The organism is Oceanitalea stevensii (genome assembly GCF_014837105.1).
GTDB classification, from domain to species: Bacteria; Actinomycetota; Actinomycetes; order Actinomycetales; family Actinomycetaceae; genus Oceanitalea; species Oceanitalea stevensii.
In genome coordinates, this window is record NZ_JACSPO010000001.1 from 346276 (window position 1) to 460048 (window position 113773).

Sequence of the window (113773 nt, forward strand, 5' to 3'; positions counted from 1 at the left end):
CTGCTGCGACCGGGCCGACGACGCGTCAGTCCGTCGCCCGGCGCATCCGCACCGCTCCCGCGCCGGCTCCGAGCAGGAGCAGGACGACGACGGCGAGGAGTCCGAGCTCCACGCCCGTGCTCGGAAGGTGGCCGCCTCCGGGTCGGCCCGGAGGGCCGGACGGTGCCGGGGTGGGCTCCGCGGTGGGCCCGGCCGTGGGCTCCTCGGTGGGCTGCTCGACTCCTTCGATCGTCACGTCCACACCCACGGTCACCGGCTGGGCACCGGGGTTGTCGCTGACATGGGTGGCCTCGTTGGTGAGGACGTCGCCGTCACTCAGGCTCCCGTCGTCGTCGACCGTCACCTCGTACCGGACCGTGACCGGGGCGAACGATGCGCCGGCGTAGTCGAAGCAGACGACGTTGCCGTCCGCGACGACGCCCTCGCCGGAGTCGTGGTTGACGAGCGTCTGGCCCGAGGTGCCGTCCGCGTTCTCCGTGCCGACCGTCAGCGGACCGTCCACCGGACCGGTGACGTTGTCGTAGGCCACGTAGAACTCGTAGCTGCCCTCCGTGTCGTCCTGACCGCGGAACGCGACGAGCTGGACGTCGTAGGTGCTCTCCGGGTCCTCGACGAGCTGGACGTCGTCGTACTCGACGACGATCAGGCCACCGACCTCGGTCTCGCCCTCGACGACCGTGACGCCCCTGTTCGTCGCCTCGTCGTAGACGATCTCCATGTCCTGCCACAGCATGGCCAGCAGGTTGTTCGGTGCCTGCGGGTCGGGCAGCGTCTGTGGCACCCATGGCTCGCCGTCGTAGTGCGTCGCGGCGTCGAAGACGACGAACCCGTCATCGGTCAGCCACATCCCGTCGTAGTCGACGCCGTAGAAGCTGAACGGAGCACCCGCGCCGACGTTGAACGCCACGGTGTCCCCGGCGATCTCGGGGTCGGCGAGGAAGCCGAGCTCCTCGAGGTCGACGTACCCGCCGTCCTCCGACAGCGGGTTCACACACAGCGGGTCGGCGTCGCTGCGCGTGATGACGTACTCGCCCTCGACGCCGGCCGGCGTCGGGGAGATGCCCTCCCACGTAAGGACGCCGTCGGTGACGGTCGCGCCCTCCGTGGCCGAGCCCTCGACGTACGTCATGCCCTCCGGGATGGCGTCGGTGATGGTGTAGGCGAGGTCCTCGGCGCTGACGTTGGGCTGCACGGTGAGCTCGTAGGTGACGGTGTCGCCCGGCGCGGCCGTCTCGACGTCGGCGGCCTTGGTGACGTCGTCGGCGAACCGGTTGAGGTCCACCGGGATGATCCCGATGTCCCCCGGGGACTGCGGCGAGGAGCCGAGGCTGAGCGCGCCGTACCAGCGCTGACCCGCCTCCATGGCCGGCTCGTTGTAGAACACGCGCAGGTCGAATTTCTCACCGACGGGTTGCGCCTGCGGGCCCTCGACCCACATGTTCCCGGCGTCGCTCCCGACGACGGCGGTCCCCAGGGTGAGGGTGTCGGTTGTGTCCTCGTCCGAGGACTGCCAGTTCTGGACCACCACCCACCAGGTGCCCGGCTCGGGTGCGGCGAGGTCGCACCGCTCGTCGGACCCGGACGACGCGCTCACGCACTGGAGGGTCTCCTCGCCCGGGGTGTCGCCGAGCCCGACGAACAGGTCGATGTCCTGGGCGGTCGCGTCGGTGACCTCCACGACGAGGCGGCTCGTACCCTCCGGGACCTCGACCAGGACCACCTCCGTGCCCTCCGGCCCGTCGAAGGGGTCGAAGTCCGTCGGGTCCTGGGGGAGGGCGAGCTCCTGTGTCTCGGCCGGGGTGAGGCCGGCGACGTCGACGCTCAGGTCGGTGATCTCGATCGCCCGCACACCCTCCACGAGCTGCGAGCCCGCGTCGCGGCGGGTGTCGATGACGACCTCGGCCGGCAGCACACCGGTCGAGGGCATGACCGCGACCGGCAGACCCGCCGTCGAGACGTCCCCGTCCGACGGGGTGAGCGTCACCCGCCCGAACTGCCAGGTGCCGGTGCTCGCGCCGCGCACATCGGCGGACACGACGATCTCCTGGGTCTCGCCCTCGGCGAGGGTGAAGGTCGCGGGCTCGACCGACAGCGTGACGTCCTGCGCGGACTCGACGCTCGCCGTCCAGTCGACGGTGCCGTCGGCGACGCCGGTGACGGTGCGGGTCCACGTGCAGTCGTGCAGGCACTGGCTGGTGGCCATGCTCGCAAGGTTCAGGGCGGCGGGGTCGCCGCCGAGGCTCGGGTCCGCGGCCTGGTAGCTGGCCAGCGTCTCGTCGAGGACGAGGCCCGCGTTCGCCGCGGCGTCCAGGTCGATCCGGCCCGATCCCATGTCGAACGGGTCGGCCGGGGTGGAGCCGTCCTCCTTGGTGACGTCCGTCGTCGCCGTCGTCATGAGGGCGGACTGGATCTCGGCCGGCGTCCACTCCGGCTCGAGCACCTTGAGGAGTGCACCGGCGCCGGCCACGTGCGGGCTGGCCATCGAGGTCCCGGAGGCGAAGCCCCACTGCGGGGCGGCCTCGGCCTCGGGGGTCGAGGCGCCCAAGGCTGCGAGGATGTCGACGCCGGGCGCGGTGACGCTGGGGGAGATGAGGTCCATCGCGCGGTTCGGACCGCGGCTGGAGAAGTCGGCCGTGACGTCGCCCTTCGCGGGGTCCTCGGACAGGGTGGCGCCGGCGATGGTGCCGGTGTGGCCGGTGCCCTCCGCCAGCCACTCCCTCAGCGCGACGGCGTCGTCGTAGGTGATGTGGACGGCGGGGAGCTCGTGCGCGTCACCGGTGAGCGAGTCCCCGCTCTCCTCGTCGTTCGCCAGGATCATTCCCCCGGCGCCCGCGTTCGAGACGACCTCGCCCATCTCGAGCCGGTCGACGAAGCCGCGCTCGCAGATGACGATCTCGCCGTTGAAGGTGCGGTTCCTGAAGCTTCCCGGCTCACACCACGGGTTGCCGTAGTCTGCCGCGTCGACGATCGGCGCCGGTCCGTACCCGGTGGTGAACCCGAGCCCCTCGAGGTCGGGGAGCCCGGTGCCGTCCGCCCGGGTGAGGTCGGTGACGGCGTTGACGTAGGAGCGGTCGTGCGTCGATGCGGCGGCCGTGGTGATCCACGGGATGTCCGCGGGCGTGCCGATCGTCTCGGACCACGGTCCGTCGTTGCCGGCGGCCGTCGCGACGAAGATGCCGGCGGCGCGGGCGGCGAGGAAGCCGAGGGCTTCCGGGTCCGACCAGGCGGCCGAGGGCTCCCACCCGCCGATCGAGTAGTTGACGACGTCGACACCGTCGGCGATGGCCTGGTCGAGGGCAGCCGTCGTGGCGGCCATCGAGCAGCCGTCGACATCGCAGACGTCGTAGGCGATGAGGTTGGCGTGGGGTGCGACGCCCGAGATGGTGCGGGTCTCGCTGATACCTGACGGACCGTTCACGACGGCGTCGACCTGGTTGCCCGCGACCGTGCTGGCGGTGTGGCTGCCGTGCCCGTCGGTGTCGAACGGGCCGTCGCCGGAGAAGTCCCACGCACCGATGAGCTTGTCGTTGCAGGCGAACCGCTCGTCGTACTGGTCGGCGTTGGCTGGGTCGCACATGCCGACGTAGGTCCCGGCGCCTAGCGGGTTCGTGTGGTCATAGCCGTCACCGCCGTCGGCCACGGGCACGGTGTCCGCGAAGGAGGGGTTCGACGGGTTGATGCCCGTGTCGAGGATGCCCGCGACGATCCCTTCGCCTCGTGTGCCGTCGACCCCGGTGGCGGTCCCGTCCCAGAGGGCGGGCGCATCGATCCACGCCGGGCCGTTGTCCGTCTGCAGCTTGCGTCGGACGTCGACGACGACGGAGGTCACCTCGGGCAGCCCGGCGACGGCCGCGGCCTCGTCGGCCGTGAGGCGGACCGCGAGGCCGTTGAGCGCATAGGTGTAGGTGAAGTCGACTCTCGGCGCGCGGCCGATCTCCCCGGCGATCAGGCCGCGGAGGGCCTCCTGCTCGTCCTCGAGGTGGGCGGCGTACCTGCGCACCGGCGCGGCGGCCGGGTCGAGCCGTCCACCCGCTGCGGGCTTCGTGGCCCGCAGCCGCTCGACCCCGCCGGAGTAGGTGGCGACCGCGGGGTCGGCGAGCTGGACGATGTACCGCTCGGCGTCCGGGGACTTGCCGAGGCGCAGCACCGTCGCCTTGTCGCCTCCTCGCGGGAGGGACGTGGAGGCGGTGACCTCCGCAGCCTCGAGCCCGGGCTTCCCGGCGCCGAGGGCGTCGGAAGGACCGGCGTGGGCCGCTGGGATCACCCCCAGCGCGAGCGCGAACGTCACGACCGACACAAGAAGCCGGGGTCGCAGTCTGGACACAGGCTCACCCACCTTTGGGAGAAGAAGGACCCCGGATCGCCCGAGTGAGCCATGTCTAGTGGTTGGGTGAGGGCCGGTCAACGCCTGTCGGAGGATTTCGTGACGTCGTCACCCGATCGTTCCCTGACGCGTCCCCCGGCAATCTGTACGGCGGTTGAAACAGCGTCAGCGTTCTTGCCCGCGGCCTGTCCAGCCGTGCCAGGATGACCCGCAAATGACGCTGGCCGACGCTGTGCCCACGGCATGATCACCGCAGACGCGCTCCGCGGGGTCCCGCTGTTCTCAGCGCTGCCGCCGGACACCCTCGACTACGTCGCCGGGGCCGTGGAGGACATCCGGCTGGTCGCGGGGGAGTACTTCGCGCAGGAGGGGGACGAGCGGGCGCTCTTCGTCGTCATCGAGGGCCGCGCCGAGATCACCAAGGTCGTCAACGGGGACGAGCTGGTCATCGGCGTGCGCACCCCGGGCATGCTCTTCGGTGAGGTGCCGATGACGTTGAGCACCAAGTTCCCGGCCAGCGGGCGCGCGACCGAGCCGACGCGGATCCTGCGGCTGGGCGTCAGCGAGTACCACAGCCTCGCCGCCCTGGCCCCGTCCGTCGCGGCTCACGTCGGTGGGGTCGCCCGCGGCTACCTCACCGACCTGCAGAGCTGGGCGGCCGCGGTCCCAGAGGCCGAGGCGCACCTCATCGGCCCCCGCGCGGATCGTCGCGTGCGGGAGATCGCCACCTTCCTCGGCCGCAACGAGATCCCGTTCGAGCGGGTAGCGCCGGACGCCGCTGCGGCCGACGGGCCCGTGCTCGAGCTGCGCGACGGGAGCCGCCTCGTCGACCCCACCATGCGGGAGGTCGCGGTCGGCGTGGGCCTCGGCGTCCAGCCGACGGCCACGGAGTACGACGTCGTCATCCTCGGGGCGGGACCCGCCGGGCTCACCGCGGCGGTCAACGGCGCCGCCGAGGGGCTGCGCACCCTCGTCGTCGAGAGCCTGGCGCCGGGCGGCCAGGCCGGCACGTCGACGCGCATCGAGAACTACACCGGGTTCCCCTACGGGGTGTCCGGTGACGACCTCGCGAGCCGCGCGCTCAAGCAGGCCCGGCGCCTGGGCGCGGAGATCGTCGTTACGCGGTCGGTGACGGAGATCCGCCCGGGAGGTCACGACGTCGTCCTCTACGGCGGTGACGTCCTGCGGGCACCGCTCGTCGTCCTCGCCACCGGGGTGGAGTGGCGCAAGCTGGCGCTGCCCGATGTCGACCGGTACCTCGGCAAGGGCGTCTACTACGGCGCGGCCCGCAGCGACGCCGGCCTCACCCGCGGCCGGGACATCTGCATCGTCGGTGCGGGCAACTCGGCCGGCCAGGCCGCGGTGTTCTTCTCCCGCCACGCCCGGTCGGTGACGATGCTCGTCCGCGGACCCTCCCTCGCCGCGAGCATGTCGCAGTACCTCATCGACCAGATCGCCGCGAACAGCACCATCACGGTGGAGACGCGCAGCCAGATCGTCGGCCTGCACGGTGCCACCGACCTCGAGGCCGTCGACGTGCACGACGCCGCCTCCGACCGCACGTCCCGCCGCGACCTCACGGAGGTGTTCGTCATGATCGGCGCGGACGCCGTCACCGGGTGGCTCCCGGCGTCGGTCGCGCGCGACGTCAACGGCTACGTCCGCACCGGGCCCGACGTCGCCCCGGAGTGGACCGCCGACCGACGCCCCTTCGCGCTCGAGACGAGCGTGCCCGGCATCTTTGCCGTCGGTGACGTGCGCTCCGGGTCGGTCAAGCGCGTCGCGGCGGGGGTGGGGGAGGGCGGCATGGCGATCGCCCACGCCCACCAGTACCTCGCGCTCAGCCGGTAGCCACCGACTCGGGCGTAGCGGCACGCCGATGCCTCGCCCTAGAGTCGGTACCGGGCCGCCGCGCCGTGGCGACCGGACCCGAGGAGACGGCCATGGCCGAGACCGACATCGACGTCAGCGTCCCACCGAGCGGCACCGGCTGCGCCGAGTGCCTGCCCGGCGGCGGCTGGTGGGTGCACCTGCGCCGCTGCGCGACCTGCGGGCACATCGGCTGCTGCGACAGCTCTCCGGGCCAGCACGCGACCGGCCACTACGAGAGCACGGGCCACCGCTTCATGCGCAGCTTCGAACCGGGGGAGACGTGGTACTGGGACTTCCAGGACCAGATCTCGATCGAGGGACCCGAGCTCGCTCCGCCGCAGCACCACCCGACGGACCAGCCCACCCCGGGGCCTGCGGGCCTCGTGCCGGCCGACTGGCTCGAGCGCATCCACCGCTGAGACGACGAGCGACAGGCCCGCCGATCGCGGCGCGCACCACGGCGCCTCCCTGCGAGCTCCTGCCGTCGCGTGCCACGGTCCGGCCGTCAGGCGACGGCGACGACGACGGCGGACGCGTCGCTGCGCCACACCGTGCCGACGTCCCGGAAGCCGGCGGCCGTGAGTGCAGCGGCGTGCTCGACCTCCCGCACGAAGACGCGGGGCTGACGCGGGCCGAGGGCGGTGGCACGGGCCGCGAGGAGCGGCGCGAACTCGGGGACCGCCTCGACGTGCCGCCAGAACTCCGGCCACGTCGGCGCACCGGACCCCGCCGAGGGGTGGCGGCGGAGGGTGCGGGCGAGGGCGTGCCGGCCGACCGCGGAGTCCGCGGCGCCGGGCGGCACCGTGTCGACGTTGACGAGCACCCCGCCGCGGGGCAGCACGGCCCACACCTCCCCGTACACGCGGGCCAGGACGTCCAGGGAGAGCCAGTGGGTCGTCGTCGCGGTGACGACGGCGTCGACGGCGTCGGCCCCGCCCCGCGGGACGGCGTCCAGCCACCCGGGGTGGCGGAGGTCCCCGACGACGCGGTGGACGCCGTCGCCCGGGTACGCGCGCCGTCCGAGCTCGAGGAGGAAGGGGTCGACGTCCAGGCCGGTGACCGTGCAGCCGGGGAAGAGGGCCCGTGCCGCGCGGGCGAAGGAGCCGGTCCCGGTCCCGAGGTCGAGAAGGCTGCGAGGTTCCCGTCCGAGGATGTCGCGCACCGCGTCGAGCGCGACGGTGAGCTGGGTCGCCCTCTCGGGCACGTACGCCGCCTGGAAGGTCTCCCACTCCGCCGCTGCCCACGCCCACGGACCGTCGGCGGCGACCTCTGTGGCCCGCGCGGCGCCGACGGGCGCGCTCACCGGACGGCGCCCGTCGAGGCCGGCACCCGTGGTGCTGTCGCCCCGAGGAGGAAGACGGCGTGCGCGACGACGAGTGGGACGAGGGCGGGAACCGCGAGGTACAGCAGGCCGTGCACGGCTCCCACCACCGCGGCTCCCACCATCGGGAAGAACGCGGCGCTCAGGCTGGGCATCCCCACCGCCTGGACCCCGACGAAGAGGGCGGTCGCGACGGTGACGGCCGCCGCGGGGCCCCAGCCCTCGAGGACGTGCAGCAGGACGACGCGGAACACGACCTCCTCCCCGGCGACGTAGGCGACGACGGTCACGACCGCGACACCGGGGCTCGCCACCCGCCCGACCGCCCGGAACTGCCGCACCCACCCGCCCCCGCCGGAGGCGAGCCATGTCTCGGCGGAGCCGCGGGTCACGCCGACGACCGCGCGGACCAGCACCGCGGACAGGCCGAGCGAGCCGATCCCGAGCAGCGCCGCCAGAGCCAGCAGCGCGGGCGACCAGCCGCTGACGAGCGGGCCGGTCGAGGGGCCGACGAGGAGCCACAGGACGACGGCGAGCACGAGCTGCGCGAGCGCGGCACCGGCGAGCTTGAGCGCGTCGTCGACGTCCTTCTCGCTGTGCCGCTCGGTGAGCGAGGCGGCCTGCGCGACCCGGCGGGCGAGCGTCCCGAACCGCCCGACGACGTGGCGGTACACCACCGCGTAGAACACCATGACGACGGCGCATACGACGACGGCGCTCACCGCGCCCACCCCCCGGCCGGGACGCGCGACCCGGTCTGCCGGCCGGCGGCGACGCCTGCCCGGACGTTGACGACGACGTGCGCCGTGACGGCCGGCAGCATCGAGCCGGTCAGCAGCACCAGCGCGAGCGCGATGACGGACAGCGGGAGGAACGCCAGGGGCTGTCCGGGCCCGAGCTCGGCGTGGGAGAGCGCGAAGAGGACGGTGACCGCGACCAACGCCGCCGCACCACCGACGCCGCCGACGGCCAGGGCGGCCCACACGAGCAGGCCGCGGAAGGCGAGCTCCTCGAGGACGGCGCACGCCACGAGGTGGCCGGTGACGGTCGCTGGCCGAGGAGCTTCGACAGCTGCTGGCCCACTCGACGCCCGAGAGAGCGGTCGGCTGACCGGCGAGGAGCCGGGACCGGAGCTGCGCGCCGGCGTCCCGGGCGGTCGACTCGCCCACGCCCAGCGAGGAGCCGTGCCCGGCGCGGGGCGCATCGGCCCGCCGCGGGCCCGTGCGCGGATCACGCGCACGATGCGGTCGTACGCCCAGATGGCGGCCAGTCCGCCGAGTCCGCCGACGGCGACGAACGCGACGAGGGCCAGGGGCCACGACAGGCCGCCGAGGTCGAGCCACCCACCGTCGCCCAGCGCGGCGGCGCGGCCGAGACCGAGCCACCCGCCGTCGCCCACCGCGGCGGCGGCGCCGAGGCCCAGCCAGCCACCGCCGTCGTCATCCACGGAACCCGCCCGTCCGACGGGGCCGATGCCCGCCACCCCGATCCCCACCACCAGCGCGGCGAGCAGGAGACCGGCATGGAGGCGGAGGAAGCTCAGTGGCCCGGGGCGGGGGAGGAGGCCCAGCAGCGTCCCGGCCACCGTCGCCGTCGCGGGGCCGAGCACCCAGACCACGGCGGTGGCGTACGCGACGGTCTCAGGGGTACGGATGGGGAGCCTCCCTCCCCGTGCACCCGCCGTAGGCGGCGAAGCGCGGGTGGCGCGCCGGCGGGGCGCTCGGCAGGGACAGGGTGAGGACGTCCGGGGACCAGGTGCGCATGGTGACCATGCCGAGGTCGCGGATGTCGACCGTCGTGAGGTCGAGCAGGACGAGGTCCTTGCCGGTGTCGCGGAACGCGTCGACGATCCGTGCCGCGCCCGCCGCGGGGTCGCTCGGGCCGTCGGACGGGAGGTCCTCGTCGCTCACCTCGGGCCCCGCGGTGAACCGCTCGACCACTCGCTCGGCCAACGGACCCGACGCGTAGAGCGCGACGTTCTCGTCGAGGTCGTACAGGCCCTCGGCGCGGGCCGCGCCGCCCTCGACGGAGCGCCGGAACAGCAGCACCTTCACCAGCTGCGCCACCGCCGCGCCCTCGAGGAAGGCCTTGGTGACGGCACCCGCGAGCGTGAGGTCGCAGCCCAGCCCCACCGCCACCCGCGGGGCGCGAGGGGAGGTGACGAGGCACGCGACGGCGAAGCCCGGCAGGTCCGCGCTCGGGAGCAGGACGAACGTCGGCTGCTCGGCGCCCGCCGGCAGCACCTCCGCGATCCGCCGCCGGGCGGACGCCGTGCGGGCACCGCCGACGAGCCGGTAGGCGCGCCCGCCGCCGTACCAGTGCCCCATCGCGGCGTCGATCTGGACGAGCTCGAGCAGGCAGTTGAGCAGGGCGGCGGCCGTCGTCGTGTGGGCGGCGCTGCCGGTGCTCACCCCGCTCACGACGTGCGGCTCGCCGGGGAAGCCGTGGTACCCGGGGGAGGCCTCCTGGGCGAGCATCCACCGCTGGCCGCCGTCGACGAGCGAGCGGCAGCGCAGCCAGGTGACCGGCTCGGCGGGGTCGAGCCTCCGGAAGGGGAAGCCCTCCCGGGCGAGCATCTCGTCGGTGAACCACCCGTCGGGCGGGACGAGCACCCGGTGACCGGACGCGCGCATGTCCGCGAGCGACGCGACGCGGCTCTCGTGGCGCGGGGCGACCTGGCTCATCACGTGCGAGTACCGCTCCACGGTCTCGCCGAGCGTCTTGACCACCGACTCCGTCACCGACGGCCCGGATCCACCGATGTGGTAGGCCCCGGCCGCCGGGGGCTCGGTGCCGCGCAGGACGTGGACGCCGGTCATCTCCCCGCCCGCGATGACGAGCCGGGGGTCCAGCCGCCCCGGCAGCACGAAGCCGATCTGCTGCGCCAGCCCGGTCAGCGGCCCGACCATCCGCGACAGCAGCCGGCGGGTCGAGGGCGTGAGCACGCCGGTCCCGGTGACCTGGACGTCCAGCGCCGGGCCGGCCGCGCCGTCGTCGACGTCGGCCACCGTCCGTGTCTCCGTGCTCATCGCCGCCCGCCTCCTCTCACGCGCCGTCGAGGACCGCGCGGACGTCGAAGAACAGCTCCTCGTCGCGCGCGTAGGGCTCCGGGCCGCACGCCGGGCACCCGGGCAGCCGCAGCACCTCGTTGTAGGTGAGCTCCATCGTCGGCAGGTAGATGTTCAGCGCCTTGCCGACGGTGAAGGTCGTGCCGGTGAGGAGCATGTTGAGGGCCTCCGCGGCGGTGTGGGCGGCGAGCATCGCGCCGAGCACCGGCTCCACCTCCGGCACGGCGCCCGCCGCCCGCCCCTGCGCGAGCGCCGTCTTGTACCGCAGGTAGCTCGCGCTCTCCCGCAGGTTCATCGCCACCCGCGCCTCGAAGCACTCGTAGCAGGCCGAGCGGTGTGGCACCGTCAGGGGCCCGACGACGAGCGACGGGCCGTCGACGACGGCGTGCAGCCAGGTGAACCCGCAGTGCATCGCGAGCCGGTTGAGGACGACGGCGACGTGCGGCCGGACCGACTCCTGCGGGGCGACGACGAGGTGGTCGCGCCAGCCCGCGAAGGCCTCCGCCGCCTCGGCGAGGGCGAAGGGGTCCGCTGCCGTCCCGGGCCGTGCCGCCAGGGCGAGGAGCGCGCCGTCGTCCTCCGTGCGCACGCGCGTGCCCGCCACGGCCAGGCTCTCCGCGAGCAGGTCGGCGACGCGGCCGGCGAGCGCGGAGGAGCCGAGGACGACCGGCTCGCTCACCTCCGTGGCCGCGCCGCCGCCGAAGGGCAGCAGCGCCGGGGCTGCGCGCGCGACGTAGGCGTCCAGCGCCGTCGTCGGCCCGTCCTCGAGGGCGCCGAGGTCGGTGAGGTGGTCGAGCAGCCCGTCCACGTCCCGCCGGGAGACGCCGGCCTCCCGGGCGAGCTCGGCGACCGTCCGTGAGCCGTCCAGCAGCTCGACCAGCCGGGCGAGCGCGCCCGCTCCGGAGGAGTCGGAGAGCGTGTAGGACTCAGCGCTCCACCCGCCGTGCCGCAGCTCGACGACGTCGGGGCTGTGCGGCACGGCCGTGAAGTGTGGCTTGATGCGCGGGCGGGTGGCCACGGGTCACTCCTTCGCTCCGATGACGACGACGTGGACGATCGCCTCGTTGACGCCGTCCATCCCCAGGGCCTCGTGCGCCTCGTCGTCGTAGACCGAGGAGCACGGGACGCTGCCCAGGCCGATGGCGGTCGCCGCGAGGTCGAGGTGGGCGGCCATCGCCCCGGCCTCGAGCAGCAGGTGCCGCATCCCGCGAGCCCCGTACTTGCGCATGCTCCGCCACGGCCGCGCGACGAGCAGGCAGAGCACGGCCGCCCGGTCCCACATGAGGAGCTCGCGCGAGACGGCCATCGCGTCGAGCACCCCGTCGACGGCGGCACCGTCGCCGCGGGGCGAGAGCGCGTGGCGGCGGGAGTCGTAGGTGTAGACACCGCGCGGAACGCCGGTGACGCGCAGGGCGACGACGTCGAGCCGGACGGGGAAGAGCGCGCCGGCGCTCGCGGTGGTGCGGAACGGACGGTGCGGGTCGGGCGACGTCGTGCCCGCCGCGGCGTGGGCGAGGGCAGCGAGGTCGCGCAGCCGGATCGGCTCACCGGTGAAGGAGCGGACGCTGCGGCGGTCCGCCAGTGCCGTGCCGAGTGTCATCGGAAGGGGAGCGACCGGCGGGAGGGGGATCGCGCCGTCGTCGTCCACGGTCTCGTCGACGAGGGCCCCGATGCCGCTGCCCACCTCGCTGAGGAACAGGCCGACCGAGGCCTCGAACTCCGCGTCGCGGCGGCGCAGGCGCGAGGCGACGAGGAAGGTCTCCGCCGACCGCGGCCCGCCCGCCCCGAAGGGCAGCGCGTCGTGGCGGAAGGGGTGGGTGAGGTGGCCGGTCGCCCGCGCCGCCGCCTGCAGCGGCCGGAAGCCGTTGGTGAAGACGGCGGCGGTGAGGGCGGTCGGGTCGGCCGACCCGTCGAGGGGTGGCATGGCGGTCAGGTCGCGTCCTTGCCGACGGACACGGCCTCCTCATGCTCCTTCGACTGCTCGTCGGTGATGGGGTTCTGGTACTTGCCGACGCGGAAGTGCTTCTCCGCGATCGGCGCGAGCTGCATGAGCCCGACGTGGTTGCCGTCGGGGTCGAGGATGACGGCCATCGTGCCGACGTCGTCACCCACCTCGATGCCCTCGCGGCGCCCGAGCTCCTGGTAGAAGCGACGGGCCTTCTCGGCGATCTTCACCGGCTGCGGCTCGACGACGACGCGGCCGTCGAGCCCCCGCAGCTCCTCGAGGGTGCCCTTGAGGTCCTCCACCGCGAAGTAGCAGGTGAGCCGCTCGGAGTCGTCGTAGCGCTGGGTGATGGTGAGGTCGATGCCGTCCTCGGAGATCGGCATGAAGTAGGACTCCACCGTGTCGTTGAGGCCCCGGGCGAACGAGTCGTCGCCGAGGAGCGAGCCGTAGAACCGGCGCGCCGCCTGGGAGTTCGTCGTCGGGACGTTGCACATGATCAAGCTGCCGCGCAGTGCGGTTCTCATCGTCTCCTCCTGGGCCTGTCAGTCACCACGAGCAGCAGCAGCTGCTGCTGCAGCAGCACCCGGACCCGCAGCAGGAGCTCGCTCCTGGTAGCGGGAGGAATGCCTCGCGGAGTGCGGGCGCACTGCCCGCCTGCTGTCCTTGGCTGCGATGCTCGACAGCGATCTCGACGTCGATCCGCATCGTCGCTCCTCCTCCGTCAGCTGGACCCGCGCCAAACAGCGCGGCACCGGCACCGGACCGGTAGGCGCACCGTAGGGCGGGCACCGTCGCCCGACCGTTACTGCGGCGTTCGGGGTCCGTCAGTCGGGGGACACGGCCGACCACAGGAGTGGCCGGACGAGGCGCTGCAGCTCGTCGGAGACCCGGATGCCGAGCTCACGGTGGAGCAGGTCGGCGAAGGTGTCGTAGACGGCGACGGCGTCGGCGTAGTTCCCCTCCTGGACGTGGACCCGGACGAGCGCACGCCGGGCGCTCTCGCGGAATGGGTCCAGGCCCACCGCCCGTGTCGCGGCGAGCAGCGCGGTGGCGGTGTCCCCGGCGCCGAGGGCGAGGTCCACGCTGGCCTCCAGCGCCTGGAGGCGGAGCTGGTGAAGCAGGTGGCGCTCCTCGAGGACCCACGGCTCGACCCAGCCGGGAAGGAGGTCGTCGAAGCTCAGCGCGTCGATGACGGCCGGGCTGACGGGACCGGTCCCGACGCGCGGTCCCAGGTACGTCCGCAGCCCGTGGAGGTCGACGTCGACGGCGGGTCCCAGCACGAGGCACCCCGCGCCGTCGGTGACGATGCTGCCCACACGGTGGTGGAGCCACCACAGCGCGCCGCGGAGGTTCGCGCGTGCGCGCGGCTCGTCGCTGTCCGGCCACAGGACGCCGGCCAGGTAGTCGCGCCGCCGGGGCCCGCGCACCGCGAGCAGGCTGAGCAGGCGCTGCTCGCGCTGGGGGACGTCGACCGGGCCCTCGTCAGGGGCCAGCAGCTGCCAGCGGTCGAGCAGGTGGAGCTGCCAGCGGGGACAGTCCGCGGTGTCGTCCATGTGGTCAGCCTTCGTCTGGCGTGCTGCTCCGCGCGCGCATCGTCTCGGGACCGGCGGTGCCGTCGAGCCTATGCGCCAGGGGCCGGCCGGCCGCGGTGTGGTGCGACAGGCCATCGGGCGGACGTCGCTTCCCCTTGGGGCAGCGGATCAGGGCAGGGGCGCGGCCGCGCCAGATACGCCGTCAGGATCCGACGGCGTAGCGGAGGTGGACGGTGCTGTCCGCGAAGCGGCGGTTCTCGAGCAGTGAGAGCTGCAGCCGCTGGGAGGGGAGGGCACGCAGGCCACCGCCGATGGTCATGGGGCTGAGGACCAGGTGCAGCTCGTCGACCAGCCCGGCGGCAAAGGCCTGCGCGGCGAGCGTGGGGCCGAAGACGCTGAGGTCACCCGGTGACTCTGCCTTGAGGCGGCGCACGGCCTCCGGGTCGAAGTGCGGCTCGAGCCGGGTGCGGGAGGTGGTGACCTCCGTCAGCGTCGTGGAGTAGACGACCTTCTCGGTGCGCTGCCACCACTCGGCGAAGTCACCCTCGTGCTCGCCGGACTCGCCGAGGGTCGGGTCGGTCTCCCAGACCGACATCACCTCGTAGGTGCGCCTCCCGTAGAGCTCGGTGCTGATGCGTTCCTGGAGCTCGTTGAGGAAGTCGAAGACGTCCGGTGACGGTTCCGCCCAGTCGTGGTCGCCGTCGGGGTCGGAGACGAAGCCGTCGAGGGAGCAGATGGGGACGTACAGGAGGTTGCCCATGGTGGTGTCGACCGGGCCCGACGGCGGAACTCATCTGCCGCCGTCGGCCCCGGTCCGCCGAGCTCAGTTGAGCGCGCGGGTCGACTCCGGGATGACGCCGTCGGCGTAAAGGCTCTTGGCGACGTCCTGCAGAGCGGTGAGGGCGACGCGCTGGGTGGTGGGGCCGTAGGAGATGCGGGCGACGCCGAGGGCCTCGTACTCGGCGGCGGTGAGCGCGCCGGGCAGGCCGATGACGCTGACCTTGCGCTCGCCGATGCCCTCGACGAGCTGGCGGGTGACGTCGGCGTCGAGGACTCCGGGGACGAAGACGATGTCGGCGCCGGCGTCGAGGTAGGCGCGGCCGCGCTCGATGGCGTCGGCGACCGACTCCTCCATCGGGCGGTCGCCGCCGCGCACGATCGCGTCGGTGCGGGCGTTGAGGGAGAAGGGCACGCCCTCGGCCTCGCCGGCGGCGACGACGGCCGCGACGCGCGCCGCGGACTCGGCGAGCGGGCGCAGGCGGTCCTCCATGTTGGCGCCGACGATGCCGACACCGATGGCTCGGCGGGTGGTCTCCCCGGTGTCCTCGTAACCGTCGTCGAGGTCCGCGGTGACGGGGATGTCACCCGCGGCCGCGACGATGCGGCCGACCATGTCGAGGGTGAGATTGAAGGGGATGGTGCCGTCCGGGTAGCCGAAGGTGGCGGCGATCGAGTGGCCGGCCGTGGCGATGGCCCTGGTCTCCGGGAGGGCGAGGACCGCCTTCGCCGAGACGACGTCCCAGACGTTCACCACCCGCAGTATCTCGGGCGCCGCGTGCAGGGCGGACAGGGTGCGGGCGCGGTCGGCGGGCGAGGTGCTGGGCTGGTTCGAGCTCTCCGTTGTCATCTGGCCACGCTAGTGGCGCGGGGGAGCAGGGGGAAGGCCGCTCCCGACGAGCGGTCGTGTGCTTCGATCTGGCCATGAGGATCGCTGTGGCCGGTGGTACCGGCGTGGTGGGCAGGCACGTCGTCGAGGCGGTGTCCGCCGCCGGGCACGAGCCCGTGGTGATCGCCCGCTCGCAGGGCGTGGACCTGACCACCGGCGCGGGACTGGACGGCGTGCTCGACGGGGTCGGCGCCGTCGTCGACGTCAGCAACGTGACCACGCTGTCCCGGCGCACCGCCGAGCGCTTCTTCGTCCGCGCGAGCGAGAACATCCTCGCCGCCGGCAGGCGCGCGGGGGTGGGGCACCACGTGCTCCTGTCGATCGTCGGCGTCGACCGGTCCCCGCTCGGGTACTACCGCGCCAAGCGGCGGCAGGAGGAGGAGGTCCTCGCCGGCCCGCTTCCCGCGACGGTGCTGCGCGCGACCCAGTTCCACGAGTTCGTCGACCAGTCGTTGGCTCGCGTGCCGGGGCCGGTGGCCGTGGTTCCGCGGATGCGGATGCAGCCAGTGGCGGCCTCGGAGGTGGCGGCCTACCTCGTGGAGATCGCCGTCGGGGAGCCGCAGCGGCGGGCCGCCGACCTCGCGGGGCCGCAGGTGCTCGAGTTCGCCGACCTGGCACGGGAGGTGACGGCGGCGCGAGGGCTCCGTCGTCGGGTGCTGCCGGTCCGGGTGCCGGGCGGTGCGGGGCGGGCGATGACGAACGGGTCGCTGCTGCCGACGCAGGACGGGCCACGTGGGCGGATCACCTTCCGGGAGTGGCTGGGCGCCGACGTCCGGTAGGGCAGGCGGACGGAGAGCGGCTCGCAGGTCACCGGCTCGGCGCCGCCCAGGACTCGCGGACGGTGCCCGGGCTGCGCCGTCGGGAGCGGCTCAGCTGGCCGAGGATGCCGGCGACGGCGAGCACCAGGTGGCCGACGTACCAGGCCGGGTGGTCGGCGAGGGAGACCTCGGCGCCGACGAGGGACTCGACGTCGAGCATCCCCAGCAGCACCATGACGCCGGCGACGGTGATGCTCGCGCCGGCGAACGCGCTGACGATGATGAGCACGAGCTCGGGCAGGTTGGTGGCGATCGCGAGCAGCGCGAGCACCACACCAACGACGAGTCCGACCGTGGTGATCACCCACGGTTCGTCGGCGCCGACGGCGGCAGCGACCGTCTGGCCAAGGACGAAGCCCATCGCCCCGAAGCCGAGGATCACGGCGACGGCGTAGAACAGGTAGGCCAGCGCTGCGAACACGAGTGCGCCGACGATCGCCCCGGCCCAGCCGGCGACAGTGCCCAGGTACTCCTGGTCCGTCAGCTGTGTCACCGCGACGGCACCGACGCCGAAGCCGATGAAGGCGCCCCAGATCGCGAGCAGGATGCGCAGCGCGCCGCTGCCACGGAAGCACAGCAGCAGACCCAGCAGCACAGCGAGGACTCCGGTGATGATCTCGCTCATGGTTGCCTCCCCTCCTGCATGACCCTGGTGCCCATCCTGCGGGACGGCGGTGCCGAGCGCAGGCCGGCACCGCCTATGCGCGGCTCAGCGGCTGGGTGCTCGCCTTGCGGACCGCGCTCGTTCTGGTGTCGTGGTGGGCGTGCGGACCAGAGGAGGAACGATGTTCGCCATCTGCGCCACGTGCGCCGTCGAGTACACGACGCCGCCACCCGAGGTGTGCCCCATCTGCGCCGACGAACGTGAGTGGTCGGTGCCCGACGACGGGCAGCAGTGGACGAGCCTGGCCGCCCTGCGAGCCGACGGGCAGCGCCTCACCTGGTCGGAAGCCGAAGCGAACCGGGTGGAGATCGGCACGGAGCCGTCCCTGGGGATCGGCCAGACCGCGCAGCTGGTGACGACTCGCGCCGGCTCCCTGCTCTGGGACCCGACCGGGTACCTCGACGACGTGACGGTCGAGCGCATCCTCGCCCGCGGCCCGGTGCTGGCGGTCGCGGCCAGCCACCCGCACATGTTCGGCGTCCAGGTGGCCTGGGGTGAGGCGCTCGACGCGCCGGTCCTCGTCTGCGCGGCCGACGAGCAGTGGGTTGGTCGCCGCTCGGACCGGATCGAGCTCTACGAGGAGTCCCGGAAGCTCGGACCCGGTCTGAGCCTCCACCGCGTCGGCGGCCACTTCCCCGGCAGCGCGATCGCCCACTGGGCCGACGGCGCCGGCGGCCGCGGCGTCGTCCTCAGCGGTGACACGGTGTATCCCAACCCGGACCGCAGGTCGGTGGGGTTCCTCCGGAGCTACCCCAACCGGCTGCCGCTGTCCGCGGCGGTGGTGCGCCACATCGCCGACCGGCTGGCGTCCTTCGAGTTCGACCGGATCGTCGGCAACTTCGCCAACCCGATCGAGACCGGTGCCCGCGACGCGGTCGAGTGGTCCGCGCAGCGGCACATCGCGTGGGTGCGGGGAGACCACGACGAGGAGACCGGAACAGTGACTGGGATGCTCGATCCGGCCGGGGCGTAGCCGGCGCCTGGCCAGCGGAGGGGGGGGACGTTCCTGAAGAGGCTCGTCCGCGGAGTCTGATAATCAGATAGACTTCCTGTCATGCGCACTGTCACGGCCACCGAGGCGTCGCGTCGGTTCTCCGAGCTGCTCGATGCGATCGAGGCGGGGGAGGCGGTGACGGTGACTCGCGGCAACCGCCCGGTCGCGGAGATCCGCCCGGCTCGTCGCCGCACGGGTCGCGACCTGCGTGAAGCGCTCGCCCAGACCGACGCTCCCGACGACGGGTTCGCTGCGGATATTGCCGGGGCGGTGGGCAGCCTGGCCCAGGAGGTGGCCGACCCGTGGCGAGACGCCTGATCCTCGACACCAACGTCCTCATCGACTACGAGCGAGGGCAGCTGGATCAGGCAGCACTGGACGACGATGAGCTGGCGATCGCGGCCATCACGGTGGCGGAGTACCGCACCGGCATCGAGCTCGCCGACTCGGTCGAGCGGGCCGCGGCACGGTCCCGTGCGCTGGCGCTCATCACCGAGACGATCGAGGTGCTCGACTACACCGAGGTGACCGCGGCCCACCACGCACGGTTGATCGCTCACACTCGACGATCCGGCAGGGTCCGGGGAGCTCACGACCTGGTCATCGCCGCCCACGCTGCCCAGACCGGACGCGTTGTGCTCAGCCGTGACGCCGTGGCCAGGTTCGGTGATCTTCCCGGCGTCATCGCCGAAGAGCCCGCGGGACGGTGACTGCCTAGCGACCTCGGCCGTGGCCTGAGGGCAGGATCGACGCGCCGCGCCCTCAGCGCCTCGCCGTGGGCAGGTGAGCAGAGAGGAACTGCCCGGTGACGCTGTGGGCGTCCTCGGCGATCTGATCCGGCGTGCCGACGGCGACGATCTGCCCGCCAGCCTCGCCGCCGCCGGGGCCCATGTCGATGACGTAGTCGGCGTTGGCGATGAGGTCGAGGTCGTGCTCGATGACGATGACGGTCGCGCCGCGGTCGGCCAAGCGCTGGAGCACGCGAAGCAGCGTGCGGACGTCGAGCGGGTGGAGGCCGACGCTCGGCTCGTCGAGGACGAAGACGGCGTCGGACTGGTCGCGGTGGAGCTGGGTGGCGAGCTTGAGCCGCTGGGCCTCGCCACCGGACAGCGCTGGAGTGTCCTCGCCGAGCGTGAGGTAGCCCAGGCCCAGGTCCGCGAGGGCCTGCAGGCGCCGGCGCACCTTGGCGATGTCGCCGACGGCGTCGATCACCTCGTCGACCGTGAAGCCCAGCAGCTCCGGCAGGGCGAGGCCGTCGCGGCGGATCTCGCTCGCCTCGGGGGCGTAGCGTGAGCCGTTGCAGTCGGGGCAGGGGACGTCGACGTCGGGCAGGAACTGGACGTCGAGGGTCACCTGGCCGGTGCCCTCGCAGCGTGGGCAGGCCAGGGAGCCGGTGTTGTAGGAGAAGTCCGAGGCGGTGAGGCCGCGGCGCTTCGCCTCCTCGGTGGCGGCGTAGGCCTTGCGCAGGTCGTCGTAGACGCCGGAGTACGTGGCGACCGTCGAGCGGACGTTGATGCCGATCGGCGTCGCGTCGACCGTGTGGACGCGCTTGATCCCCTCAGCCTCCACGGACCGCACGTGACGGGGGAGCCGGGGTGCGCCGTCGTCGTCGTCCGCGAGGGCGAGCAGGGCCGGAACGAGGGACTCGAGGACCAGGGTGGTCTTGCCGGAACCGGAGACGCCGGTGACGGCGACGAGCCGGCCGCGCGGGACGTCGACCTCGAGGGGGTGGACGGTGTGGATGGCGTCGGTGGCGAGGCGGAGGCGCCCGGCGTCGAACATCTCCGCCTCCTCCGCGCGGTCGCGCACGACGACGGGCTCCTCGCCGGTGAGGAAGCCGCTGAGCAGGGAGTCGGGGCTGCCGGCGAGGTCCGCGGCGGTGCCCTGCGCGATGACGCGGCCGCCGCCGGTGCCGGAGCCGGGGCCGATCTCGACGAGCCACGACGCCTCGCGCAGGATCTGGACGTCGTGGTCGACGAAGACGACGGAGTTGCCGTCGGCGAGGAGGTCGCGCATGACGCCGATGAGGCCGTCGACGTTCGAGGGGTGCAGGCCGATGGAGGGCTCGTCGAGGACGTAGAGGACGCCCGTGGTGCGGTTGCGGACGGCGCGGGCGAGCTGGACGCGCTGGCGCTCACCGGTGGAGAGGGTGGCGCCGGCGCGGTCGAGGGTGAGGTAGCCCAGGCCGAGCTCGACGAGGCGGCGGGCCATGCGCTGGAGGGTCTCGACGAGGCCCTCGGACATCTCGTGCATGTTGCGCGGGAGGGTGGCGGTGACGGTCGGTGCCCAGGCGACGACGTCGTCGAGGGTCATGGCGGTGACGTCGGCGAGGCCGAGCTCGCCGATGCGGGGGAGGCGGGCGCGCTCGCTGAGGCGGGTGCCGTCGCACGTGCGGCAGGTGCCCTCGGTGAGGAAGCGGGCCACGCGCCTGAGGCGCTTCTCGTCGGTGGCCCGCTTGAGCTCCTCGGTCACGGTGAGGCGGGCGTTGCGGAAGGTGAAGTTGAGGTCGTGCACGTTCTTCTTCGTGGCGAAGGTGATGTGCTTCTTCTCCTCCGGGCCGTTGAACACGATCTCGCGCTCCCAGGCAGCGAGGTCGCGGAAGGGGACATCGGTGCGGACGCCGAACTCGCGGATGATGGCCGGCTGGACCTTGAAGTTGAACATCTGCCAGGGCACGACGGCGCCGTCGTCGATGGTCTTCGACTCGTCGGGGACGAGGGCGGCGTCGTCGACGTCGCGGACCACGCCGGTGCCGGTGCACGTGGGGCAGGCGCCCTCGGAGTTGAAGGCGAGCTGCTCGGCGCCGGGGGCCTGGACGTTTGCGCCGCACTCTTGGCAGGTGAAGGGGACTTCCGCGGCGACGTCAATGGTGGGCGGGACGCGGTGGCCGTTGGGGCACACGTGGCTGGCGAGCCGGGAGAACATCAGGCGGATGACGTTGAGGAGCTCGGTGGAGGTGCCGAAGGTGGAGCGCACGCCCGGCACGCCGGGGCGCTGGCGCAGGGCGAGGGCGGCGGGGACGTGCTCGACGGAGTCGACGGCGGCGCGCGGGGCGTGGGCCATGCGGCGCCGCGTGTAGGTGGACAGGGCCTCGACGTACCGGCGGGAGCCCTCCGCGTAGAGGACACCGAGGGCGAGGGAGGACTTGCCGGAGCCCGACACCCCCGCGATGGCGACGAGCTCACGCAGCGGGATGTCGACGTCGACGTCCTTGAGGTTGTGCACGCGGGCGCCGCGGACGGAGATGTGGTCGGGCTGCGAGGTCATCGAGGACTCCTCCGGAGGGGGACGCGGGCGCGGCGTCCATCCTCTCCGCAGTGACGACGCCGAGCGACTCGTCGACCCTCGCCCCGACTGCCCACGGCGCTTGCGGGCAGTCGGGGACCGCAGCGGCGACCCGGCTCAGACCGACCCGCCGCTGCGGCGTCAGGAGTCCTCGAGGACCGACAGGACGTTCCCCGCGGGGTCGGTGAACCAGGCGATGAGCGGACCGCCGCCGCGGAAGATGCCCTGCTCGTCCGTCTCCATCGGCGTCCCCGCGTAGTGCTCGAAGGTGACGCCGCGTTCCTTGAGCTCGGCCACGGCGGCCTCGACGTCGGGCACGGGGAAGTTGAGCACGGTGAACGTCGCGGGCTCGTGGGTGGGCTTGGCGTAGGCGAGCACGCGGGAGCCGCCGGGCAGGTCGATGAAGAGGACGCCCTCCTGGCGGGCCTCCTCGACCGACAGCCCGAGAGTGTCACGGTAGAAGGACGCCGCACGGGCGGCGTCGTCCACGGAGAAGCCGGCGAACGCGGTGCTGTTCTCGAACAGTGAGGTAGCCATGCAGGTGGAGACCACCCGCGACGGCGGAACTCATCGGTCGCCGTCGTGCACTGAGGTCTCGAAGGCACCGCTGGCGGCTGCACGAGGATGCCCGGGCGGGGGAGCCGTCAGCTGCCGAGGACCACCTGGTAGAGGCTGTGGGCGGGTGAGACCGACGCCGAGCATCGCGAGCCCGAGCGGCACCATCGCTAGCCACACGAGCACGTAGGCAGGTCATCTGTGACTCGCCCTGGCGATGCTCAGGCGCGGCTGGGGCGCTCGACGCCGTCGAGTGCCGTGGCGGCGCCCATCTTGTCCGCCGGGATAACGCTGAGCGTGCCGTCGCTCTCGAGGACGACGGCGCCGACGTTGGCAAGGTCGCCGTTGCCGGTGGCACGCACCGCCTGACGCAGCTCGCCCATGGTCACCCGCTCCTCGCGAAGTGCCTGCTCCAGTGGGTCCCCGTGGCGGAGCAGCAGCGTCGGCTTCGCGGTGATGACGGACCGGGAGCTCGGGACGCGGGTGGACGTCCACGTGATCACCAGCTGCAGCACGGTGAGGAGGCCGAAGGCGGCGAGCCCCTCGGCCCAGGTGACGTTCGTGTCGAGCAGGGCCGTGGCGAGGATCGAGCCGAGCGCGACGGAGACGATGAGGTCGAAGGCGTTGAGCTTGGCCAACGTCCGCTTCCCGGTGAGGCGCAGGACGAGGACGAGCGTCACGTACGCCGCGGCCCCCACGGCGAGGATGCGAACGATGTCGGACCAGGTGTCGAACCACATGCTGCCAGCCCAGCACGGACCGCGCGGGGCGGCGAGCCCGGGCGGACACCGCGCAACCGCTACGGCGCCGGTGCCGGCCGTTGGGTTGCCAGGGCGGTAGCCCCGGGGTCCGGCCCGAGGAGGACGACGGCGACGGCGTCGGCGTAGGCCTTGAGCTCGCTCTCCCGGTCCGCCTTGGAGATTACGGCGCTACCGGGCTCGGCCTTGGTCCCGTCGTACTGGTCCAAGGCGCGGTTGACCGGCGGCTCGACCGTGAACACGCTGATGTCCTTCGCCGGCCCGTAGAGGCCGAGCGAGATCCCTTTCTTGTTGGCCCGGTCCTTCCACGGCTTCGGCTTGCCCCCGGGTCCCATGTCCTCCCGCCAGGTGGCGTTCTCCTTACCGGCGCCCTCGTAGAGCTTGTTCCCGGTGACCGACGGCGACGCCCGCTTCTTCGTGACGAGCGCGGCTGCTCTCGCTGCCTCGGCGCGCTTCGCCTTCTCCGCCGCCTTCTTCTCCTCGTCCGTCGTCGGTTTCTTCGCGGCCTTTCTCTCGGGCGTCGGTACGGGGAACGAGCGCCCCTTGAGCGAGGCTCCGGTCGCCCGGCTCTGGATGGCGTACGCCGTCGCGAGGGCGAGGTCGACGTCGTTCTGGGTCCGGGCGCTGTCCGCCTTCTCGGACGCCCGGGTCAGGTCCTTGATCAGCTGCTTCATCAGGGCTTTTCGCTGGGGCGCCGCCATCCCGTCGAACGCGGCGAGGAACGCCCGGAACGCGGCGACCGCCTCGATGGTCCGCTTCTTGGCGGGGCTGGTGAAGTGCGGATCGGCGAACACGCCCGACGCCGAGGTGTCCTTGGTGCCGTGGATGCTGATGATCCGCGACGGGTGGAAACGGTCGATGAGCTCCATGAGCATGACGTTCTCGGCGAGGATGGGGGACACCTTCACCGGCCCGTCGCCGCCGCTCGCACTCGCCGTCGGGGCCGGCGCGGCCTTGAGCTCCTTCCCGGACGGGTCCAGCGCCTTGCCGCCCGAGTAGGAGCCCACCGTGGCCTCCAGGCTGGGGAAGTTCCGGTTGGTCTGGGTGCCGCGCTGACGCGTCCCCTCCTCGCCCCACGCCGGGTCCGCGTGCTGCGGGAACAGCGAGGGCACCACCACCACGGAGTAGTGCGGCTGCTGCTTCTGCAGGGTGGCGAGCAGCGCCTGCGCCACCTCGATGCCCTGCCGCTCGCTGCCGTGCACGCCCGCGATGACCAGGGCGCGCTCATCGCTCCTGCCCTTGACGAAGTGGACAACGACCGGCTGCGGCGGGATGTCTTTGGCGAGCGTCGGCGCCTCGGCCTTGGTGACGCCGCCGGACATGCCGAGCTGCCCGCGAAGGATCCTCAGAGCCATCCAGTGGTCGTCGGATCTCGGCAGCGCGGTCCGCAGCACGCCCGTCAGTGCCGCGAGCTCGGTGGCGTCGAGTGCGCCGTCCTTGAACCTCTTCTCGCCGACCAGCGCGAAGATCTCCGACGGCGGCTTACCTGTGGCCTCGTTGTCGAGCGCGTCGGAGAGCGGAGTGCGTTGGACGACAGGTCGGAGGAGGCGCTGGGCCTGCTGGTTCCCGACGGTCCGCTGCAGGTGCAGGGCCTGTGCCGGGGAGAGTCGCGCCGACGGCGGGGTGGCGAGGGCCAGGTCGACGGCGCGTCCTGGCTCGGTCCTCGTCGCCGCGGCACCGGAGAGCGTGGGTGGCCTCCCCGCCCCGCCCGGGCGTGCGCGAGCGTCGTCGCGGCGAGCCGTGCGGCCGCGTCGGGATGGTGGTCCCATGGCCGGCTCCATGCGCGTGCCTCTCCCTCGACGAGCAGCGTGGCACGCTCACGCTGTCGGTGGCCGTCCGGTCGGCCCGCACGACCGGGCACACCCGACTGCCCGATCGTGCGCTCGTCCGCGCCTTGCCAGGCCCGGCCCGCAGCGGACACTGGAACTCGTGCGACCCCAGGGTCTGCGCCAGGTCGGTGCCGGTGCCGCGTCGACGAAGTTAGGGCGGCGGCGCGGTAGCGGCACCGCGGGCGAGGTCACGCCGTCGAGGCCCCACGGCACGTTCCGCACGGACCGGCTCGACCCGCCGACGGTGCTGGCGATGCAGCGCACCGCTGGGAACCTGGCCGTCGTCGGCCTTCTCACCCGTTCCCGACGGCGCCGCCCACCACCGCGGCGGGTGCAGCGCGCGCCGCTGGACCCCAAGCAGGACCCCAAGGGCTACACCCAGCCACAGGGCGTGAAGAACGTCGCCGGAAGCGGGACGACGCGGCGCGTGGTCACCGTTCCCGGGTTCGGCGTCACCGGCGGGTTCAAGGCCGAGTACACCCACCGGAAGAAGGACGCGAAGACCGGGGAGCTCGTCGAGGTCAGGACGCCGAGCGCCGAGCGGCGGATGACCGAGCAGTCGCCGGACAACACGGCCGTCGTCGTCATGCCGGACGTCCTCGACAAGAACCGGCCCGTCCGGGTGGTGCTGCACTTCCACGGTTTCGGCTTCCGGGGCGGCACCGACCCGCACGCGGGGTACGCCGTCGCCTCGGGCAAGTCCAAGGACCCCGCCCACGGAGCGCTCGGCACCGTCCGCGACGTCGACCAGGAGCACTGGTCCCAGCAGATCGGCGCGGTGAACACCGCTCGGGGCGCGTCCGGCCCGCAGACCGTCGCCGTCCTCGCCCAGGGCCGCGGCCGGTCGGAGTTCGGCAAGGTCCCGACCTTCCCGTACGTCCGCGCCGTGCTCGACGCCGTCCCGGAGCTGGCCGGGGTGAGTGACTTCTCGCTCGTCGTGTCGGGCCACAGCGGCGGCGGGTCGACGCAGGTCGCGGGGAAGGTGGCGGACCTGCGCGACGCGGCGCCACCACCCGCGAGCGGCACGGCACCGACGCGACCCTCCGACGTCGTCGTCATGTTCGACGCCGAAGGGGTCCTCTCGGTGATGTCGTGGGTGGTGGGGAAGGTGGGGGAGCTGGCTGCCGGACTCAAGGCCGACCCGGCCGGTGGGCAGCGGCTCATCGACGAGTCCCCGAAGTTCCGGGGCTACTTCGCCGAGTGGGGCGGTTACCGCACCCCGTACGTCACCGCGAACAGGATGCTCAAGCGCGCGCTCGCGACGGTGCCGGACCAGTGGACCCTCGCGGGCTCGCCCGGCCCGGGCACCAAGGTCGAGGACCTGTTCCGCATCGTCGCCGTCCCGGGCGTGCGGCATGAGACGGTGATCTCCAAGACCGGTCCAGCGACCGAGGGGGCGCTGGCCGACGCACTGACGGCGTCGACGTCACCGACGAGCGACCGCGCCCAGGCGCTCCCGTGGGACGCGAAGACCGTCCCGGAACTCAAGGCGGCGAAGCCGAAGAAGAAGGCTCCCGCCGTCCAGCCGCTGGCCGTCCAGCGTGACGACCCTGCGACGGCACCACCCGCGCCCGCCGCGGTCGCGCCCAAGCCGAAGGCGACGACGTGGAAGGCGAGCGACGCGGCGTCGGACTACGCGCTGACGACGGAGGACACCACCCTGCTCGCCTCGCAGACGGCCGCCGAGCGCGCCGCGGACCGGGCGGCATTCGGCAAGAGGCAGCAGGACCGGATCGTCGAGCTGACGAAGGCGGCGAAGAAGCGCGCCCTCACCCCGGAGGAGACGACGGAGCTGGCGGGCCTCCAGGCCCTCAGGACGAAGGTCGAGAACGCCAACCGCGCGCTGCGGCGCACGGACGTCGAGCAGATCCTCGACGACGCCGGCTTCACCGTCGCCGGGTGGTACGGGGACATCCAGAAGGGGAGCTTCCTCGGTGTCCCGGCCCGGGTGCACAAGTCGCTCGCGGAGCGGCTCACCCAGGCGGAGACCGCGCTCGTCGGGGACGCGGCGATCAACCCGGACGGTGCCGATGCGAAGACCCTGGGCACCACCCTCGGCATGTACGGGACCGCCAGCGACCTCCGCGCCCCGAAGAACGCCGTCGGCGGGTCGAGCCTGAGCCTGCACACCTTCGGCCTGGCGGTCGACCTCAACTACAAGGGCAACCCCTTCCTCGGCAACCAGGGGAAGACGGCGCCCGACGTCGTCGCCCGGGCCACGTCCCTGGTGAACGGCGCCGCCGTCGACGTCCTCACCGACCTCGGCGACGCGCAGGCCTCCTTCACCGCTCTCAAGGCGGCCAACGACGCGCTCAAGACCTACTTCTCCTACCGCGAGGCCGCGAACCGGCCGCTGCTCGACGCCAAGCTCACCGGCCGTACAGCCGCCGCGGGGGAGCCGGCCGACGCCACCGGGTGGATCAAGGTCATCGAGCAGGACTACGTCGCGCTCAAGGACAAGGGCGACTTCAAGAAGCACAAGCCGCCGGAGGAGGGCTTCCTCGACCTCGACGAGCGGGTGGTCATGGCGCTCGTGGGCGCCGGGCTCACGTGGGGCGGGACGTACAAGACGGCGAAGGACATCATGCACGTCGACCTGCGTGAGGGCGACGGCGGGAAGGTCAACAAGGCGCGGATCAAGCACACCGACAGCACGTAGGGGATGCGGGCGGCGCAGCTACTTGCGCGCGGGGTCGTCCACGAGGGATGACGCCCAGTCCGGCACGTAGGAGGAGACCTCGATCGGCGGTCGCTGGTAGCCGGTGCCTGGCGGACGCTTGGGCAGCGTGACCTTCTCCTCGCGCGGCACGTCCTCGTAGGGCAGCGAGGAGAGCAGGTGGTGGATCATGTTGAGTCGCGCCTGCTTCTTCGAGTCCGAGGCGACGTGGTACCAGGGCGCGACCGGCGTGTCGGTGTGGACCATCATCTCGTCCTTGGCCCGGGAGAAGTCCTCCCAGCGGGTGATCGACTCGAGGTCGATGGGGGAGAGCTTCCACTGGCGCAGCGGGTCGTGCAGGCGCTTGCGGAAGCGCTCGAGCTGGACGTCGTCGGAGACGGAGAACCAGTACTTGCGCAGGTGGATGCCGTCCTCGATGAGCATCTGCTCGAAGATCGGGCACTGGCGCAGGAAACGCTTGTGCTCCTCGGGGGTGCAGAAGCCCATGACCTTCTCGACGCCGGCGCGGTTGTACCAGGACCGGTCGAACAGGACGATCTCGCCGGCTGCCGGCAGGTGCTGGATGTAGCGCTGGAAGTACCACTGCCCGCGCTCGCGCTCGGTCGGCGCGGGCAGGGCGGCGATGCGGGCGGTGCGCGGGGACAGGTACTCGGTGATGCGCTTGATCGTGCCGCCCTTCCCCGCGGCGTCCCGGCCCTCGAAGATGACGACGACGCGCGCGCCCGTCTCCTTCACCCACGCCTGGAGCTTCCCGAGCTCGCCCTGCAGGCGGTAGAGCTCGGCCTCGTAGACCTTGTTCGGGATCTTCGTCGTGGTGAACCCGGCGGCCTCGGGGCTGATGTCGCTGGCGTCCGTCTTCGTTGATCTGGCCATGGGGAGAGTGTGCCGCTGATTGGTACGGGGCAACACCCGGACGAGCCTGCTACGACCAGTTCCGGTGGGCGAACACCAGGTCCCGCTCTGAAGGCGCGTCGCCATCGAAGTCAGACCCGACCTCGCCGGTCGATGCGTTGACCACAAGGCTCGCGAGTGACGGCTCTCCCCTGCGGAAGCAGTCCTCCGAGACGAGGTCGAGAAGCCAGCCCATGCCTTGCGTGAGGTAGGGCAGCGCAAGTTCGTTGCGCAGCTCGCCGTACGTCATCGTCTCTCGAGTGCGCGCGGCCTCGATCAACCGATCGCGCACGCGAGGCAGGCAGTCGAACGCCGTGGCGGTCACCGTCACCGTCCGGCCCTTCATCGGGACCTTCTCACCCTTGCGGAGCATGAGACTCATGCGCGCAATCATCGTGCTCCGCTTGGCCGGAGACCAAGCTCGGCCCTGTTACTGCCGTGCCCGAACATCCACATCCACCGAGTGCCACCCGCTGGCCCCGTCCGGCGCGGGCGAGGTGAAGCGCTCGGTCTGGACCTCCCCGTCCCCGTCGGTCGCACGGACGGTGAGCGTGTGCTCGCCGGGCTCGGCGTCCCACTCGAGCATCCACATTCGCCACGAGTCGACGGTGGGCTCGGCGGCCAGCGTGGCCGGCTGCCACTCGCCGTCGTCCACGCGCACCTCGACGGCGGAGATGCCGCGGTGCTGGGCCCACGCGACCCCGGCGATCACGGTCGGCCCGGCGTCGATCGGTCCGCGGCGGGGGACGTCGATGCGGGACGCGGTCTTGATCGGGCCGCGCTCGGACCAGCCGCGCGGCGTCCAGTAGCCCTCGTCCCGCGCGAAGCTCGTCACCTCGAGATCGACCACCCACTTCGTCGCCGACACGTACCCGTACAGCCCCGGCACGACCATCCGCACCGGGAAGCCGTGCTGGGCAGGCAGCGGCTCGCCGTTCATCCCGACGGCGAGGAGCGAGTTGCGGTCGTCGGTGAGCGCCTCGAGCGGGGTGCCGGCCGTCCAGCCGTCGGCGCTCGTCGAGAGCACCATGTCCGCCTCGGGGAGCGGGCGTGCGCGGGCGAGGAGCTCGCGCACCGGCCACCCCGTCCACACGGCGTTGCCGGCGAGGTTCCCACCCACGTAGTTCGACACGCACGCGAGCGTCACGAGCGCCTCGACCATCGGCTGGTCGAGCAGCTCGGCCATGTCGATCTCGACCTCCTGCTCCACCAGTCCGTGCACCCGCAGCCGCCACGTCGCGGGGTCCACCTGCGGGACGGTGAGCGCGGTGTCGATGCGGTAGAAGTCGTCGTTGGGCGTGCGGTAGGTCGTCTGGCCGGGCACGCCCTGGTCCGCGGCGGCGGGGACGGTCACCGGCGCGGCGACGCGGGGCACGACGAACGCGTCACGGGCTGCGCGTACCGCCTCGCCGGCGCCGCTGAGGACGCGGCCGGCGACGATGCCGAGCACGCCCAGCACAGCGAGCGCCCCGCCGCCGACGAGCACCGAGCGGCGGGTGAGATCACCGGGCATCTCGACCTCCGCCGTCGCCGTCGTGAGGTCGCGGTTGAACCAGGCGAGGACGAGGGCGCCGACGACGATGCCGGCCATGGTCGGCAGGGCGTCGGTCGCCGCCGCGCCGGGCCGGCTGAGCACGGCCGCGACTCCGAGGATCCCGATGAGCGTGAACGTCACGAGTCCGGCGGCCAGCATCCAGCGGGCGAGCAGGCCGATGCCCGCGCACGCGGCGAGGAGCACGAGGCCCATGCCGACGAACAGGGCGGTCTTGTCCGAGGTCCCGAACGTCGCGACGGCGAAGTCCTTGAGCCACGGCGGGGTGAGGTCGACGAAGGCGTCGGCGACGGCGAGCAGCGGCGACGGCGTCCCCTCGACCGTGGTGAGGCGGGTGAGCAGCCCCGCGAGCAGCTCCGCGACGCCGAGCGTCACCGCCCCCGCGGCCAGTCCGGCCAGCGCGGCCGCACCTCGCGGGGTGAGCGTCACCACACCATGGTCCCACCCCGCGGGGAAGTTCCGCGTGAGACAGGCCTGCGTGGGGGCGACCTCGGTGCAGGCGCGCCCATGCAGTTGTGCACAACTTGCAGTAGTGCAAACACGGTCGGTATGTCCATTGACCCACCCGGCTCCCTGCGCGAGCGCCGGAAGGCCGAGACCTGGCTGGCGATCCACGACGCCGCCGCGACCCTGGCCCTCGAGCGGGGGTTGGAGAACGCGACCGTGGAGGCCACCGCAGAGGCGGCAGGCATCTCACCGCGGACCTTCTTCAACTACTTCGCCACCAAGGACGACGCCGTGCTCGGGGTGCGCACGCCCACCCTCGACCGGGCGCTGCTCGACGGGTTCTCCCTCGACGGTGACCTGCTCGGTCAGGTCACGCGCCTCCTGCTGGAGGTGTTCCGCAGCGCTCTCGACGGGCCGGACCGGGTACGCCGCCACGAGCTCCTCGCGAAGTACCCGCACCTCGCCCGGCGACGCAAGGAGCTGACGGTCGAGGCCGAGGACCTCGTGCGGCAGGCGCTCACCGACCTGCTTGCGCAGGACCCGTCGTGGACGGCGGGGATCGACGGGCACTCGGTGGACGAGGTGGCGCGGATGCTCGTCATGCTCGCCGGCGTCCCGCTGCGCTCGATCGTCACGTCGCCCGATCGCGACGCCGGGGCCCGCATCCGGCCCGAGGACGTCGACGCGTCCCTCTCGCTCCTGCACGAACTCACCAGAAAGATCTCATGACCGCCACCACCACCCGCCGGGCCGACACTGGCTCCGGCACCCCGCACGTCGGCCTCCTCTTCGGTGGGCTCATGCTGGTCATGCTGCTCGCCTCGTTGAACCAGACGGTGCTCAGCACGGCGATGCCCACGATCGTCGGCGAGCTCGACGGCGTGACGCACATGCTGTGGGTCATCACCGCCTACATCCTCGCCTCGACGATCATGATGCCGATCTACGGCAAGCTCGGTGACCTCATCGGTCGCAGGCCGCTGCTCCTCGCGGCCATCGCACTGTTCATGGTGGGGTCCGTCGTCGGTGCGCTGGCCGGCGGCATGACGGCGCTCATCGTCGCCCGTGCCATCCAGGGCCTGGGCGGAGGCGGCCTGATCATCCTGTCCCAGGCCACCATCGCCGACGTCGTCCCGGCGCGGGAGCGCGGCAAGTACATGGGCGTCATGGGCGCCGTCTTCGCCGTCTCGTCGGTCGCCGGGCCGCTGCTCGGCGGCTGGTTCACCGAGGGGCCGGGCTGGCGCTGGGCGTTCTGGATCAACGTCCCGCTCGGGATCGCCGCCGCCGCCGGCGCCGTGTTCCTGCTCAAGCTGCCGCGCCCGCGCGGCAGGGTCCGGCTGGACATCGGCGGGATGATCCTGCTCGCCGTCGCCACCACGTGCCTCGTGCTCGCCGCCTCCTGGGGCGGCCACACCTACGCCTGGTCCGACCCTGTCATCCTCGGCCTCATCGCCGGCACGGTCGTCGCCGCGGTGACGTTCGTGGCCGTGGAGCGACGCGCCGCGGAGCCGATCCTGCCCATGCACCTGTTCGCCGAGCCCAACTTCAACTTCACCACGGTGGCCGGCCTGCTCATCGGCGTCGGCATGTTCGGTGCCATCGGCTACATGCCCACCTACCTGCAGATGACCTTCGGCGTCGACGCCACCGAGTCCGGGCTCCTCATGATCCCGATGATGGGGACGATGCTCGTCACCTCGACCGTCACGGGCCAGCTCGTCACCCGCACCGGGCGCTACAAGTGGATGCCGATCAGCGGCAGCCTCATCCTCGCCGTGGGCCTGGTGCTGCTGTCCACCCTCACCGCGGACATGGGCGTGTGGCACGTGTGCCTCTACGTCGGGGTCATCGGGCTGGGACTGGGCATGTCGATGCAGATCCTCGTGCTCGTTGTGCAGAACACCTTCCCGCTGCGCGAGGTCGGCACCGCCACGGCGTCGAACAACTACTTCCGCCAGATCGGCGCCACGCTCGGCTCGGCCCTCGTGGGCAGCATCTTCACGAGCCGGCTGGCGAGCCTGCTCGTCGAGCGGCTTCCCGCCGAGGCGGTCGAGAGCGTCGGCGGTGGTGCCGACTCCCTGACTCCCGCCATGGTCGCCGGCCTGCCGGACGCGATCCGCCAGCCCATCATCGAGTCCTACAACGACGCACTGACCCCGATCTACCTGTGGATCGCGCCCCTGGGCCTCGTCGCCGCGGTGCTGCTGTGCTTCGTCAAGGAGATGCCGCTGGCCACCAGCCTGGACGACGAGCAGGTTCCCCAGGCCGCCGTCGAGGGCAACCTCCTGGTGCAGGCCGACATGGTGGAGGAGGATGCCGAGGCCCGCGGGCCTCGTGCGGAGGCTGTCCGCGGCGGCACTGCCGACCGGTAGCTGTCACGGTGCCAGTCGCGGGCCCCGGTGACACTGGTGCCCCGCGGCGACTCCGCGCGACGCCCTGCACAGCACAACGAGATCGGAGGCCCTGATGCCGTTCGCCGACGAGATGATCGGGACGCAGACCGTCCGCGCCCTGACCGCATCGCTCGAGACGGTGCGACCCGACCTCGCGCTGACGGCGGTGCGTGCAACGGAGCAGGCGCTGGCACCGCTGTCCTTGCGTGAGCGCAGCGACCTGCTGCGGGACGCGCTGCTCGCAGACCTGCCGGGCGACTATCCCGCGCTGGCCGCGACGGTCCGCGCAGCACGCGACCGCGCCGAGTCGTTCACCGGCTGGCTCATCTGGCCCGTCACGAGCGCCGTCGTCGCCAAGGCGATCGAGGACGGCTCGGCGGGCGCGTTCGACGACGCTCTGGCCCTGATGGCGGAGCTCACCCCGCGGCTGACCGCGGAGTTCGCCATCCGCGGGCTTCTGAACCACGACCTCGACCGGGCTCTGACGATCATCCAGGGCTGGGTCGCCTCCGAGGACGAGCACGTCCGCCGGCTGGCCACGGAGGGCACTCGTCCGTTCCTGCCCTGGTCCGTGCGGGTACCGGGCATCCTGGTCGACCCCCGATCCACGCTCCCGATCCTGCACGCCCTCTACCGGGACGAGTCCGAGTACGTGCGCCGCTCGGTGGCCAACCACCTCAACGACCTGAGCCGCCGTGAGCCCGACCTGGTCGTCGAGACCGCGGCGGCCTGGCTCGGCGCTCCGGGCGACGCCGACGTGACCCAGGAGAACACCCGGAGGCTGGTGCGCCACGGCCTGCGCACCCTTGTGAAACAGGGGCATCCCGGAGCGCTCGGCCTGCTCGGGTTCACGCCGGCGGCGGTGGAGGTGACGGGACCGGTGCTGGCCACCGACGTCGTCGCGGTCGGGGAGGTGCTGACCTTCACCGCCTCCGTCCGCAACACGGGGACGGAGTCGGCCGAGCTGGCCGTGGACTACGTCATCCACCACCGCAAGGCGAACGGGTCACAGACCGACAAGACGTTCAAGCTCACCACCCGCCGACTCGCACCCGGCGAGGCCGTCGACCTCGGCAAGCAGCACTCGTTCCGTGTCATCACCACCCGGCGCTACTACACGGGGGAGCACGCACTCGAGCTCCAGGTCAACGGCGTCCGGTACGGCCGTGTGAGCTTCACCCTGACGACCCCGCCGGAGCAGGTAGCCGCGGAGGGGTGACGCCAACGGCAAGACGGGCCGGGTGTCTGCGTGTCCGACGACGTCCGGGCACACCGGAGCGGGGAGGTCCCCCCTCGACGCCTCCCCGCTCCGGTGCTGTCCCGGGCCGGCCTATTCCGCGACCGCGCCCCTCCGGCGAGCGACGGCCGTCACCGCGATGCCGGCGAGCAGGGTCGCCAGTGCGCCGGCGAGCACCGCCGTCGAGACGCCGGTGGTCGGCAGGGTGCCGCCTCCGGCGGACGGGCCCTCACCGGTGCCGCCGCCGGGCGCCTGGGTACCGCCGTCGTCGGGTGCCGTCGTCGGCTGCTGCGCGGGAGGCGTGTCGGTCGGGGCGTCCGTCGGGTGCTCCCCGTCCAGGGCCGCGAGGGCGTCGAGGTAGTCGTAGACCGCGAGCCCGATCTCCTGGACGATCGGGTTGCCGATCTCCTGGGTCTCGTCGAAGCCGCCCGAGTTCGTCACCTCGGTGAGCACGACGACGGCGGCCTCGTGACCGGGCACGAGGAAGTAGCCGACGTCGTGGGTGACGTTGCCGGTCTCCCCGGTCTTGTGGGCCACGGGCGCGTCGTTCAGCACGGCACCGAACTTCGTGTCGACCTCCTGGTCACCCATCCACGTGAGGATCTGCTCGCGGGACTCCTCGCCCAGCAGCTCGTCCCCGTACATCGCCTCGAGCAGCGCGAGGGTGTCGCCGACGTCCAGCACGTTGGCCGGCTCGTCGATGAGCTCCCCGGGGAACATCTGCCGGTTGAAGCGCATGACGTCCAGGCCGAGGTCGTCGATGAGCTCCTGCGTGGTCGGCAGGCCGATGTGGTAGAGCAGCACGTTCGTCGCCGTGTTGTCACTCTCCACGACCATGCGCCGCACGAGCTCGCCCACCGTCGTCGTGAACGGCATCTCTTCGTCCTGGAAGCTGCCCGACCCGCCGACCACCATGTACGGGGAGATCGTCACCGGCGCGTCGAGGTGGAGCAGGTCGCGCTGTGTCTGGCGCATGACGGCGGCGAGCAGCGAGAGCTTGATGACGCTCGCCGGGTTGTACGGCTCCTGCGACCCGAGCAGGACTCGGTCGCCGTCCGCGGTGAGGTCGCTGAAGCCCACGGACACGCGGACGTCCTGCGCCGCTGCCCCGTCGATGTAGGGCTGGACGATCGCCTCGACGTCGGCCGTGACGTCCCCGGTGAGGCGCGCGAAGTCGTAGACGACCCGGGCGGTCTCCTGGACGAAGACGTCGGCCTCGGCGCGCGGCAGGTCGGTGAACGACGTCGTCGTGGTGAACGCGAGCTCCCGTCCGGGCAGCAGGACGATGCCGGAGTCGTGGGACACGTCGGCGAGCTCACCGGTCTTGTTCGCCAGGTGCGGGCGGGGGATCGCCGCACCGAACTTCGTGTCGACGAGCTGGCCCCGCATGAGGTCGATGATGTGCTCGCTGGACTCCGGACTGAGGACCTCGCCCTCCCACAGCAGGGTGACGAGCTCGGTGACCTCCTCGGCGGAGATGTAGTTCTCCTGCAGGGGAGGGGAGGCCGGGTGGATCATCTTGCGGCCGAGGTACAGGTCCTCGAACCCGAGTGCGTGGACGTAGTCGTTGACGGCGTCGAACCCTCCGGCCAGGTCGATGAGGACGTTGGTGGCGGTGTTGTCGCTGACCTGGACCATGAGCTCCATAAGCTCGGCGACGGTGATGTCGAGCGGGAACTGCCCGTCCTTGAGCGTGCCTGAGCCGCCGACGATGTTGGGGTCACCGGCCGGGATCGTCACGGTCTGGTCGAGGTCGAGCTCGCCGGCGTCCACGTCGGCCATGAGCGTGGCGAGCAGCGGCAGCTTGATGATGCTCGCCGCCTTGACCTGCTCGTCCTCACCGGCCACCAGCGTCGCGCCGTCGAACCCGCCCGCGAGGTCGGTGACGGCGACGCTCAGCGTGACGCCGGACTCGGCGGCGTCGGCGACGACGGCGTCCAGCCGGCTCTCGAGGCCGTCCCAGGTCTGCAACGGCTCCGCTGATGCGGTGCCCGCCCCGGCGAGCACAAGAGCGGCTCCGACCGACGTCGCCACCAGCCCCCGTGTCGCTCGGCGTGATCCTGTGCGCATGCCCAAGGTCCTTTCGTCGTCGTGGGTTAACACGACGGAGTAAAACCGAGCGACGTTGCCGGGGTGTTGCGACCTGTTAACTCCGTGTCACTTCGGGCCCAGGCCTCAGCTGCAACGTCATGAAGGTGCTCAGCGGGTCGGGCGCGTAGTCACCGAAGGGCCCGGTCTCGAGAAAGCCGTGGCGCGCGTAGAGCCGGCGCGCGGCGGCGAAGTAGTCCATCGAGCCGGTCTCCAGGTGCACGCTCGTGAAGCCCCGCTCCCGGGCGACGGCGAGCAGGTGTGCCAGCATCGCTGAGCCCACCCCTCGCCCGCGGGCTGTCGCGACGGTACGCATCGTCTTGAGCTCGGCGGTCCCCTCTCCGAGCCCTTTGATGGCGCCGCAGCCGAGCAGGGCGCCGTCGTCGTCGCGCGCGGCGAAGAAGGTGACGTCCGGGTCGCGAAGACCCTTGTCGGTCAGCGCGTGCATGCTCTCCGGGGGCGAGGTGGCGTACATGTCCTGCAGGTGCTCGCGCAGCAGCGCCGCGACGTCCTGCGCGTCCAGGTTTCCAGGTTCGATTCGCACGGGAGCACCGTAGGACGCCGCGGTTTCGGTCGCGTTTCGCGCCGCCCCACCGGTGCGGTCTCCCGCCCAGCACGGTGTAGACAGGGAGAATGCCTCACCCGTCCCGCCGCTCCGCCGTCGCACCGTTCCAGGTCATGTCGATCCTCGACCGCGTCGCCCAGCTGCGCGCCGAGGGCCGCGACGTCATCTCGCTGTGCGCGGGGGAGCCGTCCGGCGGCGCGCCCCGTGCGGTGCGCGAGCTCGCCGCGAGCACCCACGCCGGCGGTCACGCCCTCGGGTACACCAGCGCGCTGGGCCTGCGGGAGCTGCGCGGGGCGATCGCGGGCCATTACGGGCGCTGGTACGGGCTGGACGTGTCCGCCGAGCGGGTCGCCGTCACCACCGGGTCCTCGGGCGCGTTCATGCTCACCTTCCTCGCCGCGTTCGACGCGGGGGATGTCGTCGTCCTCGCCCGTCCCGGCTACCCCGCCTACCGCAACATCCTCGACACTCTGGGGTGCCGGGTGGTGGAGGTCGACTGCGGGGTGGAGGTCGGCTTCCAGCCCACGCCCGAGCTGCTCGACGGCGTGCTCGCCGAGCACGGGCGGGTCGCGGGACTCGTCATCGCCTCGCCCGCCAACCCGACCGGCACGATGATCGGCCGCGAGCGGATGACGGCGCTCGTCGCCTGGTGCGCCGAGCACGACGTGCGCCTGGTGAGCGACGAGATCTACCACGGCATCACCTACCCGGCCGACCCCGCCGCCCCCGACGCGCGTGGGGTGTGCGCGTGGGACGTGCCCGACGCTGGCTCCGCCGTCGTCATCTCCTCCTTCTCCAAGTACTGGGGTATGACGGGGTGGCGGCTCGGGTGGGCGCTGCTGCCCCCCGACCTCGCCGGCGCCGTCGACGCGCTCGCCGGCAACGTCGCCCTGTGCCCGCCCGCCCCGGCGCAGCACGCCGCCCTCGGCGCGTTCTCCGACGCGACCTACGCCGAGGCCGACGCGCGCGTCGCCGACCTCGCCCGCACCCGCGCCGTCCTGCTCGACGACGTGCCGCGGCTCGGGTGGGGACCGGTCGCGCCCGCCGACGGGGCGTTCTACCTCTATGCCGGGCTGGGGGAGCGGCTGGGCCGGTACGCGTCCTCGGTCGAGTGGTGCGAGGCGCTGCTCGAGCAGGAGGGGGTCGCCGTCGTGCCGGGAGTGGACTTCGACGGAGCGCGCGGGCACGAGTACGTGCGCCTGTCGTTCGCGGCGGGTGCCGAGGCCGTGCGTGAGGCCGTGCGGCGGATTGAGCGGTTCCAGGAGTAGCCAGCTACGGAGCCGCGGCGTACTCCACCGGCCGGCCCGACTCCAAGCGCCAGATGGCATGGTCGAGACGGATGGAGCTCACCCCGAGGGCGTCGGCCGCGGCCGTGACGAGCTCGCGTGCCTGCTTGGAGCCGACTGCGCCGCCGACGGCACGCGTCACGTAGCGAACCACCATGCGGTCGGCCTTGACCCCGGGCACCCCGCACAGCATGAGGAAGTATCCCCAGGCCAGTCCGGAGCTCTGCCCTGGAAGGGCCAGCCACTCCCTCTTGACAGCAGATGTCTCCTGGGCGCCAGGGTCGGTGAGGCCGACTCTTACTGCGTCCACGCTGCTGAGGTCGTGCTCGTCGAGGATCTGGGCGACGCGCTGCACGACCTCGGCCTTCAGGGGCGCGCCCGGCTTCGTGGAGGTGCGCCACTTGTTCGTCCGCTCGACCAGTCCATCAACACCCCAGCGCCCGACGGCATCGACGAGGTCGGCGGCGCTGTCGGTATTCGGGTCGGCTCCCTCTTCGCGACGAGCCGCGCGGTACCGGTTGACGGCGTTGACGACTCCTGAGTAATGCGTACCGATGGAGAAGACGGAGTCGATGACGGCCAGCGCCACACTGTCGTAGCCCGTGGGCGCGATCCACACCTCCTGATCGCTGCCGAGCTCCTTGCGGATCTGCTCGACCAACTGGTCGCCGTCGCTCATCACTGAACCTCTCGTTGGGAAATTTCGAGCGTATCGGTGCTGCTAGACACGCCGGCGGACTTTGACGGGAGGACGTCGGAGCCCACTCGGCCATGGCCGCGTCACGGCAGGCGGGCCTGCTTCATGAGCTGGGACGAGTAGACGTTGCTGATCCGTACGCCGTCGAGCCAGGCGGTCAGCCGCGCGGCCTCGGCGTCGAGGGCGGATCGTGCGACGGCGCTGACGTCACGGTGCAGGACCACCTTGACGGTGTCGTCGTCGTCCTGGACCCAGGCGCCGACGATGCGGCCGTCCCACCACGCGGTGTTGCCGGCGTTGCCGTTGGTGTCGAAGAGGTAGGGGGTGTCGGCGGGGTCGAGGTAGAAGCCGCGGCCCTTCCAACCCATGGTCGTGGGGTCGAGGGTGGGTAGGAGCGCGGCCCACGGCTCGGGTGCGGGCACTGGCTCCTCGTCCTCGGGCAGCACCCAGCCGACCTGTCCGCCGTCGAGGCTCACCTGCACGGCGTCGACGGCAGCGAGGGCGGCGCGCGCCGCTGCCTTCGTCGAGCCAAGCCACCACTGCACGTCCTCGACCGATCCGGGGCCGAACGTCATGAGCCAGCGGCGGACGATCTCGGCGTAGCCGTCGTCCGCGGGCACGGGAGTGGGTCGCTCGCCGAGCCAGGACTCCATCAGCGTCCAGGTGGGCCGGCCGATGCGCCAGTGGCCGGCGTTGGGACCGCGGACGATGCGGCCCTCGGCACCGAGCATGGTGAGCACGCGTGGCCCGATCTGGAAGGTGCCGCCGTACTTCTTGTCGAGGTTGGTCGTGAACTGCCCCGTGAGCTCCGGTACCTGCTCGCGCAGAGTGCGCGCGGACAGCGGGCCGTTCGTGGCGAGGTGGGCGAGGACGGCGCTCGCGGCCGCGTCGAGCCAGGCGGCGCCGTCGTCGGCCACGGCGTACTTCTCGACGTCGCGGGCGATGACACGGCGCTGCTCGGCGGCAACGCGGGCGGAGGCACTGCCGAGCGCCGCGGGAAGGAGGTCGCGCGGGAAGACGAACAGTGTGCGACGCATCGCGAGCTGCTTGACGAGGCTGCGGTCCTCGTACATCGCGCGGTCGACGTCTGCGGGCGTGACGCCCTCGGTGCGGGCATGGACGGCGAGGTGGACGGTCGACGGCTCGGTGGCGTGCAGGACGGTCATCGCCCGGGTGGCGGCGACGGGGTCCGACAGGCGGTGGGCCGGGTGCAGGGCGTGGCGGATCGCGAGCCGGCTACGGCGTTCGGTGTCGTCGATGTGGCGCATCGGGGACCACTATGCAGGGTGGCTATGACATCGGGCCGGAGCGCTCCGCTGAGCGACACGGGAACGCACCCTGCGACTCTCGCGACCCTCGTGTAGACAGGTCTCATGCCACTTGACGGTGAGTACGCCCCCAGCCCCAGCGACCGCGCCCGCAAGCAGGCCGAGCTGTATGAGAAGTCCAACGGCCAGGAGGGCAACACCCTCGGCGGGCGGCCCGTCGTCATCCTCACCAGCGTCGGCGCCAAGTCCGGCAAGCTGCGCAAGACGCCGTTGATGCGCGTCGAGCACGAGGGCCGTTACGCCGCCGTCGCCTCGTTGGGCGGCGCTCCCAAGCACCCCGTCTGGTACTTCAACGTGGTGGCCAACCCGCACGTCGAGCTGCAGGACGGCGCGGAGAGGTGGGACATGCAGGCGCGGGAGGTCACCGGCGCGGAGAAGGAGGAGTGGTGGGCCCGTTGCGTCGAGGCCTTCCCGCCCTACGCCGAGTACCAGCAGCGGACGGACCGCGAGATCCCGGTCTTCGTCCTCGAGCGGATGTCCTGATGTCCACGCTGCGCACCGTCGCCCGCCTCGCGCTGGGCGTCGCCATGATCGGCGCCGGCGTCGGGCACCTCACTGTCCAGCGCGAGGAGTTCCAGGCGCAGGTCCCCAACTGGTTCCCGCTCGACAAGGACTTCACCGTCCTTGCCTCCGGCGTCGTCGAGATCGCGCTCGGCTCCGCCTTCATCGCCCTGCCCAAGCACAAGCGGGTGGTCGGGGCGGTGCTCGCGCTGTTCTACGTCGTCATCTTCCCGGGCAACATCGCCCAGTACCTCGAGGCCAAGGACGGCTTCGGCCTCGACACCGACGAGAAGCGGCTCGGCCGCCTCTTCTTCCAGCCGGTGCTCATCCTCTGGGCGCTCTACGGGGGCGGTCACCTGCGTCGTCGGAAGCGGAGCGAGCTCACCGACTCCTGACGGGCTGCCCTCCGGCGCGAGGGGGAGACGTGTGCGCGAGACGTTAACCCGATCCGCCTCGTGGATCGGCTTAACGTCTCCGAACACGGTCACCTGCTGCGACGCCCGCCCCGCGGCAAGCCCGCCGCCACCGCGCCCGCGACAGCGATGATCGCCACCGCTGCCACTGCCGTCCCGCCCCACGCACCCACCTCCCACGCCTGGCCCAGCAGCACCCCGCCCACCGAGGAACCGGCGTAGTACGCCAGCGTGTCGGTCCCCGAGCCGTCGGAGGGCCGCGGGCTCAGCCGCGCCGACGCCGCGGACGCCACCGCGTGCACCATGAAGAAGCCCGCCGCCACCACCGCCAGCCCCAGCCACACGAGCACGAGCGAGTTCGGCACGGTGAGCGCCACCCCGGCCGCGCACGCCGCCAGCCCGGTCAGCGCCGTGGTGCGCAGGCCCGCGCGCCGCTCCAGGCGTCCGGCGAGTGACGACGTCGCCGTGCCCGCGAGGTAGCTGAGGTAGAACATCGAGCCCAGCCCCGTGCCGAGGAGGAAGGGCGGCGCATGGGTGCGGTAGCCGATGACGTTGTAGACGCCCACGAACATCGCCATCCCGAGCCCGCCGAGCAGGTAGACGCGGATCCGGGCGACACGGGCGCCGTCGTCGTCGGTGCGCGGTTGGTGGCCCGCGCGGGTGGGAGCGCGTGAGGAGCGGGGGAGGAGCAGCGCCGCGGCCGCCGTGAGGCCAGCTCCGGCGAGTGCGACGACGAGCATCGCGGCGCGCCACGTCGTCACGTCCGCGACGACGCCGCCGAGCACCCGCCCGCCCATCCCGCCGACCGTCGTGCCCGCGACGTAGAGGCCCGCCACCCGCGTCACCCACCCCGACGCGACGTTCTCCGCCACCCACGCCAGCGCGGCCGCCGGGACCGCGGCCATGGCGGCGCCCTGGACAGCGCGGGCGAGGAGCATGAGGGCGAAGGTCGGCGCGAGTGCCGCCACCACCCCGGCGACGACGGCGCCCGCCAGTCCCAGCACCATCGTCCGTCCCCGGCCCACGCGTTCGGACAGGCGTGCCAGCGGCAGGACGGCGACGGCGATCCCGAGGGTGGAGGCCGACACGAGCAGGCTCGCCCGCGTCGCCCCCACGCCGAGCTCGGCCGAGACGAGCGGGAGCAGCGGCTGGACGACGTAGACCATCGCGAAGGCGGCGACGCCCGTGGCGCCGAGCGCGAGCAGCGCCCGGCGGTACTGCGGGTCCTGCGGGCGCAGGCCCGCGGCGGGCGGGGCGGGCATCTGGTCACTGTAGGACTCGGGCCCGCCGGTCGCGCCGTGGCGCCGGAAAGGTCTCGCGCCGGTGACGAAGCAGTCCAGGTCCTTGCCACGCGCGTGCGGCGCTGGTTCACTCACGACATGTGGCTGTGACGCACGCCACACTGGACGCGAGGGGGCGTGCCGTGAAGACCGATCGACCGACACCAGGACGGGGAGCCCGGCGCGCACTGGCGCTGGCCGCGACGACGCTGCTGCTCGGGGCCGCTGCCTGCGGCTCCGACGCCGAGCCGGACGGTGGCGACACCAGCAGCGGCGGCGGTGCCGAGGGCGTGAGCATCGGCCTCATCACCAAGACCGAGACGAACCCGTTCTTCGTCACCATGCGTGAGGTCGCCGCGGAGTACGCCGACGAGCAGGGCGTGGAGCTCACCGCCCTGGCCGGCGCTTTCGACGGCGACAACGAGGGCCAGGTCCAGGCGATGGAGGATCTCATCGCCAGGGGAGTCGACGGGATCATGATCACCCCGAACAACTCCACCGGTGTGCTCGGCGCGATCGAGCAGGCCCGCGCCCAGGGGATCGTCGTCATTGCGCTCGACACGGCGACCGACCCGGAGGACGCCGTCGACGCGACCTTCGCGACTGACAACCTCGAGGCGGGCCGTCTCCAGGGCGCCTACGTCCGGGCAGCGCTCGGGGACGAGGAGCCAGCGCTCATCATGCTCGACGGCACGGCCGGCGGCACCGTCGACACGTTCCGGCACGACGGCTTCCTCGACGGCTTCGGCATCGAGGAGGGCGACGCCGCGATCCTCGGCATGGAGAACACCCAGGGCGACCAGAACAACGCTCAGACCGCGATGGAGAACCTCCTCCAGCGCAACCCCGACGTCAACGCCGTCTACACGATCAACGAGCCCGCCGCCCGCGGCGCCTACGCGGCCCTCGAGGCGCAGGGCCTCACGGACCAGGTGGTCATCGGGTCCATCGACGGAGGCTGCCAGGGCGTGCAGGACGTTGCCGACGGGCGGTACGCGGCGACGGTCATGCAGTTCCCCGCCGAGATGGTCCGCCAGGGAATGGACGCGATCGTCGAGGCTGCGGGCGGCGGCGAGCCGCCGTCGGGGTTCGTCGACACCGGCAGCATCGTCATCACCGACGACCCCGTCGAGGGCATCGACTCCGAGACGACCGAGTGGGGCCTGGAGAACTGCTGGGGCTGAGCCGACCGGTCGACGCAGGGACGGAGAGCCATGTCAGCGACGAGTGAGTCCGGCGCAGGGGCGCCACCGGCAGCCGTCGTCCGGCGCGAGCGGCTGGGACGCGCGCTGCGCAACCCGGTCATCGGCCCGCTGGGCGCGCTCGTCATCGCGATCGTCGTCTTCACCCTGACGACAGACACCTTCGCCACCGTCGGCAACGCCTCCCTCATCCTCCAGCAGTCCATCGTCATCGGGACTCTCGCCCTGGGGCAGACGCTCATCATCCTCACCGCCGGTATTGACCTCGCCAACGGCGCGATCGCGGTGCTCGGCACGATCGTCATGGCCAAGCACGTGGTCAACGGCGGGGACCCGTTGCTCGCGCTCGTGCTCGGCCTCGCGATCACCATGCTCCTCGGCACCGTCAGCGGTCTGCTCGTCACGCGCCTCGGGCTGCCGCCGTTCATCGTCACCCTCGGGATCCTCACCGTGACCTACGCCCTCGCGCGCCTCTACGCCGAGTCGCGCAGCTACCCCGTGGCGGACCGGCTGCTGCGGATCTGGGGGGAGGGGACGACCGTCGCGGGCGTGCGCATCACCTGGGGCACCTTCCTCCTGCTCGGCCTGTTCGCGCTCTTCTGGTTCATGCTCGGCCGCACCGCGTGGGGACGGCACGTCTATGCGGTCGGCAACGCTCCCGAGGCGGCCCGGCTCACCGGGATCAACACGCGGCGCACCGTCCTGTCGGTCTACGTCGCCGCCGGGGCGCTCTACGGCATCGCGGCGTGGCAGGCGCTCGGCCGCATCCCCAACGCCGACCCGAACGCCTACCAGACCGGCAACCTCGACAGCATCACCGCCGTCGTCATCGGAGGCACGAGCCTGTTCGGCGGCCGGGGCAGCGTCATCGGTACGCTCATCGGGACGCTCGTCGTCGGGGTCCTGCGCTCCGGACTCACCCAGGCCGGGATCGACAACCTCTACCAGGACGTCGCCACCGGCGTCCTCGTCATCGTCGCCGTCTCCCTGGACCAGATCTCCCGCCGGAGGGCCGCCCGATGAACGTCGACGACCGCGCCCCGGTCCTCGAGGCGCGCGCCCTGAGCAAGTCCTACGGGCACGTGCGTGCCATGTCCGAGGCTGACTTCGAGCTCCGTGCCGGGGAGGTGCTCGCCGTCGTCGGGGACAACGGCGCGGGGAAGTCGACGCTCATCAAGGCCCTGTCCGGCGCGGTCGTCCCGGACTCGGGTGAGATCCGGATGAACGGTGAGCCGGTGACCTTCCGTTCCCCTCTCGAGGCGCGGCAGCGGGGGATCGAGACGGTCTACCAGGACCTCGCGGTCGCGCCCGCGCTCGACATCGCCTCCAACCTCTTCCTCGGGCGTGAGATCCGCCGGTCGGGGATCGCCGGCAGGCTCTTTCGGGTCCTCGACGGCGGTGCGATGCGGACCGAGGCGAAGCGGCAGCTCGACGCGCTCGGCGTGCGGATACCGGACGTCCGTCAACCCGTGGAGACGCTGTCCGGCGGTCAGCGTCAGAGCGTGGCGGTGGCTCGCGCCGCCGCCTTCGGCACCCGGCTCGTCATCATGGACGAGCCGACCGCCGCGCTCGGCGTGCGGGAGTCCGGGATGGTCCTCGACCTCATCCGGCGCATCCGCGACCGTGGACTGCCCGTCGTCCTCATCTCCCACAACATGCCCCAGGTGTTCGAGATCGCCGACCGGATCCACATCCACCGGCTCGGTCGTCGCGCCGCCGTGGTGCGGCCGGGGGAGAGCTCGATGAGGGAGGTCGTGGAGATCATGACGGGTGCGACCGAGGCGGCCGCGGGCACGGGCGGCCCGGCGTGACTGGGGCCTCCGCCCCTCGCCCGGAGGTTCTCACCGCCGAGCTGCTCGAGCGGGTCCGGGCGCTCGTCGACCGGGGCGGACGGCGCATCCTCGGGATCACCGGGGCGCCGGGTGCCGGCAAGTCGACCCTGGCCCACGCCGTCGTCGACGCGCTCGGTGACAAGGCGTGCCTCGTGGGGATGGACGGGTTCCACCTCGCCGAGGCCGAGCTCGTGCGCCTGGACCGCCGAGCGAGGAAAGGGGCACCCGACACCTTCGACGCGCTCGGCTACGTCGCCCTGCTGCGCCGGCTGCGAGCCGCCGACGAGCGGACGGTCTACGCGCCGGTCTTCGACCGATCCCTCGAGGAGCCGATCGCCTGCGCCGTCCCGGTGCCGCGGGAGGTGCCGCTCGTCGTCACCGAGGGCAACTACCTCCTCGTCGCGGACGGTGACTGGGCCGAGGTGGGACCGCTGCTCGACGAGAGCTGGTACGTCGAGCCGCCTGAGGACGTGCGCATCGCCCGGCTCATCGCCCGGCACGAGGCCTACGGTCGTTCGCCGGAGGAGGCCCGCGAACGTTCGCTCGGCTCCGACCAGCGCAACTCCGAGGTCATCGCCGCGACGCGCGGGCGTGCTGACGTCGTCGTCGAGCTCCGCTGAGACGCGCAGGACCAGCCGCTGCCGCGCCGGTGTCGGTGGGAGCAACTAGCGTGTGGCGCAGCACACACTGACAAGGGGGCCAGACATGACCCAGCGACCCGTTCCGGGCGACCACCTGCGCGACTACTCACCGCGCCCACGCGGCGGCGACGACGAGGGCGGCCGCTCGCCGGGTGAGCGCGCCGAGCCGCTCAGGCGCACCACCTGGCGCAACCGGCTCCTCGGCCTGGCGGCCGGGCTCGGCGGTGGCCTCCTCGTCTTCCTCCTGCTCCCCGACGACCTCGCCGTCTCCGCCCGGGTCACCGCCGCCACCGCCGTCCTCATGGGCCTGTGGTGGATGACCGAGGCGATCCCGATCCCGGCGACTGCGCTCGTCCCGCTCGTCGTCTTCCCCATCTTCAACGAGACGACGGCGGAGGACGGGACCACCAGTCCGGTCACCGTCGACCAGGTGGGCGCCTCCTACGGCAACAACATCATCTTCCTCTTCATGGGTGGCTTCCTCCTCGCCCTGGCGATGCAGCGGTGGAACCTGCACCGGCGTATCGCCCTGGTCACCGTGCGGGCGATGGGGACGAGCCCGTCGATGGTTGTGGCCGGCTTCATGGTCGCGACCGCGTTCCTGTCCATGTGGGTGTCCAACACGGCGACCGCCGTCATGATGCTGCCGATCGGCGTCTCGGTGCTGCTGCTCGTGGCCAACCTCAAGGACGCCCCGACCGGCGCGCCGGGTGCTGCCGGTGGGACGGACCTGCAGTCCGAGGAGGTCAAGGAGCACGTCGTCGAGTCGACCTTCGGGACGGCGCTCATGCTCGGTATCGCCTACGCCGCCTCGATCGGCTCGCTCTCCACCATCATCGGCACGCCGCCCAACACGCTGCTGGTCGGCTACCTCGCGGACAACCACGACATCCAGATCGGCTTCGGGCAGTGGATGCTGGTCGGGCTGCCGCTCGCGGTCGTCTTCCTCGCGATCTGCTGGTTCGTCCTCACCAAGGTGCTCTTCAAGCCGGAGATCACCGAGATCCCCGGCGGCCGCGACCTCATGAACGAGGAGCTGGCCAAGCTCGGGCCGATGTCCAGCGGTGAGAAGCGGGTCCTCGCGCTGTTCGTCCTGGCGGCAGTGTCGTGGGTGGCGATCCCGCTCATCTTCGACGAGCCCTTCATCTCCGACGCCGGCATCGCGATGGTCGTCGGGCTGCTCCTGTTCCTGTGCCCCTCCGGCAGCGGCCGCGGCGTGCGCCTCCTCGACTGGGAGAGCGCGGTCAAGCTGCCCTGGGGCGTGCTGCTCCTCTTCGGCGGCGGTCTGGCGCTGTCCTCGCAGTTCGGCTCGAGCGGGCTGACCGCCTGGATCGGTGAGCAGGCGGAGGCCCTGGGGGGTGCGCCGGTCATCCTCGTGGTGGTCGTGCTTGTCACGCTCGTCATCTTCCTCACCGAGCTCACCTCGAACACGGCGACGGCGGCGACCTTCCTGCCCGTGGTGGGCGGCCTGGCGATCGGCATCGACATGCCGGTCCTGCTCGCCACGATCCCGGTCGCCATCGCCGCGACCTGCGCGTTCATGCTGCCGGTCGCCACCCCGCCCAACGCGATCGCCTACGGCTCGGGCTACGTGACCATCCCGCAGATGATGAAGGGTGGCATCTGGCTCAACCTCATCGGCATCGTCCTCATCACGGTCACCGCGATGACCCTCGCCGTGTGGGTGTTCGGGATCGTGTACTGAGACGCAGGAGGCCCCGGCCCTGTCGCGACAGGGCCGGGGCCTTCGTGCCGGACCGGCTCAGCGGGTGCTGCGCCGGCGGACGCCGAGAGTGACGGCGCCACCGGTGAGGAGCAGGAGAAGCGCGGCCAGGACCGGCGCGGCCGGCACGCCGGTCGTCGGGAGGCGGCCGCCGGGGCCGGCGGGCGCCTCGTCCTCCTCGCCGGAGTCCGGAGCGGGGCTCTCGCCGCCCGTACTGCCGTCGGTCGGCTCCTCGGTGGGCACCTCGCCGTCGTCGTCGCCCGGGCGCACCTGGGCGAGCAGCCACTGGAGCGTGGTGCTGTCCTCGTACGTCGGTGCCGAGGCGAGGTGGTAGTCGGGCAGCGAGAACGCCTCGTCGCCGTACTCGGTCCACAGCGCCAGCTCGGCGATGCGCTCCTCGCTGAGACCGCGGTCGCGGTAGGCCGCGACGAGGGCCTCGTACGCCCCCTCGGCGTTCTCGACCGGCAGCAGGTGGTCGCTCGTGCCGTGCGTGATCCACATCGGCACCTCGGCCGCGGCGATGAGGGCGTACTCGTCCTCGTCCGCCGCGAACCCGCCGGTGAGCAGCCCGCCCGCGAAGAGCTCGGGCCGCGTGGAGAACATCTCCCACATGAGCTGGGAGCCGTAGGACACCGACGTCGCGTACACCCGGCGCTCGTCGACCGAGAAGCGTGCGGTGAAGTCCTCGAGCAGCTGGAGCACCTGCGCTGCCTCGAGCTCCTTGCCCACGCGCGCGTTCTGCGGGGCGAGGACGATGACGTCCTCGTCGGTGCCGGTCCACTCCTCCTGGAACCACGCCGTCGCCGGCATGTCCGCGACGAGCTGGACCCGCTCGTTCTGCCCGTCGAAGCCCATCCCGTGCCCGGAGAGGGCGACGACGAGCGGGTACTCCCGCGCCGGGTCGTAGTCGTCGGGCAGGCGGTAGTCGTAACGGACGGTGAGGTCGTCACCCTCCACGCCGTCGACGTCGGACTCGAACGTCGCGTGGACGAACTGGTCGACCTCGCGGTCGATCGCGGGCTCCGTCAGCGGCCACGCCGTGCCGGCGTCGCCGCGGGAGATGACGGCGCCGCTCGGGGCGCGCACGTCGCCCTCCTGGACCACCTCGGTGGGCTGGTCCGGGTTGATCCTCACCGAGCACAGGAAGGTCGGGCACAGGGAGACCATGACGGTCCAGCCGCCGTTCGGGTCGTCCTCGAGGTCGAGGACGACGTACCGGCCGGCGGCCTCGGGCCGGTCGTCGTCGAGGAGCCGGGCCGGGTCGTCGGTCGTGTAGACGTCGGCGACGTCCCGCTCGACGAGGTTCTCCAGCTCCTCCAGGCCCGTGAAGCGGAAGTTGTACGACGTGTCCCGGACGGTGAAGTCCGCGGGGCTCAGCCCGGTGGGGTCGACGACGTCGGCGTACTCGAGCACGACGCCGGTCACCTGCTGCCCGAAGGAGGACACCTCGGTGACCGGGGTGATGCTCTCGATCCGGTTGGGGGAGCGGTCCTGCGCGAGTACCCACTGGAGGATCGAGCTGTCGCTGTAGGTCGGGCCGGTGGCCGCGTGGTAGTCGGGGTAGGTGAACGCGTCGTCGCCGTACTCGGTGAAGCGCACCAGCTCGGCGGCGTCGCTCGCCCGCGCGTCCGTGTACGCCGCACGGAGCAGCTCCGCGGAGGTCTGGCCGAAGGTCGGGGGCAGGACCGGGTCGCTGGTGGCGTGGGTGATCCACACGGGCGTCTGCGCGGTGGCGATGGACGCGGCCTGCTCCTCGCTCACCGGGAAGCCGGAGACGATGAGCGCCGCGTCGAAGAGCTCGGGCTGGTCGGCCATGAGGTTCCACGCGATGGTCGAGCCCCACGAGAACGTCGTGACGTAGGTGCGGTCCTCGTCGACGCTGTACTCGTCGGTGAACTGCTCGAGGAGCGCGCGGACCGAGGTCCACTCCACCTCGTCGTCGCCGCGGACATTCTGCGGCGCCAGGACGATGACGTCCTCCTCGCTGCCGGTCCATCCGGGCTGCGCCCAGGAGGTGGCCATGATGTCGACGGCGACGTTGACCCCGAGGTTCTCCCCGTCGAAGCCGGAGCCCCAGCCGTGGAGGACGACGACGAACGGGTAGGAGCGTGCCGGGTCGTAGTCGGCCGGCAGGCGGTAGGAGTACGGCAGGTCCGCCCCGGGGAAGGGCATGACGTCGGAACGGAACTCGTCGGCGACGAGGTCGAGCGGCTCCTCGGTCATCGGCAGCGCGTCGTCGGACCCCGCGGCGAGCAGCGGCGCGGGCGCGCCGCCGGCCGCGTAGCCGTGGACGTCCCCGAGCTGGACGAGCTGGGTGGGCAGCGACTCCCGCAGCTTTTCCGAGCACAGGAAGCCCTCGCACATGGAGCGGACGACCGTGTTGCCGCCGCGATCGGTGGGGTCGAGCTCGACGACGACGTAGGCCCCGCGGGTCGACGACCCGTCGGCCCGGAGGGCGGGCTCGTCGCTCGTGTAGACGGCGGTGACGGTGCGCGGCTCGAGCGCGTCGAGGTGGGCGGGGTCGTGGGCACGGAAGTTGTACGGGCTGTCCAGGACCGAGAAGTCGTCCGTCGAGAGGTCCGTGGGGTCGACGTCGGCGCCGTACTCGACGGCGACGGCGACGACCTTCTGCCCGAAGGTGAGGACCTGGGTGATGGGCGTGATGCTGACGATGCCCTCGTCCGGGGGCGGGGCGGTGGCGGCCGCTGCCGGGCCGGCAGCGGCGAGTCCGCCGAGGGCCAGGACCAGCGGCACGGCGAGCGCGCGGAGCAAGCGCCGGGCGCGGCGACGGGGTGGGTGGGGTGTCGTTGTCGGCATGGGTCTCCTTCGACCGGCTCGGATGAGCGCGTGCTAAAACGATGTAGCAGGAGGCTACGGGTGGGCTCCTCCAAGGTCAACGGCGTCCGCGCCGTGGACGTGGCTGGTGCCAGGTGAGCCGCCGCCGACTGCGCCGAGGACTCGGCCGACGCGCCCGCGTCCCCGCCGACAGTCGACTTGTTCCAGCGGCCGCACCGACGACGTCAGCTGTCGGGGGGAGGGCGCTTAGTGCCAAGGTCGAGTGTCGCCCGCGTCCTCCCGCCGATAATCGGCTTGTTCCAGCGGCCGTACCGACGACGTCAGCTGTCGGGGGAGGGCGCTCAGAACAGGTCTGCTGTCGGCGGTGGGTGGGGGCGTTGGGAACTAGTCTGCTGTCGGCGGGAGCCGGGGGCTAGGTGGTGGGGCGGGGGGCGAGGGAGCCGCGGGTGCGCAGGGGCATGTCGACGGTGTGGACGCCTCGTGAGAGCGGGTGGCGCTCGCTGTCCTGCAGGGCCGCGACGAGCATGTCGACCGCCATGCTGCCCAGCGTGCGGTGCGGGATCGCGAAGGTCGTGAGGGCGGGCCGGAGCCAGCCGGCGAGGGGGGCGTCGTCGAAGGAGATGATCGAGGCGTCCTCGGGGACCCGCAGACCCGCCTCCTGCAGGGCCTGGTAGGCACCGAAGGCGAGCCGGTCGTTGAAGCAGATGAGGGCCTCGGGCACGGTGCCGTGCTCGAGCAGGTCGTGGACCGCCTCCCAGCCGTGGGCGGGGTTCCATGAGCGGTAGGGGTACCCGGAGGCCGGCGTGACACCTGCCTCGGCGAGCACCTCGAGCATCCCGGTGAGGCGGAGGTGGCCGGCCTCCGAGGCCGCCGGCGCGTCCGCGAGCCCGGGCCCGGCACCGATGAGGTGGATGTCGCGGTGCCCTGCCGTGAGCAGCTGCTCCGCCGCCGCGCGGCCTGCCGCGTGCTCGTCCGGGATGATCGAGGTGAGCTGCCTGCCCTCCGGCGGCAGCGCGTTGAGCAGGACCGTCGGGAGGGTGTCCAGCTCCTCGGGCAGGGCGTCGCGCTGCCGGGTGAACATCGAGGCGAGGATGAGGCCGTCGACGCGGTGGTCGAGCATGGCCTCGACGGCTTGCCGCTCCTGCGCGGCACCGCCGCCGGTCTCGCTCATGAAGAGCATGAAGCCGCTGTCGCGCGCGGCGGCCAGGGCGCCGCGGATCATGCCGCCGGCGAGCTGGGAGGAGGCGACCGTGTCCGACACGAAGCCGATGGTGTTCGTCGACCCCTTGCGCAGCCCCACCGAGATCGTGTTCCGGCGGTAGCCCAGCGTCTCGGCGGCTGCGCGTACCCGCTCGTGAACGGCGTCGGAGATCCGTAGCTCGCGCCCGCGGCCGCTGAGGACGAGGGAGGCGGTCGACGACGACACGCCCGCGTGCCGTGCGACGTCCGCCAGCGTGACGCGCTTGCTCGTCATGGTCCTCCTCTCGGCGCCTCACGGTAACGGTTCGGTGACTGCACGGGGGCCACCTTGACACACGTCACACCGAATGGTCATATGTGGCTGCTAACTCGATTTAGCCAGCACGTCCCCCGCGTGCTTTGCCCCTCTGAAAGGGAGATAACGGTGTCTCACACCCCCTCATCCTCACGGCGCTGGTCGCGCTCCACCGTGACCGCGCTCGGCCTCACCGGCGTGCTCGCCCTGGCCGCGTGCTCGGCCCCGGGCGCGAGCCCGGACGACGAGCCCACCGCCTCCGCCGGCGCGACGGACACCGCCACGGACTCGGGCGAGGCGCCCGGCTGCGGCACCGACGCCGTCGTCGTCGACGCCTACGTCGAGACGGGGTTCCCGCTCTTCCGCGAGCTGGCGGACGAGTTCACGGCGCAGTTCCCCCACGTCACCTTCGACATTCGTGAGGACCAGTTCGCGGTCCTCACGCAGAACGCCCCCCGCGTCCTGGCGGACGACCCGCCGGACCTCATGCGCCTGCCGCAGATGAGCGAGCTCGCCTCCGACGGACTTCTCCTCAACCTCGACTCCTACGCCGAGGCCTACGGCTGGGACGAGTGGCCCTCCTCCCAGCTCGAGCAGATGCGGGTGGACGACGAGGGTCGTCGCGGCTCCGGCCCGCTCTACGCCATGGGCATGAACTTCTCGATGACCGGCGTCTTCTACAACAAGGCGCTCGCCGAGGAGATCGGGATGACCGAGCCCCCGGCCACCCTCGAGGAGCTCGACGGCTACATGCAGGCGGCCGTCGACGCGGGGATCGTCCCGAGCGCCCAGTTCAACGGTGGCGCCACCGGCGGCCTCGCGTTCCCGCTCCAGATGCTCATGGCCTCCTACGGCGAGCCCTCCGAGGTCAACGCCTGGGTCTACCAGCAGGAGGGCGCGACCATCGACACGCCCACCAACCTCCAGGCCGTCGAGCACCTCGAGCGCTGGATCGACGCCGGCTACTTCGCCGACGACATCAACTCCCTCGACTACTCCCAGTCGATGTCGCGCTTCCTCGAGGGCGACAACCTCTTCTTCTTCAACGGCGACTGGGAGTCGGGCACCTTCGACTCGCAGATCCCCGGCGAGATCGGCTTCTTCCTCATGCCCCCCGTCGAGGAGGGCGGGTCCGTCGGTGCGATGTCCGCTCCGCTGACCTACGGCATCGGCGCCGGCGCCGAGAACGCCGACTGCGCGGCAGACTTCCTCAACTGGATCGCGACCGACGAGGCCGCCCGCACGATCGCCGTCGAGGTCGGTGGGTCCCACCCGATGGGCCCGGTCGACGCGTTCATGCCCGAGATCGACGAGAACTCGGTGACCGCCCAGACCCTCGCCGCCGGCGTCACCATCGGTGAGGACAACGGCTCGATGGACTTCATCGCCAACGCCACCGGCGGCATCTACGCCAAGGGCTGGACGCCGAACCTCCAGAAGCTCGTTGCCGGCCAGATCGAGGCCGCCGACCTGCTGCCGGTCGTCCAGGCGGAGTACGAGAACGAGATCGGCTGACCCGATGTCCGACCTGACCATCTCCCGGCTCACGCCGGAGGCGGACGCGCGGTCGGAGCTCCCGCCCGCGCGTCCGGGTCGGCGAGGGGGATGGGCGCGCCGCCGTCGCTCGGCGGCGGCGCTCGCCCTCGTCCTGCCGGCCGCCTTCTTCTACGTCGTCTTCGTCCTGCGCCCCATTCTCTTCACCGTCCAGTACTCGCTGTACGAGTGGAACGGCGTCACCGAGGCGACGTGGGTGGGCACGGAGAACTACGCCCGCCTCCTCTCCGACCCGGAGATGTTCGGGCCGATCCTCAACGCCCTCCAGCTGATCATCTACTTCAGCTTCGTCCCCGTCAGCCTCGGGCTCGTCGCCGCCGCGATCATCCGCAAGTTCGCCACCAGCCGCCTCGCGGTCATCGGGCGCACCGTGCTGTTCCTGCCGCAGGTCATCCCGCTCGTCGCGGCGGGCATCATGTGGACCTGGATCATGGCGACCGACGGGGTCCTCAACCAGTTCCTGCGCCTCGTCGGACTCGGCTCGGTCACCCGCGCCTGGCTCGGGGACTTCGACACCGCACTGCCCGGCGTCGGCGTCATCGGCGCCTGGGTGTCGCTCGGCCTGTGCCTCGTCCTCCTCCTCGCCGGCATGTCGAAGATCGACCCGGCGCTCTACGAGGCCGCCCGGCTCGACGGTGCCGGACCGATCCGCGAGTTCTGGTCGGTCACCCTGCCGAGCCTGCGCCAGGAACTGGCCGTGTGCCTCACCGTCACGGTGATCTCGGCCCTCGCCAGCTTCGACATCATCTACATCTCCACCCAGGGCGGCCCCGGCAACAGCACCCTCGTGCCGGGCCTGGAGATCTACCACCTCGCGTTCTTCCAGCGTGAGGTCGGCCAGGCCTCCGCCCTCGCCGTCGCCCTCATGGTGCTCGTCCTCATCGTCGTCATCCCGCTTCAGCGGCTCATCCGAGGCAGGGAGCAGTGAAGACCTCCGCAAGCGAGCTCTGGCTCGGCCGGCTCGTCCTGGTGATCCTCATGGTGATCACCCTCGTCCCCTTCGTCACGCTCTTCGTCACGGCCCTCCACCCGACCGGGACCTACCCGGCCGGCCTGTCGTGGCCCGAGGAGCCGCAGTGGGGCAACTTCCTCAGCGCCTTCCAGGCCGCGAACATGCAGAAGCTGCTCCTCTCGAGCGTCCTCATCGAGCTCGGGGTCGTGCCGCTCGCGCTGCTCATCAGCACACTCGCCGGCTTCGCCCTCGGCCACCTGCGCCCGCCGGGCAGCCGGTGGATCTTCCTCGTGTTCATCCTCGGCCTCACGCTGCCCTTCGAGGGCATCATCGTGCCGCTCTACTACCAGATGCGTGACGTCGGGCTGCTCAACACCCGGTGGGCCATCATCCTGCCGCTGCTGGGCCTGTTCATGCCCTTCGCCGTCATGTGGATGCGCGCGCACTTCGTCAACATGCCCGAGGACATCTCCGAGGCGGCCCGCATCGACGGCGCCAACAACCTCCAGCTGTTCAGCCGGATCCACATCCCGCTGTCCATGCCGGCGCTCTCCTCGCTGGCGATCCTCATGTTCCTGTGGACGTGGAACCAGTTCCTCCTGGCCGTGGTCCTCGTCGACGACCCAACCAAGCGGACGATGGCGGGCGCGCTCGGCGCCTTCCAGGGGCAGTGGGGCACCGACATCCCGCTCCTGTGCGCCGGCTCGCTGCTCATCCTCACGCCCACGCTGCTCGTCTTCCTCATCTTCCAGCGGCACTTCGTCGCCGCCCTCCTCCAGGGGGCGGTGAAGGGATGAGCACGATGACACCCCCGCCGCTCGACCCGGCGATCGCGCTCGCGCTCGCGGCCGACCCGGACGCCGTCGTCGGGATGACGGCCGAGGACATCCCGGTGCTCCGCGCCCGGGCCGTCCCTGTCCCCGAGCACGAGGTCACCCGGTACGGCACCTTCGAGCGCACGGACCTGCGCTTCCGCTCGGCCGCGGACGGCGCGCCGGTCCCGGTGGTCCTCCTGCGGCCCGTCCAGACGAGCGGGCCGCTGCCCGTCCTCTTCCACATCCACGGCGGGGGACTGGTCCTCGGCGGACCGCTCGACGACCTGCCCGCCGCGCTCGACCTCGCGGCCCGCACGGGCTGCGCCGTCGCCACCGTCGACTACCGCCTCGCCCCCGAGCACCCCTACCCGACGCCGCTGCTCGACTGCTACGGCGCGCTCGTGGGCCTGCACGAGGCAGCACGGGAGTGGAACCTCGACCCCACCCGGATGATCGTCAGCGGCGTGAGCGCCGGGGGTGGCCTGGCCGCCGCCGTCGCCCTGTGGGCGCGGGACCACGACGGCCCGGACCTGCTCGGCCAGCTGCTCGTGTGCCCGATGCTCGACGACCGCAACACCTCCTTCTCCGCGCAGCAGATGCGCGGCGTCGGCACCTGGGACCTCACCGCGAACACGACGGCGTGGCGGGCCTACCTCGGCGACGCCGCCGGTGGCCCCGGGGTCCCCGCCCACGCGGCAGCCGGCCGCGCGGAGGACCTGCGCGGGCTGCCGCCCGCCTACGTCGACGTCGCCTCCGTGGAGACCTTCCGCGACGAGTGCGTGGCCTACGCCAACCGCATCTGGCAGTGCGGCGGCGTCGCCGAGCTGCACGTGTGGCCCGGCGGCAACCACGCCTTCGACTTCCTCGCCCCGTGGGCACCGCTCTCGCAGGACGCCCGCGCCGCACGCCTCGCGTGGCTGCGCCGCCTCCTGCTCGACGCGTGACCCGCCTTTCCCACCTGACCGAAAGACCTCCTGTGACCCTCTCCAACGGCCCGCAGCTCATCACCTACGCCGACAGGCTCGGCGGCGACCTCCGCGGGCTCGACCAGCTGCTCGACGGTCCGCTCGCCGGTGCCTTCTCCGGCGTCCACGTCCTGCCGTACTACCGCCCCTTCGACGGCGTCGACGCCGGCTTCGACCCCGAGGACCACACCGTCGTCGACCCGCGCCTCGGCACCTGGGAGGACGTCCGTGCGCTGAGCGAGCGCGGCGTCGTCATGAGCGACGTCATCGTCAACCACGTCTCGAGCCGCTCGGACCAGTTCCGGGACGTCGTCGAGAAGGGGGACGCGTCCCCGTGGGCGCCGATGTTCCTCACCCTCTCCTCCGTCTTCCCCGACGGCGTGAGCGAGGCCGACCTCGCCCGCATCTACCGGCCGCGGCCGGGCCTGCCGTTCACGACGATGACCCTGGGCGGGGAGCCCCGCCTCGTGTGGACGACCTTCACCCCCGAGCAGGTCGACATCGACCTGCGCACCGACGAGGCGTGGGACTACCTGGTCTCGGTCATCGACGCGCTCACCGGTGCCGGCGTGACGATGCTCCGTCTCGACGCCGTCGGGTACAGCGGCAAGGAGGCGGGCACGGACTGCTTCATGACCGCCTCGACGCAGGCGTACGTCGACCGGATCCTCGAGCTCGCCCACGCGCGGGGTGCCTCGGTGCTCCTCGAGATCCACGGGCACTACCTCCAGCAGGTGGAGATCGCGCGGACCGTCGACTACGTCTACGACTTCGCGCTGCCGCCGCTCGTCCTCCACGCCCTCCACGCGCGCGACCTCGCGCCGCTGGCCCGCTGGATGGAGGTGCGCCCGACCAACGCGGTGACGGTCCTCGACACCCACGACGGCATCGGGATCGTCGACGTCGGACCGAACGACCTGCGCCCGGGGGAGCCGGGCCTGCTCGAGGCCGAGCAGATCGACGCGCTCGTCGAGTCGATCCACGACGCGAGCGGCGGGGCCAGCCGCCTGGCCACCGGCGCCGCGGCGTCGAACCTCGACCTCTACCAGGTGAACTGCACCTTCTACGACGCGCTCGGGCGCGACGACCGGCGCTACCTCCTGGCGCGACTCGTCCAGCTCATGGTCCCCGGCATCCCGCAGGTCTACTACGTGGGGCTGCTGGCCGGGGAGAACGACGTGGACCTCTTCACGCGCACCGGCGTCGGGCGGGACATCAACCGCACGTACTACACCGCCGACGACGTCGCGGAGCACCTCGACCGGGCGGTCGTCGCCGCGCAGCTCGAGGCGCTGCGGCTGCGCGCGTCCCACCCGGCCTTCGAGGGCGAGTTCACCTCCGAGCTCGACGGCACGCGCGGGGTGCTCGCGTGGACGACGCCCGAGTCGCGGGTCCAGCTCGGCTTCGACGTCGACGACGCCTCCTTCGTCCTGGCGGTGCGTGGGCCCGAGGGCTGGCGGACGGTCGTCTCCGACGGCGACCTCTCGCCGATGGCCGAGGCGGCACGGCGCGCCGCGGCAGAGCTGGCCGATCGAGCCCTCCCTGGCGCCGAGCGCTGAGTTGTTACGCGAGGAACAACTCAGCGCTCGGCGCAAGTAAGAGGGGGGGAGGTGGTGGGCTACTTACCGGTGATGATGCTCCTCAACGTCTCGACGGGGAGCTTCGGGCGGCGGTTCTCGTCGAGGAGGCCGTTCGTCTCCTGGCCGGTGTCGGTGAGCTGGGTGTAGCAGAAGCCGGCGAGGGCGCTGTCCCGGACGGCATCGAGGAGGTCGCGCAGGCGGGCCTCGAAGTCACCGGCGTCGGCCGCCGTCGAGTAGCCCCAGTCGCCCTCGTGGCGCGCGGCGAAGCTCACCCCGCCGAACTCGGTGAGCATGACGGGCTGGTCCCGCACGTCCTCGCGCAGCTGCAGGCGCCGCCCCGCCGGGCCGATCCCCGCGAGCAGCTCGCGCACCGCCTCGGGCGTGCCGTAGCGTGCGCGGATCTCGGTGCCGGTGGGGGAGTAGTCGTGGATCGAGAGGATGTCGGAGTCGGTGTGCTCCCAGCCGTCGTTGGACACGACCGGCCGCGTCGGGTCCAGGGCACGGGTGAGGTTGGCGAGCCCGATCGCGTAGTGGCGTTGCGCGGGGTCGTGCGCGCCGTGCTGCACGCCCCAGCTCTCGTTGAGCGGAACCCACGTGACGATGCACGGGTGGGACACGTCCCGCCGCACGAGCTCGACCCACTCCGTGGTCAGCGCCTGCACCGAGCGCGGGGAGAACGCGTAGGCGTTGGCGGTCTCGCCCCACATCGTGAGACCGAGCCGGTCGGCCCAGTAGAGGAAGCGCGGGTCCTCGGCCTTCTGGTGCACGCGCACCGAGTTGAAGCCGAGCGCCCTGATGAGCTCGACCTCCTCGCGCAGCGCGTCGGCGCTCGGCGAGGCGAGGTGCGTCTGGGGCCAGTAGCCCTGCTCGAGCACCGAACGCAGGTAGTACGGGCGGTCGTTGAGGAGGAAGGTGCCGTGGGCGACCGCGACGGAACGCAGCCCCAGGTAGGAGCCGACGACGTCGGAACGGCCCGTGCCGCCGTCGTCGTCCGTCTCGACGGTGAGGGTCGCGTCGAGGAGCGTGGGCCGCTCCGGTGACCACAGCAGATCCTCGTAGGCCTGGCCGTTGGCCTGACGGGCGAGGTGGACGCGCAGCTCGACGTCCTGGTCCAGCGCGCGTACCCGCTGCTCGGCGAGGAGCTCACCCTCGTGGGACACCTGAACCGTCACCCAGGTGTCCGCCTCGGGACGCTGCGCCAGGCGCACGGTCGCGGCGACGCTCGCGCCCGGCACATCGGGCAGCCAGGCGAGCCCGGCCACGTGCTGGGCCGGCACGGCCTCGAGCCACACCGGCTGCCAGATCCCGGTGGTGCGGTGGTACCAGATGACGTGCGGCTCGCGCTGCCAGTCCTGCTTGCCGCGCGGCTGGGCGGCGTCGTGCGGGTCGTCGACGGCCTGGACCACCAGCTCGAGCGGCCCGTCCGCCGCGCGCACCACCGAGGTGACGTCGAAGCCGAAGGGCGTCTGCCCACCGGTGTGCTCGCCCACGTACGTCCCGCCGAGCCACACCCGCGCGCGGTAGTCGACCGCACCGAAGCGCAGGACGAGCCGGTCACCCTGGTCGTCCAGGCCGGCCGCGGTGAGGTCCTCGGGCGAGAGCCGCCGCCGGTACCAGACTTCCCCGAGGTAGCCGGTCTCGCCCACCCCGGAGGCCGGGGACTCCGGCGGGAACGGCACGGTGATCTGCCGGTCGAACTCCACCTCGGCGGGGGTGTCGGCCCGCGCGACGGCGAAGTCCCAGCTGCCGCACAGATCCGCCCAGCGGCTGCGCTGGAGCTGGGGTCGCGGGTAGGAGCCGTCCTGGTGGCTGGGACGAGACGCGGGCGTGGTCATGGCTGCTCCTCTGGGTCGGGCGCCGGGCGGGATCCGGCTGTCGGCGGTAACAAGTCAGCTGTCGGCGAGGGGGTGGGGCCGTCGGCGGGGTGGGATCCGGCTGTCGGCGGTAGCAAGTCAGCTGTCGGCGAGGGGGTGGGGCCGGCGGTGGTCTCGCGGACGGCGAGGCGGTGGGGCACGGTCACGGTCTGCGGGGGGAGGCCGGCGGCGGCGCCCCCGCGCAGGAGCAGGTCGATCGCCGCCGTGGCGAGGGCCTGCTTGTCCGGCGCGATGGTGGTGAGGGACGGCGTCGTGTACGTCGCCTCCTCGATGTCGTCGACACCGACGACGGCGACGTCCCGCGGCACCCGCAGCCCGCGCACCGCCAGGGTGCGCAGGGCGCCGAGGGCGAGGGCGTCGTTGAAGCAGAAGACGGCGTCGGGCGGCTCGGGCAGCTCGAGGAGCCGGGCCATGGCGGCCGCGCCGTCGGGGCGGTGGAACTGCTCGACGGTGGCGACCAGCCGCTCGTCGTAGGTCACGCCCGCGGCCCTGAGGGCGTCGCGGTACCCCTCCAGGCGCAGCACCGCCGTCTCGTTCGGACCGCTGTCCTGGGCGCCGATCGCCGCCACCCGGCGCCGCCCCAGGGACAGCAGGTGCGCGGTCGCGTCCGCGGCGGCGGCGCAGTTGTCGACGGTCACGTGGTCGAGGACGGCGTCGCCCACGTGCTCCCCGAGCAGGACGAGCGGGGAGCGGTCCACGCGCTCGCGCAGCGCCGGGGCGTCCAGGGCGAGCGGGGACAGGACGAGGCCGTCGAGCACGGGCAGGTCGCGGCCCTCGAGCAGCGCGCGCTCGGCCTCCTCGTCGCCCTCGGTCTGGGAGAGCAGCACCATGCGCCCGCGTGCCTTGGCGGCTCGCACGAGCTCGGCGGCGAGCTCGGCGAAGTACGGCTGGGTGAGCTCGGGCAGGGCGACGGCGATGAGCCCGCTGGACCCGCGGCGCAGGTGCCGCGCGGCGAGGTTGGGCCGGTAGTCCAGCGCCGCCAGCGCCTCCTCGACCCGTTCGCGCGTGGCGGTGGTGACCGACCCGGTGCCGTTGACGACGTTGGAGACGGTCTTGATCGAGACCCCCGCCCGGGAGGCCACCTCGCGCAACCCGATCCGAGCCATCGCCCCCTCCTTCCGGTGCCCGCCGGTCTCCGTCCCGCGACGCCGCGCAATCGGACCGGACCGTCCGACCATAACGAATCGGCCTACCGGTATACAACGTTTACCGCCTGTGTTAGAAAGGCCATCCAGGCACCTCCAGGGCCGGGGGTGCACCTCATCGACGAGGGGGCTTTCACGATGACAACCACACGCACACCACGGATCGCAGCCCGCAGGCGCAGTGTCCTCGCGGCCGCGACGACCACCGCCGTCGTCCTCCTCGCAGCATGCGGCGGGGGCCAGACGCCCGAGGACGTCGCCGGGGGCGGCGGCGAGCCGAGCGAGGCACCGGAGTTCACCGGGGAGTACACCGGTCCGGCGGTCGAGCTCAACTACTGGAACGGCTTCACCGGCGGCGACGGGCCCTTCATGCAGGAGCTCGTCGACCAGTTCAACGCCGAGCACGAGAACATCACCGTCGTCCCCAACACCATGGACTGGTCCGACTTCTACCAGCGGCTCCCCGCGGCCGTCACGCAGGGCGAGGGCCCCCACGTGGGCGTCATGCACCTGGACCAGCTGGCGACGATGGCGGCACGCAACGCCATCGTCCCCCTCGACGACCTCGCCGAGTCCCTCGAGCTCACCGCGGAGGACTTCACCGAGGACGTCTGGGACGCCGGCATCTACGAGGACCAGCGCTACGGGATCCCGCTCGACGTCCACTCCCTGGCGATGTACTACAACACCGAGCACTTCGAGGAGGCGGGCATCACCGAGCCGCCCACCGACGAGGCCTCCCTCATGGAGGCCCTCGACGCGCTCCAGGCCGCCGGCTTCGAGACCCCGTTCTGGATGCCGCAGCTGTGGCCCAGCCACCTCATGTGGCTGTCCCTCGCGTGGCAGAACGGCGAGGAGGTGTACGCCGAGGACGGCTCCGCGGCGATGTACGACTCCCCGGGTGGTGTCGAGGCCCTGGAGTGGCAGCGCTCGATCATCGAGCAGGGCTACAGCCCCAACGACGTCGCGATCGACTCCCAGTACGTCGCCTTCAAGAACGGGGAGAACTCCATCACCTGGGACGGCATCTGGCAGATCAACGACCTCGAGGCCGAGGAGGTGCCCTACGGCATCGCCCCGATCCCGCAGATCGGTGACGAGGCCGCCGTCTGGGCCAACTCCCACCACTTCTTCATGAGCCGGCAGGCGACCGAGGACGAGAACCTCGCCGCCGCCTCGCAGGTGTTCATCGCCTGGATGTCCGAGCAGTCCGCCACCTGGGCCGGCTCGGGCCTCATCCCGGCGCGCCTGTCCGTCCGGGAGAGCGGCGTGCTCGACGACATGCCCCAGCAGGTCATCGCCGAGCAGATCGACACCATGCGCTTCCTGCCGCCCGTCCCGGGCGTGGGCACCGTCCAGGCCGAGGCGCTCGAGCCGGCGATCGCGGACGCGGTCCTCGGCAACACCCCGCCGTCCGAGGCGCTGGGCACCGCGGCCGAGCAGGGCACCAACCTCATGGAGCAGAACCTCGAGAGCTTCGGGGGTTGACGATGGCCCCCACCGTTGCGCCTCCGCGCAGCGAGGAGGGGCTGCGGGAGGGGCGACGGCGTGGCATCCCGGTGCACGGGAAGGCGACGCCGTGGCTCTTCCTCGCCCCGTACCTCGTCCTGTTCCTTGGCTTCGTGGTCGCGCCGATCGTCGTCGGCGCGTGGATCAGCCTGCACCGGTGGGACTACACCCTGCCGAACAAGCCGTTCGTCGGTCTGGAGAACTACACCAGCCTGTTCGACACCGGCTCGATCGCGGCGGCCCAGTTCTGGGACGCGATGGAGGCGACGGCGATCTTCACGGTGTTCAGCGTGCCGCTCCTGCTCACGATCCCGCTCGTCGTCGCCCTCGTGATGAACATGAAGTTCCGGGGCCGGACCTTCTTCCGGGCGGTCTACTTCGCGCCCTACGTCCTGGGCGTCGCCGTCGTCGCGATCATGTGGCGCTACCTGCTCGACAACAACATCGGCCTCGTCAACTACTACCTCGGGCTGCTCGGCCTCCCGGACGACATCCCGTGGCTCACCTCGAGCCCCGCGGTGTGGGTGAGCCTCGTCGGGGTCACGGTGTGGTGGACGCTCGGCTTCAACGCCGTCATCTACCTCGCCGCGCTCCAGGACATCCCCGGCGAGCTGTACGAGGCGGCCCGGGTGGACGGCGCCAACCGGTGGCAGCAGTTCCGCAACGTCACGCTCCCGGGGCTGCGGCCGGTGCTCGCGTTCATCACGACGATCACCATCATCGCCTCGGCGAACATGTTCGGGCAGTCCTACCTCATGACGTCCGGCGGTCCCGGCCGCGAGACCCGCACCGCGATCTACCAGATCGCCGAGACGGGCCTGCGCAACTTCCAGATGGGCAGCGCCGCCGCGATGAGCTACGTGCTCACCGTGGCGCTCATGCTCCTGAGCATCGTCGTGTTCTGGATCTTCCGTGAGCGGAAGGGTTGAGATGGCCACCACCACCACCGCACCGGCCCCGGCGACCCGCCGCACGCCCGTGGGACGCGTCGTCCTGCGCTACGTCATCCTCGGGGTGCTCGCGCTCCTGTTCATCAGCCCGCTCATCTACATGCTCGTCACGTCCTTCAAGACGCGTGGCGAGGCCGCCGGGTTCCCCCCGACGTGGATCCCCGACCCGCCCACCACCGCCGCCTACGAGTCGATCCTCAACGCCCCCGGCACTCCGGTGCTGCGGTGGTTCGCCAACAGCCTCGGCGCGGCGGCGGCGAACGCGGCGCTCGTCGTCACGACGTCCACGCTCGCCGGCTTCGCCCTCGCGCGCATGCAGTTCCGCGGCCGCCGGCTCGTCTTCGGGGCCGTCGTCGCCACGCTCTTCGTGCCGCCGGTCATCCTCATCATCCCCAACTACCTCATCGTCGGGGAGCTGGCCTGGCTCAACACCCTCCTCGCGGTCATCGTGCCCACCGCGGCGTCCGCGTTCGGGGTGTTCTTCATGCGCCAGTTCTTCATCAGTCTCCCCGGCGAGCTCGAGGAGGCGGCCCGGCTCGACGGCGCGAACCAGTGGCAGGCGTTCTCCAAGGTCGCCCTGCCGCTGGCCCGGCCGGCGCTCGCCACCCTCGCGCTACTCGCGTTCCTCACCAACTGGAACGACTTCCTCTGGCCGGTCTACGTGCTGTTCAGCCCCGACGTCCAGACGCTGCCGGCCGGCCTGTCCACCCTGCAGTCCGCCAACGCCGTGCGCTACGACCTCCTCATGGCCGGCGCCGTCATCGCGAGCATCCCCGTGCTGGCGATGTACATCTTCCTGCAGCGCTACATCATCGAGGGCGTCTCCCGCTCGGGGCTCAAGGGATGAGGCGGCCGGGCACGACGGCGACGGCGCTGGCCTGCGTCGTCGTGCTCGCCGCCTGCGGGGGCGGGGACCAGGTGACGGACGACGACGCCGCCACGCCCGCGCCGTCGTCGTCCTCGCCCGCCGAGGACGTCAACCCGGTGATCCACGACGACTTCCCCGACCCGGACGTCCTGGAGGTCGACGGCGTCTACTACGCCTACGGGACCAACGGGAACCTGCGCAACGTGCGGGTCGCGCGCTCCACGGACCTCGTGGAGTGGGAGCTGCTCGAGGACGCGCTGCCGGAGCTGCCGAGCTGGGTGATCCCCGGCAAGACGTGGGCACCGGAGGTCACCCAGCTCGACGACGGCAGCTTCGCGCTGTACTTCACGGCCACGAGCTACGACCCCTACGCGCAGTGCGTGGGCGTGGCAACGGCCGACGCGCCCGAGGGCCCCTTCACGGTGGTGGGGGAGGAGATGCTCGTGTGCCCGGAGGAGGAGGGCGGCGCCATCGACGCCTCGACCTTCGTGGACTCGGGCGGCACCCGCTACCTGCTGTGGAAGAACGACGGCAACGCCCTCGGGCTGGACACCTGGCTCCACCTCGCGCGGCTCTCGGCCGACGGGCTGTCCCTGGAGGGGGAGCCGGTGCGGCTGCTCACGCAGGACCAGGAATGGGAGGGGCACCTCATCGAGGCGCCCACGCTGGTGGAGCGGGACGGCAGCTACGTCCTGCTCTACTCCGCGAACGACTACGGCGGCGAGCAGTACGCCGTCGGGTACGCGACGGCCGACGCCGTCGACGGCCCCTACACCAAGGCCGACGGGCCGCTCCTCACCACCGACGCCACCGACGGCCGCTTCATCGGCCCCGGTGGGCAGGACGTGGTGACGGCGCCCGACGGCACCGACCGGCTCGTCTTCCACTCGTGGTACGGCGACACCTCCTACCGCGGCGTCAACGTCCTGCCGCTGGAGTGGGACGACGGACGTCCCGTCGTCGTCGTGCCCTGACACACCCTCGGAGAGATCAACGATGAGACACCGAAGGATCACGGCGGCCCTGGGCGCGGCGGCGCTCGCGCTCGGCCTGGCCGCCACGGCGGCCGTACCCGCCCAGGCCGACGGCGGCGAGGAACCCGCCGCCACCACCTACACGAACCCGGTGACGGCGGACTTCGCCGACACCTACGCCGACCCCGCGATCATCCGGGGCAAGGACGGCTGGTGGTACCTCTACGCGACGTCCGACCCGCTCGTCGAGGGCGGGGAGTTCGGGCTCATGCACGTGGCGCGCTCGCGCGACATGGTCGACTGGGAGTACCGCGGCACCATCCTCGACGAGGAGTCCGCGCCCGACTGGGCCACCGACACGTCCTTCTTCTGGGCGCCGGACATCCGCTACGTCGACGGCCAGTACGTCCTGTACTTCACGGTGACCGACACCGTGCTGAACGCCGGTGACGACTCCGCGATCGGGGCCGCGACGGCGCCGACGCCGGAGGGTCCGTGGACGCCGGTGGCCGAGCCCGTGGTCCCGCCGCGACCCGACGGCGGGGGCTTCTTCTGGACCTTCGACCCCTCGATGCTCGCCGACGACGACGGCAGCCGGTACCTCTACTACGGCAGCTACTACGGTGGCCTGTGGGTCACCGAGCTCGACGAGAGCGGGCTGCACGCCGTCGGCGAGGCGACGCAGGTGGCGATCAACGACAAGTTCGAGGGCGCCTACGTGCTCAAGCACGACGGGTACTACTACCTCATGGCGTCCTCGGCGAACTGCTGCGCGGGGCCGTCGACCGGGTACAGCGTGTTCGCCGGGCGCTCGGAGAGCCCGCGCGGGCCCTTCGTCGACCACGAGGGGGTCTCGCTGCTCGACACCCGGCCCGGCGGCACGCAGGTGCTCGTGCAGAACGGCAACCGGTGGATCGGGGCGGGGCACCACACCGTGGTGAGCGACCTGTCCGGGCAGGACTGGATCTACTACCACGCGATCGACCGCGAGGACCCGTGGCTTGCTGAGCCGGGCGGGATCAACCGGCGGCCCACGCTGCTCGACCGCCTCGACTGGGTGGACGGCTGGCCGGTCACCCGGGCCGGGGCGGGGCCGAGCGAGGGGGAGCAGACCGGGCCGGCGGCGTCGTCGCTGCTCGGGCTGACGATCGAGGACCCCTCCGAGGGTGGCGCGCTGCGCGGCTCCTTCCGCTCCGACGTCGACGAGCAGTCCGGGGAGCACGCGCTGTTCCGCGGGCGCGTGTGGACCGACGAGCCGGCGCCCGAGGAGGTGCACGTCGAGCTCGACCTGCGCACCCGGCGCACCGAGCCCTTCCTCGTGTACGTGGGCCGCGGGTCCAACCGCATCGAGGTGGAGGTGAACCCGGGCGACCGTGAGCTGCACGTCGAGTACGGCCGCGGGCGCTTCCAGGAGGAGGCCACCGTGCCGATCCCGGCCGGCTACGACCTGTCGGTGTGGACGGCGCTGCAGGTGCACGTCGTCGAGGGCCAGGTGCACGTCCGGCTCAGCGAGTCCCGGCTCGGTGACGTCATCGCCGAGGTGGGGCTCGAGCTGCGGCCGGGGGTCCTGCGCTCGGCGCCCGTGGAGTTCCGCGGCACGGGCGCGCACGTGGACAACCTGTCGGTCAACGCGGCGCACGTGCCGGTGACCGAGCTGGTGGCCGAGCCGGCCGCCGGTGAGGTGCTCGTGTCCGAGGACTTCGCCGATGCCGACCTCGAGGGGTGGGAGTGGGTCCGCGAGGACACCGCCGCCCGCGTGGAGGACGGCGCGCTGGTGTGGCCGCTCACCGGGGCCGACCTCGTCGGTGCCGGCGGTTCTGGCGGCCTGCTCCTGCGCGAGGCGCCCGAGGGCGACTGGATCGTGGAGACGAGGCTGACGCTCGACCTCGGGGAGACCGAGGTGCGCAACTACCAGCAGGCCGGGCTCGTCGTCCACGCCGACGACGACAACTTCCTGCGGCTGGGCCACGTGGCCATCTGGAACACCCGCCAGGTGGAGTTCGGCAAGGAGACCCTGCAGGACGGGTTCCTGTCCTGGGGCGGCCACACGAGCGGCCCTCCCGCCGACACGACGTGGCTGCGCATCCACCACACGACCAACGAGGCGGGCGAGCACCTGTACCGCTCGGCCTTCTCCACAGACGGGGAGTCCTGGCGCTGGGGCGCCACCTGGACGCTGCCCGCCGGGAGCGACGCGCGCGTCGGCCTCTACACCGGCGGCGGTGCCCAGCCCGAGACGGAGGCGGTCTTCGACTACGTCCGCCTCACCGCCAGCGAGTAACCCCACCCCACCCCCACCCCAACCCCCCGACCCCAACCCCCTGTCGCCGAGAGCTGAGTTGTTACCCGGGAACCCCGGAACAACTCAGCTCTCGGCGCAGTGGGAGGGGTGCGGAGGCCGCTGCGGGGCTACTCGAACTTGATGGTGATGACGACCCGGCGGTTCTGGGCGCGCCCCTCGTTGGTGTCGTTGTCGGCGCGGGGGTGGGCGAAGCCGTAGCCGGCGGTGGTGACGAGCTCGGCGTCCAGGCCGCCGCGCTCGACGAGCCAGGTGGCCACGGCCTCGGCGCGGCGCTCGGAGAGGTCGAGGTTGTGCTCCTCGGTGCCGACGTCGTCGGTGTGCCCCTCGACGAGGACGGTGACCGGGGTGCCGCGGTCCTCGATGTCCGCGACGACGGCCTCGAGGTCGGACTCGGCCTCGGGCAGGATCTCGTCCTCGTTGTTGCCGAACAGGACGTCGCCCTCGCTGCTGTAGGAGACGGACTCGTCCTTGTCGGTGACCTCGACGTCGTCGCTGCCCTCGATCCGGTACCCCTGGAGCGAGGCCCCGGGGACGCTCTCACCGGAGACCGAGGAGCCGGGCACCGACACCCCGGGGATCGACGCACCGGGTACCTGGCCGTCGTCGAGGTACTCGGCGGACCGGTAGGCCACCGACTGGTACGAGGCAGCCTGATACCCGGCCGCCCGGTAGATGGCCGGCCGGTAGACCGTCGAGACGTAGGAGCCGGGCTCGTCGTCCTCGACCTGGCAGACCTGCTCGGCGGAGGCCCCCTCGACGACGACGTCGGGCTGGCTCGCGCCGTCGACGACGATCTCCTCCAGCAGGGTGCCGTCCGGCAGCGTGACCGCGGGCAGGACCCGCGGCGGGAGGGAGTAGCCGGGGATGAAGGCCCCGCTGATCTCCACCGCGCCGAGGCAGCCACCGGGGGCGTCGTACTCGACGATGCAGCCGCGGTCGATGACCCGCTCGGGGATCGTCACCGCCTCGATGACCTGCGCCGGAACGGTCTCACCGCCGAACTCGAAGGCCTCGACCACGACCTCGGGGATCTCCTGGGCCTCGATGACCTCGTTCTCGAGCATGGTGACCGTCTTGCCCTCGCCCGGCTCGCACTGCGGGAAGCGCTGGCCGGCTGGCGCGGTGGCGGCGCCGTCCTTGGCGGTCGGCTCCTCCTCCTTGGCGCTCGGTGTCTCCGCGCTGCTGCTCTCGGTGGCCGACGGCGTGGGATCGGGGGAGTCGGCGGCGTCGGGCTCGCTGGAGCACCCGGCGAGGACGAGCACCCCCGCCGCGAGGACCGAGACCGAGACGCGAGCAGACCGCATGAGAACCCCTGACCTTCGACGGCGTACCTCACGCCCGTGCCGACAAAACGTCAACGAGCGTAGCGGAGCGGCGGGGCGGCCCTGGACCGCCTTAGCATGAGCGCCATGCTCTTCGCCTTCTCCGTCGCGCCCACCGTCTCCGACTCGCCCGACGGCTCCGTCTCCGACGCCGTCGCCGCCGCCGTCCGCGTGGTCCGGGAGTCCGGCCTGCCGAACGAGACGACGGCGATGTTCACGACCATCGAGGGGGAGTGGGACGAGGTCATGCCGGTCATCAAGGCCGCGTGCGACGCCGTTGCCGCCCACAGCCCGCGGGTCAGCCTCGTTCTTAAGGCCGACCTGCGCCCCGGCTACGACGGCCAGCTCAGCGCCAAGGTCGAGCGCGTCGAGGAGCGGCTCAAGGGCGGCTCCACCGACTGACCCCGGCCGCCGGCGGCCACGTGAGCTGCCGCCCGGGCACACACGCGCCGGATCCTTCCGGTCGCAGGTTGTCATGTGCCTCATCGCGGAGGCAGCGGGGCAATGAGTGCGGAGACGTTAGATTGCTCCACCAGGCGGAGCAATCTAACGTCTCGCGACCACGTCCCCTTCTCGGGGTGCCCCGGGCGCCCCGGCACACGCGCGCCGGGAACCCTGGCACCTTCTCCTCATGCTGAGCGCCGGGACTCCTGAGAGGGTGGAGGGGAGGGCCGGTACCTCGCGCCGGTCCAGAAGGAGGATCAGCATGAAGGCCCTGCAGTACCGCACGATCGGCGCAGCCCCTGAGGTCGTCGAGATCGAGACCCCCGAGCCCGGCCCCGGCCAGGTGCGGCTGAAGGTCACCGCCGCCGGCGTCTGCCACTCCGACTCGTTCATCATGAGTCTGCCCGAGGAGCAGTACATCTACGGGCTGCCGCTCACCCTCGGCCACGAGGGCGCCGGTGTCGTCGACAAGGTCGGCGAGGGCGTGACCGGAGTCGAGCTCGGCACGGCCGTCGCCGTCTACGGACCCCAGGGCTGCGGCCGTTGCTACATGTGCGCCCAGGGCAAGGAGAACTACTGCGAGCGGGCCGGCGAGCTCGGCATCGCCCCGCCCGGGCTCGGTGCGCCCGGCGCCATGGCCGAGTACATGGTCGTCGACGACGCCCGCCACCTCGTGCCCCTCGGTGACCTCGACCCCGTCCAGAACGTGTCCCTCACCGACGCCGGCCTCACGCCGTACCACGCGATCAAGGGCTCGCTGGACAAGCTCGTGCCGGGGTCGGCCGCCGTCGTCATCGGTGCGGGCGGGCTCGGGCACGTCGGTATCCAGATCCTGCGGGCCGTCAGCCCGGCCACCGTCATCGCCCTCGACCTCGCCGAGGACAAGCTGGCTCTGGCCAAGGAGGTCGGCGCGCACCACGCCTTCCTCTCCGACGACGATGCCGTGGCGGAGGTCCGCGCCCTCACCGGTGGGCGCGGGGTCGCCGCCGTCTTCGACTTCGTCGGGGCCCAGCCGACCATGGACCTCGGCGCGAAGATGGTCGCCGTCGGCGGCCACCAGGTCCTCGTCGGTGTCGGCAGCGGCAGCCTTCCCGTCGGCATGCTCGACCGGCCGTACGAGTCCCAGGTGCGCGCCCCCTACTGGGGCTACCGCCACGAGCTCTTCGAGGTGCTCAACCTCGCGCGGACCGGCGCCGTCCACGTCGAGACCGAGGTCTTCTCCCTCGACGACGCGCCCAAGGCCTACGAGAAGCTGCACGACGGCACGCTCCGCGGGCGCGCCGTCATCGTCCCGTAGTGGTCCGCCGAGAGCCGGATCCCTCCGCGGAGGAATCCGGCTCTCGGCGCGATCGGGAGCACTGGCAGCGAGAGCCGGAAACTCCGGAGGATCCGGCTCTCGGCGGGGGAGGCGACTCAGGCCGCGGCGGCGTCGCCCTCCGAGGCGAGGCGGACGAGGTAGTCGACCAGCGCGGCCGGGGCCGAGCGCGGCGCGACGGCCTCGACGTTCGCGTTGTAGTTCGTGTTCGTGTTGACGTCGTAGGTGAGCAGGCGCCCGTCGGCCGACTCGATGAACTCCACGCCCAGCACCTCGATGCCGGTGCGGGCGGCGAAGTCGATGTACTTGCCGATGATCGGGTGGTCGAAGCCCTCACGGAGAGTGAAGAGCTGCTGGCCGATCTCGGGGGCGATGGTGGCCCCGGGCGGCATGATCGGGCGGCCGGTGCCCGGGTCGATCTCGCAGGCGTCGGCCGGGCACAGCTGGAAGCCGCCGCGGGCGGTGTCGGCGTCGATGGCGTAGACGAACTCCCCGCCGACGATCTCCACGCGGGTGATGCGCGGCGTCGCCGCCTGGACGTACTCCTGGACGAGCGTGATGCCGTCGACCGGCTCCTCGAACTCGGTGGACCCGACGTAGGCCTCCAGCTCGGGGAAGGAGTCGAAGCGCCGCACGCCCAGCCCCTTGCCGCCCTGGTTGTGCTTGAGGATCAGCGGGGTGGGGAAGCCCTGCGCGGCGCGCAGGATCTGGTCCCGGCCGATCGCCGCGACGGTGCGCGGGGTCTCGATGCCCGCAGCGCGCAGCGCCGTCAGCTGGTCGACCTTGCTCATCTCCAGCTCCAGCACCCGGCGACCGTTGACCGTCCGTCGCCCGTGCGCCTCGAGCCAGGACAGCACGGCCCGGGTGTAGTCCTTGGACAGCGTGTGCCCACGGGTGTGCGAGGAGGCGCTGATCCGCGACCAGAAGATCCCCTCGGGCGGGGCCGAGTCGAGGTCGAGGACGCCGTCGGTGAGGACCCACTCGACGACCTCGATGCCGCGGTCGGCGAAGGCCTTGGCGAAGGGCGGGAACCACTCGGGGTTCTCGTGCAGGGCGTAGATCGGGAGAGTCATGCCAGGGCGAACAGTCACTGGTCGAGGAAGATTCCGTTGCCGGGCCCGAGGGGCAGGTCGAAGGCGAAGAACACCGACAGCACGGCCACCCACGCGACCCAGAACACCACGGTGAAGGGCAGCATCCGCGCGATGATCGTGCCCAGGCCCGCCCTGGGCTCGTACTTCCGCAGCATCGTCAGCAGCACGATGATGTACGGGTTGAGCGGGGTGAGGATCTGCGTGGCGGAGTCGCCCACGCGGAAGGCGGCCTGGATGAAGGCCGGCTCGTAGCCGATGAGGGCGAACATCGGCACGAAGACCGCCGCCATGAGAGTCCACAGTGCCGAGCCCGAGATGATGAAGAGGTTGAGCGAGGACGCGAGCATGACGAACAGGAGGATGGCGAGGAAGCCGGTCAGCCCGGCGGCCTCGAGCCCCTCGGCGCCGGTCACCGCGATCCACGAGCCGATCCCCGACCAGTTGAACAGCGCGATGAACTGGCCGAGCACGAAGGCGAGGACGAGGAAGGGGATCATGTCGCGGATCGCCCTGCCCATGAGCGTCGTGACGTCCGCGACGCTGCGCGCGGTGCCCACGACCCACCCGTAGACCAGCCCGGGCACGAGGAAGAGCAGGAAGACGAGGAACACGATCGAGCTGAGCAGCGGGGAGCTCGGGAGGAAGCCACCCTCCTCGTTGCGCCAGGGCGAGCCGGGCACGGCGACGGCGGCGACGACGGCCACCACGGTCAGCACGAAGGCCACCGCGGCCCACAGCAGGCCGCGGCGCTCGACCGCGGTGAGCTCGGCCGTCACCGCCTCGCTCGACGGCGTGCCGTCCTCGTCGTCGGCCTGCTCGCTCTGCGGCACGCCCTGCCGGGTGAGGCGCGGCTCGAGGACCTTGTCGATGAGCAGGCCGGCCAGCGCCATGAGGATGAGGGCCGCGGCGATGTTGAAGAACCAGTTCGACACCGGGTTGACCGGCGCGCCCGGGTCCGGCAGGACGCCGACGACGGACTGGGTGATCCCGGCGAAGAGCGCGTCGAGGCTCGTCACGAGGATGTTCGTCGAGTAGCCGGCGCCGGTGGCCGCGAAGCCGCCGATGAGGCCGGCCACCGGGTGGCGGCCGGCGGCCTTGAAGGCCAGCGCCGTGAGCGGCGGGATGACGACGAAGGACGCGTCGGACAGCACCGAGCCGAGCACGCCCACGACACCGACGGCGTAGGGCAGCGCCCACCTCGGCGCGGACCCGATGAGCCTGCGGATCGCGGCCGCGAGCATCCCGGACTTCTCCGCGACACCGACGGCGAGGAGGATCGGCAGCACGGTGACGAGCGGCGGGAAGCCGACGTAGTTCGCGCCGAGGTTCTCGGTGAGCCACACCAGCCCCTCGCCGGTGAAGAAGCCGCGGATCTCCGTGACCTCGTCACTGCCGGGGATCTGGACGGTGACGCCCGCCCAGGCCATCGCCGTCGAGGCGACCGCGACGATGACGAAGAGCGCGAGGAAGAGCGTGAAGGGCTCGGGGAGCCGGTTCCCGACGCGCTCGACGCCGTCGAGCAGCCGGGAGCCCCAGCCTCGTCGCGGGGCCGTGGTCGCTGTGCTCATCTCGCCCTCGGATCAGTCGAAGTAGCGGGGGACGTCGAGCGGCCCGCCCTGGGCGGCGAACTCGGCGTCGACGGCGTCACGCAGCTCCGGGTCGCACAGGTAGTCGAGGGCGGTGAGGGCCAGGCCCACGGCGCCGTCGAGCGCGCCGGACCGGGCGGCCGGCCCGGCTGCCGCCAGCGCGAAGTCCTCGGTGTGGAGGGCGACGTCCGGCGGGGCGATGGCGATGAGCGGGTGGATGCCCGGCACGCGGTAGCTGACGTTGCCGAAGTCGGTCGAGGCCGCGAGCGTCTCGGGTACGACGCCACCGGCGAGCGGCTCGCGACCGCGGCGCCGCTGGGCGGCGACCCAGCGGGCGGTGAGCGCCTCGTTGGTGCGCACGGGGAGCGACGGCGGCTCCCGGTCCCACACGATCTCGACGCTCGTGCCCGTCATGAGCGCGGCGCCGCGCGCGATGTCGTCGAGCCGCCGGCTGAGGTCGCGCAGCGTGTCGGGGTACTTCGAGCGCGCGTAGAGCTCGACGACGGCGCGGTCGGGGATGACGCTGGGGCGCGTGCCGCCGTCGGACACGACGGCGTGGACGCGGTCCACGGGCGGCAGCTGCTGGCGGAGCAGACCGATGCCCTGGTAGGCGAGGGCGGCGGCGTCGAGGGCGTTGCGTCCCATGAAGGGCTGGGCCGAGGCGTGGGCGGAGGCGCCGGTGAAGACCCAGCGCAGCAGCCGCCGTCCGAGCCACACCTGGTCGGCGAGGTCGTAGCCGTAGGGGTGGACCATGATCGCGGCGTCGACGTCGTCGAAGGCGCCGTCGAGCGCGAGCACCTCCTTGCCGGAGTGCCCCTCCTCGGCGGGGGTGCCGAGGAGAACGACGCGGCCGGCGACGGCGTCGGGCCGGTCCGCGAGGGTGCGCGCGAGGGCGAGGAAGGCCCCGACGCCTGCGGCGGCGATGACGTTGTGCCCGCAGGCGTGGCCGAGGTTCGGCAGGGCGTCGTACTCGGCGAGGATCGCGATGGTCGGGCCGTCGGCGGCGCCGCGGACCTCGGCCCGGAACGCGGTGTCGACGCCGTGGACGCCGGCCTCGGCGCGGATGCCGTGCCGGTCGAGGAGCGCGACGAGCGTGGCGACGCTGCGGTGCTCCTCGTAGGCGGTCTCCGGCTCGGCGTGCAGGGCGGCGACGACGTGGTCGAGCTCGGGTGCCAGGCGCTCGGCGGCGGACTCGACGGCGTCGCTCAGCTCGACGGGCGCCCCGGCGAAGGGGGACTGCGGGGCGGTGGACTGCCGCATCCGCGCGTCGGTCTCCTCTGCGAGGTGCGCCAGGTAGGCCGTGCTGGGCTCGAGAGGGTCGGTGTGAGGCACCTCGTCAATGTAACGACGGGGCTCGGGCCACGCGCGAGCGGGCGCGCAGCCGGAGGGGAAACCGGGGGAGCGGCCCGGGTCAGCAGCCGTTGGCCGGGTCGTGGAGCCCGCGGGACGCCGCCCGCGCCTCGTCGTGCGCGGCGACGACGGCGTCGTGGAAGCGCTCGTTGGGCCGCACGAGGACGGGCACGCCCAGGCCGGCGCGGGCGACCTCGGCGTTGACGAGGACGTCGTCGAGGTAGACCCCGGCGAGGCGGCGGCCGTACCGGTCGGTCGGCTCGAGGTCGGACTCGAGGCGGACCTCGGTGCCCGGGGGCAGGAGGTCGGCGAGGAAGGCGGTGGCCTCGTCACCGAGGCACTCGGCCTCGGTGTAGGGACCGTCCTTCTCGGGGGTGTCGAGGTTGAGGAGCCGGACGGGGACCTCCTCGCCGTCGAGGTCGACGCGGATCGTGTCGCCGTCGACGACGTGGGTGACGACGGCGACCTCACCGGCCGTCTCCTCGGCCGGCGCGCAGGCGGTGACGAGCACGGCGACGACGGCGAGCGGCACGTGCCACGAGCGGGCCGAGGTGCGCGACGTGCGCCGGACGGCACGCGGGTCCTTCAGCCCCGCGAGTGCGGTCGGGCAGCCGTGGTGGAACGCAGCCTGTCGTGGCACGCCTACCGGCCCGTCGCTCGGTCGACGGGCGCCCGGAGGACGACCGCCCCGGCCGGTGAGGGCCTCACTCGCACAGGCCGTCCTCGGTCACGCCCCGCGCGCACAGCGGGGTGAGCTCGACGGACCGCACGGTGTGCCCCTGACCGGTGCGCTCGGTGACGACGTGGAGCCGCTCCCCGGCGAGGGCGTCGTCGCCGAGGCCGACGACGTCGATGACCACTTCTCCGGCGTCACCCTCGACCGGGCCGTCCACGACCACGGCCTTGACCGACGGCGGCTGGTCCGCGGTCCGCTGGCGGGCGACGAGCAGGCCGGCCTCCTCGACCGTGGCGGCCGAGGGCAGCTCGGCGAGGTCGGCGGTGATGTCGGTGGTGCCGCCGAGCTGGGCGATGTGCGTGAGGCTCACCCAGTAGAACCAGCCGTCGTGCACCATGACCTGCGTCCAGTGCGAGCCGTCCTCGCGCCGGCGGGTCTCGCCGATCGCCGGGCGGACGCCGAGCGGCTCCAGCGTTCCGCGGGCCTCGAACTCCGTGCCCGGCCCGACCCGGTAGTTGAGGCCGCTGCCGGCCTCGACGCCGAAGACGGCGGCGATGTCGTCGGAGTACGGCGGGATGTCGACGACCTCGCCGGGCAGCTCGCCTGCGGCGGCGGCCGGGTGCGTGGGCTCCTCCGCATCGGTCGGCTCGGGGGTGGTCGGTTCCTCCGGGGTGGTGGGCTCCTCCGGGCTGGGCTCGGTGCTCGTCTCGGAGGGGGAGGCAGCGGTGGAGGTCGGCTCCTCGCCGGGAGCGTCCGGCGCGCTCTCGGTGCCACAGGCGGTGAGGAGCAGGCCGGCCGCGAGGACGACCGCGGGAAGTGTTCGTCGCATGTCGAGCACGCTAGCGCCGAGCGTCGTCCGTCCGCTGCGCCCCGGCGTCGTCGAGACGTAGTTGCAACACAGGCGTTCGCGCGCACGATCGCGGGCATACCAGTACCTTGGGCCCGTGTGGCGACTGTCACACCTCTTCGTGATGGGGGCTCGACATGGTTCTACGACGCGCTGTCCTGAGTGCCGGCGTCCTGCTCGGCGCCGCGGTGCTCGCGGTGTCACCCGCTGCCGCCGAACCCTCCGAGCAGGACGAGGCCTGGATGGTCGCCGCTCACCAGAGCAACCTTGCCGAGATCGCGGCCGGCACGACCGCGGAGGAGCAGGCCACCACGGAAGCGGTACGCGAGATGGGCGCCACGCTCATCGCCGACCACGAGGCCCTGGACGCCGACCTCGTCGCGCTCGCCGAGGAGCTCGGCGTAGACCTGCCGGACCAGCCGTCGCCCGAGCAGGAGGCTGCGCTCACCGAGGTGCGGGAGCAGCAGGGGGAGGCCTTCGACACCGCGTGGATCGCCTCGCAGATCGAGGGGCACCGCATGTCGCTGGCCGCTGGGCAGGAGGAGATCGCGAACGGGTCGGACGAGAACGTCGTCGCGCTGGCCGAGGCCGCCGCTCCGGTGATCCAGCGCCACCTCGACCACCTGCTCGCCATGTCCGGTGACGCACCGGGTGCGGTCCCTGGCGGCATCGCCCCGGAGAGCGGCACGGACGCTCTCGGTGTCGCGGCGATCGCCCTCGGCGCTGTCCTCGTGGCCGGCTCCGCGGCTGTGGTCGTGCGACGCAGGCAGGTCCGGGCGTAGGTGGTCCCGCGGCACGCGGCCCGCGCGCGACGGGGTGCCCCGTGGCGCGCGGTTCTCGCGCGTCCCGGCACCCCACGGCGCGGGACTGTGGCGCTGGCCGCGACCCCGCCGCCTGAGGCTCCCGACGGGCGCACTGTCCCACGGTACGAGGTGCCGCCGCCGCGCTCGGCTCCGGCGGGCCGCGCTGCCGCACGACGCGAGGCGCGCCCACCGCGCGAAGCTTCAGCTGGCCGCGCGACCCCACGACGCGAGGCACCCGCACCGGAAGAAGAACGGGCGGAGCGCGTTGCCCCGCGGCACGTGGCGGCCCCGCGGGGCCCTGCACGTCGGCGTGCGGCTCCCGCCCAGACCGGCGCTCGTCGGCGCGCGGCCCCCGTTCAGACCGGCGGCCGTCGGCGCGCGGCTTCCACACTGGCCGGCGCGCGTCGGCGCGCCGCTCCCGCGCGACGTGGCACCCCGCGGCACGGGGCCGCAACGCAGCGCACCGTCCCGCTGGGCGCGGTCGCGCTGGCCGCGGTGGCCGGCGTAGGTCTCGTCCTCGGCGGGGTCCAGCTGCTCGTTCAGGAGCCCGTGGTCCGGGCGGAGGACTTCGGGTCGACGACCGCGGAGGTACCCGTGTCGTCGTCGGTCACCGTGCCTGACGTGGCCGGCCTGGCGTGGGCGGTGCCGGGCGCGGTCTCCGCTGTCGCCCATGCGCCGACGCCGGTCCCGCCCGCCGCGGTGACGCTCGCCGGCGTCGCGGCGGAGGTCGTGGCGGTGGGCGTGCTGCCGTCCGGTGAGCTGCAGCTGCCCGAGGACCCCTCCCGGGTGGGGTGGTGGGCCGCCGGGGCCGTGCCCGGCCAGGGCGAGGGCACGGTGGTGCTCGCCGGCCACATGGACGGCCTGCGCCGCGACGGGGCCATGAGCGCCCTGCTCGACGTCGCGTCCGGGGACGTCGTGTCCCTCGAGGACAGCCGCGGCGGCGCCCACGAGTACCGGGTGGTCGAGCGCAGCACGACGCCGCAGGAGAGTCTGGACCCGTCGCTCTTCACCACGGACGGTGCGCACCGCCTCGTGCTCGTCACCTGCGGCGGGACCTACGACGCGGCGACGGGGCGGTACTCCGAGAACATCGTCGTCGTCGCCGAGCCGGTCGCCTGAGCCGACACGGGCGTGCCACAACCGCTCCGGCGGGGCGGCGACACACCGGGCGACACGCCGTGACAGGTGTCGCCGCGGGCTCCCGCCGTCGCGTTTGCGGCACGCTCCCGGCGGAGCTCGCCGACTCAGCCGTGGAGGTTGAGAACGAGCTCCTCCGGGCCGCCCTCGACCACGCGCACCGGGATGCCCCAGTCCTGCGCGGCGAGGTGGCAGGCGGGGAACTCGATGGCCGGGTCGTCGTCGCAGGAGGCGGCCTTGGCGGTCACCGACAGGACGGTCTGCTCGTCGCGCCCGTCGAGGGACCCGAGGCTGAGCGTCACCTGCCGCTCGAGGTCGGTGCCCGTCCCGCCACCGGCCACGAGGGAGTCGGCGGAGACGGACAGCTGTGTCGAGGGGCCGAAGCGGTTGTCGAGCTTCTTCCCGGCGGGCGGGGTGAAGACGACGCGCAGCGTGAAGCTCGGCGCCACCTCGGTGGCGGGCCGGTGGGTGCGGTGCGCGCCGCCGTCGTGCAGCTCGGCCGCGCCCTCGGGCAGCGGCACGCGGGTGAGCCGGTGGGCGGCGGACTCGACGACGACGAGGTGCGCGCCGTCGTCGTCCACGAGAAGCCCCGACGGTTCGCGCAGGCCGGTGGCCACGGTGCTCACCTGCCCGGTCGCGGGGTCGTAGAGGCGCACGGCGCCGTTGTACGTGTCGGCGACGGCGACCTGTCCGCCCGGGAGGGCGGCGACGCCGAGCGGGTGCTGGAGCAGCGCGTCGGCGGCGGGACCGTCGCGGTGGCCGAAGTCGAAGAGCCCCTGCCCGACGGCGGTGCGCACGGCCCCGGCGGGCACGTCGACGTAGCGCAGGGCGGAGGTCTCGGAGTCGGCGAGCCAGATGCGGCCGTCCGCGCCGACCGACAGCCCGGAGGGCTGGGCGAACCAGGCCTGGCGCAGCTCGCCGTCGACCAGGCCCTCGTTCATCGTGCCGCCCAGCCGCGCGACGAAGCCGGCGAGCGGGTCGAAGGTCCACAGCGTGTGGTGCCCCGCCATGGCGACGACGACGGCCCCCGCCTCCGCGGACCACGTGACGTCCCACGGCGAGGAGAGCCGGATCCGGCGCGCGGGGCCGTAGTCCTCGGTCGCGGGCTCCTCACCGGGCTCGACGTTGTCCGGGGCGCCGACCATGAACTGCGCGCCGGTGCCGGCCAGCGTCGTCACGTGCCCGTCGGACAGCCGCACGCCGCGCAGGAGGTGGTTGACGGTGTCGGCGACGACGACGTCGTAGCCCACCTGCTCGGCGACCTCACCAGGCAGGAGGCACAGCCCGTTGGGCTCGTTGAGCTCGGCGACGTCGGCCGGGCCGTCGGTGCGCCCGCGGGAGCCGGAGCCGATGGCGCGCACGAGCGTCTCGCCGTCGGGCTCGAGCTCGACGAGGCGGTGGTGGCCGGCGTCGGCGACGAGGAGGTTGCCGCTCGGCAGGGTGATCGCCTTGGCGGGGAACTTGAGCAGGCCGGCGGTCGGCTCGGGCGGCACGTAGGGGCCGGAGCCGCGGTGCAGGGTGCCCTTCGCCTCGTGCTCGGCGACGAGCTGCTCGATCGCCGCGGCGATGTTCGGGGTGTGCCCCTCACCGGCCATGTGCCCGACGATGTAGCCCTCGGGGTCGATGAGGACGAGCGTGGGCCACGCGCGGGCGGTGTAGGCCTTCCACGTGACGAGCTCGGGGTCGTCGAGGACGGGGTGGGCGACGTCGTAGCGCTCGACGGCGGCGACGAGCGCGTCCGGGTCGGCCTCGTGAACGAACTTGGGGGAGTGGACGCCGATCGTCACGAGGACGTCGTGGTACCTCTCCTCGAGCTCGCGCAGCTCGTCGATGACGTGCAGACAGTTGATGCAGCAGAAGGTCCAGAAGTCGAGGAGGACGATCTTGCCGCGCAGGTCTGCCAGCGAGAGCTCGCGGCCCCCGGTGTTGAGCCAGCCGCGGCCGACGAGCTCGGAGGCGCGGACACGGGGCTGGGTACGGGCGGAGGTCATGCCTCCATTGTCCCCGGGGCGGCTGCGCCCCCGGGCACGAGGACACCGGTCATCTCGTGGGATGGGACACGGAGCTCGGCGGCTGCACCTTCCGGCTGACCCTGCGCGTCGCTGCCGGTGAGGAGCCGGCCGGTGAGGACGTGCATGGCGACGAGGACGAGGAGGGTCAGGACCACGAGCGCGACGCCGACGACGATGGCGCCGGCGAGCTCGGGCAGCGGGCTGCGGGACCGGTCTGTGCTCACGAGACGATCCTCGCCGGGCGGGGTACCCGCCCGCGTCGGCCTCGCGGCTGATCTCGGTGGTCCCGGGTCCACCCGTGGTCGGACCCTAGGGCAGCCGGAGGCCGCCGGCGTGGTGGACGTGGAACCAGCGGTAGCCGTACCCGTCGAGGGCCAGCTCGGCCGCGCCGTCGTCGTCCAGGACGAGGCGTTCGTCGCTGAGCAGGCTCTCGAGGGTGGACCCGGCCGGGGCGTCGACCCGCAGCGGGACGGTGCGTGCAGCCCCGCCGAGGTTGTGGACGGCCACGACCATCCGCCCGTCCCACGCGACGCAGTGGGCGAGGACCTCCGGGTGGGGCTGGTCGAGGACGTGGAAGGTGCCGCGGCCGAGCTCGGGGTGGGAGCGGTAGGTCTGGACGAGCTGGCGCACGAAGCTCCACAGCGAGTCCGGGTCGCGCATCTGGTCCCACGCGTTGACGAACTGGGGGCCGTAGCCGTCCGGCACCGGGCGGGCCACGAGCTTGGCGGGCGCGGCGGTGGAGAAGGCGCCGTTCGGCTCCGGTGACCACTGCATGGGGGTGCGGACCGCCATGCGGCCGTCGGCGGCGAGGTCCTCACCCATGCCGATCTCCTCGCCGTAGAAGAGCGACGGCGTGCCGGGCAGGGAGAACAGCAGGGAGTAGACGAGGCGGATGCGCCGCGGGTCGCCGTCCATCATCGGCGGTACCCGCCGCTTGAGACCGCGCCCGTAGATCTGCATCTCCTCCTCCGGCCCGAAGGCGGCGAAGACCTCCGCACGCTCCTCCTCGGAGAGCTTGTCGAGGGTGAGCTCGTCGTGGTTGCGCACGAAGGTGGCCCACTGGCAGTCCTCGGGGATCTCCGGGCGGGTCAGCAGCGCCTCGGTGAGCGGCCCGGCGTCGCCCCGGGCGAGGGAGAGGTAGAGCTTCTGCATCGTGATGAAGTCGAACATCATGTGGAGCTGGTGGCCGTCGCCGAAGTACGTCACCTGCTCCTCGTGGGGCACGTTGACCTCCCCGAGCAGGACCGCGTCGCCCCGGCGGCGCGAGAGGAAGGCGCGGATGTCCTTGAGGTGGTCGTGCGGGTGGGCCATCGCGTCGGCGTCCTGGCCGGTCATGCCGATGTCCTCGAGGAAGAAGGGCACGGCGTCGACCCGGAAGCCGTCGATGCCCAGCTCGAGCCAGAAGCCGACGACCTTCATGATCTCGTCGCGCACCTTGGGGTTGGCGACGTTGAGGTCGGGCTGGTGGGAGTAGAAGTGGTGGAGGTACCACTCCTCGGTCTTCTCGTCGAGGGTCCAGATGCCCTCCTCCTGGTCGGGGAAGACGGCCATGTCGGAGGTGTCCGGCGGGGTGTCGGCGCGCCACACGTAGTAGTCCCGGTACGGGTTGTCCTTCGACCGGCGGGCGGCCTTGAACCAGGGGTGCTGGTCGGAGGTGTGGTTGATGAGGAGGTCGACGATGACGCGCATGCCGCGGTCCTTGGCGGTGCGGACGAGCTCGACGACGTCGCCCAGGCTGCCCAGCCGCGGGTCGACGGCGTAGAAGTCGGTGACGTCGTAGCCGTCGTCACGGTCCGGCGTGGGGTAGAAGGGCATGAGCCACAGGCACGTGACGCCGAGCTGGTCGAGGTAGCCGATCCGGTCGACGAGGCCGGCGACGTCCCCCACGCCGTCACCGTCGGAGTCGAAGAAGGTCTCGACGTCGAGGCAGTAGATGACGGCGGTCTTCCACCACTGGTCGGAGGTCTCGGTGATGCGGGTCATGCGCCCTGTGTACCGGTGGGGGAGCGCCGGGGCATCCGGGGCGGGCTACGCCCGGCGAGCCGCGAGGTAGCCGGCCGCCCCCGCGAGGAGGGCGACGCCGGCGAGGAGCGCGGCGAGGAACAGCATGCCGGGGGTGTCGAGAACGACCGTCCGCGGTCCTCCGGAGACGAGCGGCGCGGAGGAGGCCCACCCGAAGCTGGGCGTCTCGCGGACGAACGTGCCCCACACCCCGACGACGAGCAGGAGAGCGCCGGCAGCCGCCGCGAGGCGCAGGCGCGTGGTTCCGGCGTCGGGCGGGCCGGGCAGTGACATGTCGTGCCTTCCGTCGGGTCGCCAGCCACCGTAGCGGCGCGCCGCGACCCGCGGGCCGGAACGGTCAGCCGACGGCGGAGGCGTCGGGCACGAGCGCCGGGCAGGTGCCGCCGGGCTCGACGAGCGCCTCGACGTGCCACGGCTCGTTCTCGTAGACGAGGCACAGGCCGAACTCGCCCCCGTGCTGTGCCAGCCAGCTGCGGGACTCGGCCGGACCGACGTCGATCGCGGTGCCCTGGACGTGCGCGGACTGCTCGGGCGGCAGCACCCACCGGCGGGCGGCCTCGGGGGAGCCGTGCTCCTCGACGGCCTCGTCGAGCAGCCGCTGCTGCTCCTGCGCCGTGCGGGCCCCGGAGGTGACGCGCAGCGGGTAGCCGTCCTCGGCGGCCGCGGCCTGCGCACGCAGGAAGCGGGCCGTGAGGACCGGGTCGAGCCCGGCGAGCTCGGGCTGCTCGCCCGTGGGGACGGCGGCCGGCGCCCGGTCCAGCGGCTCCTGGGCGACGGCGCCCAGCGGGCCCGGGCGACCGAGCACCGCGGCGATGACGACGACGACCGCTGCGACGACGACGAGGACGAGCAGCCGGCGGTGGGTCTCGGCGGGGTGCTGTGGTGTGCTCACACCACGAGCCTGGCCGGACCGGCCGCCTCGCCGCGTCGACCCGGCGACGGATCGTCACGGCGCCGGGTCAGACCGGGGGTGGACCCCCGCGTCCACCCGGCTACCGGCGGACGGAGCCGCGGGGAGCCGGGCCGGGCTCAGCAGCGCACTCACTGAACACGTGGGGTCGAGGGGCGGTCCGGTCGTGGACGCGCCGCCCGCCTCTCCGCCACGAGTCTGACTGGCTGGAGCCCGGAGCCGGGGTGGTCGGTGCACCATGGGTGGATGACGACGGCGGACCGTCACGAGTGCGCGGCAGCCCTGGTCGCGGCGGGGCGGCCGGCCGTCGTGCTCGAGCTCGGCTGCGGGAACGGGGCGGCGCTGGCGCTGCTGGTAGAGCGGCTGCCGACGGCCCGGCTCGTCGGCGTCGACCGCTCGGCGACGGCGCTCACCCGCGCCGCGCAGCGGCTCGCGGAGCCGGTGCGGAGCGGTCGGGTGACCCTCCTGAGAACGGCTGCGGGCGGGCTCGACCTTCCGGACGGGAGCGTGGACGCCGCCTTCGCCGTCGACGTCAACCTCTTCTGGACCGGCACCGCCACGCCCGAGCTCGCGACGCTGCGCCGTGTGCTGCGGCGCGGGGGAGTGCTGCACCTCGTCGTCGCGCCGCCCGCACCGAACCCCCGGGTGCGCGCGGGGATGGAGACGGCCCTGCAGGGTGCGGGCTGGACCACGACGGCGGTGGTCGAACGGGGGGCAGTCGTCGCCGTCTCCGCGACCCCGGCGTGAGCCTGCTCCTCGCCCGGCGCGGCGCGTGGTTTCTCCCCGCCCGCCGCGCCGGCTCCGCGGGCACCGTGCGCCCGCTGGTCCACGGTGCGGGTGGTCTGCCACCCGCACCGTGGACCCGGGAGGCGCACAGTGGGAGCAGACCGGCTCAGACCGCGTCCATCGACCGCCCGGTCTCGACGAAGGTCTTGAGCCCGGACAGCGACCACGGCCAGCCACCGCCGCCGCCCTGCGGGTCGCCGCCGCCGTTGAGCTCCTCGGCCTGGTCGGGCGCGGCGCTCACGTCGTGGGTGAGCACGACCTTGGTCTGGCCGTTGGGGTACTCCGTCAGCTCCCAGGTGAGGCGGGTGGCCGGCGCCCCGGGCCGCCACGTGGGGCTCCAGGACAGCACGAGGAGCCGGGGCGGGTCGATCTCGACGACCTCGCCCTCGACGGCCACCGGTCCCATGCCGAAGGCGACCATGTCCGGGGTGGAGAGGTTGCGGTAGGTGCCGCCGGGGCGGGGGTCGATCTCGACGTCGCCGCCGTAGCCCCACTGGGTCGTGCCCTCGGAGGTGGTGATGGCGTCCCAGATCCGCTGGGCCGGAGCGTTGATGTAGATGGTGTGGATGACGGCGGTGCTCATGACGGGTCCTTGTCCTCGAGTCGTTCCTTGAGATCGATGAGGGCGTCGGCGGTGCGCGCCCTGTCGGTGTACTTGCCGATCCAGCGGCGGTGGATCTGCTGGACCGGCACCGGGTTGAGGTAGTGCTCCTTGACCCGGCCGACCTTGCGGGTGGTCACCAGGCCTGCCGCCTCGAGGAGGCGCAGGTGCTTGGCGACGCCGAACCGCGTCATCTCGACGTGCTCGGCGACGACGGCCTCGAGCTCCCCGAGCGCACGTCCGTCGCGCTCGAAGAGGGCGTCCAGGAGCAGCCGGCGGACAGGGTCCGCCAGTGCCTTGAACACGAGGTCCTCGTCCACACGGCGAGCATAGGTGACCAAACGGTCACCTAACAAGACCCTCGGCCCGACTGTGCGCCCGCTTGTTCCACCGTGCGCCCGGTCGACGAGGCGCACGGTGGACCCACGGGAGCAGGGTGCGGAGAAGGAGGCCCTAGGAGAAGGGGCCTCCGGGAGCGGAGGGACCGGCGGCGGGGAGGGCGTGAGCGGAGGGAGGCGGCCGGCCGGCCGTGGGTCAGCCGGCCTGCGCGCCGAGGACCTCCGCCGCGTAGCGGTCGAGCAGCGCGGCCACCTGCTCCGGGTGGCTGAGGGCGGCGAGGTGGCCGCCGTCGACGTCGTCGGGGACGGTCCCGAGGCGCTCGCGGGCGAGGCGGTGCTGGAAGTCGCGGGGGAAGAGCCGGTCGTCGCGCCCGGTGATGACGCGGGTGGGGACGTCGGGCCACCGGGTGAGCGGCCACGGGTCGGCGAAGGGCCTGCCGGACTGCTCGCTGTCCCGCTCGCCCTCCTCGGCGAAGAGCTCGGGCGGCACGTCGTGGCCGTAGAGCACCGCCTCGTCCTCGAGGTCCGCCTCGCTGAGCCCGATGCCCCGCGCGTGCTCGACCATCGCCTCGTGCTGCCCCGTCACCTGCCACCAGTCCCCGCCGGTCTCACCCGGCGTCGGGACCATGGCGTTGTGCAGGACGAGGAGGCGGACCGGGAGGCGCTCGCAGACGAGCGGCGCGGTGAGCGCCCCCATCGACAGCGCGACGACGGCGAGGTCCTGCGCCCCGGCCGGCACCGCACCGACGACGGCGTCGACGTACTCACGCAGCCCGGCGTCGTCGTCGCCGGCGGGGAGGTCGACGGGGGCGGCGCGGTGGCCGCGGGCCTCGAGCTCACGGGCGACGAGGTGCCAGATCCAGCCGGAGCCGCCGGCCCCGGGCAGCAGCATGAAGGTAGCCATGGAGAGACAGACGGGCCGGGGACCCGAAAGTCGTCGGGCGGCGTGTCCTCAGGCGCGCAGGGCCGGCAGCAGCTCCCGCTCGGCGAGCTCGAGGAAGGGCGCCTGGTCCTGGCCGACGTGGTGGAGGTACACCTCGTCGAAGCCGAGCTCCTCGTACTCGCGCAGCTGCTCCACCAGCCCGGCCACGGAGTCGGTGACGACGACGGCCCCGGCGATGACGTCGTCGGGCACGTACCTCCCGATCCGGTCGAAGTCCTCGGGCGTGGCGGTGTCGTGGGCGATCGGCTCGGGGAAGGTGTTGTTCTGCCACTGGTCGCGGGCGATGTCGCGTGCCTCGCTCAGCGTGGGGGCGATGGAGACGTGCACCTGGAGGGCCAGCGTGCCGTTCCCACCCGCCTCCCGGTAGGCGCCGACGATCTCGCGCATCGACTCGATCTCGGTGTTGATCGTGATGAGGCCGTCGGCCCAGCGGGCGGCGCGCGCGGCGGTGCCGGGGGACAGGGCCGGGCCCATGAGCGCCGGCGCCTCCTGCGGCACGTCGTAGAGGCGGGCGCGCTCCACCGTCACGTGCCGGCCCCGGAAGGTGACCTCCTCACCGGCGTGGAGACGGCGGATGACCTCGACGCACTCCTCGAGCCGCTCCTGGCGCAGGTCCTTGCCGATCCACTTGGCGCCCGTGATGTGCTCGTTCATGTTCTGCCCGCTGCCCAGCGCCACCCAGAAACGGCCGGGGAACATCTCGGCGAGCGTGGCCGAGGCCTGCGCGACGATCGCCGGGTGGTAGCGCTGTCCGGGGGCGTTGACCGTTCCCAGGCGCAGGGTCGTCGTCGCGAGGGCGGCGCCGAGCCACGACCAGGTGAACCCGGAGTGGCCCTGCCGCGCGGACCACGGGGCGAAGTGGTCGGAGCACATCGCCATGTCGAAGCCGGCCCGTTCGGCCTGCTGGACGTCGCGGAGGAGCTGGGAGGGGGCGATCTGCTCGTGCGAGGCGTGAAATCCGTAGCGAGGCATACGCCCTGTCTAACGTGCGGTGCGTCGTCCGGCACCCGGAGCCTTGCCCCTCGTGGGTGCCCCCGGCAATACTCGCCCGGGTGATCCGCCGCCTCGCCCCCGTCTGTGTCCTCGCGCTTCTCCTCACCGCCTGCTCGGGCCCCGAGGACGACGGCCTGGACGACGCCGCCTCCGCCCTCGCCTCCGCACTGGCCGGGCAGAGCCTCGACGGCGTGACCCTCACCGACCCGGCGGCCGCCGAGTCCTTCGCCGAGCTCGTCGAGCCGCTCGCGGAGTACGAGGTCGTGGTGGAGGCCCAGGAGGTGACGCGCGCTGAGGACGACGGCGGCGCGAGCGTCGACCTCGCGTGGTCGTGGACGATCGAGGACCACGAGTGGGCCTACACGACGACGGCGGAGCTCGTTGAGCAGGAGGACGACGCCGGCTGGGCGGTCACCTGGCAGCCCGACGTCCTCGCCCCCGGCCTCGCCGAGGGGGAGCGCCTCGAGGTCAGCCGCACCCTGCCCGAGCGCGCCGACGTCCTCGGTGCCGACGACGAGGTCATCGTCACCGACCGTCCCGTCGGCCGCTACGGCCTGGACAAGACCCTCGTCGAGGCCGACGAGGTGGGGGAGCGCGCCGAGGAGGTGGCCGAGGCGCTCGGGATCGACCCCGCCGCCTTCCGCGAGCGCGCCGAGGCGATGGGACCGCGGGCGTTCGTCGAGGCGATCGTCCTGCGCCCGGAGGACGCCGAGGACGTCGACGAGGACTTCGCCGACATCCCCGGTGCCCGCGTCGTCGAGGACGCCATCCCGCTGGCCCCCACCCGCGAGTTCGCCCGCGAGCTCCTCGGGAGGGTCGGGCCGGCGACGGCGGAGGTCGTCGAGGCCTCCGAGGGCCGCGTCCGCGCCGGTGACGAGGTGGGCCTGTCCGGCCTCCAGTCCGCCTTCGAGGACCAGCTGCGCGGCACCCCCGACATCGAGGTGGCCGCCGTCGACGCCGCCGACGCGCGCCGCACCCTCTTCGAGGGGCAGGGCGCCGAGCCGGAGGACCTGCGCCTCACCCTGGACGTCGACGTCCAGCAGGCCGCCGAGGAGGTCCTCTACTCCAGCGAGGACACCGAGGGCTCCGCGAGCGCGATCGTCGCGCTGCGTCCCTCCACCGGCGAGGTGCTCGCCGCGGCGAACGGCCCGGGCAACGAGGGCCTCAACGCCGCGACCGTCGGCCAGTACGCGCCCGGCTCCACCTTCAAGGTCGTCACCTCCCTCGCGCTGCTGCGCGCCGGACTCGCGCCCGACGACGCCGTCACCTGCTCGGAGAGCCTCACGGTCGACGGCCGCGAGTTCACCAACTACGACGACTACCCCGCCTCCGCGCTCGGCGAGGTGCCCTTCCGCACCGCCCTCGCGCACTCGTGCAACACCGCCCTCATGGACCAGCGCGACCTCCTCGAGGACGGTGACCTCGCCGCGGCCGCGGAGGCGCTGGGCATCGGTGTCGAGCGCGACCTCGGCTTCCCCGCCTACCTCGGTCAGGTCCCCGCGCCGGAGAGCGAGACGGAGCGGGCCGCCTCCCTCATCGGGCAGGGGCGCGTGCTCGCCAGCCCCCTCGCGATGGCGACGGTCGCCGCGTCGGTCCAGGCCGGCCACGCCGTCCTCCCGCAGCTCGTCGCCGACACCACTCCGGAGGCCGCCGAGCCCGCCGAGCCGCTCACCGAGGAGGAGGCCGCGCAGCTGCGCGAGCTCATGCGCGGCGTCGTCACCGAGGGCTCCGGCATCGCCCTCGACGACGTCCCCGGCGAGCCCGTCCTCGCGAAGACCGGCACCGCGGAGTACGGCAACCCCGACGACGACGGCGCGCACGAGACGCACACGTGGATGATCGCCGCCCAGGGCGACCTCGCCGTCGCCGTCCTCGTCGAGACCGGCGTCTCCGGTGCGCAGACCGCCGGGCCGATCCTCGAGGAGCTCCTCACCGCGCTGGCCGACTGATCACACCCGCGAGCGTTCCTCCAGCGCGACCGCGAGGTCCTCGCCGGCGTACCCGGCGTGGAGGAGGACGTGGAGGAGCAGCCGCGCCTTGCGCCCGGAGAGCTCGCCGGCCATGAGCACCCCCGCCTCGATGAGCTGCGCCTCGGAGCCGATGTACCCGTAGGTGGCCCGGCCCGTGCCCCCGCGGGAGGTGCGGGAGGAGACCACGACGACGACGCCGTCGGCCACCGCTCCCGCGAGCACCTGCGAGGTGGCCGCCGAGACGTGCCCGAGCCCGCTGCCGTCCACGACGAGGGCGCGGAAGCCCGCGGCGAGGAGGGCACGGACGACCCTGCCGTCGTCGGCGAGGGGCGCCTCGACGAGGGCGACGTCGACCGGTCCGGCCTCCGGCGGGGGCAGCGGGGCGGGCCGCGCGGCGGCCGGCGAGGCGAAGCGGGCGTGGCGCTCCTGGACCCGGCCCACGGGTCCGAAGCCCGGTGAGACGAAGGTGTCGAGCGCCGTCGAGCTCTCCTTCGTCACCCGGGCGGCGAGGTGGATCTCGTCGTTGAGGACGACGAGCACGCCCCGCCCGCGCGCCTCGGCGGCCAGCGCGACCCGGGCGGCGGCGAGGAGGTTGGCCGGCGCGTCGGTGCCGGTGAGGTCGGCCTGGCGCATCGCGCCGGTGACGACGAGCGGCTCGGGCCGGTCCCACAGGAGGTCGAGGAGGTAGGCCGTCTCCTCGAGCGTGTCGGTGCCGTGGGTGACGACGACGCCGCGCGCGCCGTCGTCCACCTGTGCGCGCGCCCACGTGAGGGCCTCGAGGACGTCGCCGACCTCGACGGAGGCGGAGGGCTTGGTGCACACGGACGTCACGAGCACGGCGGCGAGGTCGGCGAGCTCGGGGACGCCGCGGACGAGGGCGACGGCGTCGAGGCGGGGCTGGGCGGCGGCCCCGGGCGCGGGGGCGGTCATCGCGATGGTCCCACCCATCGCGGCCACGGCAAGGATCGGCTGCATCCCGCCAGGATGCCACCCGCGGGACCTTGGACCCGTGACGCCGCCCGCCCCACTGCCCGACACTGGACATATGGCACGAACCTCACGCGTGGCCGCTGCCGCCGCCACCCTGCTCCTCGTCCTCACCGCCTGCTCCGAGGCCGCGGAGGACACCGCGGCCGCGCCCGGACCCGCGCCGCTCCTCGCCGAGCACGGCCTGGACGGCATGAGCGGCAAGGAGATCGTCGACCACCTCGACCGGCTCGACGGCGCCGAGCGGCCCACCGACCTCACGGCCTCCGTCCGCCCCGAGGAGCTCATCGTGTCCGACGGCACCGAGGAGCTCGCCGTCGCGCTGCCCGAGGACGAGTTCTACCTGTCCGTCGCGCCCTACGTGGACAGCAGCCACGAGTGCTTCTTCCACTCCTTGACGACGTGCCAGGGCGAGCTCACCGAGGCGGACATCGAGGTCACCTTCACGACGACGGACGGCGAGGTGCTGCTCGAGGAGACGACGACGACCTTCGCCAACGGCTTCGCCGGCTTCTGGCTCCCGCGCGACGTCGAGGGCGTCCTCGAGGTCACCCACGACGGCCGGACCGGCCAGGTCCCCGTCGCCACCGGCGAGGAGGACCCGACCTGCCTCACCACGCTGCGGCTCGTCTGACTCCGCTCGCCGGTCACGCGGCGCCGTCCTAGCGTGAGCGCATGAGCGATCAGCCCAGCGACACCATCAAGGACCCCGAGGACTGGACCACCGGCGAGGAGCCCGCCACCGGCGCCCAGCTCAGCTACCTCAGCACCCTGGCCCGCGAGGCCGGGCGCGAGGTCCCCGAGAACCTCACGAAGGCCCAGGCGTCCAGCCTCATCGACGAGCTGCAGCAGGGCAGCGACCGCGTCAGCGGGGACTGACGGGCTCCGGCTCCGGCGCCGCCTCCAGCCCGCCGAGCACCCAGCGCAGGCTGCGCGTGGCCGCGTGCCCGGCGGCGGCGCCGAGGGTCGCGTCGCGGCGCGGGTGGTCGGGCAGGCGCAGCGGCTCGCGCGCCCAGCGCGGCAGGGTCGCGACCGCCGCCCGTCCGATGAGGGCGTAGCCGGCCCGCGCCGGGCCGGTGACCGGGGGGCGGTGGAGGAGGAACTGGGCCGCCTCCAGCGCCTCGGGTGTCGAGCGCAGCTCGGACCGGTAGTGCTCGAGGGCGGCACGGAGCTCGGCGTGCGTCGTCGGCACCGCCTCCCCGCCGAGCCGCCGGGCGACGCCCGCCGCCTGCGCGACGTAGGTGTCCGTCTCCGCCGCCGTCAGCGGCCGGGTGCCGAAGCGCTGGTGGGCGGTGAGGAAGCTGTCGACCTCGGCGATGTGCACCCACGTGATGAGGTGGGGGTCGTCGGCCCGGTAGGGGACGCCGTCCGTCGTCGTGCCGGAGATGTGCCGGTGGACGGCGCGGACGATCGCGATCGCCCGCTCCGCGTCCTCCACCTTCGCGTAGGTCGTCTCGGCGATGAAGGTGCTCGTGCGGGCCAGCCGCCCCCACGGGTCGTTGCGGTAGTCGGAGTGCTGCGCGACGGCGGCCATGGCCAGCGGGTGCAGCGACTGCAGGAGCAGGGCGCGCAGCCCGCCGACGTACATCGACGCGTCACCGTGGACCCGCTGGACGGGGTCCTGCGGGCCGAACCAGCGCTCGCCGGGCTCACCGTGGATCCGGTGGCGCGCGTCGTGCGCGTCCGGTCCCGCGACTCGGGCCAGCAGGAGGTCACTGAGCCGCCTGCGGGCGGCGTGTACGGGCGTCACCTCCCCAGTCTGCGTGATCCCCGACGGCGGTGCGCACCGGGCGGGTGCAGGCTCAGGTGCTCGCGGTGGCGTCCGCGCCGGTGCCGGTCTCGCGGATCTGGACGACCTCACCGAGGCGGGTGACGTCGAGGAGGAAGCGGACGAGGTCGGGCGGGTCGACGAAGACGGCGGTGTGGTGCCCGACCGCGAGGCGGGCGAGGCTCGTCAGCGCGAGGGAGTCCATGAAGGTGACGGACCGGGTGTCGACCTCCACCGGGAGGTCTCCGGTCCGGGCCTCGGTCACGGCGTGCTCCAGGGCCTGCTCCATGAGGGCGTCGACCTCGCCGCCCAGCTCGAGCCGGACCAGGCCGTCGCTGCGCCGCAGGCGCACCCAGCCCTGGTGGTTCGCCGGTCCTGTTCGCTCCATGACGTCCCCCACGCCGTGATCGTGGGGTGATCATGGCACGGCGTGGCCCGCACCGGAACGGTTTGCCACCTGTTTGTCAGGTGGACCGGTCGCCGCCGAGGAGGGCGAGCGCCTGGGCGAGGGTCTCCCACGGGGCGCCGAGGGAGACGACGCGCGCGTGCAGCTCGCGTGCCGCGGCTGCCGCGGCGCGCTCCTCCACGGAGACGAGGAGGTCGGCGTAGCGCGGGTCGAGGAGGTGGTGGTTCCCGGCGGCGTGGGCGGCGAGGAGGTCGAGGACCACCGCGAGGTCGCGGGACTGCTCCTCGGGCCGCTCGCGTTCCGAGGCGGCGACGTAGTCGAAGACGCCCGCCCACAGGCGGGCCTTGCCGCCCGCGTGCCGGCGGTCGAGGACCGTGCCCAGCGGTACGCGCGGCTCCTCGCCGTGCGGCCCCTGCTCCTGGAAGTCGACGACCTCGTGGGCCAGGCGCAGGAAGTTGTCGTCGGTGAGCGAGGCGCCCACGACGAGCAGGTGCCGGGTGAGCATGAGCGCCTGGACCACCGAGCCGAGCGGCCGTGACCGGGAGTCGTACCGGACGAAGTCGCTGCGGGTGAGGACGATCCCAGCGGGGTCTCCGACGTCGCCGTGCATCTTGAGGACCCACGGGCTCCCGCTCACCGGCTGTCCGTAGGGCAGGGCCGGCACGGCGTCGGTGCCCTCGACGTCACGGGCGGCGCTCTCGTAGAGCGCGTCGTAGTTCGTCGTGACGATCTCCCGGCAGCCCAGCGCGGCGAGCAGGCTGTGGGTGATCGCGTAGCGGTCCACGCTGGAGGTCTCGCGGGCGACGGCGGCACCGAAGTCCGCACCGAGCTCGCGGCGCAGCAGCTCGGCCCGGTCGAGAGGGGAGGGGACGTCGTCGAGGTCGACGCCGGACTGCTCGGCGATGGTCGCGATGAGCGCCTCCCACGACGGCAGGCCCGCCGCCATGCTCACGCCGGCACCGACGAAGAGCGCGAGCTCCCCGCGGCGCGCGCGCTCGGCCAGACCGCGGGCAGCGTCGGCCGCCTCCGGCGAGACGTCCGGCTCCAGCCCGCGGACCAGGCGCGCGGCCTGGAAGGCGGTGTAGTCGGACGGCGTGGCGGCGACGATGACGACGTCGAGGTCGTGCCCCGCCACGGCCTCCTGGCAGGTGGCGAGCTGGGCGTCGACGACGGCGCCCGTGACGTCCGCGAAGCCGCCACCGCCGGTGCCGAGCGTGGGCAGCGCGACGAGCAGCTTCGCCCGGCCGGCACCGGGTGCCAGACCCGCGGCAGCGACGTCCTCCAGCGCGCCGCGCAGCCGGTCCATGACGGCGCGCAGCTCGCTGCTCGTGTCACCCTCCCCGCGCACGACGTCGACGAACCACGCCGGCTGACGGAGCCCGCGCGAGCGGCCGCGGCCGACGCCCTTCTCGGCCCAGCCCTCCGGCTCGAGCCCGCCGACCTCCTCCGCGCCCACGCCGAGCGCGTGGTGCCAGTGCTCCTCGACGACGAAGGCCCGGTCGGTGGGCACGACGACCGCGTCGCAGTCCAGGTGCCCGATCCGGCCCTGGACGACGAAGACGTGCCCCATGCGCCGACGCTACCCGGAGCGGCCCTGACGCGCTCATGCACAACTGGTGGACAACGCTGTGGACAGCCGTGGCCGCCGCGCGTCCGGTCTCCGCCGCGCCTACCGTGGGCCGCACCCACCAGTCCCCGGGAGGACCCATGTCAGGTACCCACTCCGACCACCCCCTCGCCGTCGTCACCGGCGCCTCGAGCGGGATCGGCCGCGAGGTCGCCATCCTGCTGGCCGAGCAGGGCTACGACCTCGTCGTCTGCGCCGACGACGCCGAGATCCACACCGTCCTGCCCGAGTCCGCGGGACTCACCGTCGAGCCCGTCCAGGCGGACCTGTCCACCTACGACGGCGTGGAGGACCTCCTCGACGCCGTGGGGGACCGCGACGTCGATGCCCTCGTCCTCAACGCGGGCGTCGCCGTCGGCGGGGACTTCGTCGAGACGTCCCTCGACGACGACCTCGCCCTCATCGGCCTCAACATCAGCGCCAACGTCCACCTCGCCAAGCGCCTCCTTCCCCGCATGGTCGCCGCCGGACGCGGGCGCGTCCTGCTCACCGGCTCGGTGACGAGCATGATGCCGGGGCCCTACTACGCCACCTACAGCGCCTCCAAGGCCTTCCTCCTCAACTTCGCGCAGTCCGTGAGGTACGAGCTGAAGGACACCGGCGTCACCCTCACGACGATGATGCCCGGCCCCACCGACACCGAGTTCTTCGCACGTGCCGGCATGGAGGACACGCGGGTGGGGCGGAGCGACAGCAAGGACGACCCCGTCGAGGTCGCCCGTGACGGGATCGCCGCGATGCTCGAGGGCAAGGACGACGCCGTCGTCGGCGCCACCGTGCGCAACACGCTCATGTCCCGCGCCACCAAGCCGTTGCCCGAGCGGACCAAGGCGGCCACCCAGGCCCGGCTCACCAAGCCGCTCGAGGACGGCGACTGAGCCCCGGGCGGGCGGGGGCACCGCCGTCGTCCTAGCGTGAGCAGATGCGAGTCATCGGAGTCACCACGCCCGGCGGACCTGAGCAGCTGGAGGTCCTCGACCTGCCCCTTCCCCAGCCCGGGCCCGGCGAGCTGCGGATCGCCGTCGTCGCGGCCGCCGTCAACCCCACCGACACCGTGCTGCGCGAGCGGGGAGGCCCCGACGGCCTCGAGCCACCGTGGGTGCCCGGCATGGACGCGGCCGGCGTCGTCGACGCCGTCGGGGAGGGGGTCGAGCTGTCCCCGGGTGACCGCGTGGTCGCGATCATCGACCCGCGCACCCCGCGGGGCGGTGCCTACGCCGAGCTCGTCGTCGTCCCCGCCGACGGCGTCGCCCGCCTGCCCGACGACGTCGACCTCGTCGCCGCGTCCTCTCTCCCGCTCAACGCGCTCACCGCCCGCCACGCCCTGCGGCGCATGCGGGTGCCGCGGGCCGGCACGATCGCGGTGACCGGGGCCGCGGGTGCGGTCGGCGGGTACGCGATCGAGCTGGCCAAGCACGCCGGCCTGCGGGTCGTCGCGGACGCCAAGGAGGAGGACCGGGCCCTCGTCGAGTCCTTCGGCGCCGACCTCGTCCTGCCGCGCGGGGAAGGGTTCCCCCAGGCGGTGCTCGAGCACGAGCCCGGCGGCGTGGACGCGCTGCTCGACGCCGCCGTCATGGGCGCCGCCGTGCTGCCCGCGGTGCGGGACGGCGGGGTCGTCGCGTGCGTGCGCGCCTTCGACGGGGAGCCCGAGCGCGGCATCGACGTCTACGCCATCACCCCGGCCGACTACGTGCACGACGCCGAGGGGCTGGCCGAGCTCGTCGACCTCGCCGCGCACGAGGTGCTGTCGCTGCGCGTCGCCCGGACCTTCCCCGCCGAGGAGGCCGCCGAGGCCCACCGACAGCTTGAGGCGGGCGGCACGCGTGGGCGGCTGGTGCTGACCTTCTGACGGCGGCCCGAGGGGCACGGCGCGCGGGACGTCGGCGGCGGCTGGCACGATGGGCGGCATGACCCACCCCGTGAGGATCGCCGTCCAGCTCCAGCCCCAGCACGCCGACTACGGCCAGATCCGCGACGCCCTGCTACGCGCGGAGGACGCCGGCGCGGACGTCGTCTTCAACTGGGACCACTTCTTCCCGCTCACCGGGGAACCGGACGGCAAGCACTTCGAGTGCTGGACGATGCTCGGGGCGTGGGCAGAGCAGACGAGCCGCGTCGAGATCGGCGCGCTCGTCACGTGCAACAGCTACCGCAACGCCGACCTCCTCGCCGACATGGCCCGCACGGTCGACCACATCAGCGGCGGTCGGCTCATCCTCGGCATCGGGGCGGGCTGGTTCGAGCGCGACTACGACGAGTACGGCTACGAGTTCGGCACACCCGGGACACGGCTGGCCGACCTCTCCCAGGCGCTGCCCCGGATCAAGGAGCGCTGGACCCGGCTCAACCCGCCGCCCACCCGTGACATCCCGGTCCTCGTGGGCGGGGGAGGGGAGCGCAAGACGCTGCGCTACACCGCCGAGCACGCCGACATCTGGCACAGCTTCGCGGACCTGGAGACGCTGCGGCACAAGAGCGCCGTCCTCGACCAGCACTGCGCCGACGTCGGGCGCGACCCCGGCGAGATCGAGCGCTCGGTGGCCGTCAAGGGCGACCCGCGCGACAGCGGCGAGGCTCTCGTCGAGGCCGGTGCGACCCTCTTCACCGTCTCCGCGAGCGGCCCTGACTACGACCTCTCCTCGCTGAGCGAGTGGGTCGCCTGGCGCGATGCCCGCTGACGCCCGCACCGGCGTCGCGGCCCGTACCGGGCGCGGCCAGCCGGTGCCCCAGCTCGTCCGTGGCTTCCTCATGGGCGCCGCGGACATCGTCCCCGGCGTCTCCGGAGGGACCATCGCGCTGGTCCTGGGCATCTACGAGCGCCTCGTCCACGCGATCTCCACGGCCGCCTCCGCGCTCGGCGCGCTCGTGCGAGGAGACCTGCGCGAGACCGGTCGCCGGCTCGCGGCCGTCCCGTGGGTCTGGGTCCTGTCCCTGCTCGCCGGCATCGGGGCGGCAGTCGTCCTGCTCTCCGGTCCGCTCGAGCAGCTCCTCGCCGAGCGGCCGCAGGAGATGGCCGGCCTGTTCTTCGGGCTCATCCTCGGGGCGGTCGTCGTGTCGTGGCGGCTGGTCAAGCAGCCGCGGCCCTGGCTCGGTGTCGTCGCGGGCGCAGCGGCCCTCGCCTTCTTCCTCTTCCTCGGGCTGCAGGACACCACCCATGCCGCCGGCTCCGAGGCCGTGACGAGGCCGGTGTGGGCGTTCTTCCTCGCCGGCGCCGTCGCGATCTGCGCGATGATCCTGCCCGGCATCAGCGGCTCGTTCATCCTCGTGCTCCTCGGGATGTACACCGAGGTGCTGGGGGCGGTGAACGAGCGGCAGATCGGCGTGCTCCTCGTCTTCCTGCTCGGCTGCGGCCTCGGGCTGGCGGCCTTCTCCTCGCTGCTCACCTGGCTCCTCGACCGGCACCACGACCTCGTGCTCGCGGCGCTCATCGGCCTCATGCTCGGCTCCCTGCGCATCCTGTGGCCCTGGCCGCACGGCCTGGAGACCACGTCGCTCGGCGCGCCGTCGGGTCCGGTGCTCGTCCCGGTGCTGCTCGCGCTGGGCGGGTTCGCCGTCGTCGTCGGCGTCGACCTGCTCGGACGGCGGGTGTCGAGCCGGCGGGAGCGTGCGACGCCGTAGCGGCGAGCGGTTGCCGACCCCGCCGTCAGCCCGGACCGTTGAGGGATGACGACACGCGACGAGCTGCAGGTGATCGCACGGGACCAGTTCGGGTGGGAGGACCTGCGCGGCGGCCAGCTCGAGGCGATCGAGGGCGTCGTCGCCGGGCGTGACGTCCTCGCCATCATGCCCACCGGCTACGGCAAGTCCGCCATCTACCAGGTGACGGGCGTCGTCCTGCCGGGGGCGACCGTCGTCGTCTCCCCGCTCATCGCCCTCCAGGGCGACCAGATCGCCGGCATCACCGACGCGCCCGAGGCGCCGGACGCCGTCGCCCTCAACTCCGCGCTGCCGGCCGCGGAGCGCAAGGAGGCGTGGCGGGCCGTGACGGCGGGGGCGGCGGAGTACTTCTTCCTCTCCCCGGAGCAGCTGGCCAAGGACGACGTCGTCGAGCGGCTGGCGGAGGTCGGCCCCTCGCTCGTCGTCGTCGACGAGGCGCACTGCGTCTCCGCCTGGGGCCACGACTTCCGCCCCGACTACCTGCGCCTCGGCCACGCGATCGACCGGCTCGGCCGCCCACCCGTCGTCGCCCTCACGGCGACGGCGGCTCCTCCCGTCCGCGACGACATCGCCCAGCGCCTTGGGCTGCGCGACCCGCTGCTCATCACCCGCGGCTTCGACCGGCCCAACCTCGAGCTGCGCGTGGTGCGGCACGTGGACGCCGGGCGCAAGCGCCGGGTGCTCCTGGAGGACGCCGCCACGCTCCCGGGCCCCGGCCTCGTGTACGCCGGGCGCCGCAAGGACACCGAGGAGCTCGCCGCCGAGCTCACCGAGCGCGGGCTGCGCGCCGCCGCCTACCACGCGGGGCTGCGCGCCCCGGTGCGCGAGCAGGTCCACGAGGACTTCTCCGCGGGCCGGCTCGACGTCGTCGTCGCGACCTCCGCCTTCGGCATGGGCATCGACAAGGCCGACGTCCGCTTCGTCCTGCACGCCGACCCGCCCGGCTCCCTCGACAGCTACTACCAGGAGGTCGGCCGCGCCGGCCGCGACGGCGAGCCCGCGCTGGCGGTGCTCCACTACCGTCCCGAGGACCTCGGGCTGCGGTCCTTCTTCGCGACGGCGATCGTCCGTGAGGAGGACCTGCGCGCGGTGCTCGGTGCGGTCCGCCGCGCCGACCGCCCGCTGGGCGTGACGGCGCTGCGCGACGCGCTGGAGCTGCCGCCCCGGCGGGTGACCGCCGCCGTCAACCTCCTCCAGGAGGTCGGCGCCGTCCGGCAGACGCGGCGCGGGATCGTCGCGCGCGGCAAGCAGCGGGCGGGGGAGGTCGTCGCCCTCGCCGAGGAGCAGACCGAGTCCCGCCAGCGGGTCGAGCGCTCCCGCGTGGAGATGATGCGCAGCTACGCCGAGACGCTGTCCTGCCGCCGTGAGTTCCTCCTCGGCTACTTCGGCGAGGACTACCCCGGGCCGTGCGGGAACTGCGACACCTGCGCGGCCGGGACCGCCCAGGAGCGCGCCGCCGAGGACGCGGCCGCCGCGGGCGACGGACCGGGCATGCAGGACGAGGTGGTCCACGAGCAGTGGGGCCGCGGCACGGTGATGAGCACGGAGGACGACCGCCTCACCGTGTTCTTCCCCGACGAGGGGTACAAGACCCTGTCCAAGCAGGTGGTGGAGGAGCAGGGGCTGCTGCGCACCTCGGACTGACCCACCGGTTCACCGTTCCCGCCGCCGGCTCCGTGCTTGACTCGACGGGACGACGACGTGAGGAGACCCGGTGAGGGTGCGCGTACTCCTGGCTGCGGTGGCGGCCCTGCTCCTCCTGGGCGGCTGCGCGGAGCGACCGGCCCCGCGGGGCGGTGAGGACAGCCGGGCGGACCCGGTCGACCTCGTCGGCCTGTGGCGGGTCAGCGGAGCGGGCGAGGCCCGCGACACGTGGCTGCGGCTCGACGGGGGCGGGCTCGTCCTGTGGCGCGGGCCGGCGGTGCTGTCGGGCAGCTGGACCGCTGACGGACGGACGATCCTCGCGGCGGTGGACGGCTACTCCGGCCAGCCGGTCGACGACATCTCCCCGGACTGGCTCGTCGGCGCCCACGGCTACCGGGTCTCCGAGGACGGGTGGCAGCTCGAGGACGACGACGGCGCGGTCGTGGCCACCCTCGCCGTCGACGGCGCTCCCGAGCCCGTCGACACCGTAGCCGAGTGGTACGCGGAGCCACCGGAGGTCACCGACGACGTGCGGGCAGCGCTGGCCGTCCCGGAGCTCCCGGACGGTGCCCGGACGGCGAGCGCCGAGCACCTCCTCGGCAGGTGGGTGCCGGCCGGTCCGGCCGTCGAGACCGAGCCCTACGTCGTGTTCGAGGACGACGGGACCTGGGGCGGCAGCGACGGGTGCAACGGGCAGGGCGGCCGGTGGACCGTCTCGGAGGGGCGACTGCTCGCGCTGTCCGGACCGATGACCCTCATCGGCTGCCCCGGAGCGCCGGTGGGCGCCTGGGTCGGTGGCGCCTCCCACGCCGTCGTCGACGGTGCCGAGCTCGTGCTCCTCGGCGCGGACGGTGCCGAGCTCGGCCGCCTCGTGCGCGGCTGACCCCCGAGCACGGCGTGCTGCGCCGTCGTAGCCTCCCCGGATGGACCCAGTAGCGGCACTCAAGCGCGTGGCCTACCTCATGGAGCGCGAGCGCGCGGAGGCCCGGCGCGCCACCGCGTTCCGCAAGGCCGCGCGACGCCTGGAGGACCTCGACCCGCAGGAGCTGGAGCGGCGCCTCGCCACCGGGACGCTCACCGAGCTGCCCGACGTCGGGCAGCGGACGGCCGGCGTCGCGATGGACGCCGCGCGCGGGCAGGTGCCCGACTACCTCACGGCACTGGAGGAACGGGCGGGTGCACCGCTCGCGGAGGGCGGGGAGGAGGTCCGCGGCTGGTTGCGCGGTGACCTCCACTCCCACTCCGAGTGGTCCGACGGCGGCACCCCGATCATCGACATGGCCCGAGCCGCCGTCGAGCTCGGGCACGACTACCTCGCGCTCACCGACCACTCCCCGCGGCTCACGGTCGCGCGCGGCCTGTCGCCCGAGCGGCTGCGTGAGCAGCTCGACGTCGTCGACGCGCTCAGTGCCGAGCTCGCGCCGTTCCGGGTCCTCACCGGCATCGAGGTCGACATCCTCGACGACGGCGAGCTCGACCAGGAGCCGGAGCTGCTCGCCCGCCTCGACGTCGTCGTCGCCAGCGTCCACTCCAAGCTCCGGATGGACAGCCGCGCGATGACCCGGCGGATGGTCGCCGCCGTCGAGCACCCGCTCGTCGACGTCCTCGGGCACTGCACCGGGCGGCTCGTCACCGGCGGTCGCGGCACCCGGCCGGAGTCGGAGTTCGACGCGGAGGCGGTCTTCGGTGCGTGCCGGGACAACGACGTCGCCGTCGAGCTCAACTCACGGCCGGAGCGGCTCGACCCGCCCATGCGGCTGCTCGAGCTCGTCGTCGACCTCGGGTGCCTCGTGGCGATCGACACCGACGCCCACGCGCCGGGTCAGCTGGAGTTCCTCGACCACGGCTGCGCGCGCGCCGCTGAGGCGCAGGTCCCGCGCGACCGGATCGTCAACGCGCTGCCCCTGGACGATCTCCTCGCCTGGACCAACCGGTAACCGGCCGCCCCCACCCCCGCTCCCCGCCCCACCCCACCCTCTCCCGCCGAGCGCTGAGTTCTTCCGGGACCTGTGGACGGGGCCGCTGCCCACAGGTGCCGGCTCAGCGGGGACGCGGCTCGTGGACGTCCGGGCGCAGGCGCTCGGGGATGCGGTCTCGCTCGAAGGTGATGGACGTCTGGCCGTGCGGGGTGGGGCGGCCGTCGTCGCCGAGGTTGACGAAGACGATCGAGTCGATCGTGAGGATGCTGTGGCGGGTGAAGAGGTTGCGCACCTCGGCGCGCATCGTCAGCGAGGTCCGTCCGAACCGGGTGGCCCGCAGGCCCATCTCGACGATGTCGCCCTGCGTGGCCGAGCTGAGGAAGTTGATCTCCGACATGTACTTCGTGACCACACGCTCGTTGCCGAGCTGGATCATCGCGTAGATCGCCGCCTCCTCGTCGATCCACCGCAGCAGGCTGCCACCGAAGAGGGTGCCGTTGGCGTTGAGGTCCTCGGGCCGGATCCACTTGCGGGTGTGGAAGTTGATGTCGTCGGAGTGCATATGTCCAGGTTAGGGCGGCGAACCGGCACAGACCCGGCGGGACGGGCGTGCGACCCGCCACGGCTCACCGTGTCGGAGCGGGGCGCCGGGGAACCTGCGCCCGTCACCGCGCGGCAGCCGACTATCGTCGAAGGTGATGATCACCCGACGCGACGCTGCCCAACGCCTGGACATCCCGGTGGAGATGGCCACCCGGCACGGCCTGCCCCCGAGGCTCACCGAGAGCCAGCTGCGTGAGATCGAGGACAACCCGCCACCGTGGCTGGTCCAGTCCCGCGCCAACCGGACCGGCAAGGCCGTGTGGGTCGACCTCGAGTGCACCGTCTGCGGGTTCACCGAGAAGGCCCGGCCGAAGAAGTGGTGGCCGAGCTTCACCCACCTCAGCTGCGACGACCACCGACCGGGGGACCTGCCGCGTCCTCTCCCCGGCCACGAGCGGGACGAGGTCCTGGGCATCGGCAGCCGATTCGTCGGCGTGGTCGACACCCCTCGGGACTGAGGCTGGCAGGATCACCCCATGAGTGACCAGCCGGGACCCCTGCTTCTCCTCGACTCCGCCTCGATGTACTTCCGGGCCTTCTTCGCCCTCCCGGACACGATGAGGTCCCCGGACGGGACCCCGATCAACGCCGTCCGCGGCTTCCTCGACGCCATCTCCAGGCTCGTGGAGGCGCACCGGCCCTCGCGCGTCGTCGCGTGCTGGGACGACGACTGGCGCCCCGCCTTCCGCGTCGCCGCCATCCCCTCCTACAAGGAGCACCGGCTCTCCGACGACGGCGGCGAGGAGGTCCCCGAGCTGCTCACCGCCCAGGTGCCGATCATCGTCGACGTCCTCGCGGCGCTCGGGATCCCGCGCCTCGGCTCGCCCGGCTACGAGGCAGACGACGTCATCGGCACGCTCGTCGCGCGCGAGGTCGCGGCCGCCGACCGCGCACGCGAGGTGCTCGTCATGACGGGGGACCGCGACCTGTTCCAGCTCGTCGACGACGATGCGGGCGTCACCGTCCTCTACCCGATGCGCGGACAGAAGGAGCCGCAGCGCATCGACGAGGAGTGGCTACGGGAGAAGTACGGGGTCGAGGGCGGACAGGCCTACGCCGACATGGCCACCCTGCGCGGGGACCCCAGCGACGGCCTGCCGGGCGTCGCGGGCATCGGGGAGAAGACCGCCGCGTCGCTCCTCGCCCAGCACGGCACGCTCGCCGGGATCATCGAGGCCGCGAACGACTCCGGCTCCTCGCTCACCGCCACCCAGCGCAAGCGCATCCTCGCCGCGGCCGACTACCTCGCCGTCGCCCCGACCGTCGTCCAGGTGGCCCGCGACGCCCCGGTCGCCGAGGACCGCGGCGAGCTGGGTGAGGTGCCTGCGGACGGGGACGCGCTCCTCGAGCTGGCCGAGCGGTGGGGGCTGGAGTCCCCGCTCCGGCGCCTCGTGGACGCCTGCGCCGCGGCGTCCTGACGCGGCGCGGTCAGCCGGTGATCCGCTGACCGGGGATGTCGGCCGGGAACTGTACTCTCGGCGCAGAGGGTGGCAGGTACGCGACGACGAGAGGAAGCCGCCGATGGACAGGCAGCAGGAGTACGTGCTCCGCGCGATCGAGGAGCGTGACATCCGGTTCATCCGGCTGTGGTTCACCGACGTCCTCGGCGTGCTGAAGTCCGTGGCCATCGCGCCGGCCGAGATCGAGGCCGCCTTCTCCGAGGGCATCGGCTTCGACGGCAGCTCCATCGAGGGCCTCACCCGGGTCTACGAGGCGGACATGCTCGCCAAGCCGGACCCGTCGACCTTCCAGCTGCTGCCCTGGCGCGGGGACGAGCAGGGGGTCGCGCGGATGTTCTGCGACATCCTCACCCCCGACGGCGAGCCGGCCCGCTCCGACCCCCGCAACGTCCTCAAGCGCACCCTCGAGCGCGCCAAGGACGCCGGCTTCACCTGCTACACGCACCCCGAGATCGAGTTCTACCTCTTCGAGCAGCGGCGCAGCCCCGACGACCCGCTCGTCCCCATCGACACGGCCGGCTACTTCGACCACGTCGCCCGCGGCACCGCCCACGACTTCCGGCGCGACACCATCACGCTGCTCGAGTCCATGGGCATCTCGGTGGAGTACTCCCACCACGAGGCCGGGCCGGGCCAGAACGAGATCGACCTGCGCTACGCGGACGCCCTGTCCACGGCGGACAACATCATGACGTTCCGCACGGTGGTCAAGGAGGTCGCCCTCCAGCAGGGCATCATGGCCACCTTCATGCCCAAGCCCCTCATCGAGGCTCCCGGCTCGGGCATGCACACGCACTTCTCCCTCTTCGAGGGAGATGCCAACGCCTTCTACGACCCCGCCGGGCAGTACCAGCTGTCCTCGACCGGCCGCTCGTTCATCGCCGGCCTGCTCCACCACGCCGCCGAGATCGCCGCCGTCACCAACCAGTACGTCAACTCCTACAAGCGGCTGTGGGGCGGGGGAGAGGCACCCAGCTACGTGTGCTGGGGGCACAACAACCGGTCCGCGCTCGTCCGCGTGCCCATGCACAAGCCGGACAAGGGCCCCTCCACCCGCGCCGAGTACCGCGCGCTGGACTCCGCCGCCAACCCCTACCTCGCCTTCGCCGTCCTCATCTCGGCCGGCCTCAAGGGGATCGAGGAGGGCTACGAGCTGCCCGACGGCGCCGAGGACAACGTGTGGGCGCTGTCGGACGTCGAGCGCAAGGCCATGGGCATCAAGCCGCTGCCCGGCAGCCTCGAGCAGGCGCTGGAGGTGCTGGAGTCCTCCGAGCTCGTCGCCGAGACCCTCGGCGAGGACGTCTTCGAGTTCTTCGTCCGCAACAAGCGCCAGGAGTGGACCGAGTACCGCTCCCAGGTGACGCCCTACGAGCTGCGTAGCCTGCTGCCCGGCACCTGACCCGCCGTGCGCGCCCCCACGCCCACCCAGGAGCTGCTCCGGCTCGGCTTCACCGACCCGCGCCGGGCCGCCGGGCTCCTCGACGAGCCGGTCCTTGCCACGCCCCTCGCCCGCGCGGAGGACGCCGGCGCGCCGCTGACCGTCGCGCTCGGGCGGGTGGCCGACCCGCACCTCGCGCTCCTCACCCTGGTCCGTCTGCTCGAGGCGGCGCAGGGCGACGACGGCGCACCGGACCTCGCGGCGGTGCTCGCCTCCGACGGTGGTCACCGGCGCCGGCTGCTCGCCGTCCTCGGCTCCTCGAGCGCACTGGGCGACATGCTCGTCGCCCGCCCCGCCGACGCCGCCCTCCTCGACGACGAGCACGCCGACGGCGTCCTCGACCTCACCCCGCAGGACGAGCGGGAACGCGCGCTGCAGGCGGTCGGCGCCGACCCCTCCGACGCCGCGCCCGTCGCCACGCTCACCGGCACCGCCGGGGTGGAGGCGCTGCGCCGCTGCTACCGCCGCCGGCTCCTCGAGGTGGCCGCCGCGGACCTCACCAGCCCCGACCCGCTCGGTGCCTTCCCGGCGGTGGCCGCGGCCCTGTCGGACCTCGCCGCCGCTGCCCTCGAGGCCGCCCTCGCCGTCGCCCGCGCCGACGTCCCCGACCACGGCCGCGGCACGCGCCTGGCCGTCATCGGCATGGGCAAGACGGGCGGCCGCGAGCTCAACTACATCTCCGACGTCGACGTCGTCTACGTCGTCGCCCCGGAGGAGGGCACCGACGAGGACGAGGCCACCGCCGTCGGCACCCGCCTGGCCGGCGCGCTGGCGAAGAACGTGAGCGGCGCCGTCGGGACCGAGCCGCCGCTGTGGCCGGTGGACGCGAACCTGCGCCCGGAGGGCAAGGACGGCCCGCTCGTGCGGACCGTCGCCTCCCACGTCGCGTACTACGAGCGCTGGGCCAAGACCTGGGAGTTCCAGGCCCTGCTCAAGGCCCGGCCGGTGGCCGGGGACGCGGCGCTGGGCGAGGAGTACGTCGCCGCCGTCGAGCCCTTCGTGTGGTCGGCGGTGGGCCGGGAGAACTTCGTCGAGGACTCCCAGGCGATGCGCCGCCGCGTCGAGGACACCATCCCGGTCGCCGAGGCGGAGCGGCAGCTCAAGCTCGGGCGCGGCGGCCTGCGGGACGTCGAGTTCACCGTCCAGCTCCTCCAGCTCGTCCACGGCCGCACCGAGGAGGCCATCAGGACCGCGGGCACGCTCGACGCCATCGCCCGGCTCGCGGAGACGGGGTACATCGGCCGCGACCCGGCCGAACGGCTCGACGAGTGCTACCGCTACCTGCGCGTCCTCGAGCACCGGATGCAGCTGTACCGCCTACGGCGCACGCACGTCATCCCCTCCGGCGAGGCGGACCTGCGGCGCCTGGCGCGCGCGCTGCCGGGCGACGGGACGCGCAGTGCCGAGACGCTCGAGCAGCGGCTGCGCGCCGTGCGCCGCGAGGTCCGCGACCTCCACGAGGACATCTTCTACCGGCCGATGCTGCCGCTCATCGCCAAGCTCAGCCCCGAGGACGCCCGCCTGCGCCCCGAGGCGGTCCAGGAGCGGCTCGCGGCCATCGGCTACCGCGACCCGGCCGGCGCCGTCCGCCACCTCGACTCGTTGACGACGGGCGTCTCCCGCACCGCCGCGATCCAGCGCCAGATCCTGCCCGCCATGCTCGGCATGTTCGCCCGCGGCGCGGACCCCGACGGCGGGCTGCTCGCCTTCCGCAAGGTCTCCGAGGCGCTCGGCAGCACCCACTGGTACCTCCAGATGCTCCGCGACTCCGGCGTGGCGGCGCCGCGGCTCAGCTACCTCCTCGCGACGAGCCGGTACGTCTCCGAGGGGCTCGAGGCACTGCCCGAGGCCGCGGCCTGGCTGGGGGAGGACGAGGCACTGCGCCCCCGCACCCCGGAGCAGCTGGCCCGCGAGGCCGCCGCCCTCGTCCGCCGTCGTCCCGACCCGGCGGAGGCGGTGCGCGCCGTGCGCTACCTGCGGCGCCGTGAGCTGCTGCGCGGCGCCGTCGGGGACGCGCTGGACGGCGTGCGCGACGAGCGGGACCGCACCGTCCTGTCCGTGGCGGCCGACCAGGCGCTGACGACGACGCTGGAGGTCGCCGTGCGGCTCGCCTCCGAGCAGCGCGGCCTGGCGCAGCCGCCGGTCCGCTTCGGGATCATCGCGATGGGCCGCCTGGGCGGGCAGGAGATGGGGTACGGCTCGGACGCCGACGTCCTGTTCGTCCACGAGCCGGTGGGCGGGGACGACGACGTCGCCCAGGAGTTCGCCGTCGCCGTCGCCGGGCACGTGCGCGCCCTCCTCGGCGACCCGGGCGCGGAGCTCCCGCTCCCGGTCGACTCCGCGCTGCGGCCCGAGGGGCGCAACGGGCCGATGGTCCGCTCGCTCGCGTCCTACGCCCAGTACTACGAGCGGTGGGCCGAGCCGTGGGAGCAGCAGGCGCTGCTGCGGGCCCGCCCGGTGGCCGGCGACGAGGGGCTGCTCGAGCGCTTCTGCGCCCTCATCGACCCCTACCGCTACCCGGCCGACGGCCTGGACGACCGCGGCGTGCGCGAGCTGCGGCGCGTCAAGGCCCGGGTGGAGTCCGAGCGCATGCCGCGCGGCGTGCCGGCCAACCGGCAGCTCAAGCTCGGGCGCGGGGGGCTGTCCGACGTCGAGTGGACGGCTCAGCTGCTCCAGCTGCAGCACGCCGGCCGCGTCCCGGAGCTGCGGACGCCCCGCACCGTCGAGGCGCTCAGCGCGGCGCGGGACGCCGGGCTGTTGGGGGAGGAGGACTGCGCGCTGCTCGTCACCGCGTGGACCCTCGCCTCACGGCTGCGCGCGGGGATCGCGCTGGCCACCGGCCGCGTCACCGGCGCGAAGATCGACGTCCTGCCGCACGACCCGGGCCAGCTCACCGCCGTCGCCCGGCTCCTCGGCTACGGCCCCGGTGAGACCGTGGACCTGGAGGAGGACTACCTCCGCGCCACCCGCCGCGCCCGCGCCGTCGTCGAACGCATCTTCTTCGAGTAGCGGGCGCCCGCCCTCTCGTTCTTCCGCGCGCCGCCCAGCGCACCCCCACTCGCGCCGAGCGCTGAGCTGTCACTCCCGAGGGCGCACGTGCCGCCCGCCCCTCAGCGCCACTCGACCAGGCGGCCGGCGTGACGAACCATCTCGTCCAGCACATCGAGGTCAATGACGTCGGCGGAGGCGAAGGAGATGCTCGCCGAACCGACCTTCGTGCGCCCCAGGCGCGGGCCGTAGACCTTCGCGAGGTACTGCTTTCCCTCGGCGGCGTTGACGTAGAGGCTGAGCGACGCCGACTGCCGGGCGAGCCCGACGAGGAACCACTCGACGTCCGCGCCCCGGGGGCGGGGCTGGACGGTGGCCCCGTAGCCGATGATCGACTGATCGGTGCCGCCCCAGAACACGCCCTGCCACAGCACACGGGTCACGCCGGGCAGTGCCGCGGTGATGACGCCGTCGAGCGTGGCGAGCGACCCGTCGGGGTCGTTGTGGGCGATGAACGCGTCGACGGACGTGTCGGTGCGGCGCATGGACTGGCTCATGGCGCCAACCTACGCGGCCGCCGCCCCGCCCGGGCGACGCCCGGTCACCTCCCGGTCGCCGGCCTGGGTCATGATGGGAGGCATGCGCCTCATCCTCATCCGCCACGGCCAGACCAGCTCGAACGTCGCGGACCTCCTCGACACGGCCGCACCCGGCGCCGACCTCACGGAGCTCGGACGGCAGCAGGCAGCTGCCGTCCCGCGCAGCCTGGCCGACGAGGACATCGACGCCGTCTACGCCTCGACGCTCGTGCGCACCCAGCAGACCGCCGCGCCGCTCCTCGCCGAGCGCGGCCTGGAGCTGCAGGTGCGCGACGGCATCCGGGAGATCGCCGCCGGTGACCTCGAGATGCTCGGGGACGAGGCGTCGATCCGCGCCTACGTCGGCACGATCTTCAGCTGGGCGGACGACCCGCTCCGCCGGGTCCCGGGCGGCGAGAACGGCCACAAGGTGTGGCAGCGCTTCGACGAGGTCGTTGCCGAGGCGCACGCCGCGGGCGTCCGCACGGCCGTGATGTTCAGCCACGGTGCCGTCATCCGCTCCTGGACGGCGGTGCGCGCCGCGAACGTCACCGGCGAGCACGCCGCCTACCACCCGATCAGCAACACCGGAGCCGTCGTCCTCGAGGGCAGCCCGGGCAAGGGCTGGTGGGCCGAGCTGTGGGAGGGAGAGCCCCTCGGTGGAGACCGCGTGAGCGACCCCGCCCACGACGGCCCCGCCCCTGCCGAGGCGGTTCCCTCCGAGTCCTGACGGACGACGACGGCGTCCCCGCGCTCCCCGCCACGTCGCCGTGGCACGGTGGTCGACATGCGCGTCCTCCTCCTCGCCGACACCCACGTCCCCACGCGCGCCCGGCAGCTGCCGGAGCAGGTGTGGCCCGAGGTCGAGGCGGCGGACCTCGTCGTCCACGCGGGGGACTGGGTGGTGCCCGAGCTCCTCGACGAGCTCGAGGACCGCTCCGCCGCGCTCCTTGCCTGCTGGGGCAACAACGACGGCGCCGAGCTGCGCCGTCGGCTCCCCGAGGTCGCGCGTGCCGAGCTGGAGGGCGTGCGCGTCGCCGTCGTCCACGAGACGGGGCAGTCCCGCGGCCGCGACGAGCGGATGCGCGCCGCCTACCCCGATACGGACCTGCTCGTCTTCGGCCACAGCCACATCCCGTGGGACGGGGCGGCCGACGGGCTGCGCCTGCTCAACCCCGGCTCACCGACCGACCGGCGCCGCCAGCCGCACTGCACGTACCTGACGCTCACCCTGAGCGCCGGCACGGTCGCCGACGTCGAGCTCCACCGCCTGCCGCCGCGGCCGACCGCCGCCTGAGTGCGGCCCCGGACCCGCGACGTCGGCGGGTCCGCATAGGCTGCTGCGGCACGCACCCACGCCCGTATGGAGCACCATGACCGCCACCGCCCTGCCCGAGCACCCGCTGCACACCGAGCGCCTCACGCTGCGTGCGGCTGTCCCCGCGGACGCCGAGCTCACCTGGCGCTACCGCCGCCTCGAGGAGGCCAGCGCCTGGCTCACCAGCCGCCAGACCACCCTCGCCGAGCACCGCGAGCACTTCACCGACCCCGGCCGGCTCGGCCTCACGCTCGTCGTCGAGCTCGGGCACGACGGCGGCGGTGAGGTCGTCGGCGACCTCATGCTGCGGCGCACGGACGGTTGGGCGCAGACGGACCTCGCCCACCTCGCGGCCGGGACGGAGGTCGAGGTCGGCTGGGTCCTCGACCCCGCCCACCGCGGCCGCGGCTACGGGACGGAGGCCGTCCGGGAGCTGCTGCGTTACAGCTTCACCGAGCTCGGTGCCCGCCGCGCCGTCGCCAACTGCTTCCTCGCCAACGAGCCGTCGTGGCGGCTCATGGAGCGCGTGGGGATGCGCCGTGAGGCGCACGCCGTCCGCGACTCGCTCCACCGCTCGGGGGAGTGGCTCGACTCCCTCGTCTACGCCGTCCTCGCCGAGGAGTGGGCGGCCGCCACCCGGTGAACGCCGCAGCCCCCGGCACCGAGAACGGCGCCGGGGGCTGCGGGGAGCGGTCTAGATGTCGAAGTACAGCTCGAACTCGTGCGGGTGCGGACGCAGCCGCAGCGGGTCGATCTCCTGGGTGCGCTTGTACTCGATCCAGGTCGAGATGAGGTCGGGGGTGAACACGTCGCCCTCGGTGAGGAAGTCGTGGTCGGCCTCGAGGGCGAGGAGCGCGCCCTGGAGCGAGTCGGGGACCTGCTCGATCTGAGCGTGCTCCTCCGGGGGCAGCTCGTAGAGGTCCTTGTCGATCGGCTCCGGCGGCTCGATGCGGTTCTTGATGCCGTCCAGGCCGGCCATGAGCATCGCCGAGAAGGCGAGGTACGGGTTGGCCGACGGGTCCGGCACGCGGAACTCGATGCGCTTGGCCTTGGGCGAGGTGCCCGTCACCGGGATGCGGATGCACGCGGAGCGGTTGCGCGCCGAGTACACGAGGTTGACCGGAGCCTCGAAGCCCGGCACCAGACGGTGGAAGGAGTTCACCGAGGGGTTGGTGAAGGCGAGCAGCGCGGGCGCGTGCTTGAGCAGGCCGCCGATGTACCAGCGGGCCATGTCGGACAGGCCGCCGTAGCCGCGCTCGTCGAAGAACAGCGGCTTGCCGTCCTTCCACAGGCTCTGGTGGGAGTGCATGCCCGAGCCGTTGTCACCGAAGATCGGCTTCGGCATGAAGGTCGCGGTCTTGCCGTTGACCCACGCCGTGTTCTTGATGACGTACTTGAACTTCATGACGTCGTCGGCGGCGGCGCGCAGCGTGTCGAAACGGTAGTTGATCTCCTGCTGACCCGCCGTGCCGACCTCGTGGTGGGCCCGCTCGACCTGCAGCCCGACCTCCTGGAGGACGGTGACCATCTCGTCGCGCAGGTCGGCCATCTGGTCGTTGGGGGAGACGGGGAAGTAGCCGCCCTTGTAGCGCGTCTTGTACCCGAGGTTCCCGCCCTCCTCCTCGCGGCCGGTGTTCCACGCGGCCTCGCTGGAGTTGAGGTGGTAGAAGCTCGAGTGCTGGTTCGTCTGGAACCGCACGTCGTCGAAGATGTAGAACTCGGCCTCGGCACCGAAGTAGACGGTGTCGGCGATGCCCGTGCTCCGCAGGTAGGCCTCGGCCTTCGCGGCGATGTTGCGCGGGTCGCGGGAGTAGGCCTCGTCGGTGAAGGGGTCGACGATGGAGAAGTTGACGACGAGCGTCTTCTCCTTGCGGAACGGGTCGATGAAGGCGCTCGTCACGTCCGGGATGAGCTTCATGTCGGACTCGTGGATCGCCTGGAACCCGCGGATCGAGGAGCCGTCGAACATGAGGCCGTCGGTGAAGGCGTCAGCGGCGAAGGACTCGACGGGGATGTTGAAGTGCTGCATCACGCCCGGCAGGTCGCAGAAGCGGACGTCGACGAACTTGACGCCCTCCTCCCGGGTGAAGGCGATGGCCTCCTCGGCATTGCTGAACATGTACCGCTCCTCTGGCGTGGGAATTCCGGGGGACCGTCACGGTCCCGACGTCCAGGACGTTATCGGCGTCGCGTTTCGTCGTCGTCACCCCTATGTGTCCGGCATGTTACGTGGACGACGACGGCGACGGTCAGGCGCGCACGATCCGCGTGCCGGCCCACACGTCGTGCAGGCCGCGCCCGTCCAGCCCCCACACGACGGGGGGAACGACGAGGCACAGGCTGACGGTGCGGATGAGCACCTGGACCGGCCGTGCCGCTCCGCCGTCGACGGCGCGCACCCGCAGCCCGAGCAGGGTGTGGCCGATCGTGGCCCCCCGCGTGGCGACCAGCAGGAAGGTCACGACGGCGAAGACGCCGAGCGTGGCGAGCGGGTGGTTGTCGAGGAACCCGGCGGAGATCGCGGTCGCGACCGCCCAGTCGACGGCGAGGGCGATGAGCCGGCGGACGAGCGACGCGTGGCCGGTGCTCGGCTCCGCGGTCGCGGACTGCTCCTGGCTCACGCTCAGCGCCCGCGCATGCCCTTGCGGTCCGGGCGTGCCCGCAGCGGGTCCACGCCCTTGGGGATCGGCGGGCGCGAGGACTGCAGCGCGCGCAGGCGCTTGGCCACGGCCGCGACCTCGGCCTTGGTGAGGGTAGGCCGGAGCTTCTGGATCGTGCGCACGAGCTTGGGCAGCGGGGTCTGGCCCTCGTCGCGCCCCACCTCCACGAGGTGGACCGTGACGTTCGGGGCCACGCGTGCGACCTTCTTGCGCTCACCCTCGAGGAGGCGCTTCACGCGGTGGCTGGGGCCCTCGCCGATGAGGACGACGCCGGGTCGGCCGACGGCGCGGAAGACGACGTCCTGGGTGCGCGGGTCGATGGCGACCGGCTGCTCCTCGACGTTCCAGCCGCGCCGGATGGTGCCCAGGGCGGAGGCGGAGGCGCCGGGGGTGCCCTCGATGCGCGAGTAGGCGGCGCGCTCGGCGCGACGCGAGAGCAGGAGCATGACGACGATGAGCGCCACGGGCAGGCTCAGGAGCGTCACGTACACCGGGTGGCCGACGGCCAGACCGATGACGAGCCCGACGGCGAGGATCCCGACGAAGGCACCGAGGAGCCACCAGGTGATCGAGGGCTGCGCCTCGCGGGTCATCTGGAAGACTTCCCACAGCTGGTGGTACCAGCGCTTCTTCTTCTGCTTCGGCGCGGCGCCCTCGGCGGCGTCCTTCTTCTTCTTCAGGGCCATGATCGCCAATCCTACCGGCCCGCGGACGTGCCTTCGCTGCCCGGGAGCCTGTGGATGACGCCAGCGGGCCGCGCCGCCGTGCGCTTGGCTTGGGTCATGGCACGACGACGGCGCAGCCCGGCGGTGACGGGTGGCACGCGCCCGCCTCGGCTGCCGGGCCACGAGATCGTCGGCACGGCCGGTTTCGGTGCGAACGGGGCGGTGTGGTCGGCACGGGACCGGGCCGGGCGGGACGTCGTCGTCAGTGTGCTCGCACTGCCGCGCGGGGAGGCGGCCACGGCGCAGCTACGGCGGCTGGCCGCGCTGCGCCACGGCACCCACCCCCACCTCGCGTGCATCCGCCAGGTCCTCACCCTCGACGGCGGACGCTGCGCGGTCGTCAGCGACCACGTCCCCGGCCCCACCCTCGCCACGGTGCTGGCCGCACGCGGGGCGCTCGGGCCGCCCGAGCTCGCCGGGCTGCTCGGCGCGCTGGGCAGTGCGCTCGGACACCTCCACGAGCGCGGCGTCGTCCACGGTGACGTCTCGCCCGCGAACGTCGTCGTCACCGGTGCCGGCGTGCCCGTGCTCGTCGACCTCGCCGGCCAGGGCGCCCACGAGCTGGGCACCCCCGGCTTCGTGCCTCCCGAGCGGGAGCGGGGGAGTGCGGCCGGCGCTCCGGGCGACGTGTGGGCGCTGGCCCGGCTCGTCGTGTGGGCGGCCGGTCCGGCGCCGGACCCGCACCTGCTGAGGCTGCTCGGTGCCGCGCTCGACGTCGCCCCGGAGCGGCGCCCCTCCGCGCGCGACCTCGCCAGCCGGGCCCCGGGCATCGCCGTCGCCGGCCCGGTGGCCGTCCCGCCGGCTGCCGCGCTGGCCCAGGCCCGCATGCGTGACGACGTCGCCCCCACGCGTCGGCGGACGCCCACCCGGCGGGGCAGGCAGGCCGAGCGGGCGGCAGGCCGGCCGGGCCCGGACGGCCGTGACACCGCCGCGCGGGCTGCTGCCGTCCGGCCGAGTCCCACGCTCACCGCGGCGGCCTCACGTTCACCGGCGGGCGTAGCGCGGGCGGGTCCCACGGCCACGGCGCCACCCTCCCGTGCAACGGCGTCGGCCGCCCGGGCGGGGCCCACGTCCACCGCGGTGCGAGCCCGGGCACCTGCGCCCGCCGTCCGGACGCCTCGTCACGTCCGGGAGCAGTCCCTGCCCACGCCGTGGCTCGGCGCTGCCCTCACGCTGGGCGCGGCGACCGTGCTCACCGGCCTCATCGTCTGGTCGGGCCCCGGTGAGCGGGCCGGCGGCTACGGGCACGGTCCGGCGGCCGCGACGGAGCAGTACGCCGAGGCGGTGGCGACCCTCCTGGCCCGGCGCGACGGAGCGCTCGTGGCCGGTGACGCCGCCGCCCTCGCGGCCACGACGGTGCCCGGCGGCCCCGCGGCGCGTGACGACGTCGTCCTCCTCGAGCGCCTCGCCGCCACCGGGACGGCACTGGAGGACCTGCGGACGGAGGTGGGTGCCGTGGAGGGGGTGACGTCGGTGGACGAGGGCGTCGCCGTCGACGTCGTCCTCGTGCAGGACGCGCACGAGCGCGTGGTGGGCGGCCGGCGGACCACCGTGCCGGCGCAGGACCCGGCGTGCGCGCGGCTCGTGCTCGTCGCCGGGCCGGACGACGCGTGGCGGCTGCTGGGCAGCGAGCCGTGTCCCTGAGGCGGAACGGCGACGGGGCCCGCACCGGAAGGTGCGGGC

Annotated in this window: 103 protein-coding genes; 51 read left to right on the forward strand and 52 right to left on the reverse strand. The window is 72.9% G+C overall.

Annotated elements, in window-relative coordinates:
- Positions 1-25: 25 nt before the first annotated feature.
- Positions 26-4288, reverse strand: coding sequence for a S8 family serine peptidase (locus H9624_RS01660; RefSeq protein WP_251838170.1), 4263 nt, complete (start codon positions 4286-4288; stop codon positions 26-28).
- A gap of 279 nt (positions 4289-4567) precedes the next feature.
- Here H9624_RS01660 and H9624_RS01665 point away from each other — a divergent pair, with 279 nt between their 5' ends.
- Positions 4568-6175, forward strand: a complete 1608-nt coding sequence (locus tag H9624_RS01665) for an FAD-dependent oxidoreductase (protein WP_251838171.1) — start codon at positions 4568-4570, stop codon at positions 6173-6175.
- Between the two features lie 92 nt (positions 6176-6267).
- Entirely contained in the window at positions 6268-6615 is a 348-nt protein-coding gene (locus tag H9624_RS01670; protein ID WP_251838172.1) for a UBP-type zinc finger domain-containing protein, read from the forward strand.
- Positions 6616-6701: 86 nt separating this feature from the next.
- On the opposite strand, the gene H9624_RS01675 is transcribed toward H9624_RS01670, so the two are convergent.
- The 10 genes from H9624_RS01675 to H9624_RS01720 all read right to left on the reverse strand — a co-directional run bounded on the left by H9624_RS01675 (position 6702) and on the right by H9624_RS01720 (position 15689).
- The gene (locus H9624_RS01675; protein ID WP_251838173.1) at positions 6702-7499 is read right to left on the reverse strand and encodes a class I SAM-dependent methyltransferase; all 798 of its coding nucleotides are present in this window, start codon (positions 7497-7499) and stop codon (positions 6702-6704) included.
- Positions 7496-8239: a CPBP family glutamic-type intramembrane protease gene (locus H9624_RS01680; RefSeq protein WP_251838174.1), complete on the reverse strand. Its 744-nt coding sequence runs from the start codon at positions 8237-8239 to the stop codon at positions 7496-7498. The genes H9624_RS01675 and H9624_RS01680 overlap by 4 nt, the downstream gene beginning before the upstream one ends.
- Positions 8236-9135 carry a CPBP family intramembrane glutamic endopeptidase gene (locus H9624_RS16785; protein WP_251838175.1) on the reverse strand — a complete coding sequence of 300 codons (900 nt, stop codon included), beginning with the start codon at positions 9133-9135 and terminating at the stop codon, positions 8236-8238. The genes H9624_RS01680 and H9624_RS16785 overlap by 4 nt, the downstream gene beginning before the upstream one ends.
- 22 nt (positions 9136-9157) lie before the next feature.
- On the reverse strand, positions 9158-10546 hold the full coding sequence (locus H9624_RS01690; RefSeq protein WP_251838176.1) for a YcaO-like family protein: 1389 nt from the start codon (positions 10544-10546) through the stop codon (positions 9158-9160).
- A 16-nt stretch (positions 10547-10562) separates the two neighbouring features.
- Complete coding sequence (locus H9624_RS16790) at positions 10563-11603, reverse strand: TOMM precursor leader peptide-binding protein (RefSeq protein ID WP_251838177.1); 1041 nt, start codon at positions 11601-11603, stop codon at positions 10563-10565.
- Positions 11604-11606: 3 nt separating this feature from the next.
- On the reverse strand, positions 11607-12509 hold the full coding sequence (locus H9624_RS01700; RefSeq protein ID WP_251838178.1) for a SagB/ThcOx family dehydrogenase: 903 nt from the start codon (positions 12507-12509) through the stop codon (positions 11607-11609).
- A 5-nt stretch (positions 12510-12514) separates the two neighbouring features.
- A complete protein-coding gene (locus H9624_RS01705; RefSeq protein WP_251838179.1) occupies positions 12515-13054 on the reverse strand; it encodes a VOC family protein in 540 nt (179 codons plus the stop codon).
- Between the two features lie 300 nt (positions 13055-13354).
- Positions 13355-14083 carry an AfsR/SARP family transcriptional regulator gene (locus H9624_RS01710; protein ID WP_251838180.1) on the reverse strand — a complete coding sequence of 243 codons (729 nt, stop codon included), beginning with the start codon at positions 14081-14083 and terminating at the stop codon, positions 13355-13357.
- A gap of 181 nt (positions 14084-14264) precedes the next feature.
- The gene (locus tag H9624_RS01715; protein ID WP_251838181.1) at positions 14265-14822 is read right to left on the reverse strand and encodes a dihydrofolate reductase family protein; all 558 of its coding nucleotides are present in this window, start codon (positions 14820-14822) and stop codon (positions 14265-14267) included.
- Positions 14823-14885: 63 nt separating this feature from the next.
- On the reverse strand, positions 14886-15689 hold the full coding sequence (locus tag H9624_RS01720) for an isocitrate lyase/PEP mutase family protein (RefSeq protein WP_251838182.1): 804 nt from the start codon (positions 15687-15689) through the stop codon (positions 14886-14888).
- Between the two features lie 74 nt (positions 15690-15763).
- Between H9624_RS01720 and H9624_RS01725 the strand changes: the two genes are divergently transcribed.
- Positions 15764-16507: an SDR family oxidoreductase gene (locus H9624_RS01725; protein WP_251838183.1), complete on the forward strand. Its 744-nt coding sequence runs from the start codon at positions 15764-15766 to the stop codon at positions 16505-16507.
- Positions 16508-16535: 28 nt separating this feature from the next.
- Here H9624_RS01725 and H9624_RS01730 read toward each other — a convergent pair whose 3' ends face one another.
- Positions 16536-17171, reverse strand: a complete 636-nt coding sequence (locus tag H9624_RS01730; RefSeq protein WP_251838184.1) for a TM7S3/TM198-like domain-containing protein — start codon at positions 17169-17171, stop codon at positions 16536-16538.
- A gap of 160 nt (positions 17172-17331) precedes the next feature.
- Between H9624_RS01730 and H9624_RS01735 the strand changes: the two genes are divergently transcribed.
- The 3 genes from H9624_RS01735 to H9624_RS01745 all read left to right on the forward strand — a co-directional run bounded on the left by H9624_RS01735 (position 17332) and on the right by H9624_RS01745 (position 18914).
- On the forward strand, positions 17332-18183 hold the full coding sequence (locus H9624_RS01735) for an MBL fold metallo-hydrolase (RefSeq protein ID WP_251838185.1): 852 nt from the start codon (positions 17332-17334) through the stop codon (positions 18181-18183).
- 81 nt (positions 18184-18264) lie between these two features.
- Entirely contained in the window at positions 18265-18522 is a 258-nt protein-coding gene (locus tag H9624_RS01740; RefSeq protein ID WP_251838186.1) for a type II toxin-antitoxin system Phd/YefM family antitoxin, read from the forward strand.
- Positions 18507-18914 (forward strand): type II toxin-antitoxin system VapC family toxin, encoded by a 408-nt coding sequence (locus H9624_RS01745; protein ID WP_251838187.1) that lies wholly within the window; start codon positions 18507-18509, stop codon positions 18912-18914. The genes H9624_RS01740 and H9624_RS01745 overlap by 16 nt, the downstream gene beginning before the upstream one ends.
- 52 nt (positions 18915-18966) lie before the next feature.
- Here H9624_RS01745 and H9624_RS01750 read toward each other — a convergent pair whose 3' ends face one another.
- From H9624_RS01750 to H9624_RS01765, 4 genes are all read right to left on the reverse strand, one after another.
- The gene (locus H9624_RS01750; protein ID WP_251838188.1) at positions 18967-21471 is read right to left on the reverse strand and encodes an AAA family ATPase; all 2505 of its coding nucleotides are present in this window, start codon (positions 21469-21471) and stop codon (positions 18967-18969) included.
- Between the two features lie 159 nt (positions 21472-21630).
- On the reverse strand, positions 21631-22014 hold the full coding sequence (locus H9624_RS01755) for a VOC family protein (protein ID WP_251838969.1): 384 nt from the start codon (positions 22012-22014) through the stop codon (positions 21631-21633).
- Positions 22015-22265: 251 nt separating this feature from the next.
- Positions 22266-22784, reverse strand: coding sequence for a DUF421 domain-containing protein (locus H9624_RS01760; protein WP_251838189.1), 519 nt, complete (start codon positions 22782-22784; stop codon positions 22266-22268).
- A gap of 59 nt (positions 22785-22843) precedes the next feature.
- A complete protein-coding gene (locus H9624_RS01765) occupies positions 22844-24571 on the reverse strand; it encodes a M14 family metallopeptidase (RefSeq protein ID WP_251838190.1) in 1728 nt (575 codons plus the stop codon).
- A gap of 160 nt (positions 24572-24731) precedes the next feature.
- Between H9624_RS01765 and H9624_RS01770 the strand changes: the two genes are divergently transcribed.
- Positions 24732-27290, forward strand: a complete 2559-nt coding sequence (locus H9624_RS01770) for a hypothetical protein (protein ID WP_251838191.1) — start codon at positions 24732-24734, stop codon at positions 27288-27290.
- Between the two features lie 18 nt (positions 27291-27308).
- Here H9624_RS01770 and ppk2 read toward each other — a convergent pair whose 3' ends face one another.
- The 3 genes from ppk2 to H9624_RS01785 are packed head-to-tail and all read right to left on the reverse strand — an operon-like array spanning position 27309 to position 30180.
- Positions 27309-28181 carry a polyphosphate kinase 2 gene (gene ppk2 / locus H9624_RS01775; RefSeq protein WP_251838192.1) on the reverse strand — a complete coding sequence of 291 codons (873 nt, stop codon included), beginning with the start codon at positions 28179-28181 and terminating at the stop codon, positions 27309-27311.
- A 49-nt stretch (positions 28182-28230) separates the two neighbouring features.
- On the reverse strand, positions 28231-28581 hold the full coding sequence (locus H9624_RS01780) for a hypothetical protein (protein WP_251838193.1): 351 nt from the start codon (positions 28579-28581) through the stop codon (positions 28231-28233).
- Positions 28582-28629: 48 nt separating this feature from the next.
- The gene (locus H9624_RS01785; protein ID WP_251838194.1) at positions 28630-30180 is read right to left on the reverse strand and encodes a molybdopterin-dependent oxidoreductase; all 1551 of its coding nucleotides are present in this window, start codon (positions 30178-30180) and stop codon (positions 28630-28632) included.
- A 120-nt stretch (positions 30181-30300) separates the two neighbouring features.
- Between H9624_RS01785 and H9624_RS01790 the strand changes: the two genes are divergently transcribed.
- From H9624_RS01790 to H9624_RS01800, 3 genes are all read left to right on the forward strand, one after another.
- On the forward strand, positions 30301-30927 hold the full coding sequence (locus H9624_RS01790; protein ID WP_251838195.1) for a TetR/AcrR family transcriptional regulator: 627 nt from the start codon (positions 30301-30303) through the stop codon (positions 30925-30927).
- On the forward strand, positions 30924-32570 hold the full coding sequence (locus H9624_RS01795; protein WP_251838196.1) for an MDR family MFS transporter: 1647 nt from the start codon (positions 30924-30926) through the stop codon (positions 32568-32570). The genes H9624_RS01790 and H9624_RS01795 overlap by 4 nt, the downstream gene beginning before the upstream one ends.
- A gap of 94 nt (positions 32571-32664) precedes the next feature.
- Positions 32665-33810, forward strand: coding sequence for a DNA alkylation repair protein (locus H9624_RS01800; RefSeq protein ID WP_251838197.1), 1146 nt, complete (start codon positions 32665-32667; stop codon positions 33808-33810).
- A 111-nt stretch (positions 33811-33921) separates the two neighbouring features.
- Here H9624_RS01800 and H9624_RS01805 read toward each other — a convergent pair whose 3' ends face one another.
- Together H9624_RS01805 and H9624_RS01810 are read right to left on the reverse strand one after the other, a co-directional pair.
- A complete protein-coding gene (locus H9624_RS01805; protein WP_251838198.1) occupies positions 33922-35898 on the reverse strand; it encodes a serine hydrolase in 1977 nt (658 codons plus the stop codon).
- 76 nt (positions 35899-35974) lie between these two features.
- Positions 35975-36460: a GNAT family N-acetyltransferase gene (locus H9624_RS01810; RefSeq protein ID WP_251838199.1), complete on the reverse strand. Its 486-nt coding sequence runs from the start codon at positions 36458-36460 to the stop codon at positions 35975-35977.
- A gap of 89 nt (positions 36461-36549) precedes the next feature.
- On the opposite strand from H9624_RS01810, the gene H9624_RS01815 reads away from it, so the two are divergent.
- Positions 36550-37749 (forward strand): pyridoxal phosphate-dependent aminotransferase, encoded by a 1200-nt coding sequence (locus H9624_RS01815; RefSeq protein ID WP_251838200.1) that lies wholly within the window; start codon positions 36550-36552, stop codon positions 37747-37749.
- 4 nt (positions 37750-37753) lie between these two features.
- Here the strand turns inward: H9624_RS01815 and H9624_RS01820 are convergent, their stop codons facing one another.
- Positions 37754-38446, reverse strand: coding sequence for a DUF8548 family protein (locus H9624_RS01820; RefSeq protein ID WP_251838201.1), 693 nt, complete (start codon positions 38444-38446; stop codon positions 37754-37756).
- Between the two features lie 101 nt (positions 38447-38547).
- Positions 38548-39732 carry a winged helix DNA-binding domain-containing protein gene (locus tag H9624_RS01825; protein ID WP_251838202.1) on the reverse strand — a complete coding sequence of 395 codons (1185 nt, stop codon included), beginning with the start codon at positions 39730-39732 and terminating at the stop codon, positions 38548-38550.
- A 105-nt stretch (positions 39733-39837) separates the two neighbouring features.
- Here H9624_RS01825 and H9624_RS01830 point away from each other — a divergent pair, with 105 nt between their 5' ends.
- Together H9624_RS01830 and H9624_RS01835 are read left to right on the forward strand one after the other, a co-directional pair.
- On the forward strand, positions 39838-40275 hold the full coding sequence (locus tag H9624_RS01830; protein WP_251838203.1) for a nitroreductase family deazaflavin-dependent oxidoreductase: 438 nt from the start codon (positions 39838-39840) through the stop codon (positions 40273-40275).
- On the forward strand, positions 40275-40688 hold the full coding sequence (locus H9624_RS01835; protein ID WP_251838204.1) for a DoxX family protein: 414 nt from the start codon (positions 40275-40277) through the stop codon (positions 40686-40688). Before H9624_RS01830 ends, H9624_RS01835 begins: the two co-directional genes overlap by 1 nt.
- 89 nt (positions 40689-40777) lie before the next feature.
- On the opposite strand, the gene H9624_RS01840 is transcribed toward H9624_RS01835, so the two are convergent.
- Positions 40778-41968 carry an MFS transporter gene (locus H9624_RS01840; RefSeq protein ID WP_251838205.1) on the reverse strand — a complete coding sequence of 397 codons (1191 nt, stop codon included), beginning with the start codon at positions 41966-41968 and terminating at the stop codon, positions 40778-40780.
- 161 nt (positions 41969-42129) lie between these two features.
- Here H9624_RS01840 and H9624_RS01845 point away from each other — a divergent pair, with 161 nt between their 5' ends.
- The 5 genes from H9624_RS01845 to H9624_RS01865 all read left to right on the forward strand — a co-directional run bounded on the left by H9624_RS01845 (position 42130) and on the right by H9624_RS01865 (position 47366).
- Positions 42130-43170 (forward strand): substrate-binding domain-containing protein, encoded by a 1041-nt coding sequence (locus H9624_RS01845; protein ID WP_251838206.1) that lies wholly within the window; start codon positions 42130-42132, stop codon positions 43168-43170.
- A gap of 30 nt (positions 43171-43200) precedes the next feature.
- Positions 43201-44211 (forward strand): ABC transporter permease, encoded by a 1011-nt coding sequence (locus H9624_RS01850; protein ID WP_251838207.1) that lies wholly within the window; start codon positions 43201-43203, stop codon positions 44209-44211.
- Positions 44208-44999 carry an ATP-binding cassette domain-containing protein gene (locus H9624_RS01855; RefSeq protein WP_251838208.1) on the forward strand — a complete coding sequence of 264 codons (792 nt, stop codon included), beginning with the start codon at positions 44208-44210 and terminating at the stop codon, positions 44997-44999. Before H9624_RS01850 ends, H9624_RS01855 begins: the two co-directional genes overlap by 4 nt.
- Positions 44996-45640 (forward strand): nucleoside/nucleotide kinase family protein, encoded by a 645-nt coding sequence (locus H9624_RS01860; protein ID WP_251838209.1) that lies wholly within the window; start codon positions 44996-44998, stop codon positions 45638-45640. The genes H9624_RS01855 and H9624_RS01860 overlap by 4 nt, the downstream gene beginning before the upstream one ends.
- Positions 45641-45725: 85 nt before the next feature.
- Positions 45726-47366, forward strand: a complete 1641-nt coding sequence (locus H9624_RS01865) for an SLC13 family permease (protein ID WP_251838210.1) — start codon at positions 45726-45728, stop codon at positions 47364-47366.
- Between the two features lie 57 nt (positions 47367-47423).
- Here the strand turns inward: H9624_RS01865 and H9624_RS01870 are convergent, their stop codons facing one another.
- Together H9624_RS01870 and H9624_RS01875 are read right to left on the reverse strand one after the other, a co-directional pair.
- On the reverse strand, positions 47424-50201 hold the full coding sequence (locus H9624_RS01870) for a hypothetical protein (protein WP_251838211.1): 2778 nt from the start codon (positions 50199-50201) through the stop codon (positions 47424-47426).
- A gap of 391 nt (positions 50202-50592) precedes the next feature.
- Positions 50593-51654 (reverse strand): LacI family DNA-binding transcriptional regulator, encoded by a 1062-nt coding sequence (locus H9624_RS01875; protein ID WP_251838212.1) that lies wholly within the window; start codon positions 51652-51654, stop codon positions 50593-50595.
- Between the two features lie 195 nt (positions 51655-51849).
- On the opposite strand from H9624_RS01875, the gene H9624_RS01880 reads away from it, so the two are divergent.
- From H9624_RS01880 to gtfA, 5 genes are read left to right on the forward strand one after another with little or no spacing between them, the layout of a single operon-like run.
- Positions 51850-53190: an ABC transporter substrate-binding protein gene (locus H9624_RS01880; RefSeq protein WP_251838213.1), complete on the forward strand. Its 1341-nt coding sequence runs from the start codon at positions 51850-51852 to the stop codon at positions 53188-53190.
- A gap of 4 nt (positions 53191-53194) precedes the next feature.
- Positions 53195-54157, forward strand: a complete 963-nt coding sequence (locus H9624_RS01885; RefSeq protein WP_251838214.1) for a carbohydrate ABC transporter permease — start codon at positions 53195-53197, stop codon at positions 54155-54157.
- Positions 54154-54978 (forward strand): carbohydrate ABC transporter permease, encoded by an 825-nt coding sequence (locus tag H9624_RS01890; protein WP_251838215.1) that lies wholly within the window; start codon positions 54154-54156, stop codon positions 54976-54978. The genes H9624_RS01885 and H9624_RS01890 overlap by 4 nt, the downstream gene beginning before the upstream one ends.
- Positions 54975-55940 carry an alpha/beta hydrolase fold domain-containing protein gene (locus H9624_RS01895; RefSeq protein WP_251838216.1) on the forward strand — a complete coding sequence of 322 codons (966 nt, stop codon included), beginning with the start codon at positions 54975-54977 and terminating at the stop codon, positions 55938-55940. The genes H9624_RS01890 and H9624_RS01895 overlap by 4 nt, the downstream gene beginning before the upstream one ends.
- Before the next feature lie 32 nt (positions 55941-55972).
- Complete coding sequence (gene gtfA / locus H9624_RS01900) at positions 55973-57520, forward strand: sucrose phosphorylase (RefSeq protein WP_251838217.1); 1548 nt, start codon at positions 55973-55975, stop codon at positions 57518-57520.
- Between the two features lie 59 nt (positions 57521-57579).
- Here gtfA and H9624_RS01905 read toward each other — a convergent pair whose 3' ends face one another.
- Together H9624_RS01905 and H9624_RS01910 are read right to left on the reverse strand one after the other, a co-directional pair.
- Positions 57580-59376 carry a glycoside hydrolase family 2 protein gene (locus tag H9624_RS01905; protein WP_251838218.1) on the reverse strand — a complete coding sequence of 599 codons (1797 nt, stop codon included), beginning with the start codon at positions 59374-59376 and terminating at the stop codon, positions 57580-57582.
- Positions 59373-60521 carry a LacI family DNA-binding transcriptional regulator gene (locus H9624_RS01910; protein WP_251838219.1) on the reverse strand — a complete coding sequence of 383 codons (1149 nt, stop codon included), beginning with the start codon at positions 60519-60521 and terminating at the stop codon, positions 59373-59375. The genes H9624_RS01905 and H9624_RS01910 overlap by 4 nt, the downstream gene beginning before the upstream one ends.
- 177 nt (positions 60522-60698) lie before the next feature.
- Between H9624_RS01910 and H9624_RS01915 the strand changes: the two genes are divergently transcribed.
- The 5 genes from H9624_RS01915 to H9624_RS01935 are packed head-to-tail and all read left to right on the forward strand — an operon-like array spanning position 60699 to position 67142.
- Positions 60699-62048: an ABC transporter substrate-binding protein gene (locus H9624_RS01915; protein WP_251838220.1), complete on the forward strand. Its 1350-nt coding sequence runs from the start codon at positions 60699-60701 to the stop codon at positions 62046-62048.
- Positions 62049-62050: 2 nt separating this feature from the next.
- Positions 62051-62998, forward strand: coding sequence for a carbohydrate ABC transporter permease (locus tag H9624_RS01920; RefSeq protein ID WP_251838221.1), 948 nt, complete (start codon positions 62051-62053; stop codon positions 62996-62998).
- Position 62999: 1 nt separating this feature from the next.
- Positions 63000-63866 carry a carbohydrate ABC transporter permease gene (locus tag H9624_RS01925; protein WP_251838222.1) on the forward strand — a complete coding sequence of 289 codons (867 nt, stop codon included), beginning with the start codon at positions 63000-63002 and terminating at the stop codon, positions 63864-63866.
- Entirely contained in the window at positions 63863-64861 is a 999-nt protein-coding gene (locus H9624_RS01930; protein WP_251838223.1) for a glycoside hydrolase family 43 protein, read from the forward strand. The genes H9624_RS01925 and H9624_RS01930 overlap by 4 nt, the downstream gene beginning before the upstream one ends.
- A gap of 22 nt (positions 64862-64883) precedes the next feature.
- On the forward strand, positions 64884-67142 hold the full coding sequence (locus H9624_RS01935) for a glycoside hydrolase family 43 protein (RefSeq protein WP_251838224.1): 2259 nt from the start codon (positions 64884-64886) through the stop codon (positions 67140-67142).
- A 128-nt stretch (positions 67143-67270) separates the two neighbouring features.
- On the opposite strand, the gene H9624_RS01940 is transcribed toward H9624_RS01935, so the two are convergent.
- Positions 67271-68467 carry an OmpA family protein gene (locus tag H9624_RS01940; RefSeq protein ID WP_251838225.1) on the reverse strand — a complete coding sequence of 399 codons (1197 nt, stop codon included), beginning with the start codon at positions 68465-68467 and terminating at the stop codon, positions 67271-67273.
- A gap of 105 nt (positions 68468-68572) precedes the next feature.
- Between H9624_RS01940 and H9624_RS01945 the strand changes: the two genes are divergently transcribed.
- Positions 68573-68887 (forward strand): MTH1187 family thiamine-binding protein, encoded by a 315-nt coding sequence (locus H9624_RS01945; protein ID WP_251838970.1) that lies wholly within the window; start codon positions 68573-68575, stop codon positions 68885-68887.
- A gap of 304 nt (positions 68888-69191) precedes the next feature.
- On the forward strand, positions 69192-70226 hold the full coding sequence (locus H9624_RS01950) for an NAD(P)-dependent alcohol dehydrogenase (RefSeq protein ID WP_251838226.1): 1035 nt from the start codon (positions 69192-69194) through the stop codon (positions 70224-70226).
- 116 nt (positions 70227-70342) lie between these two features.
- Here the strand turns inward: H9624_RS01950 and H9624_RS01955 are convergent, their stop codons facing one another.
- The 5 genes from H9624_RS01955 to H9624_RS01975 all read right to left on the reverse strand — a co-directional run bounded on the left by H9624_RS01955 (position 70343) and on the right by H9624_RS01975 (position 75779).
- Complete coding sequence (locus H9624_RS01955) at positions 70343-71317, reverse strand: ATP-grasp domain-containing protein (protein WP_251838227.1); 975 nt, start codon at positions 71315-71317, stop codon at positions 70343-70345.
- 14 nt (positions 71318-71331) lie between these two features.
- Complete coding sequence (locus tag H9624_RS01960) at positions 71332-72906, reverse strand: AbgT family transporter (RefSeq protein ID WP_251838228.1); 1575 nt, start codon at positions 72904-72906, stop codon at positions 71332-71334.
- Between the two features lie 12 nt (positions 72907-72918).
- On the reverse strand, positions 72919-74184 hold the full coding sequence (locus tag H9624_RS01965) for a M20 family metallopeptidase (RefSeq protein WP_251838971.1): 1266 nt from the start codon (positions 74182-74184) through the stop codon (positions 72919-72921).
- Between the two features lie 151 nt (positions 74185-74335).
- Positions 74336-74914, reverse strand: a complete 579-nt coding sequence (locus tag H9624_RS01970) for a thermonuclease family protein (RefSeq protein WP_251838229.1) — start codon at positions 74912-74914, stop codon at positions 74336-74338.
- 64 nt (positions 74915-74978) lie between these two features.
- Entirely contained in the window at positions 74979-75779 is an 801-nt protein-coding gene (locus H9624_RS01975; protein WP_251838230.1) for a hypothetical protein, read from the reverse strand.
- 155 nt (positions 75780-75934) lie between these two features.
- Between H9624_RS01975 and H9624_RS01980 the strand changes: the two genes are divergently transcribed.
- Together H9624_RS01980 and H9624_RS16795 are read left to right on the forward strand one after the other, a co-directional pair.
- Positions 75935-76579, forward strand: a complete 645-nt coding sequence (locus tag H9624_RS01980; RefSeq protein ID WP_251838231.1) for a DUF4142 domain-containing protein — start codon at positions 75935-75937, stop codon at positions 76577-76579.
- A gap of 516 nt (positions 76580-77095) precedes the next feature.
- Entirely contained in the window at positions 77096-77719 is a 624-nt protein-coding gene (locus H9624_RS16795) for a class F sortase (protein ID WP_251838232.1), read from the forward strand.
- A 125-nt stretch (positions 77720-77844) separates the two neighbouring features.
- On the opposite strand, the gene H9624_RS01990 is transcribed toward H9624_RS16795, so the two are convergent.
- From H9624_RS01990 to H9624_RS02010, 5 genes are all read right to left on the reverse strand, one after another.
- Complete coding sequence (locus H9624_RS01990) at positions 77845-79728, reverse strand: NHL domain-containing thioredoxin family protein (protein WP_251838233.1); 1884 nt, start codon at positions 79726-79728, stop codon at positions 77845-77847.
- On the reverse strand, positions 79725-79973 hold the full coding sequence (locus H9624_RS01995; protein ID WP_251838234.1) for a hypothetical protein: 249 nt from the start codon (positions 79971-79973) through the stop codon (positions 79725-79727). Before H9624_RS01995 ends, H9624_RS01990 begins: the two co-directional genes overlap by 4 nt.
- An 85-nt stretch (positions 79974-80058) precedes the next feature.
- Positions 80059-81732, reverse strand: a complete 1674-nt coding sequence (locus H9624_RS02000) for an alpha-amylase family protein (RefSeq protein WP_251838235.1) — start codon at positions 81730-81732, stop codon at positions 80059-80061.
- Between the two features lie 45 nt (positions 81733-81777).
- On the reverse strand, positions 81778-82044 hold the full coding sequence (locus H9624_RS02005; protein ID WP_251838236.1) for a hypothetical protein: 267 nt from the start codon (positions 82042-82044) through the stop codon (positions 81778-81780).
- A gap of 64 nt (positions 82045-82108) precedes the next feature.
- On the reverse strand, positions 82109-82663 hold the full coding sequence (locus H9624_RS02010; protein WP_251838237.1) for a M15 family metallopeptidase: 555 nt from the start codon (positions 82661-82663) through the stop codon (positions 82109-82111).
- 264 nt (positions 82664-82927) lie between these two features.
- Between H9624_RS02010 and H9624_RS02015 the strand changes: the two genes are divergently transcribed.
- Positions 82928-83428: a class I SAM-dependent methyltransferase gene (locus H9624_RS02015; protein ID WP_251838238.1), complete on the forward strand. Its 501-nt coding sequence runs from the start codon at positions 82928-82930 to the stop codon at positions 83426-83428.
- 145 nt (positions 83429-83573) lie between these two features.
- Here H9624_RS02015 and H9624_RS02020 read toward each other — a convergent pair whose 3' ends face one another.
- From H9624_RS02020 to H9624_RS02035, 4 genes are all read right to left on the reverse strand, one after another.
- Positions 83574-84050 (reverse strand): SRPBCC domain-containing protein, encoded by a 477-nt coding sequence (locus H9624_RS02020; RefSeq protein WP_251838239.1) that lies wholly within the window; start codon positions 84048-84050, stop codon positions 83574-83576.
- Complete coding sequence (locus H9624_RS02025; protein WP_286010657.1) at positions 84047-84409, reverse strand: ArsR/SmtB family transcription factor; 363 nt, start codon at positions 84407-84409, stop codon at positions 84047-84049. Before H9624_RS02025 ends, H9624_RS02020 begins: the two co-directional genes overlap by 4 nt.
- A 193-nt stretch (positions 84410-84602) precedes the next feature.
- A complete protein-coding gene (locus H9624_RS02030; protein WP_251838240.1) occupies positions 84603-85310 on the reverse strand; it encodes an alpha/beta fold hydrolase in 708 nt (235 codons plus the stop codon).
- A 48-nt stretch (positions 85311-85358) separates the two neighbouring features.
- Positions 85359-86321 carry a TIGR03885 family FMN-dependent LLM class oxidoreductase gene (locus H9624_RS02035; RefSeq protein ID WP_251838241.1) on the reverse strand — a complete coding sequence of 321 codons (963 nt, stop codon included), beginning with the start codon at positions 86319-86321 and terminating at the stop codon, positions 85359-85361.
- Positions 86322-86401: 80 nt separating this feature from the next.
- On the opposite strand from H9624_RS02035, the gene H9624_RS02040 reads away from it, so the two are divergent.
- Positions 86402-88291 (forward strand): penicillin-binding transpeptidase domain-containing protein, encoded by a 1890-nt coding sequence (locus H9624_RS02040; protein ID WP_251838242.1) that lies wholly within the window; start codon positions 86402-86404, stop codon positions 88289-88291.
- On the opposite strand, the gene H9624_RS02045 is transcribed toward H9624_RS02040, so the two are convergent.
- Positions 88292-89287 (reverse strand): asparaginase, encoded by a 996-nt coding sequence (locus H9624_RS02045; protein WP_251838243.1) that lies wholly within the window; start codon positions 89285-89287, stop codon positions 88292-88294. It abuts the gene before it with no gap.
- 70 nt (positions 89288-89357) lie between these two features.
- Here H9624_RS02045 and H9624_RS02050 point away from each other — a divergent pair, with 70 nt between their 5' ends.
- Both H9624_RS02050 and H9624_RS02055 read left to right on the forward strand, forming a co-directional pair.
- Positions 89358-89933, forward strand: a complete 576-nt coding sequence (locus tag H9624_RS02050; protein ID WP_251838244.1) for a CueP family metal-binding protein — start codon at positions 89358-89360, stop codon at positions 89931-89933.
- Positions 89934-89974: 41 nt separating this feature from the next.
- Entirely contained in the window at positions 89975-90178 is a 204-nt protein-coding gene (locus H9624_RS02055; RefSeq protein WP_251838245.1) for a DUF3072 domain-containing protein, read from the forward strand.
- On the opposite strand, the gene H9624_RS02060 is transcribed toward H9624_RS02055, so the two are convergent.
- The 3 genes from H9624_RS02060 to H9624_RS02070 form a co-directional block, all read right to left on the reverse strand.
- A complete protein-coding gene (locus H9624_RS02060; protein ID WP_251838246.1) occupies positions 90165-91049 on the reverse strand; it encodes an oxygenase MpaB family protein in 885 nt (294 codons plus the stop codon). The genes H9624_RS02055 and H9624_RS02060 overlap by 14 nt on opposite strands.
- 52 nt (positions 91050-91101) lie before the next feature.
- Positions 91102-91467 carry an STAS domain-containing protein gene (locus tag H9624_RS02065; protein WP_251838247.1) on the reverse strand — a complete coding sequence of 122 codons (366 nt, stop codon included), beginning with the start codon at positions 91465-91467 and terminating at the stop codon, positions 91102-91104.
- Positions 91468-91531: 64 nt separating this feature from the next.
- Positions 91532-93043 (reverse strand): SIR2 family protein, encoded by a 1512-nt coding sequence (locus tag H9624_RS02070; protein ID WP_251838248.1) that lies wholly within the window; start codon positions 93041-93043, stop codon positions 91532-91534.
- Positions 93044-93180: 137 nt separating this feature from the next.
- On the opposite strand from H9624_RS02070, the gene H9624_RS02075 reads away from it, so the two are divergent.
- From H9624_RS02075 to H9624_RS02105, 7 genes are all read left to right on the forward strand, one after another.
- Complete coding sequence (locus H9624_RS02075) at positions 93181-93978, forward strand: SDR family NAD(P)-dependent oxidoreductase (protein WP_251838249.1); 798 nt, start codon at positions 93181-93183, stop codon at positions 93976-93978.
- Between the two features lie 44 nt (positions 93979-94022).
- Positions 94023-94949 (forward strand): quinone oxidoreductase family protein, encoded by a 927-nt coding sequence (locus H9624_RS02080; RefSeq protein WP_251838250.1) that lies wholly within the window; start codon positions 94023-94025, stop codon positions 94947-94949.
- Positions 94950-95007: 58 nt separating this feature from the next.
- Entirely contained in the window at positions 95008-95778 is a 771-nt protein-coding gene (locus H9624_RS02085) for an LLM class F420-dependent oxidoreductase (protein ID WP_251838251.1), read from the forward strand.
- Positions 95768-96718, forward strand: a complete 951-nt coding sequence (locus tag H9624_RS02090; protein WP_251838252.1) for a DUF368 domain-containing protein — start codon at positions 95768-95770, stop codon at positions 96716-96718. The genes H9624_RS02085 and H9624_RS02090 overlap by 11 nt, the downstream gene beginning before the upstream one ends.
- Before the next feature lie 45 nt (positions 96719-96763).
- A complete protein-coding gene (locus H9624_RS02095; protein ID WP_251838253.1) occupies positions 96764-98401 on the forward strand; it encodes a RecQ family ATP-dependent DNA helicase in 1638 nt (545 codons plus the stop codon).
- Between the two features lie 70 nt (positions 98402-98471).
- The gene (locus H9624_RS16800) at positions 98472-99284 is read left to right on the forward strand and encodes an META domain-containing protein (protein WP_251838254.1); all 813 of its coding nucleotides are present in this window, start codon (positions 98472-98474) and stop codon (positions 99282-99284) included.
- 40 nt (positions 99285-99324) lie between these two features.
- Positions 99325-100338, forward strand: a complete 1014-nt coding sequence (locus H9624_RS02105; RefSeq protein WP_251838255.1) for a PHP domain-containing protein — start codon at positions 99325-99327, stop codon at positions 100336-100338.
- Positions 100339-100441: 103 nt separating this feature from the next.
- Here H9624_RS02105 and H9624_RS02110 read toward each other — a convergent pair whose 3' ends face one another.
- Positions 100442-100882 (reverse strand): acyl-CoA thioesterase, encoded by a 441-nt coding sequence (locus tag H9624_RS02110; RefSeq protein WP_251838256.1) that lies wholly within the window; start codon positions 100880-100882, stop codon positions 100442-100444.
- A gap of 136 nt (positions 100883-101018) precedes the next feature.
- Between H9624_RS02110 and H9624_RS02115 the strand changes: the two genes are divergently transcribed.
- The 4 genes from H9624_RS02115 (at position 101019) to H9624_RS02130 (ending at position 106830) form a co-directional block, all read left to right on the forward strand.
- A complete protein-coding gene (locus tag H9624_RS02115) occupies positions 101019-101381 on the forward strand; it encodes a hypothetical protein (protein WP_251838257.1) in 363 nt (120 codons plus the stop codon).
- Positions 101382-101399: 18 nt separating this feature from the next.
- Complete coding sequence (locus H9624_RS02120) at positions 101400-102341, forward strand: 5'-3' exonuclease (RefSeq protein ID WP_251838258.1); 942 nt, start codon at positions 101400-101402, stop codon at positions 102339-102341.
- 103 nt (positions 102342-102444) lie between these two features.
- Positions 102445-103782 carry a glutamine synthetase family protein gene (locus H9624_RS02125; RefSeq protein ID WP_251838259.1) on the forward strand — a complete coding sequence of 446 codons (1338 nt, stop codon included), beginning with the start codon at positions 102445-102447 and terminating at the stop codon, positions 103780-103782.
- A gap of 6 nt (positions 103783-103788) precedes the next feature.
- Complete coding sequence (locus H9624_RS02130; RefSeq protein ID WP_251838260.1) at positions 103789-106830, forward strand: bifunctional [glutamine synthetase] adenylyltransferase/[glutamine synthetase]-adenylyl-L-tyrosine phosphorylase; 3042 nt, start codon at positions 103789-103791, stop codon at positions 106828-106830.
- A gap of 101 nt (positions 106831-106931) precedes the next feature.
- Here the strand turns inward: H9624_RS02130 and H9624_RS02135 are convergent, their stop codons facing one another.
- Positions 106932-107366, reverse strand: coding sequence for a hypothetical protein (locus H9624_RS02135; protein WP_251838261.1), 435 nt, complete (start codon positions 107364-107366; stop codon positions 106932-106934).
- 82 nt (positions 107367-107448) lie between these two features.
- Here H9624_RS02135 and H9624_RS02140 point away from each other — a divergent pair, with 82 nt between their 5' ends.
- From H9624_RS02140 to H9624_RS02150, 3 genes are all read left to right on the forward strand, one after another.
- Complete coding sequence (locus H9624_RS02140) at positions 107449-108117, forward strand: histidine phosphatase family protein (RefSeq protein ID WP_251838972.1); 669 nt, start codon at positions 107449-107451, stop codon at positions 108115-108117.
- 57 nt (positions 108118-108174) lie between these two features.
- Positions 108175-108684, forward strand: coding sequence for a metallophosphoesterase family protein (locus H9624_RS02145; RefSeq protein ID WP_251838262.1), 510 nt, complete (start codon positions 108175-108177; stop codon positions 108682-108684).
- Between the two features lie 76 nt (positions 108685-108760).
- Entirely contained in the window at positions 108761-109348 is a 588-nt protein-coding gene (locus tag H9624_RS02150; RefSeq protein WP_251838263.1) for a GNAT family N-acetyltransferase, read from the forward strand.
- 51 nt (positions 109349-109399) lie between these two features.
- Here H9624_RS02150 and glnA read toward each other — a convergent pair whose 3' ends face one another.
- The 3 genes from glnA to H9624_RS02165 form a co-directional block, all read right to left on the reverse strand.
- Positions 109400-110824 carry a type I glutamate--ammonia ligase gene (glnA, locus tag H9624_RS02155; protein WP_251838264.1) on the reverse strand — a complete coding sequence of 475 codons (1425 nt, stop codon included), beginning with the start codon at positions 110822-110824 and terminating at the stop codon, positions 109400-109402.
- A 130-nt stretch (positions 110825-110954) separates the two neighbouring features.
- Entirely contained in the window at positions 110955-111326 is a 372-nt protein-coding gene (locus tag H9624_RS02160; protein WP_251838265.1) for an RDD family protein, read from the reverse strand.
- A gap of 2 nt (positions 111327-111328) precedes the next feature.
- Positions 111329-112051, reverse strand: a complete 723-nt coding sequence (locus tag H9624_RS02165) for a DUF4191 domain-containing protein (protein ID WP_251838266.1) — start codon at positions 112049-112051, stop codon at positions 111329-111331.
- A 96-nt stretch (positions 112052-112147) separates the two neighbouring features.
- Here H9624_RS02165 and H9624_RS02170 point away from each other — a divergent pair, with 96 nt between their 5' ends.
- Positions 112148-113734: a protein kinase domain-containing protein gene (locus H9624_RS02170; protein ID WP_251838267.1), complete on the forward strand. Its 1587-nt coding sequence runs from the start codon at positions 112148-112150 to the stop codon at positions 113732-113734.
- Positions 113735-113773: the final 39 nt, after the last annotated feature.

What these genes read in the sequence shown, in the direction of transcription:
- H9624_RS01665 (WP_251838171.1), top strand. Translation starts at nt 4,568, where the DNA reads ATGATCACCGCAGACGCGCTCCGCGGGGTCCCGCTGTTCTCAGCGCTG.
- H9624_RS01670 (WP_251838172.1), top strand. Translation starts at nt 6,268, where the DNA reads ATGGCCGAGACCGACATCGACGTCAGCGTCCCACCGAGCGGCACCGGC.
- H9624_RS01690 (WP_251838176.1), bottom strand. Translation starts at nt 10,546, where the DNA reads ATGAGCACGGAGACACGGACGGTGGCCGACGTCGACGACGGCGCGGCC.
- H9624_RS01700 (WP_251838178.1), bottom strand. Translation starts at nt 12,509, where the DNA reads ATGCCACCCCTCGACGGGTCGGCCGACCCGACCGCCCTCACCGCCGCC.
- H9624_RS01705 (WP_251838179.1), bottom strand. Translation starts at nt 13,054, where the DNA reads ATGAGAACCGCACTGCGCGGCAGCTTGATCATGTGCAACGTCCCGACG.
- H9624_RS01710 (WP_251838180.1), bottom strand. Translation starts at nt 14,083, where the DNA reads ATGGACGACACCGCGGACTGTCCCCGCTGGCAGCTCCACCTGCTCGAC.
- H9624_RS01715 (WP_251838181.1), bottom strand. Translation starts at nt 14,822, where the DNA reads ATGGGCAACCTCCTGTACGTCCCCATCTGCTCCCTCGACGGCTTCGTC.
- H9624_RS01720 (WP_251838182.1), bottom strand. Translation starts at nt 15,689, where the DNA reads ATGACAACGGAGAGCTCGAACCAGCCCAGCACCTCGCCCGCCGACCGC.
- H9624_RS01725 (WP_251838183.1), top strand. Translation starts at nt 15,764, where the DNA reads ATGAGGATCGCTGTGGCCGGTGGTACCGGCGTGGTGGGCAGGCACGTC.
- H9624_RS01730 (WP_251838184.1), bottom strand. Translation starts at nt 17,171, where the DNA reads ATGAGCGAGATCATCACCGGAGTCCTCGCTGTGCTGCTGGGTCTGCTG.
- H9624_RS01735 (WP_251838185.1), top strand. Translation starts at nt 17,332, where the DNA reads ATGTTCGCCATCTGCGCCACGTGCGCCGTCGAGTACACGACGCCGCCA.
- H9624_RS01740 (WP_251838186.1), top strand. Translation starts at nt 18,265, where the DNA reads ATGCGCACTGTCACGGCCACCGAGGCGTCGCGTCGGTTCTCCGAGCTG.
- H9624_RS01750 (WP_251838188.1), bottom strand. Translation starts at nt 21,471, where the DNA reads ATGACCTCGCAGCCCGACCACATCTCCGTCCGCGGCGCCCGCGTGCAC.
- H9624_RS01760 (WP_251838189.1), bottom strand. Translation starts at nt 22,784, where the DNA reads ATGTGGTTCGACACCTGGTCCGACATCGTTCGCATCCTCGCCGTGGGG.
- H9624_RS01765 (WP_251838190.1), bottom strand. Translation starts at nt 24,571, where the DNA reads ATGGGACCACCATCCCGACGCGGCCGCACGGCTCGCCGCGACGACGCT.
- ppk2 (WP_251838192.1), bottom strand. Translation starts at nt 28,181, where the DNA reads ATGGCCAGATCAACGAAGACGGACGCCAGCGACATCAGCCCCGAGGCC.
- H9624_RS01780 (WP_251838193.1), bottom strand. Translation starts at nt 28,581, where the DNA reads ATGAGTCTCATGCTCCGCAAGGGTGAGAAGGTCCCGATGAAGGGCCGG.
- H9624_RS01790 (WP_251838195.1), top strand. Translation starts at nt 30,301, where the DNA reads ATGTCCATTGACCCACCCGGCTCCCTGCGCGAGCGCCGGAAGGCCGAG.
- H9624_RS01795 (WP_251838196.1), top strand. Translation starts at nt 30,924, where the DNA reads ATGACCGCCACCACCACCCGCCGGGCCGACACTGGCTCCGGCACCCCG.
- H9624_RS01800 (WP_251838197.1), top strand. Translation starts at nt 32,665, where the DNA reads ATGCCGTTCGCCGACGAGATGATCGGGACGCAGACCGTCCGCGCCCTG.
- H9624_RS01805 (WP_251838198.1), bottom strand. Translation starts at nt 35,898, where the DNA reads ATGCGCACAGGATCACGCCGAGCGACACGGGGGCTGGTGGCGACGTCG.
- H9624_RS01815 (WP_251838200.1), top strand. Translation starts at nt 36,550, where the DNA reads ATGCCTCACCCGTCCCGCCGCTCCGCCGTCGCACCGTTCCAGGTCATG.
- H9624_RS01820 (WP_251838201.1), bottom strand. Translation starts at nt 38,446, where the DNA reads ATGAGCGACGGCGACCAGTTGGTCGAGCAGATCCGCAAGGAGCTCGGC.
- H9624_RS01825 (WP_251838202.1), bottom strand. Translation starts at nt 39,732, where the DNA reads ATGCGCCACATCGACGACACCGAACGCCGTAGCCGGCTCGCGATCCGC.
- H9624_RS01830 (WP_251838203.1), top strand. Translation starts at nt 39,838, where the DNA reads ATGCCACTTGACGGTGAGTACGCCCCCAGCCCCAGCGACCGCGCCCGC.
- H9624_RS01835 (WP_251838204.1), top strand. Translation starts at nt 40,275, where the DNA reads ATGTCCACGCTGCGCACCGTCGCCCGCCTCGCGCTGGGCGTCGCCATG.
- H9624_RS01840 (WP_251838205.1), bottom strand. Translation starts at nt 41,968, where the DNA reads ATGCCCGCCCCGCCCGCCGCGGGCCTGCGCCCGCAGGACCCGCAGTAC.
- H9624_RS01850 (WP_251838207.1), top strand. Translation starts at nt 43,201, where the DNA reads ATGTCAGCGACGAGTGAGTCCGGCGCAGGGGCGCCACCGGCAGCCGTC.
- H9624_RS01855 (WP_251838208.1), top strand. Translation starts at nt 44,208, where the DNA reads ATGAACGTCGACGACCGCGCCCCGGTCCTCGAGGCGCGCGCCCTGAGC.
- H9624_RS01865 (WP_251838210.1), top strand. Translation starts at nt 45,726, where the DNA reads ATGACCCAGCGACCCGTTCCGGGCGACCACCTGCGCGACTACTCACCG.
- H9624_RS01870 (WP_251838211.1), bottom strand. Translation starts at nt 50,201, where the DNA reads ATGCCGACAACGACACCCCACCCACCCCGTCGCCGCGCCCGGCGCTTG.
- H9624_RS01875 (WP_251838212.1), bottom strand. Translation starts at nt 51,654, where the DNA reads ATGACGAGCAAGCGCGTCACGCTGGCGGACGTCGCACGGCACGCGGGC.
- H9624_RS01885 (WP_251838214.1), top strand. Translation starts at nt 53,195, where the DNA reads ATGTCCGACCTGACCATCTCCCGGCTCACGCCGGAGGCGGACGCGCGG.
- H9624_RS01895 (WP_251838216.1), top strand. Translation starts at nt 54,975, where the DNA reads ATGAGCACGATGACACCCCCGCCGCTCGACCCGGCGATCGCGCTCGCG.
- H9624_RS01905 (WP_251838218.1), bottom strand. Translation starts at nt 59,376, where the DNA reads ATGACCACGCCCGCGTCTCGTCCCAGCCACCAGGACGGCTCCTACCCG.
- H9624_RS01910 (WP_251838219.1), bottom strand. Translation starts at nt 60,521, where the DNA reads ATGGCTCGGATCGGGTTGCGCGAGGTGGCCTCCCGGGCGGGGGTCTCG.
- H9624_RS01915 (WP_251838220.1), top strand. Translation starts at nt 60,699, where the DNA reads ATGACAACCACACGCACACCACGGATCGCAGCCCGCAGGCGCAGTGTC.
- H9624_RS01920 (WP_251838221.1), top strand. Translation starts at nt 62,051, where the DNA reads ATGGCCCCCACCGTTGCGCCTCCGCGCAGCGAGGAGGGGCTGCGGGAG.
- H9624_RS01925 (WP_251838222.1), top strand. Translation starts at nt 63,000, where the DNA reads ATGGCCACCACCACCACCGCACCGGCCCCGGCGACCCGCCGCACGCCC.
- H9624_RS01930 (WP_251838223.1), top strand. Translation starts at nt 63,863, where the DNA reads ATGAGGCGGCCGGGCACGACGGCGACGGCGCTGGCCTGCGTCGTCGTG.
- H9624_RS01935 (WP_251838224.1), top strand. Translation starts at nt 64,884, where the DNA reads ATGAGACACCGAAGGATCACGGCGGCCCTGGGCGCGGCGGCGCTCGCG.
- H9624_RS01940 (WP_251838225.1), bottom strand. Translation starts at nt 68,467, where the DNA reads ATGCGGTCTGCTCGCGTCTCGGTCTCGGTCCTCGCGGCGGGGGTGCTC.
- H9624_RS01945 (WP_251838970.1), top strand. Translation starts at nt 68,573, where the DNA reads ATGCTCTTCGCCTTCTCCGTCGCGCCCACCGTCTCCGACTCGCCCGAC.
- H9624_RS01950 (WP_251838226.1), top strand. Translation starts at nt 69,192, where the DNA reads ATGAAGGCCCTGCAGTACCGCACGATCGGCGCAGCCCCTGAGGTCGTC.
- H9624_RS01955 (WP_251838227.1), bottom strand. Translation starts at nt 71,317, where the DNA reads ATGACTCTCCCGATCTACGCCCTGCACGAGAACCCCGAGTGGTTCCCG.
- H9624_RS01960 (WP_251838228.1), bottom strand. Translation starts at nt 72,906, where the DNA reads ATGAGCACAGCGACCACGGCCCCGCGACGAGGCTGGGGCTCCCGGCTG.
- H9624_RS01965 (WP_251838971.1), bottom strand. Translation starts at nt 74,184, where the DNA reads ATGCGGCAGTCCACCGCCCCGCAGTCCCCCTTCGCCGGGGCGCCCGTC.
- H9624_RS01975 (WP_251838230.1), bottom strand. Translation starts at nt 75,779, where the DNA reads ATGCGACGAACACTTCCCGCGGTCGTCCTCGCGGCCGGCCTGCTCCTC.
- H9624_RS01980 (WP_251838231.1), top strand. Translation starts at nt 75,935, where the DNA reads ATGGTTCTACGACGCGCTGTCCTGAGTGCCGGCGTCCTGCTCGGCGCC.
- H9624_RS01990 (WP_251838233.1), bottom strand. Translation starts at nt 79,728, where the DNA reads ATGACCTCCGCCCGTACCCAGCCCCGTGTCCGCGCCTCCGAGCTCGTC.
- H9624_RS02000 (WP_251838235.1), bottom strand. Translation starts at nt 81,732, where the DNA reads ATGACCCGCATCACCGAGACCTCCGACCAGTGGTGGAAGACCGCCGTC.
- H9624_RS02005 (WP_251838236.1), bottom strand. Translation starts at nt 82,044, where the DNA reads ATGTCACTGCCCGGCCCGCCCGACGCCGGAACCACGCGCCTGCGCCTC.
- H9624_RS02015 (WP_251838238.1), top strand. Translation starts at nt 82,928, where the DNA reads ATGACGACGGCGGACCGTCACGAGTGCGCGGCAGCCCTGGTCGCGGCG.
- H9624_RS02020 (WP_251838239.1), bottom strand. Translation starts at nt 84,050, where the DNA reads ATGAGCACCGCCGTCATCCACACCATCTACATCAACGCTCCGGCCCAG.
- H9624_RS02030 (WP_251838240.1), bottom strand. Translation starts at nt 85,310, where the DNA reads ATGGCTACCTTCATGCTGCTGCCCGGGGCCGGCGGCTCCGGCTGGATC.
- H9624_RS02035 (WP_251838241.1), bottom strand. Translation starts at nt 86,321, where the DNA reads ATGCCTCGCTACGGATTTCACGCCTCGCACGAGCAGATCGCCCCCTCC.
- H9624_RS02045 (WP_251838243.1), bottom strand. Translation starts at nt 89,287, where the DNA reads ATGCAGCCGATCCTTGCCGTGGCCGCGATGGGTGGGACCATCGCGATG.
- H9624_RS02050 (WP_251838244.1), top strand. Translation starts at nt 89,358, where the DNA reads ATGGCACGAACCTCACGCGTGGCCGCTGCCGCCGCCACCCTGCTCCTC.
- H9624_RS02055 (WP_251838245.1), top strand. Translation starts at nt 89,975, where the DNA reads ATGAGCGATCAGCCCAGCGACACCATCAAGGACCCCGAGGACTGGACC.
- H9624_RS02070 (WP_251838248.1), bottom strand. Translation starts at nt 93,043, where the DNA reads ATGGGGCACGTCTTCGTCGTCCAGGGCCGGATCGGGCACCTGGACTGC.
- H9624_RS02075 (WP_251838249.1), top strand. Translation starts at nt 93,181, where the DNA reads ATGTCAGGTACCCACTCCGACCACCCCCTCGCCGTCGTCACCGGCGCC.
- H9624_RS02080 (WP_251838250.1), top strand. Translation starts at nt 94,023, where the DNA reads ATGCGAGTCATCGGAGTCACCACGCCCGGCGGACCTGAGCAGCTGGAG.
- H9624_RS02085 (WP_251838251.1), top strand. Translation starts at nt 95,008, where the DNA reads ATGACCCACCCCGTGAGGATCGCCGTCCAGCTCCAGCCCCAGCACGCC.
- H9624_RS02090 (WP_251838252.1), top strand. Translation starts at nt 95,768, where the DNA reads ATGCCCGCTGACGCCCGCACCGGCGTCGCGGCCCGTACCGGGCGCGGC.
- H9624_RS02095 (WP_251838253.1), top strand. Translation starts at nt 96,764, where the DNA reads ATGACGACACGCGACGAGCTGCAGGTGATCGCACGGGACCAGTTCGGG.
- H9624_RS02105 (WP_251838255.1), top strand. Translation starts at nt 99,325, where the DNA reads ATGGACCCAGTAGCGGCACTCAAGCGCGTGGCCTACCTCATGGAGCGC.
- H9624_RS02110 (WP_251838256.1), bottom strand. Translation starts at nt 100,882, where the DNA reads ATGCACTCCGACGACATCAACTTCCACACCCGCAAGTGGATCCGGCCC.
- H9624_RS02115 (WP_251838257.1), top strand. Translation starts at nt 101,019, where the DNA reads ATGATCACCCGACGCGACGCTGCCCAACGCCTGGACATCCCGGTGGAG.
- H9624_RS02120 (WP_251838258.1), top strand. Translation starts at nt 101,400, where the DNA reads ATGAGTGACCAGCCGGGACCCCTGCTTCTCCTCGACTCCGCCTCGATG.
- H9624_RS02125 (WP_251838259.1), top strand. Translation starts at nt 102,445, where the DNA reads ATGGACAGGCAGCAGGAGTACGTGCTCCGCGCGATCGAGGAGCGTGAC.
- H9624_RS02135 (WP_251838261.1), bottom strand. Translation starts at nt 107,366, where the DNA reads ATGAGCCAGTCCATGCGCCGCACCGACACGTCCGTCGACGCGTTCATC.
- H9624_RS02140 (WP_251838972.1), top strand. Translation starts at nt 107,449, where the DNA reads ATGCGCCTCATCCTCATCCGCCACGGCCAGACCAGCTCGAACGTCGCG.
- H9624_RS02145 (WP_251838262.1), top strand. Translation starts at nt 108,175, where the DNA reads ATGCGCGTCCTCCTCCTCGCCGACACCCACGTCCCCACGCGCGCCCGG.
- H9624_RS02150 (WP_251838263.1), top strand. Translation starts at nt 108,761, where the DNA reads ATGACCGCCACCGCCCTGCCCGAGCACCCGCTGCACACCGAGCGCCTC.
- glnA (WP_251838264.1), bottom strand. Translation starts at nt 110,824, where the DNA reads ATGTTCAGCAATGCCGAGGAGGCCATCGCCTTCACCCGGGAGGAGGGC.
- H9624_RS02165 (WP_251838266.1), bottom strand. Translation starts at nt 112,051, where the DNA reads ATGGCCCTGAAGAAGAAGAAGGACGCCGCCGAGGGCGCCGCGCCGAAG.
- H9624_RS02170 (WP_251838267.1), top strand. Translation starts at nt 112,148, where the DNA reads ATGGCACGACGACGGCGCAGCCCGGCGGTGACGGGTGGCACGCGCCCG.